At 37.0% G+C, this 115,343-nt stretch carries 104 protein-coding genes, 8 tRNA genes, 3 pseudogenes and 1 riboswitch (1 of these 116 running past the window's edge); of the genes and pseudogenes, 87 read left to right on the top strand and 28 right to left on the bottom strand.

What is annotated here, in order from left to right; all coding sequences use genetic code 11:
• From FHY45_RS00555 to FHY45_RS00545, 3 genes are all read right to left on the bottom strand, one after another.
• A protein-coding gene (locus tag FHY45_RS00555; protein WP_066099853.1) for a MerR family transcriptional regulator crosses the window boundary here: on the bottom strand, window positions 1-927 show its 5' portion. The gene continues 111 nt to the left of window position 1, outside the view; the window shows 927 of its 1,038 coding nt (coding positions 1-927); its start codon is at window positions 925-927; the stop codon falls past the left edge of the window.
• 360 nt (window positions 928-1,287) lie between these two features.
• Complete coding sequence (locus tag FHY45_RS00550; RefSeq protein ID WP_139891144.1) at window positions 1,288-1,512, bottom strand: hypothetical protein; 225 nt, start codon at window positions 1,510-1,512, stop codon at window positions 1,288-1,290.
• 431 nt (window positions 1,513-1,943) lie between these two features.
• Window positions 1,944-2,378: an LptM family lipoprotein gene (locus FHY45_RS00545; RefSeq protein WP_066099846.1), complete on the bottom strand. Its 435-nt coding sequence runs from the start codon at window positions 2,376-2,378 to the stop codon at window positions 1,944-1,946.
• Window positions 2,379-2,909: 531 nt separating this feature from the next.
• Here FHY45_RS00545 and FHY45_RS00540 point away from each other — a divergent pair.
• Both FHY45_RS00540 and FHY45_RS00535 read left to right on the top strand, forming a co-directional pair.
• Complete coding sequence (locus FHY45_RS00540) at window positions 2,910-3,659, top strand: aminoglycoside phosphotransferase family protein (RefSeq protein ID WP_139891143.1); 750 nt, start codon at window positions 2,910-2,912, stop codon at window positions 3,657-3,659.
• Window positions 3,660-3,803: 144 nt separating this feature from the next.
• Window positions 3,804-4,274, top strand: a complete 471-nt coding sequence (locus FHY45_RS00535) for a hypothetical protein (RefSeq protein WP_139891142.1) — start codon at window positions 3,804-3,806, stop codon at window positions 4,272-4,274.
• A 192-nt stretch (window positions 4,275-4,466) separates the two neighbouring features.
• Here FHY45_RS00535 and FHY45_RS20710 read toward each other — a convergent pair.
• Window positions 4,467-4,724: pseudogene (locus FHY45_RS20710) on the bottom strand (IS3 family transposase); the annotation flags it as partial.
• Window positions 4,725-4,953: 229 nt separating this feature from the next.
• Between FHY45_RS20710 and FHY45_RS00525 the strand changes: the two are divergent.
• The 3 genes from FHY45_RS00525 (at window position 4,954) to FHY45_RS00515 (ending at window position 7,776) form a co-directional block, all read left to right on the top strand.
• On the top strand, window positions 4,954-6,078 hold the full coding sequence (locus FHY45_RS00525) for an acyltransferase (protein ID WP_180349904.1): 1,125 nt from the start codon (window positions 4,954-4,956) through the stop codon (window positions 6,076-6,078).
• A 669-nt stretch (window positions 6,079-6,747) separates the two neighbouring features.
• On the top strand, window positions 6,748-7,467 hold the full coding sequence (locus FHY45_RS00520) for a YebC/PmpR family DNA-binding transcriptional regulator (RefSeq protein ID WP_066099835.1): 720 nt from the start codon (window positions 6,748-6,750) through the stop codon (window positions 7,465-7,467).
• Window positions 7,468-7,575: 108 nt separating this feature from the next.
• Window positions 7,576-7,776, top strand: coding sequence for a ChaB family protein (locus tag FHY45_RS00515; protein ID WP_066102205.1), 201 nt, complete (start codon window positions 7,576-7,578; stop codon window positions 7,774-7,776).
• Window positions 7,777-7,804: 28 nt separating this feature from the next.
• On the opposite strand, the gene FHY45_RS00510 is transcribed toward FHY45_RS00515, so the two are convergent.
• The 3 genes from FHY45_RS00510 to FHY45_RS00500 form a co-directional block, all read right to left on the bottom strand.
• The gene (locus tag FHY45_RS00510; protein ID WP_066099832.1) at window positions 7,805-8,113 is read right to left on the bottom strand and encodes a hypothetical protein; all 309 of its coding nucleotides are present in this window, start codon (window positions 8,111-8,113) and stop codon (window positions 7,805-7,807) included.
• A 182-nt stretch (window positions 8,114-8,295) separates the two neighbouring features.
• Window positions 8,296-9,072, bottom strand: a complete 777-nt coding sequence (locus tag FHY45_RS00505) for a C40 family peptidase (protein ID WP_066099829.1) — start codon at window positions 9,070-9,072, stop codon at window positions 8,296-8,298.
• Window positions 9,073-9,217: 145 nt separating this feature from the next.
• Window positions 9,218-9,484 (bottom strand): acylphosphatase, encoded by a 267-nt coding sequence (locus tag FHY45_RS00500; protein WP_066099827.1) that lies wholly within the window; start codon window positions 9,482-9,484, stop codon window positions 9,218-9,220.
• A gap of 261 nt (window positions 9,485-9,745) precedes the next feature.
• Here FHY45_RS00500 and FHY45_RS00495 point away from each other — a divergent pair, with 261 nt between their 5' ends.
• From FHY45_RS00495 to pulA, 15 genes are all read left to right on the top strand, one after another.
• Entirely contained in the window at window positions 9,746-10,288 is a 543-nt protein-coding gene (locus FHY45_RS00495) for a histidine phosphatase family protein (protein WP_254654674.1), read from the top strand.
• A 130-nt stretch (window positions 10,289-10,418) separates the two neighbouring features.
• Complete coding sequence (locus FHY45_RS00490; protein WP_066099816.1) at window positions 10,419-11,486, top strand: undecaprenyldiphospho-muramoylpentapeptide beta-N-acetylglucosaminyltransferase; 1,068 nt, start codon at window positions 10,419-10,421, stop codon at window positions 11,484-11,486.
• A gap of 94 nt (window positions 11,487-11,580) precedes the next feature.
• A complete protein-coding gene (locus tag FHY45_RS00485) occupies window positions 11,581-13,077 on the top strand; it encodes an amidase (protein ID WP_139891139.1) in 1,497 nt (498 codons plus the stop codon).
• A 144-nt stretch (window positions 13,078-13,221) separates the two neighbouring features.
• Window positions 13,222-13,401: riboswitch (cobalamin riboswitch) on the top strand.
• 191 nt (window positions 13,402-13,592) lie between these two features.
• Window positions 13,593-14,564 carry an ABC transporter substrate-binding protein gene (locus FHY45_RS00480; protein ID WP_139891138.1) on the top strand — a complete coding sequence of 324 codons (972 nt, stop codon included), beginning with the start codon at window positions 13,593-13,595 and terminating at the stop codon, window positions 14,562-14,564.
• Between the two features lies 1 nt (window position 14,565).
• Window positions 14,566-15,597 (top strand): FecCD family ABC transporter permease, encoded by a 1,032-nt coding sequence (locus FHY45_RS00475; protein ID WP_180349903.1) that lies wholly within the window; start codon window positions 14,566-14,568, stop codon window positions 15,595-15,597.
• A 1-nt stretch (window position 15,598) separates the two neighbouring features.
• Window positions 15,599-16,396 (top strand): ABC transporter ATP-binding protein, encoded by a 798-nt coding sequence (locus FHY45_RS00470; RefSeq protein WP_139891136.1) that lies wholly within the window; start codon window positions 15,599-15,601, stop codon window positions 16,394-16,396.
• 129 nt (window positions 16,397-16,525) lie between these two features.
• A complete protein-coding gene (locus FHY45_RS00465; RefSeq protein WP_139891135.1) occupies window positions 16,526-17,053 on the top strand; it encodes a hypothetical protein in 528 nt (175 codons plus the stop codon).
• A 157-nt stretch (window positions 17,054-17,210) separates the two neighbouring features.
• Entirely contained in the window at window positions 17,211-17,783 is a 573-nt protein-coding gene (locus FHY45_RS00460) for an MBL fold metallo-hydrolase (RefSeq protein WP_180349902.1), read from the top strand.
• Window positions 17,784-18,376: 593 nt separating this feature from the next.
• Window positions 18,377-19,060: a response regulator transcription factor gene (locus FHY45_RS00455; RefSeq protein ID WP_139891549.1), complete on the top strand. Its 684-nt coding sequence runs from the start codon at window positions 18,377-18,379 to the stop codon at window positions 19,058-19,060.
• 3 nt (window positions 19,061-19,063) lie between these two features.
• Entirely contained in the window at window positions 19,064-20,419 is a 1,356-nt protein-coding gene (locus FHY45_RS00450; protein ID WP_139891133.1) for a sensor histidine kinase, read from the top strand.
• Window positions 20,409-20,981 carry a PepSY domain-containing protein gene (locus FHY45_RS00445; protein WP_139891132.1) on the top strand — a complete coding sequence of 191 codons (573 nt, stop codon included), beginning with the start codon at window positions 20,409-20,411 and terminating at the stop codon, window positions 20,979-20,981. Before FHY45_RS00450 ends, FHY45_RS00445 begins: the two co-directional genes overlap by 11 nt.
• 121 nt (window positions 20,982-21,102) lie before the next feature.
• Entirely contained in the window at window positions 21,103-21,819 is a 717-nt protein-coding gene (locus FHY45_RS00440; protein ID WP_180349900.1) for a PepSY domain-containing protein, read from the top strand.
• 213 nt (window positions 21,820-22,032) lie between these two features.
• Window positions 22,033-22,458 (top strand): hypothetical protein, encoded by a 426-nt coding sequence (locus FHY45_RS00435; RefSeq protein WP_139891130.1) that lies wholly within the window; start codon window positions 22,033-22,035, stop codon window positions 22,456-22,458.
• Between the two features lie 520 nt (window positions 22,459-22,978).
• Window positions 22,979-24,007 carry a PTS sugar transporter subunit IIC gene (locus tag FHY45_RS00430; RefSeq protein WP_373925450.1) on the top strand — a complete coding sequence of 343 codons (1,029 nt, stop codon included), beginning with the start codon at window positions 22,979-22,981 and terminating at the stop codon, window positions 24,005-24,007.
• 789 nt (window positions 24,008-24,796) lie between these two features.
• Complete coding sequence (gene pulA, locus FHY45_RS00425) at window positions 24,797-27,298, top strand: type I pullulanase (protein WP_373925460.1); 2,502 nt, start codon at window positions 24,797-24,799, stop codon at window positions 27,296-27,298.
• Between the two features lie 539 nt (window positions 27,299-27,837).
• Here pulA and safA read toward each other — a convergent pair.
• On the bottom strand, window positions 27,838-28,440 hold the full coding sequence (gene safA / locus FHY45_RS00420) for a SafA/ExsA family spore coat assembly protein (protein ID WP_139891127.1): 603 nt from the start codon (window positions 28,438-28,440) through the stop codon (window positions 27,838-27,840).
• 374 nt (window positions 28,441-28,814) lie between these two features.
• Here safA and FHY45_RS00415 point away from each other — a divergent pair, with 374 nt between their 5' ends.
• The 3 genes from FHY45_RS00415 (at window position 28,815) to FHY45_RS00405 (ending at window position 32,103) form a co-directional block, all read left to right on the top strand.
• On the top strand, window positions 28,815-29,096 hold the full coding sequence (locus FHY45_RS00415) for a putative periplasmic lipoprotein (RefSeq protein WP_139891126.1): 282 nt from the start codon (window positions 28,815-28,817) through the stop codon (window positions 29,094-29,096).
• Window positions 29,097-29,223: 127 nt separating this feature from the next.
• Window positions 29,224-29,886: an HAD family hydrolase gene (locus FHY45_RS00410; RefSeq protein WP_139891125.1), complete on the top strand. Its 663-nt coding sequence runs from the start codon at window positions 29,224-29,226 to the stop codon at window positions 29,884-29,886.
• Window positions 29,887-30,078: 192 nt separating this feature from the next.
• Window positions 30,079-32,103 carry a penicillin-binding transpeptidase domain-containing protein gene (locus FHY45_RS00405; protein ID WP_257468930.1) on the top strand — a complete coding sequence of 675 codons (2,025 nt, stop codon included), beginning with the start codon at window positions 30,079-30,081 and terminating at the stop codon, window positions 32,101-32,103.
• A gap of 284 nt (window positions 32,104-32,387) precedes the next feature.
• Here the strand turns inward: FHY45_RS00405 and FHY45_RS00400 are convergent, their stop codons facing one another.
• Together FHY45_RS00400 and FHY45_RS00395 are read right to left on the bottom strand one after the other, a co-directional pair.
• Window positions 32,388-32,684: a hypothetical protein gene (locus tag FHY45_RS00400; protein ID WP_139891124.1), complete on the bottom strand. Its 297-nt coding sequence runs from the start codon at window positions 32,682-32,684 to the stop codon at window positions 32,388-32,390.
• Between the two features lie 209 nt (window positions 32,685-32,893).
• On the bottom strand, window positions 32,894-34,996 hold the full coding sequence (locus FHY45_RS00395) for a 5'-nucleotidase C-terminal domain-containing protein (RefSeq protein WP_257468929.1): 2,103 nt from the start codon (window positions 34,994-34,996) through the stop codon (window positions 32,894-32,896).
• 367 nt (window positions 34,997-35,363) lie between these two features.
• Between FHY45_RS00395 and FHY45_RS00390 the strand changes: the two genes are divergently transcribed.
• Window positions 35,364-35,645 (top strand): hypothetical protein, encoded by a 282-nt coding sequence (locus tag FHY45_RS00390; RefSeq protein ID WP_139891122.1) that lies wholly within the window; start codon window positions 35,364-35,366, stop codon window positions 35,643-35,645.
• Window positions 35,646-35,762: 117 nt separating this feature from the next.
• On the opposite strand, the gene katA is transcribed toward FHY45_RS00390, so the two are convergent.
• Window positions 35,763-37,214, bottom strand: coding sequence for a catalase KatA (gene katA / locus FHY45_RS00385; RefSeq protein ID WP_139891121.1), 1,452 nt, complete (start codon window positions 37,212-37,214; stop codon window positions 35,763-35,765).
• Window positions 37,215-37,717: 503 nt separating this feature from the next.
• Between katA and FHY45_RS00380 the strand changes: the two genes are divergently transcribed.
• Window positions 37,718-38,152: a DUF4395 domain-containing protein gene (locus FHY45_RS00380; RefSeq protein WP_139891120.1), complete on the top strand. Its 435-nt coding sequence runs from the start codon at window positions 37,718-37,720 to the stop codon at window positions 38,150-38,152.
• A gap of 121 nt (window positions 38,153-38,273) precedes the next feature.
• On the opposite strand, the gene FHY45_RS00375 is transcribed toward FHY45_RS00380, so the two are convergent.
• Both FHY45_RS00375 and FHY45_RS00370 read right to left on the bottom strand, forming a co-directional pair.
• A complete protein-coding gene (locus FHY45_RS00375; protein ID WP_139891119.1) occupies window positions 38,274-39,239 on the bottom strand; it encodes a bile acid:sodium symporter family protein in 966 nt (321 codons plus the stop codon).
• A 239-nt stretch (window positions 39,240-39,478) separates the two neighbouring features.
• Window positions 39,479-39,994, bottom strand: a complete 516-nt coding sequence (locus tag FHY45_RS00370; RefSeq protein ID WP_139891118.1) for a DUF6141 family protein — start codon at window positions 39,992-39,994, stop codon at window positions 39,479-39,481.
• Window positions 39,995-40,479: 485 nt separating this feature from the next.
• On the opposite strand from FHY45_RS00370, the gene cotE reads away from it, so the two are divergent.
• From cotE to mutL, 3 genes are all read left to right on the top strand, one after another.
• Entirely contained in the window at window positions 40,480-41,079 is a 600-nt protein-coding gene (gene cotE, locus FHY45_RS00365; protein WP_139891117.1) for an outer spore coat protein CotE, read from the top strand.
• Between the two features lie 106 nt (window positions 41,080-41,185).
• Window positions 41,186-43,798, top strand: coding sequence for a DNA mismatch repair protein MutS (gene mutS, locus FHY45_RS00360; protein WP_139891116.1), 2,613 nt, complete (start codon window positions 41,186-41,188; stop codon window positions 43,796-43,798).
• Window positions 43,799-43,813: 15 nt separating this feature from the next.
• Entirely contained in the window at window positions 43,814-45,745 is a 1,932-nt protein-coding gene (gene mutL / locus FHY45_RS00355; RefSeq protein ID WP_139891115.1) for a DNA mismatch repair endonuclease MutL, read from the top strand.
• Between the two features lie 700 nt (window positions 45,746-46,445).
• Here the strand turns inward: mutL and FHY45_RS00350 are convergent.
• On the bottom strand, window positions 46,446-46,859 hold the full coding sequence (locus FHY45_RS00350; protein ID WP_066104258.1) for a YkvA family protein: 414 nt from the start codon (window positions 46,857-46,859) through the stop codon (window positions 46,446-46,448).
• A gap of 183 nt (window positions 46,860-47,042) precedes the next feature.
• Between FHY45_RS00350 and FHY45_RS00345 the strand changes: the two genes are divergently transcribed.
• The gene (locus FHY45_RS00345; protein ID WP_139891114.1) at window positions 47,043-47,264 is read left to right on the top strand and encodes a hypothetical protein; all 222 of its coding nucleotides are present in this window, start codon (window positions 47,043-47,045) and stop codon (window positions 47,262-47,264) included.
• Window positions 47,265-47,309: 45 nt separating this feature from the next.
• On the opposite strand, the gene FHY45_RS00340 is transcribed toward FHY45_RS00345, so the two are convergent.
• Window positions 47,310-48,005 (bottom strand): YqjF family protein, encoded by a 696-nt coding sequence (locus FHY45_RS00340; protein WP_139891547.1) that lies wholly within the window; start codon window positions 48,003-48,005, stop codon window positions 47,310-47,312.
• A 998-nt stretch (window positions 48,006-49,003) separates the two neighbouring features.
• On the opposite strand from FHY45_RS00340, the gene miaA reads away from it, so the two are divergent.
• The 4 genes from miaA to FHY45_RS00320 all read left to right on the top strand — a co-directional run bounded on the left by miaA (window position 49,004) and on the right by FHY45_RS00320 (window position 52,486).
• On the top strand, window positions 49,004-49,954 hold the full coding sequence (miaA, locus tag FHY45_RS00335) for a tRNA (adenosine(37)-N6)-dimethylallyltransferase MiaA (protein WP_139891113.1): 951 nt from the start codon (window positions 49,004-49,006) through the stop codon (window positions 49,952-49,954).
• A 29-nt stretch (window positions 49,955-49,983) separates the two neighbouring features.
• Window positions 49,984-50,211 carry an RNA chaperone Hfq gene (hfq, locus tag FHY45_RS00330; RefSeq protein WP_066104248.1) on the top strand — a complete coding sequence of 76 codons (228 nt, stop codon included), beginning with the start codon at window positions 49,984-49,986 and terminating at the stop codon, window positions 50,209-50,211.
• 271 nt (window positions 50,212-50,482) lie between these two features.
• Window positions 50,483-51,436, top strand: a complete 954-nt coding sequence (gene spoVK / locus FHY45_RS00325; protein WP_066104245.1) for a stage V sporulation protein K — start codon at window positions 50,483-50,485, stop codon at window positions 51,434-51,436.
• A gap of 291 nt (window positions 51,437-51,727) precedes the next feature.
• Window positions 51,728-52,486, top strand: a complete 759-nt coding sequence (locus tag FHY45_RS00320) for a hypothetical protein (protein ID WP_139891112.1) — start codon at window positions 51,728-51,730, stop codon at window positions 52,484-52,486.
• Window positions 52,487-52,608: 122 nt separating this feature from the next.
• On the opposite strand, the gene FHY45_RS00315 is transcribed toward FHY45_RS00320, so the two are convergent.
• Window positions 52,609-53,211 (bottom strand): trimeric intracellular cation channel family protein, encoded by a 603-nt coding sequence (locus FHY45_RS00315; protein WP_139891111.1) that lies wholly within the window; start codon window positions 53,209-53,211, stop codon window positions 52,609-52,611.
• A 145-nt stretch (window positions 53,212-53,356) separates the two neighbouring features.
• Between FHY45_RS00315 and hflX the strand changes: the two genes are divergently transcribed.
• The 4 genes from hflX to glnA all read left to right on the top strand — a co-directional run bounded on the left by hflX (window position 53,357) and on the right by glnA (window position 58,366).
• A complete protein-coding gene (gene hflX, locus FHY45_RS00310) occupies window positions 53,357-54,607 on the top strand; it encodes a GTPase HflX (RefSeq protein ID WP_066104235.1) in 1,251 nt (416 codons plus the stop codon).
• Window positions 54,608-54,622: 15 nt separating this feature from the next.
• On the top strand, window positions 54,623-55,888 hold the full coding sequence (locus FHY45_RS00305) for a methionine gamma-lyase family protein (RefSeq protein ID WP_139891110.1): 1,266 nt from the start codon (window positions 54,623-54,625) through the stop codon (window positions 55,886-55,888).
• Between the two features lie 683 nt (window positions 55,889-56,571).
• A complete protein-coding gene (locus tag FHY45_RS00300; protein ID WP_066104229.1) occupies window positions 56,572-56,985 on the top strand; it encodes a MerR family transcriptional regulator in 414 nt (137 codons plus the stop codon).
• 46 nt (window positions 56,986-57,031) lie between these two features.
• Window positions 57,032-58,366, top strand: coding sequence for a type I glutamate--ammonia ligase (gene glnA, locus FHY45_RS00295; protein WP_066104225.1), 1,335 nt, complete (start codon window positions 57,032-57,034; stop codon window positions 58,364-58,366).
• Window positions 58,367-58,478: 112 nt separating this feature from the next.
• On the opposite strand, the pseudogene FHY45_RS21070 reads toward glnA, so the two are convergent.
• Window positions 58,479-58,709, bottom strand: a pseudogene (locus tag FHY45_RS21070) (tyrosine-type recombinase/integrase); the annotation flags it as partial.
• A gap of 211 nt (window positions 58,710-58,920) precedes the next feature.
• On the opposite strand from FHY45_RS21070, the gene FHY45_RS20380 reads away from it, so the two are divergent.
• The 6 genes from FHY45_RS20380 (at window position 58,921) to FHY45_RS21165 (ending at window position 61,354) form a co-directional block, all read left to right on the top strand.
• Complete coding sequence (locus FHY45_RS20380; RefSeq protein WP_180349899.1) at window positions 58,921-59,058, top strand: hypothetical protein; 138 nt, start codon at window positions 58,921-58,923, stop codon at window positions 59,056-59,058.
• Window positions 59,059-59,165: 107 nt separating this feature from the next.
• Window positions 59,166-59,288, top strand: coding sequence for a hypothetical protein (locus tag FHY45_RS20700; protein WP_257468928.1), 123 nt, complete (start codon window positions 59,166-59,168; stop codon window positions 59,286-59,288).
• A gap of 290 nt (window positions 59,289-59,578) precedes the next feature.
• Window positions 59,579-60,196: a glycoside hydrolase family 25 protein gene (locus FHY45_RS00285; RefSeq protein WP_139891109.1), complete on the top strand. Its 618-nt coding sequence runs from the start codon at window positions 59,579-59,581 to the stop codon at window positions 60,194-60,196.
• Window positions 60,197-60,359: 163 nt separating this feature from the next.
• Entirely contained in the window at window positions 60,360-60,674 is a 315-nt protein-coding gene (locus FHY45_RS00280) for a hemolysin XhlA family protein (RefSeq protein ID WP_066104219.1), read from the top strand.
• 12 nt (window positions 60,675-60,686) lie between these two features.
• Window positions 60,687-61,064 carry a hypothetical protein gene (locus FHY45_RS00275; RefSeq protein WP_066104215.1) on the top strand — a complete coding sequence of 126 codons (378 nt, stop codon included), beginning with the start codon at window positions 60,687-60,689 and terminating at the stop codon, window positions 61,062-61,064.
• 134 nt (window positions 61,065-61,198) lie between these two features.
• Window positions 61,199-61,354, top strand: a complete 156-nt coding sequence (locus FHY45_RS21165) for a phage holin (protein WP_077248048.1) — start codon at window positions 61,199-61,201, stop codon at window positions 61,352-61,354.
• 98 nt (window positions 61,355-61,452) lie between these two features.
• Here the strand turns inward: FHY45_RS21165 and FHY45_RS00265 are convergent, their stop codons facing one another.
• From FHY45_RS00265 to FHY45_RS00250, 5 genes are all read right to left on the bottom strand, one after another.
• The gene (locus FHY45_RS00265; protein ID WP_139891107.1) at window positions 61,453-63,834 is read right to left on the bottom strand and encodes a DUF6359 domain-containing protein; all 2,382 of its coding nucleotides are present in this window, start codon (window positions 63,832-63,834) and stop codon (window positions 61,453-61,455) included.
• Between the two features lie 428 nt (window positions 63,835-64,262).
• Window positions 64,263-64,421 carry a hypothetical protein gene (locus FHY45_RS20375; RefSeq protein WP_175354261.1) on the bottom strand — a complete coding sequence of 53 codons (159 nt, stop codon included), beginning with the start codon at window positions 64,419-64,421 and terminating at the stop codon, window positions 64,263-64,265.
• A 289-nt stretch (window positions 64,422-64,710) separates the two neighbouring features.
• Window positions 64,711-65,478, bottom strand: coding sequence for a YqjF family protein (locus tag FHY45_RS00260; protein WP_139891106.1), 768 nt, complete (start codon window positions 65,476-65,478; stop codon window positions 64,711-64,713).
• A gap of 268 nt (window positions 65,479-65,746) precedes the next feature.
• The gene (locus FHY45_RS00255; RefSeq protein WP_139891105.1) at window positions 65,747-66,019 is read right to left on the bottom strand and encodes a phospholipase A2 family protein; all 273 of its coding nucleotides are present in this window, start codon (window positions 66,017-66,019) and stop codon (window positions 65,747-65,749) included.
• A gap of 190 nt (window positions 66,020-66,209) precedes the next feature.
• Window positions 66,210-69,149 (bottom strand): SH3 domain-containing protein, encoded by a 2,940-nt coding sequence (locus tag FHY45_RS00250; RefSeq protein WP_139891104.1) that lies wholly within the window; start codon window positions 69,147-69,149, stop codon window positions 66,210-66,212.
• 283 nt (window positions 69,150-69,432) lie between these two features.
• Here FHY45_RS00250 and FHY45_RS00245 point away from each other — a divergent pair, with 283 nt between their 5' ends.
• Window positions 69,433-70,125, top strand: a complete 693-nt coding sequence (locus FHY45_RS00245) for a DUF1919 domain-containing protein (RefSeq protein ID WP_139891103.1) — start codon at window positions 69,433-69,435, stop codon at window positions 70,123-70,125.
• Between the two features lie 109 nt (window positions 70,126-70,234).
• On the opposite strand, the gene FHY45_RS00240 is transcribed toward FHY45_RS00245, so the two are convergent.
• Entirely contained in the window at window positions 70,235-70,696 is a 462-nt protein-coding gene (locus tag FHY45_RS00240) for a PH domain-containing protein (RefSeq protein WP_066104197.1), read from the bottom strand.
• A 379-nt stretch (window positions 70,697-71,075) separates the two neighbouring features.
• Between FHY45_RS00240 and FHY45_RS00235 the strand changes: the two genes are divergently transcribed.
• The 3 genes from FHY45_RS00235 to FHY45_RS00225 are packed head-to-tail and all read left to right on the top strand — an operon-like array spanning window position 71,076 to window position 73,362.
• Window positions 71,076-71,876 (top strand): hypothetical protein, encoded by an 801-nt coding sequence (locus FHY45_RS00235; RefSeq protein ID WP_066104194.1) that lies wholly within the window; start codon window positions 71,076-71,078, stop codon window positions 71,874-71,876.
• 24 nt (window positions 71,877-71,900) lie between these two features.
• Window positions 71,901-72,980 (top strand): toxic anion resistance protein, encoded by a 1,080-nt coding sequence (locus FHY45_RS00230; protein WP_066104191.1) that lies wholly within the window; start codon window positions 71,901-71,903, stop codon window positions 72,978-72,980.
• A gap of 13 nt (window positions 72,981-72,993) precedes the next feature.
• Window positions 72,994-73,362 carry a hypothetical protein gene (locus FHY45_RS00225; RefSeq protein ID WP_066104187.1) on the top strand — a complete coding sequence of 123 codons (369 nt, stop codon included), beginning with the start codon at window positions 72,994-72,996 and terminating at the stop codon, window positions 73,360-73,362.
• Window positions 73,363-73,609: 247 nt separating this feature from the next.
• Here the strand turns inward: FHY45_RS00225 and FHY45_RS00220 are convergent, their stop codons facing one another.
• Window positions 73,610-74,887, bottom strand: a complete 1,278-nt coding sequence (locus tag FHY45_RS00220; RefSeq protein ID WP_139891102.1) for a dicarboxylate/amino acid:cation symporter — start codon at window positions 74,885-74,887, stop codon at window positions 73,610-73,612.
• 213 nt (window positions 74,888-75,100) lie between these two features.
• Window positions 75,101-76,144, bottom strand: coding sequence for a DctP family TRAP transporter solute-binding subunit (locus FHY45_RS00215; protein WP_139891101.1), 1,044 nt, complete (start codon window positions 76,142-76,144; stop codon window positions 75,101-75,103).
• An 88-nt stretch (window positions 76,145-76,232) separates the two neighbouring features.
• On the opposite strand from FHY45_RS00215, the gene FHY45_RS00210 reads away from it, so the two are divergent.
• The 6 genes from FHY45_RS00210 to FHY45_RS00185 all read left to right on the top strand — a co-directional run bounded on the left by FHY45_RS00210 (window position 76,233) and on the right by FHY45_RS00185 (window position 82,356).
• Window positions 76,233-77,813 (top strand): ATP-binding protein, encoded by a 1,581-nt coding sequence (locus FHY45_RS00210; RefSeq protein WP_139891100.1) that lies wholly within the window; start codon window positions 76,233-76,235, stop codon window positions 77,811-77,813.
• A gap of 12 nt (window positions 77,814-77,825) precedes the next feature.
• Window positions 77,826-78,515, top strand: a complete 690-nt coding sequence (locus FHY45_RS00205) for a response regulator (protein WP_066104175.1) — start codon at window positions 77,826-77,828, stop codon at window positions 78,513-78,515.
• A gap of 179 nt (window positions 78,516-78,694) precedes the next feature.
• Window positions 78,695-79,756 carry an NAD(P)H-dependent flavin oxidoreductase gene (locus FHY45_RS00200; RefSeq protein ID WP_139891098.1) on the top strand — a complete coding sequence of 354 codons (1,062 nt, stop codon included), beginning with the start codon at window positions 78,695-78,697 and terminating at the stop codon, window positions 79,754-79,756.
• A 301-nt stretch (window positions 79,757-80,057) separates the two neighbouring features.
• Window positions 80,058-80,468, top strand: a complete 411-nt coding sequence (locus FHY45_RS00195) for a hypothetical protein (RefSeq protein ID WP_139891096.1) — start codon at window positions 80,058-80,060, stop codon at window positions 80,466-80,468.
• 133 nt (window positions 80,469-80,601) lie between these two features.
• Window positions 80,602-81,306: a Type 1 glutamine amidotransferase-like domain-containing protein gene (locus tag FHY45_RS00190; RefSeq protein WP_139891094.1), complete on the top strand. Its 705-nt coding sequence runs from the start codon at window positions 80,602-80,604 to the stop codon at window positions 81,304-81,306.
• Window positions 81,307-81,432: 126 nt separating this feature from the next.
• The gene (locus tag FHY45_RS00185) at window positions 81,433-82,356 is read left to right on the top strand and encodes a TIGR01777 family oxidoreductase (RefSeq protein WP_139891092.1); all 924 of its coding nucleotides are present in this window, start codon (window positions 81,433-81,435) and stop codon (window positions 82,354-82,356) included.
• 25 nt (window positions 82,357-82,381) lie between these two features.
• On the opposite strand, the gene FHY45_RS00180 is transcribed toward FHY45_RS00185, so the two are convergent.
• Window positions 82,382-82,750 (bottom strand): hypothetical protein, encoded by a 369-nt coding sequence (locus FHY45_RS00180; protein WP_139891090.1) that lies wholly within the window; start codon window positions 82,748-82,750, stop codon window positions 82,382-82,384.
• Window positions 82,751-82,937: 187 nt separating this feature from the next.
• Here FHY45_RS00180 and FHY45_RS00175 point away from each other — a divergent pair, with 187 nt between their 5' ends.
• The 8 genes from FHY45_RS00175 (at window position 82,938) to FHY45_RS00140 (ending at window position 92,267) form a co-directional block, all read left to right on the top strand.
• Complete coding sequence (locus tag FHY45_RS00175; RefSeq protein ID WP_139891088.1) at window positions 82,938-84,080, top strand: acyl-CoA dehydrogenase family protein; 1,143 nt, start codon at window positions 82,938-82,940, stop codon at window positions 84,078-84,080.
• A 415-nt stretch (window positions 84,081-84,495) separates the two neighbouring features.
• Complete coding sequence (locus FHY45_RS00170; RefSeq protein WP_306821530.1) at window positions 84,496-85,443, top strand: L-lactate dehydrogenase; 948 nt, start codon at window positions 84,496-84,498, stop codon at window positions 85,441-85,443.
• An 18-nt stretch (window positions 85,444-85,461) separates the two neighbouring features.
• Complete coding sequence (locus FHY45_RS00165) at window positions 85,462-86,478, top strand: PTS sugar transporter subunit IIC (protein ID WP_139891085.1); 1,017 nt, start codon at window positions 85,462-85,464, stop codon at window positions 86,476-86,478.
• A 369-nt stretch (window positions 86,479-86,847) separates the two neighbouring features.
• A complete protein-coding gene (locus FHY45_RS00160; protein WP_050614125.1) occupies window positions 86,848-87,048 on the top strand; it encodes a cold-shock protein in 201 nt (66 codons plus the stop codon).
• Between the two features lie 579 nt (window positions 87,049-87,627).
• Window positions 87,628-88,500, top strand: a complete 873-nt coding sequence (locus FHY45_RS00155; RefSeq protein ID WP_139891084.1) for a pirin family protein — start codon at window positions 87,628-87,630, stop codon at window positions 88,498-88,500.
• A gap of 469 nt (window positions 88,501-88,969) precedes the next feature.
• Window positions 88,970-90,568 (top strand): PTS transporter subunit EIIC, encoded by a 1,599-nt coding sequence (locus FHY45_RS00150; protein ID WP_139891082.1) that lies wholly within the window; start codon window positions 88,970-88,972, stop codon window positions 90,566-90,568.
• A gap of 178 nt (window positions 90,569-90,746) precedes the next feature.
• Complete coding sequence (locus FHY45_RS00145; protein ID WP_139891081.1) at window positions 90,747-91,433, top strand: N-acetylmannosamine-6-phosphate 2-epimerase; 687 nt, start codon at window positions 90,747-90,749, stop codon at window positions 91,431-91,433.
• Window positions 91,434-91,460: 27 nt separating this feature from the next.
• Complete coding sequence (locus FHY45_RS00140) at window positions 91,461-92,267, top strand: MurR/RpiR family transcriptional regulator (RefSeq protein ID WP_139891079.1); 807 nt, start codon at window positions 91,461-91,463, stop codon at window positions 92,265-92,267.
• Between the two features lie 440 nt (window positions 92,268-92,707).
• On the opposite strand, the gene FHY45_RS00135 is transcribed toward FHY45_RS00140, so the two are convergent.
• Window positions 92,708-93,388, bottom strand: coding sequence for an EcsC family protein (locus FHY45_RS00135; protein WP_225983687.1), 681 nt, complete (start codon window positions 93,386-93,388; stop codon window positions 92,708-92,710).
• Between the two features lie 627 nt (window positions 93,389-94,015).
• Between FHY45_RS00135 and FHY45_RS00130 the strand changes: the two genes are divergently transcribed.
• From FHY45_RS00130 to FHY45_RS00060, 16 genes and pseudogenes are all read left to right on the top strand, one after another.
• Complete coding sequence (locus FHY45_RS00130) at window positions 94,016-95,299, top strand: extracellular solute-binding protein (protein WP_139891077.1); 1,284 nt, start codon at window positions 94,016-94,018, stop codon at window positions 95,297-95,299.
• Window positions 95,300-95,365: 66 nt separating this feature from the next.
• A complete protein-coding gene (locus tag FHY45_RS00125; RefSeq protein WP_139891076.1) occupies window positions 95,366-96,241 on the top strand; it encodes a carbohydrate ABC transporter permease in 876 nt (291 codons plus the stop codon).
• A 13-nt stretch (window positions 96,242-96,254) separates the two neighbouring features.
• Window positions 96,255-97,103: a carbohydrate ABC transporter permease gene (locus FHY45_RS00120; protein WP_139891075.1), complete on the top strand. Its 849-nt coding sequence runs from the start codon at window positions 96,255-96,257 to the stop codon at window positions 97,101-97,103.
• A gap of 6 nt (window positions 97,104-97,109) precedes the next feature.
• Window positions 97,110-98,834: a cache domain-containing sensor histidine kinase gene (locus tag FHY45_RS00115; RefSeq protein WP_139891074.1), complete on the top strand. Its 1,725-nt coding sequence runs from the start codon at window positions 97,110-97,112 to the stop codon at window positions 98,832-98,834.
• Entirely contained in the window at window positions 98,831-100,402 is a 1,572-nt protein-coding gene (locus FHY45_RS00110) for a response regulator (protein ID WP_139891073.1), read from the top strand. The genes FHY45_RS00115 and FHY45_RS00110 overlap by 4 nt, the downstream gene beginning before the upstream one ends.
• A 6-nt stretch (window positions 100,403-100,408) precedes the next feature.
• Entirely contained in the window at window positions 100,409-101,848 is a 1,440-nt protein-coding gene (locus FHY45_RS00105; protein ID WP_139891072.1) for a glycoside hydrolase family 1 protein, read from the top strand.
• A 304-nt stretch (window positions 101,849-102,152) separates the two neighbouring features.
• The gene (locus tag FHY45_RS00100; protein ID WP_257468926.1) at window positions 102,153-103,247 is read left to right on the top strand and encodes a hemolysin family protein; all 1,095 of its coding nucleotides are present in this window, start codon (window positions 102,153-102,155) and stop codon (window positions 103,245-103,247) included.
• Complete coding sequence (locus FHY45_RS20695) at window positions 103,222-103,476, top strand: transporter associated domain-containing protein (RefSeq protein WP_257468925.1); 255 nt, start codon at window positions 103,222-103,224, stop codon at window positions 103,474-103,476. The genes FHY45_RS00100 and FHY45_RS20695 overlap by 26 nt, the downstream gene beginning before the upstream one ends.
• A 356-nt stretch (window positions 103,477-103,832) precedes the next feature.
• Complete coding sequence (locus tag FHY45_RS00095; protein WP_139891071.1) at window positions 103,833-104,141, top strand: HIRAN domain-containing protein; 309 nt, start codon at window positions 103,833-103,835, stop codon at window positions 104,139-104,141.
• A gap of 131 nt (window positions 104,142-104,272) precedes the next feature.
• Complete coding sequence (locus tag FHY45_RS00090) at window positions 104,273-105,019, top strand: hypothetical protein (RefSeq protein WP_139891070.1); 747 nt, start codon at window positions 104,273-104,275, stop codon at window positions 105,017-105,019.
• A gap of 479 nt (window positions 105,020-105,498) precedes the next feature.
• Window positions 105,499-105,996, top strand: coding sequence for a hypothetical protein (locus FHY45_RS00085; protein ID WP_139891069.1), 498 nt, complete (start codon window positions 105,499-105,501; stop codon window positions 105,994-105,996).
• Window positions 105,997-106,372: 376 nt separating this feature from the next.
• A pseudogene (locus FHY45_RS00080) lies at window positions 106,373-106,721 on the top strand (GyrI-like domain-containing protein); the annotation flags it as partial.
• 228 nt (window positions 106,722-106,949) lie between these two features.
• The gene (locus tag FHY45_RS00075) at window positions 106,950-107,624 is read left to right on the top strand and encodes a response regulator transcription factor (RefSeq protein ID WP_139891068.1); all 675 of its coding nucleotides are present in this window, start codon (window positions 106,950-106,952) and stop codon (window positions 107,622-107,624) included.
• Window positions 107,621-108,637, top strand: coding sequence for a sensor histidine kinase (locus FHY45_RS00070; protein ID WP_139891067.1), 1,017 nt, complete (start codon window positions 107,621-107,623; stop codon window positions 108,635-108,637). The genes FHY45_RS00075 and FHY45_RS00070 overlap by 4 nt, the downstream gene beginning before the upstream one ends.
• 297 nt (window positions 108,638-108,934) lie before the next feature.
• Window positions 108,935-109,702, top strand: coding sequence for an ABC transporter ATP-binding protein (locus FHY45_RS00065; RefSeq protein WP_139891066.1), 768 nt, complete (start codon window positions 108,935-108,937; stop codon window positions 109,700-109,702).
• Window positions 109,692-111,695 (top strand): ABC transporter permease, encoded by a 2,004-nt coding sequence (locus tag FHY45_RS00060; RefSeq protein WP_139891065.1) that lies wholly within the window; start codon window positions 109,692-109,694, stop codon window positions 111,693-111,695. The genes FHY45_RS00065 and FHY45_RS00060 overlap by 11 nt, the downstream gene beginning before the upstream one ends.
• A gap of 344 nt (window positions 111,696-112,039) precedes the next feature.
• On the opposite strand, the gene FHY45_RS00055 is transcribed toward FHY45_RS00060, so the two are convergent.
• On the bottom strand, window positions 112,040-112,774 hold the full coding sequence (locus FHY45_RS00055) for an alpha/beta fold hydrolase (protein ID WP_139891064.1): 735 nt from the start codon (window positions 112,772-112,774) through the stop codon (window positions 112,040-112,042).
• A gap of 430 nt (window positions 112,775-113,204) precedes the next feature.
• On the opposite strand from FHY45_RS00055, the gene FHY45_RS20690 reads away from it, so the two are divergent.
• The 10 genes from FHY45_RS20690 (at window position 113,205) to FHY45_RS00005 (ending at window position 115,301) form a co-directional block, all read left to right on the top strand.
• Entirely contained in the window at window positions 113,205-113,480 is a 276-nt protein-coding gene (locus FHY45_RS20690; protein ID WP_257468924.1) for a hypothetical protein, read from the top strand.
• 84 nt (window positions 113,481-113,564) lie between these two features.
• Window positions 113,565-113,690, top strand: a complete 126-nt coding sequence (locus FHY45_RS20685; RefSeq protein ID WP_257468923.1) for a hypothetical protein — start codon at window positions 113,565-113,567, stop codon at window positions 113,688-113,690.
• A gap of 684 nt (window positions 113,691-114,374) precedes the next feature.
• Window positions 114,375-114,456, top strand: a tRNA-Leu gene (locus FHY45_RS00045).
• 7 nt (window positions 114,457-114,463) lie between these two features.
• Window positions 114,464-114,538 (top strand) — tRNA-Gly (locus tag FHY45_RS00040).
• 14 nt (window positions 114,539-114,552) lie between these two features.
• Window positions 114,553-114,638 (top strand) — tRNA-Leu (locus FHY45_RS00035).
• 18 nt (window positions 114,639-114,656) lie between these two features.
• Window positions 114,657-114,733, top strand: a tRNA-Arg gene (locus FHY45_RS00030).
• An 8-nt stretch (window positions 114,734-114,741) separates the two neighbouring features.
• Window positions 114,742-114,818, top strand: a tRNA-Pro gene (locus FHY45_RS00025).
• A 12-nt stretch (window positions 114,819-114,830) separates the two neighbouring features.
• A tRNA-Ala gene (locus FHY45_RS00020) sits at window positions 114,831-114,906 on the top strand.
• A 117-nt stretch (window positions 114,907-115,023) separates the two neighbouring features.
• Window positions 115,024-115,116, top strand: a tRNA-Ser gene (locus FHY45_RS00015).
• A 108-nt stretch (window positions 115,117-115,224) separates the two neighbouring features.
• Window positions 115,225-115,301, top strand: a tRNA-Asp gene (locus tag FHY45_RS00005).
• The last annotated feature ends 42 nt before the right edge of the window (window positions 115,302-115,343 follow it).

The raw sequence follows: 115,343 nt of genomic DNA, 5'->3' as shown, positions 1-115,343 counted from the left end.
CTTTGTTTTATTCTTTTTAACGTCTTTAAATTTCACTGTTTTTGGTTTTTCTATTTCTTTTGTAGGTGCCGCATCTCGGAAGCTCATGACCATTTGTTTAAAAGCTTCCTCTCGTTGACGGATGTCATTTCGATACTGGTCTAATTCATTATTCATCGTTTCGAAATACTGCTCGCGATCCTGATACATGGCCTCTGTTACACTTTTAATTTCTTGTTGTGTTTCAGTTACGGACGCAGAGAGGTCTGCAAGTAAGTCACGATAACCATCTGCGGCCGCTTCGGATATCCGTTTGGAAAACGATTCAAAGGCTCCCTCTGAAGACCTCGCAATGGTGGTCGTTAGTGCTCCGAATGTTTCGGATGTACGCTCTGATGCTTTTGAAACATTTAGAGAAAGTTTTCGTAACTCTCCGTTTGTTTTTATATTGGATCGTTGAATCGTTTTCGATAGGCCTTTAATCGTATCAATTGAACCTTGTGAAATTTCTTTTTTTACCTCTTCAATCATAAGGTTCCGATTATTTCGTAACTCTGCTGACATTTCTTTCATTAAATTATTCTTATAATCATCCATGGCTACCAAGAAATCCTCCATCCTTGGTTCAGCCGGTTTTTCTACAACAGCCAAAGAGGTTCCGGAATCTTCAGAAGGGGGTTCTGAAACAGGCTGTTTTTCTTGAGTTAAATGTTTTTGTAGCATGTCCTTAATAATTTCCTTACTAAGATTTTTATCACGCATTTCCTTTATTCTTTTTAAAATTGAAATTTCAACTTCAGTATAAAAACGGGCTCCCTGTTTAGAACGCGGAATAATTAATACGCCATTTAAGTCCTTTTCCCATTGGCGGATTGTTCCTGCAGGTACATTTATTCTCCGTGAAACTTCTTTAATGGAATATGCTCGTAAGATTTGATTATCTTTCATAATTAACAATCCTTTCCCTTTGTCGTTTAGGTATATTTGTATCTTTCTAATACATGTATTCTTCACAGGCAATATACTTTTCCTGCTGCATGACAAAAGCTATCAAAACAAGTTGTATTTCTTCAGAGTCCTTGTTTTTATGTTCATTTCGGGAGGTTTACCTATCTAAAAACAGAGAATGCTGGGAAGGATTCATAATACGGACGAGGCATGGCAATTATATGCACGATAAAGGGGGAAACAGGATAGGTTGAAATATTTTGCGGTAGAAAAAAGTGAAGTTTGTAGCTTAACAGTAAAAAGGTGTAGGACAAAAAAAGCAAATAAAAAAACCCTCAGCAAGTACCTGAGGGCCAAACATTAAGAATGTTCTTTTACAAAGTTATAAACAGAATATCCTAGCATTGCCATTCCGATAAAGAAGACAAACCCGCCTAACAAAACTCCGTTGGAAATACTCTCAAGAACGGTTGTGTTGGAGTATACCTCAATACCATTTGGCTGTATGCTTCCGGAAACTTTAAAATGTCCTATAACAGCAAAAATAATGGAAAGTATAAATAACCCGTATGTTTTTAATTTCATTTGAACCCCACCCTTTGTAGGAATAGTAAAAAAATTTAAATTGTTACAATTATCGTAACAGATTGTGTATATTTTGTGAACAAATAATGCTTAATTATTTTTTTGTTAAGAGATCCTTAATTACGCAGGGCTGATTTCCAGGAATTAATTGTTTGTTGAGCATAAAATTTACGGAAGTAAAAAGGTGAAAAATGAATCATTTAGATTTTGTTATTAGCAATCGGTGCAGTGATGTATTTAGTTTGCGAAAGTAAAACCCAAAGGATCTTATATAGTAGCGAAAGTTGGCGTTGCTAATTTAGAGGGGATACTTCCTTTGAAAAGGTATCCAAATTAATGAAATCAAAAAAGATGTTCATGAGAAAAGGCCAGAGGGCATTTGGCCTCTGACCTGTTTTTTTTCATGGGCTTTCAATTTATGCTAAGATGATTTACTGTCTTTCCAATTTGATAGTAGTAGTTGTTCCCATAGCTGATGCTTCATAGGAAATCACACCATCTTTATAAGTGAAATCTTTAGTGTCAGCACCAGATGCTAACAAGGCACTGTCAGTTTTTTCTTTATCATTTTTAGATGTCCATTCATATTCATTAGTGGATTTAGTTGGCGCTTCATATGTGCCAGACCAGTACAATGATTTTGTTTCCCCTTTATCACTGATCCAGTTGATTTCAATTGTGCCATCTGCAATAGTGGCTTCCTGCCAAGCTTCATCAGAATTGCTATTAATTTGAACCCATGTACCTGAAAGATCTAGTGGTTTAGCAGGTGTATATCCCTCCTGTTTGCTACTAGATGAACCGCCACATGCAACTAACCCCGTGCACATTACAAGTGCAAGTATTATGAAAAAAAATTTCTTCATGTTTTTTTTCCTTTCTCACGTAAGATACCTATTTTTGTAATTACATTTTAATGAACATCAGGGAAGAAAGAAATAGTTTTATGCCTTTTGGTAATAAGTTACATTTTCTTGATGACTGTGTTAAGGCAAAGAGAATTCGAATACTTACGGATTAGGGCCAAAGTAACTTCCAATGTCCATATTGCAGAATGAATGGATGAATTAAACACGGGAAATTTTCAAATTAACTACTACAAGATCCTGCATTTTTTTATTATATGACTGGAGGGGAATAGCTCTATTTGATTGATGAACCTCAGGAAATATAGATAGGATGCAATTATAAGAAGTTAATTGCAATCTTTATTTTTGTATAAATTCATCCTTAAATGAGGCTCTTTTGTTGATAAGCGGCATTAAACGTACTATAGAAAGAGGAATTACACAATATTTGTTGAAATATAAAGAAGTAATCAGGCAATATATATATTATTTTTTAGAGTAATGTCTACAGTGGAAGCTACATGAGTATGAATCAAGGGGAGATATTCAATGGAATTAGCCGCTCCATTCGCGATGGGGAATACAGCAAATATATATCTTTGGGATAATAAGATTATCAAAGTATTTAAAGAGTATTTACCAGCGACGGAAGCAAGGTATGAAGCTAATAAGCAAAAGCTAGTTTTCTCTTTGGGACTTTCTGTTCCAGAAATAGTGGATGTGACAGTAATAGATGGAAAACAAGCAATCATAATGGAGTACATTAAGGGCAGAACATTTGGCAGTATCGTATCTGAAAACATGAGTAAAGCTGAATATTACATGAGTATGTCGATTGATATACAACAGGAAATACATTCGGTTATTGCTGATTCTCTTGAACTCATGACAGATAAATTAATACGCCAAATTGAACAGGCAGCAGTTTTAAAAAGAAAACATAAGGATATTTTGATACAAAAAATGAATGAAATGTCATATGATAAGCGACTTTGCCATGGTGATTTCCATTTATTTAATTTAATCGATTCAGACAATAAAGTAACGATTATTGATTGGGTAGATAGCAGCGTAGGAGATATTCGTGCTGATGTATGTCGGACGTATCTTTTGTATTCAGAAGTTTCAATGGAGTTGGCCGAAATGTATTTGCATCTGTATTGCGTGAGAAGCGGGTTATCAGAAAAGGAGGTTTTGCAGTGGATCCCAATTATTGCTGGAGCAAGATTAGCAGAGCATGTTTCCAAGGGAAAATCTAAACATCTACTGGAAATTGTTCATCAGCAATGTCCGCTATAGGAAGAGATTTATTAAGCTAACCATATGCGTTAGATGGATTTTAATTTACATAATATAATTATGGTTTTGTACTTATATAAAAGTAGACCGTTTAAAAATATAAAAAACTCATCTTAGAGGGTAAGAGAATGGAGGAACCAGTCGATGAGAAACTTTTTTATGGGGATGTTAATTTTCGTTTTACTTCTGATTACAGGTTGTTCAAATAATACAGGTAAAGAAAATGAAGCTAATGCTAATGAATTTCCTCCACATATGAAGGGAGAAGTAATAATTAATGGGATAGAGTATCAGCTGGAAAAAGGAAATTATAAATGGAAAAGGATTAACGGAGAAGAAGAAGAAATGGTGGAAACAGATCACGCCTCTCCTTATCGGATGGCGGACAGCATAGAATCAATTAAGGTTAAATCTAAACAAAAAGCCACTATCCAAATTGACGATAACCCAGATATTAAAATTTATTTATGGAATGAAAAGGGCAGAGGACAAGAAATCGAACATAAAAATAAACAGTTTTATATTCCTGCAAGTAAAGGCCGTTATATATATGAAGTATTAGCTGAATGGAATGATGGAACGATATCTTATACATTTGTGTTAGAAATTGACTAGCATTAAGGTGATCCCAAGAAGTTAGACATGGTTTTCATTAGGCAACTTGGGTAAAATGCGTTAGGTATTACACCGGATTTAATTTTAAATTCGCCTTCATTCGTTTCGTGTTGTAATAGGTTATGATTTTTCTAATTCGATTTTAAAATGCTCTACACATTCAAATTTCTTTCCAATAAAGTAATTCGAGCATTGAACCTTCTTATAATTCACTTTTTGCCCACGGTTCGCTAACTCATCCCGTATACGGCGGTAGCAATAACGTCCAAGCCCTTCATGTTCCTCATAAATCGCTTGAATTTCAGTCTTTAAATCGAAATCTGGGTATGGACGCTCCATCTTCCTTACTAAATTGTAATATGTACCACGTGGGGTGTGTGAAACTGCCACTAGTGCTTTTACCGGGTATTTATACCTTAATTCATAGATGACTTTTACTTTTGTTTGTCGAACTTAAGTGGTACTTTAACCTCATGTATATTTCCTAACATTTCTCTGGAGGATATAGGTACTTTAAACCACCCTCTATCGTTCTCTCTCTAAATTAAACAATATAAATTGATGTAATAATCCTAAAGCGCTTATTAATATATAGGAATATGCGCCTTTACAGGTGTTGATTCTTATACTAAAATATATATTATTTTAATATAGTTTAATACAGGAGATGTGGAAGTTTTTGATTAAATTAGATAATGAAAAGCAAAAATTATACAATAGAAATCTAAATGTTGACATTATTAGAACTATTGCTGTTTTTGCTGTACTCTCAGTTCATTTTTTCTTGAATAATGGTTTTTATTCAGAAAATATTCAGGGAAGAGATATGTTAATTGCTACAATAATGAGAAGCTCTTTTATGATATGTGTGCCATTATTTATAATTTTAACAGGCTATCTAATGTGTTATAAGAAATTATCTAAAAGTTATTATTTTGGTATTATAAAAACACTTTCTATTTATGTACTAGCTACAATATGTATATTAATATATCAAGGTATTTTTTTGAAAAGTGAAATTAGTATAAATCAAGGTATTTTTAACATTTTGTCTTTTAAGCAATATTCTTGGTATGTAGAAATGTATATAGGACTTTTTATGCTAATACCTTTCTTAAATTTGATATATAATAATCTTTCAGAAAAAAAACATAAATTATACTTAATTATTACATTATTGATATTGGTTACTATACCAACAATGACAAATATATATGATTTTTTTACAATGAATTGGATTGATAAGCCTAGTATTTCTAATGATTATCAAAAAATATTACCGTTTTGGTGGTCTGGCCTTTACCCATTAGTTTATTACTTTATTGGTGCTTATATTAGAGAATATAAAGACTCAATAAAGTTATCACTCAGAAAGAATTTCTTTGCAATAATTATTTGTATGATAGTATTTGGTCTGTTTTCATATTGGAGATCATATGATTCCAATTTTATATGGGGTATATGGAGTTCATGGGGAAGCGTAGGGAACGTTATTAACTCTGTTTTGGTGTTTATATTTTTTATCAGAATAAATACTAAATCAGTTAATTTAGTTGTAAGAAAAATTTTTAAAGTAATAGCTGATTTGTCTTTTGGAATTTATATAGTCTCATGGATTTTTGACAAACATTTTTATGCGATTCTTAATGCTAATATCGAAAATGTAGGTGACAAAACTCCATATTATTTCATTATAGTACCAGTTGTATTTTGTTGCTCTCTTATTTTATCTTATATTATTAATGTTATCTATAACGTTATTGCAAAAATTGGTAGTAAAATATCTGGAGTAATAAATTTTTGAGGAGCTTATTTAGCTCCTCTTATTTTTTGAATGCACCAGACTTTAATTCTTTAATATAACATGTATTTTAAACTTAAAAACAAGGATGTATAAAAAATGAAACAGTGAAACACTTGAATCTCTTGTAAATACTGAGTGTAACAGATGTAACGCTTATTTTATTATTAAGTAAGATGTTATTTAAAATATGGATACCTCAAATTATTGTATGGGGATTTAACTTGATATACAGCGGAGATGATAAGATTATTGCTGATTTTCTTGAGCCCATGTCAAAAAATCAGAATATTAAATTGAAATTACTGCTGAGTTAGATGAGCCATTGATTGGTTCGATAGCAGCTCAGTAATTGTCGTGGATGAAGTATTAGCTGAATGGAATGATGGAACGATATCTTATACCTTTGTGTTAGAAATTGAGTAGCATTAATAAGATTAATTAAAGGGTTTCTTTACTGAGTGAATCGCTCCCTGATATTAAATTTAAAATCTCTATTCCTTCATTATCTTAACCATTAAATGTATAATATATGAGGTATAATAGTAAAGTTGCTTCATTTATACATAGAATCTTGGAGAAACCAAGGGATTGTAACAAAAAGTATTGAAGTAAAAGCTTATTCGTATTACTATTTTTAAGTAGATATATAGTGGAAAGAGAGTGTTCATAATGGGACGTAAATGGAATAACATTAAAGAGAAAAAGGCTTCTAAGGATGCTAATACCAGTCGTATTTATGCCAAATTTGGACGTGAAATATACGTAGCTGCAAAACAGGGTGAACCAAGCCCCGAATCTAACCAAGCATTAAAAATGGTACTTGAACGTGCAAAAACATACAGTGTACCAAAAGCAATTATTGATCGTGCGATTGAGAAAGCTAAAGGCGGAGCAGAAGAAAACTATGATGAGCTTCGTTATGAAGGTTTTGGGCCAAATGGTTCCATGGTGATTGTGGATGCATTAACGAATAATGTTAATCGTACAGCTTCAGAAGTCCGTGCAGCGTTTGGTAAGAATGGCGGGAATATGGGTGTCAGCGGATCTGTTGCCTATATGTTTGATGCTACAGCAGTTTTTGGTATTGAAGGGAAAACATCTGATGAAGTGCTTGAATTGCTAATGGAAGCAGATATAGATGTTCGTGATATCCTGGAAGAAGATGAGGCGGTTATCATCTATGCAGAACCGCATCAATTCCATGCTGTTCAAGAAGCATTGAAAAATGTTGGAATTACAGAATTCACTGTGGCAGAGCTTACCATGCTTGCTCAAAATGATGTAACATTGGATCCAGATGCACAGGCGCAATTTGAAAAAATGATTGATGCAATTGAAGATTTAGAGGATGTTCAGCAAGTTTATCATAATGTTGATCTTGGTGAATAATTTTATTTAATGTCTCTCCGGGGTATTCCTTTGGAGAGACTTTTTGTTTAAAGAAGGGGGATACAAGGTAATAAAATGTTAAAACATTTATTACTGGAGGTTTATCATATGCCCTACAAATCTGTTAGTGAACTCCCAGATTCCGTAAAGGACTCGTTACCGCATCATGCTCAGGAAATATTTAAAGAAGCCTTTAATTCGGCAAGAGAAGAATATGATGAAGAAGAAACAGCTTTTAAAGTAGCCTGGAGTGCGGTGAAAAATAAATACAAGAAAAACGATGATGGCGAATGGGTAGAAAAAGAATAGGCTAATTTAAGAGGAATACTCCTTTCGATTATGGAGTATTCCTTGTTTTTTCATAAAGAATTTTTAAATCATAAAATTTAGGGTGATTTAATAAATGAAGATTATCTGATAAGAGAATTTCTTTTAGGGCATCTTCCTTTGAAATGGGGTAGCCAATGCTTTCTTGTTCAATCCATTGCCTTTGTTCAATAATCAGATAGCTGCCATCTTCCAAGCATGATATTCCTTTATGATAGGATAAGCCATCATTTAGTTGCTCCCAGTAATCTCGTTCAGTTTCTCCTTGAATGGATGCAAATAGTATATGTAATGGGTCATTTCCAAATACTTTAGCCATCTGACAATCTCCTTACATAACCGATTTAAGAATATGATGTCCGAATGATATTCAGCTATACGGCTAATTCCTAATTGTATAAATTTAGATAAATCCTCAAATAATGAAATCATAATTCAGAAGAAAAAATAAAAAATCGGCAAGCAATAGTAGCTTACCGATTTTGATTGATAAAGATATGCTTATAGGCTTCTTGCACCTAAGTATTTTGGTTTCCAATAGGATGATGTCATATCAGCCTGTACAACACCGCTGGAGCCAGCGTGGATGAATTTATTGTTTCCAACATAGATTCCCATATGAGAAGCACCGGAAGTATATGTTTCAAAGAATACAAAGTCACCTACAGAAGGTGTGTTTACTTTCTTCATAGTAGAGAAGTAAGTTGCTGTGTTAGTACGTGTAAAGCTTGGGCGTTCTTGTTTAACGATATAGTAAATGAACCCGCTGCAATCGAATCCTGATGGTGTTGTTCCACCCCATTTATAAGGAGTGCCAATTAAACTTTTTGCCGTAGCAACCATGCGCTCAGCTTCTGATTTTGTAACCGTACTGCCTGAAGTGGTACCAGTTGAAGTAGTTGATTTGCTTACAACCAATACTTGTCCAACATAAATGGTGTCGCTTTTTAAATTATTCCAAGATTTTAAGTTTGCAACAGTTGTATTATAGGTATTTGCAATTTTCCATAAAGAATCACCGGATTTTACTGTATATTTCTTTGTAGAAGTGCTTGCAGTCGTATTTTCACCAATATTAAGTGTTTGACCTATGTAAATAGTATCAGACGTTAGGTTGTTTTCCTTTTTGATTGCAGACACAGTAGTATTATATTTAACTGCTAATTTCCATAAAGAATCACCTTTAGAAACTGTGACGGTAGCAGCAGAAGCAGCACCAGCAAAAATAGAAGACGCCAGGACAGCGGTAGCAGTAATAGATAAAACTTTATTCTTCATGTTGACCCCCACTAAACTTAGTAAAATTTTAAAGTACTAGCCTAGTGTAGTAGATTCGACAAAAAATTACTAGGTATGTTTCCTAAATGTAACAAAACAGAAAGTTTATTGTAATAAAAGTGAGTTTTCTGTGTTTTGGATAAGTTTACTTAATTGTAAAATTTTTATATTCAGTAGCGACCTGAGTGTTAACCTCTACATGGTTTATTCGACTATATTTTGGGCCTATTCTAATTTTGCCAAGAAAATGATCCAATGCTTCTTCTGTTCCTTGTGCAACAATTTCTACATCACCATTTACTAAATTACGCACCCACCCATGTATATCATAATCTTTTGCTGTAAGCAGAGTAAAATAGCGAAATCCTACACCTTGAACAATCCCAGAGACAATTATGTGATATTGCTTCATTATTTATCCTCCTATTCTGATATATAGATAGAATCCCAATATCTTTAATCCCAAGCATCTCAAATATTTAGAATTTACATGAGTGTACAAGACTAGGTGCTTCAGCACTACTTGTTTTAAGAATTCATATTTCTATATTTTAATGGTACTTATTTTTTATTTAACTATCAACAATAGGATGACGTACTAACCAAAGCTCTAATGGAATTCCTTATATGGTAGAATATAGTAAATAAAATTTATAGGGAGTAGGAGAGTGTCGTGTTGAAATACATATATTTAGTTCGACATTGTGAGGCTACCGGACAGGGTTCTGAATGTGATTTAACAGAAAAAGGGAAAATACAGGCGAGGGAACTAGCTGATTTTTTTAACTCTATTTCAATAGAGCGTATAGTCTGCAGTCCATATAAAAGGGCAATTGAGTCTTCTGAAGCAATTGCTGAAGAAAAGAATATACAGCTCGAATATGATGATCGTTTAAAGGAACGGATCTTATCTGGACATGATTTACCTGATTGGAAAAATAGATTATACCAATCGTTTTTGGAACGTGATGTTAAATTAGCCGGAGGAGAATCCAGCAATGAGGCTGCTAAAAGAGGTTTTACTGTAATAAAGGAGGCATTGGATAGCGAGAATCTCAATATATTAATCGTAACACATGGTAACTTACTGACTTTAATCCTAAATCATCTGGATGAATCCTTTGGTTACGAAACTTGGTTGGGTCTGACTAATCCGGATGTGTATTGTTTAAAGATAGATGAGGATCAAAGCAATATCACAAGGGTGTGGAAGTAAGTCACTGATGACATCTCCGTTTTTGATTAGCAAGGTGAATAGGAGAGAATAAAATTTAGATTTCATGTCTTAGCATACATATTAATGGTTACTTTCCATGACTCGTTTAAATTTGTCGGAGGTTTATAAAATGAAAAAAAGAATCATTTTAACAGGTGGGGGATCAACTGGGCATGTTGCTGTCAATTTGGCGCTCATTCCCTATTTGATTGAAAGGGATTGGGAGATTTACTATATAGGATCTAAAGAGGGAATTGAAGTCTCTTTGATAAAGGAGTTTGATCGTGTCACTTATTTTCCAATATCCACAGGTAAACTTCGCAGATATATGGATATAAAAAATGTAAAAGACCCTTTTAATATTTTGAAAGGCTTTATGCAATCAAGAAAGATTATTAAGCGGTTACAGCCGTCCATAATCTTTTCAAAAGGTGGCTTTGTTTCCGTTCCTGTCATTCTTGCTGCGGCGAGTAGAAAAGTACCGATCATTTCGCATGAGTCAGACATTACACCAGGGTTGGCCAATAAGCTATCATTGCCTTTTGTTCAAAAAATTTGTTATACCTTTCCGGAGGCTAAAAATCATATTCCTGCAGAAAAGTCTTTTTTCTTAGGGCCCATCGTAAGAGATGAACTGCGTCAGGGTGACCCATCGATTGGAATGAAAATATGCCAATTTAATACAAGGAAACCTGGATTATTGATCATGGGAGGCAGTCAGGGTTCTGAAGCAGTGAATAAGGCTGTGCGTAAGGACTTGGATCGATTGCTCAAAACCTTTAATGTCATTCATTTATGCGGAAAAGGAAAGGTAGATTCCACCCTACATCGTGATGGATATGCTCAGTTTGAATATATTAACCAAGGCTTGGCAGATATATTGGCTATGACAGCTGTGGCTGTTTCAAGGGCCGGTTCAAATTCTATTTTTGAATTTTTAAGTTTAAAAATTCCAATGGTCTTAATCCCGTTATCAAGGAAAGCCAGCAGAGGCGATCAAATCATGAATGCTGAATCATTTAAAAAGCAGGGTTTTGCCTATGTTATTGAAGAGGATGAGCTTTCGTTAAACACGTTAGCTGATAAGGTAGAAACTATATTTAAAAACAAACAGATGATTATCGATAAAATGAACAATTTTGAGGAAGAAGATGGACTGGAACGCTTGTATGAATTGATTGATACCTATAAAATTTAATGTTGAAATGATAAGTATTATTCTATATACGAAAAAAGCATTAAAACAGAACACTAAACAGGATTTGTAGCCAAAAAGTAGGAGTGTCGGAGCAATGAATCTTAAATGTTATACCCAATATGATGGACTTGGGTTAGCGAAGCTTGTAAAGGAAAAACAAGTATCCGCAATAGAATTAATAGAGGACGCATTTGAACAAATAAATGAACTAAATCCTAAAACAAATGCAGTTGTTCGAACTAGATTCGAAAAGGCAATGATGGAAACTGGAAAGTTTGAATCTATATACGGACCTTTTGCAGGAGTACCTATCTTATTAAAAGACTTATCACAATCTATTAAAGGCGAACCGATTACAGCGGGTTCAAAATTACATGTAAATCGGATTGCTAAACGGGATTCTAATTTTGTGAAAAAAATTCGTGAGGCAGGATTTGTCATTATTGGACAGACGAGTTCTCCGGAGTTTGGTCTGAAAAATATTACTGAGCCAGCTGTATATGGAGCGACACGTAATCCATGGAACCTGCAGCATTCATCGGGTGGATCAAGCGGCGGAGCATCAGCCAGTATAACTTCAGGTATGGTCCCAATTAGCGGTGCCAGTGATGGCGGCGGCTCTATTCGTATACCGGCATCATTCACTGGATTAGTAGGCTTGAAGCCAACAAGGGGAAGGACACCCGTTGGTCCAGGTGTGGGCCGCCAATGGCATGGAGCTGCGGTAGATTTTGCCTTAACCAAAACGGTTCGTGATAGTGCAGCTATGCTGGATGCCTTGCAAATCATTCAGCCGGATACTGCCTTTCAGGTACCTTTATATAATGGGAGCTATTTGAAGGAGCTTTCGAATCCATTGAAAGAAAGGTTTAAAATTGCTTTTTCCACAAAGTCTCCGGTGGGAACACCCGTTAGTGAAGAAGCTGTAGAAGCGGTACATAAGACAGTCAAATGGCTGGAACAGGCAGGGTTCACCGTTGAAGAATGTGATAATGGGGTAGATGGAATCCGCCTTATGGAAAATTACTATATTATGAATAGCGGAGAAATGGCAGCAGATATACTGTCCATTGAGGAAGCCATTGGACGGCCGATTACCGTTAATGATATAGAGATAGTCACATGGGTACTCAGAACTGCCGGGCAGAATGTATCAGCTGTTCAATTTACACGCAGTTTAGCTGAATGGGATACGGCAGCTGCACAAATGGCCAGGTTCAATGAGGATTATGATTTGTATTTGACGCCGGCAACAGCTTTCTCAGCTCCAAAGGTGGGCGAATTGACGCATACGGATGAACAGAGCTTGCAGTTATTGAAAGTAAATGAACTAAAACCCTCTGATCAGTTAGCAATGGTCTATGAAATGTTTAAACCAAGTTTAACGTATACGCCTTTTACACAGTTGGCGAACATCATCGGACAGCCTGCGATTAGCTTGCCTGTTCATATGACAGATTCTGGCTTACCCCTTGGAGTGCAATTGATGGCTCCAAAGGGAAGGGAAGATTGGCTTCTTAAAATAGGAGCGTTGTTAGAGCAATCCGATATATGGGTTGGACAGAAAGGGAATCCATATATTGGATGGTGATAAAAGTGATAGATCGACTAGAAGATGCGTGTAATTCAGTTGGTCAATTAAAACAGTCATTTCACTTGTTTATATTTATGAGAATTCCTATATATCGAAAATATCTTCCGTTTACATTTTCAACATGATATATTAATAATACGAAAATTTAAAACAATCATAAGTGCTCACTATTGTGAGGTAAAAGGGAATCCAGTGTAAATCTGGAACAGCCCCCGCTACTGTAAGAGCTGATGAAATCACGTGACCACCTTTAAATGAGGGAAGGTGTGAGAGTAAAGTGAAGCTCAGAGTCAGGAAACCTGCTTATGAATGTGTATTGCTTACTTTTCGGTGGGAAAAGGGATGGCGAACGTAGAGATGATTGTGTCTTTGCGCTGATTTTGACAGCGTTTTTTTGTCTGTGCATGAATCAAGCCTGTTTTCCTTAACCGGGAAGACAGGCTTTTTTATGTTTAATATTTCAGCGTGAATTCGCTAAATATAATAAATTTTGGAAAAGGGAGAATAGTGAGATGAAAAAGATTGCAAGCTTATCACTTTTGGTGTTCTTATCCGTTTTTGCATTGTTTGCATGCGGAAATGATGAGACAGTAAACAACCAGAAAAATGAAACAAACCAGGAAACTAGCGAGTATCCGAAAACACTGACAGATGGTCGTGGAGAAAAGGTAACAATAAAAGAAAAACCTTCAAGGATTGTTTCAACAACGTTGGCCATTGATGAATATTTATTGCCATTGGCAGAAGAGGAACGGATTGCAGCGGTTACGAAAATGTCTACAGACTCAGGGATTTCGAATGTAGCAGATCTAACAGATGGAATTGATACAAAAATTGAATCAGTCACATCTGAATTGGTGCTGTCACTTCAGCCTGATTTAGTGCTGATTCCTTCCTATGTAGATCCTGAGGTTCTTAAACAAATTGATGCAGCAGACATCACCACCTACCAACTTAAAGATGATTCCTCTATATCAGGTGTATTGGATGGTCTAATGGAGGTTGGTACCATTGTTGGCGAGGAAGATAAAGCAGAAGAAATCATAGCTGATGTCAAAAAGAGGATGTCAGATTTACAAACGAAAGCAAAAGCACAAACAGATAAAAAACGAGTGGTTTACTGGACACAGCAAAATTCTTCAGTTACTGAGAATACTACAATAGGAGAAATCATCACCTTAGCAGGCGGGATAAATGCCATTACAGAAGCGGGCATTACCGGTGAAGAGTATCCTGATTATCCGAATCTTTCAAAGGAAAAATTAGTTGAGTTAAATCCAGATGTGATTATTACAAGTGATTGGCAGTATGATGGCTCAAAAGCAACATTCGTCGAGGAATGGAAAAAGGATCCGGCACTTAAAAATCTTAAAGCCTTTAAGAATAATGAAGTGCATGTGATAGATAGCGCAAATTTAACAACGGCTTCCCATTTTGTGATTGAGGGAGCAGAAGATATTTATCAAGTTTTATATGGAGAATAATATGGTTTGTAAACAGTCTAAACAGGTTCTTATTTTTGGAATCCTGATTTGTTCCTTGCTCGTATCGTTACTTTTAGCAACCATGTATGGCGGGGTCATCGTTCCATTTACGGAAACTGTGAAAGTATTACTCTCACTGCTTCCATTTATAGAGTTTGACTATAACCCAATGTATGAAACAATCCTTGTGCAGATTCGCCTGGGGCGGGTTGTTGTGGCTGGATTAGTCGGGGCAGCCTTGGCAATATCGGGAGTCGTGATGCAAAGTGTGTTTCGCAACCCGATGGCTGACCCCGGCATAATTGGTGTTTCATCAGGTGGAGCATTCGGAGGTGTACTGGCCATCTATTTTGGTTTGGCCGCGATCCATTCTCTTTTCGTCCCATTAATGGGCTTTATCCTGGCTGCATTGACTTTGTTTGCAATTTATATGATTGCGACCAATCAAGGAAGGACCTCAGTACTGACATTGCTGCTGACGGGTATTGCGATTAGTTCTTTTTTATCAGCCTGTACCTCTCTGCTAATCTCTTTTTCGAATGCAGGAGTGATGCAGCAGATTGTCCAATGGATGATGGGGAACTTAAACGGGCGTGATTGGAGTCATGTACAAATATTAACTGTTCCTGTTTTATTTTCGATTTGTGTCTTTTTGTACCATGCCAACGACTTAGATATCTTTCTGCTGGGTGAAGAGCAGGCCCAGAATATGGGGATTTCCGTTCAGCGCACCCGTAATCTATTGTTAATTACTGCTTCATTAGTAACTGGAATGAGTGTCTCATTAACGGGAGCCATCGGTTTTGTTGGTCTGATTGTCCCTCATATGATCCGTATGATCATTGGGCCCTCGCATCGAAATTTACTACTGGCTAGTGTCTTAGGGGGAGCGAGTTTCTTGATTCTTGCTGACTTAATATCCCGTTTGGCCATTAGGCCTGCTGAGATTCAAATCGGTATTATTACAGCTTTTTTTGGCGCTCCGTTTTTCCTTTATTTAATTTTAATAAATAAAAAGAAGGGGGAAATCTGAGATGACAGCTATTTTGAATGCGGAGAAACTCAGCTTTAGCCGTGGCAAACAGGTGATTTTAAAAGCAATGGATATCTCTTTGGAAACTAACCAATTTACCTGCTTGATTGGTCCGAACGGTACCGGAAAATCTACTTTACTGCGCTTAATGGCAGGATTGCTAAAGCCACCTGCAGGGTCAATAGCCTTTAAGAATCATGCTCTCTCTGAGATGACTACTCTTGAAGTGGCCAAAGCAATCACCTACATGCCACAAAGCACGGTCCTTGACTATGAATTTACAGTGAGTCAGGTAGTACTTATGGGAAGGCATCCGCATCGGAAGAAATGGCAATTCTCACAAAAAGATGATAATCAATTGGCAGAGAAAGCGATGAAACAAACAGGAATTTATCATTTAAGAGACCGTTATATCACATCCCTTTCAGGAGGAGAACGTCAGCTTGTTTTCTTAGCTAAAGCCATCACTCAGAATTCTGAGGTTATTTTGTTGGATGAGCCAACTTCAGATCTGGATATTTATCATCAGGTCCAAATTGCCGAGGTCATCCGGGAGCTTGTAAAAGAGGGAAAGGCTGTCTTCGCGGCAATCCATGATATTAATTTAGCCACTCGCTATTGTGATCGACTCATGCTTATGGGAAATGGAGAACTCATTGCAGCAGGGGAACCGGAACAAGTCATTACAGATCATAATTTAATGCGTGTTTTTCAAACCCACACGTATACCTATAATGATTCCTATTTTGGGAAAAGGCAGATGATTCCTTATGCCATAGATATAAAAGGGGAGGCATGAGGAGTAAGGATTTCGTTATATTTCTATACATACATGAGCGATGGCCTTCTATGTGAATAAAGTAAACGGCATCGCGGAGGGTCACCATTTCATACGAAATTCCATGTTTTAAATAAGGAGGAATGAACCTTGAAAAAAGACTGGCGCTACTCCAGTTATCCATTCATGAAAGAAAAAACTTGTTTAGTTGATTATGAAATTCGCACTGATAGTTTAACAACAAGGATTGGGGCTGTATTCCCATTATTGACTGAGAAGGAGCAAGCAGTCATTGATGACCTTCGTATGGTTCAAGCGCTATGCTATCATGTGAACGGTTCTGTGCGCGGAAAATTGGCGATAACTGAAGCAGATTTACAGTGGTTGAGTGATAGATATGATTTTTATGTTGAGAAAACAGGGGAAAATGTAAAACAATTCGTCTTACCGCAAGGAAGCAACGCCGCATGCGCACTTCATGTCGTACGCAATGAGGCCAAGAAATCCTATCGTGCCCTGCATAAAGTTAGTGAAGAGCGAGAAGTGCCAGACATCTTATTTGATTTCCTAGGATTGCTCGCTAATGTTTGTTTTGTAATGGCTGTTTACGTCAATCAGGTGAATGGGATACAGGAAATTCCTTTTGTCAGTAAATCATATGCCGTAAAAAAGAATTAAAAATGATCATCCTTCTTTTGTTATGGATAAAATGAAGCAACAGAGTTCATGATTAGTGGATGGGAAACAGGTATAGCCTAGAAAACAAAAACGGAGTGCAAAATGAACTGCTAGCCCGGTCCCGGCTTTATTCAAGGTGTATGGAGGACCCGAAATTGTGCAGGATGCAGGGTATTATTTATATGAAAAGTACCAATTCGAGCCAGACCGGATTTTTTCGGAAGACGACTATATAAATATAGGAGATGTGCCTTATAAGGCAATCTGGACACCTGGGCACTCTCCGGACCATTTTTGTTTTCTTGATGAGGATCAGGGTATTCTTTTTGTCGGGGACCACTTACTAAACGTCATCAATCCGATTGTTCTTATCCAGCAGGCAGGTGAAAATCCATTGAGGGATTATATGCAAGCCATCTGGAAAATTGAACAATGTTCAGTACGTTATATGCTGACCGGTCATAAGGAAATGATCGAAAATCCCTCAGGAAGAATCCGGGATTTAAAGAACCACTACCGGAAAAGATGGATGCAGATTTATGAAAAAGTTGATTATGAAGGGAAAAGCGCCTTCGATATATCCAAGCAAATATATGGACGGGATCCGAGTTGCGCACGTACTCTATCAGGATTTATGCAGACCATTACTAATTTGGAATACCTGCAATCAATTGGTTTTGTTCGAAAAGAAGATAGAGATGGCATGTTTTATTTTTATAAATCATGTTGATTTTCAACTCAAAACAAGGGAACTCTAGTGTTAAGGAGTTCCCTGTTAATTCAACTTTTATAAAATTATTTGAAAAGCAGTTACTTTACAATATAAGTTCATCTTATAAGTTCATCTTTCTCTATATCAAAAGTATTTTTATCAATTGAATAACATTTGACTTCTTTCTCTACAGCATTGTTCTTATTTTTGGAATTCAGATTCCCCATTACCAGCATATTGCTTTCAAATAACTCCTTCTTTTAAAAACAAATATACGCTATTCAAGTTAGCGTTGGATAAATTGATTTATTCTTCTTCGGCATTTTCAATTTCTTTTATATCATTAGTGGAAATAAATAAACTAAGCAGAGCCATCATTTTGAGGGAACTATTTTAACCATGGGGCCGTTGAATGACGGTCTTTTTAATGCTCTAAACGGATTGAACTTTAGCTCTTTGTGTACATCATTTTAATTTTCCTCCAACAATCACGAGAATGTATCTATAGGAGAGTAACTTTCAGGGATGAATTTTTTTCTAGTTGATGAGTACATATATCTGATAATACGATAGATTTAGCGAAATACTTAACTACAGGACGTGATTGAATGATGAAGCAACGAATCTTAATTATAGAAGATGAACCACAGCTGGCCAGACTTCTGCAACTAGAATTGCAGTTTGAAAAGTTCGAATCGGATATTGCCCATACCGGCCGGGAAGGATTGGATAAATTCAAGGAAGGGAGTTATGATCTTGTTTTGCTTGATCTTATGCTGCCAGAGCTAAACGGCATGGAAGTATTGCAACAGATAAGGAACTCAGGATCATGCACACCTATTATTTTATTAACAGCTAAAAATGAAGTGAAAGACAAGGTTGCTGGATTAAATTTGGGAGCCAATGATTATGTGACAAAACCATTTGAATTTGAGGAGCTGCTGGCCAGGATACGGGTGAATTTACGATTTAGTCCAGCTTCCCTTCCAACTGTTACCCCTCCATTAAATCAATTCAGTTTTGGCCCAATTCAAGTGAATTTAGATAGCCATGATGTGCTGAAAGATGGAAAGGTGATTGAACTGACCCCGCGTGAATTTGATTTACTTGTCCATTTTATTCGGAATGCACGCATTGTCCAAACGAGAGAGCAAATTTTAGATGCTGTATGGGGGTTTGATTATTATGGAGATACAAATGTCGTGGATGTCTATGTCCGCTACCTTCGTCAAAAGCTTGGGAATCAGGTGATTCAAACGGTACGGAGCGTTGGCTATGTTATGAAGGAGGAATAGGATGTGAAATTACAAACAAAGATTAATTTGTTATCAACTGTCCTTACTCTTTTCTTTTTTTGTCTGAGCTTTATCGGCATTTATTATTTCTATAAGTATTTAGCCTATGATACAGAGTACGAGCGGCTAAAAGGATATGGAGATGAAATGCTGGCTGCAATCAGTGAATTAGACAGTGCAGATAATATTGATACTTTATTACGTTCCTATATTCCGCAGAATGGGATGATCCATATAACCGATTCGAATGATCATGCCTTTTTACGCCTGCAGGCTACTTCTACAACAGATAAAATGAATTATGAGATAAATGAAAATGACAGATACACCATCTCTGAGTGGGAAGGTGTACTGATAATGGCCATCCGCTATCCGATGGTCTGGCCGGATTATTCACTTGTCAACGTGCATTTTGTCCAGCCTTTGGGTGAAGTGTCTGAAAATATGGCTATCTTAAAATGGATCTTGATCTTAATCACCTTGCTGGCGATCATCCCGATTCACTTAGCAAGCCAGCTGCTTGTTCGCTTGATTGCTATCCCAATTCAAAGGCTGACTAGCACGATGCGTCGAAACATTTCACAGTCGAGGTATGAGAAACTAGAAACACCCGCAAATAAAAAAGATGAAATTGCTGAGATGACTTATACGTATAATTCACTCATGGATAAGTTAGAGGACAGCTATGCAAAGCAGCAGCAATTTGTCGGAAATGCTTCACATGAACTGAAAACACCGCTCACGATAATTGAATCATATGCAAAGCTTCTCCAGAGAAGAGGTTTTGAAAATGAAGACATCAATCACGAGGCATTAGAGGCAATCACGAATCAAACAGCCCAAATGAAAGCGATGATGGAACAAATGCTTGAGCTGGCTAAAGCGAATGAAACATTACAGATCAAGTGGGAGACCATTTCGTCGAGGGAGCTTTTCTCAGATACCGTGATCAGCTTTCGACAAGCTTATAAAAGGGACATTAATCTACATGCAGAAGATTTTACGTTAGCGACGGATGTATCAAAGCTGAAACAGATTATCTTTATCTTACTTGATAATGCCCGCAAATATAGTGAGGACAAGATTGATGTATTCATAAAAAATGGCCAAAACGTGACCATTACAATCCAGGATTATGGCGTAGGGATCACTGAGGAAGATATCCCTCATCTCTTTGACCGTTTTTATCGAGTGGCAAAGGACCGTAATCGCCAAACAGGGGGAACAGGTCTTGGTCTTGCGATTGCAAAGGATCTTGTTGAATTACTTCAGGGAACGATTACCGTAACAAGTGAGGTTGGCATGGGAACAGCTTTTACCGTAACACTGCCTAAGGAGGAGCCCGCATATGAAAATTAACTGTACTTGGATATTGCCAGTTCTCCTTTTGATAGGGATCATTAGCTTATCGCTTTATGCCTATAACCAGATTTTGACGAAGACAATTTTTGGAGAAGCGGAGATAAAAAATCGGGTAGAGTCTCTATTTAACGGCCAAGTCCAGTCCGTTACGAAAATAAAAGATCAATATGAAGTAACTTTTTCAAAAAATGACTTCCTATATGAAGTGTCAGTTGATGAAACGGAAGGGACGTTCAGTAATATTTCGCTGATTAAAGAAGGTATGATAAAAGAAGAACCACCTAAGGAAGAAATTCCAGAGGAAGTGGCACCAGCAGAAGAGGAAAAGACAGAGGAAAAACCAACAATTGAAGAACCTGAAGCGGTAAAGCCGTTAACCGAACAACAGGTGATTGAAATTGCTCGTTCGAAATTTAATGGTGAAGTGGACGAGATTGAGTTTGTAGGTACGAATGAGGGTGGCTATTATAATGTGGACATTGAAACCGCTGAGGACGAGGCAACCCTTCAAATACATGCACTAACTGGTGAAATTTTAACAATCACGTATGATGATTAGTATTCTCATCATTTTCTAATGTTTTCATTTCTTTCTCATGAAACTCTAATTTTTCTCTAATTTACGTTTAATGTTGCCACTATACAATACAAGTAAGTTAAAGAATAAAGGAGAGTTCATCATGAAAAAATTAGGGATAATGTTAACAATTTCAGCAGCTGTAATAGGAGGATTTTTCATCGCACATTCTACGACAAACGGATCCGCTGCGACACAGACTACAGAAAGTACAAAACTAATCACAGAAAAAGAAGCTAAGGAAATTGCATTAAAAAAATTCAACGGAACGATTACGGAGGTTGATTTTGATCAAGATTATCAGCACCCGCATTACGAGTTTGAAATCCAAAGCAATAATAAAGAAGTAAATATTGATGTTGATGCAAAGACTGGTAAGGCAACCATTACGGAGAGCGAACTAGCTGAAAAAGAAAATTCAGCCAGCACGAAACCAGTACAAAACAATCAGTCAGTATCTAAAGAGCAAGACGACGATGATGATGTAAAGGCATTTTCATCTCAACCAGCTGCTGCAAAACCAAGCTCAACTAAGCAGAACGAAGCTGTAACATCAAACCAAACAAATGCAGCTAATACTCGAACAGCTAAACCGAATGCAGCTAAGACCCAAAAAGCAATCATCACAAAAGCAGAGGCCATTAAAATTGCTTCAACTGTCGCTAAAGGAACAGTAACAAAAGTTGAATTAGACAACGATAATGATGATCAAACTAAGACTTATGAACTGGAATTCAAAGACGGAAACGTAGAATATGATGTTGAAGTAGATGCATATACAGGAAAAATCATTGAAGTCAATCAAGATATGGAGGACTAATCAGGAAAAATCCTTTATGATTCGATAAAAAGAAAAGCACGATTCTTTCATAATTAAAGAAGGAATCGTGCTTTTTTATGAGTGGAAAGAGGACACATTAGTAGGGAATTTCATTCTACCCATGTTACGATCAAATTATATTTAAAGAAACAAGTAGAAGAAAAATTGGAGTTAATTAAACCGGTAACTAAATACAATAGGAGTGTTGCCACCGTGCTGGATAAATTTAAACAGAAATTTAACGAAATAAGTAAAAATGGAGTCACCGTCCCTATTAAGCCAGTAATGTTAGAACAGCTCATAAAAAGACAGTCTGGTCAAAAAGAAATAAAAGTAGAAATTACAACAGGCCACCTGAACATTCGCGGTACAACAGATAAAAATGTTTCATATATGATAAGTCTGAAACCTATTCATATGGAAAAAAGAATGATTATTTTTGAAATTGAGAGTTTGAAGCCTACTGATATGAATAAAGATGAAATTAAAATTTTTAACAGTCCGCCATTTTCAGATTCTACAAATCAGACGGTTAAAATGGATTTTAATTCCTGGGATATCGTCAAAAAGATACCTGTTGGAAAAATTAAATCGTATGAGATGAATGATGGGACAATCAAGTTAACATTATCATTATAAAGAAGAGCGAGGATTTCCGTAAAAGTGCGGAAATCCTTTTTTTGGACCAAAAAGATTATACGCAGCAGCTATTATAAACAGAGATACTCAAAATCATTCATATACTTCGCACTGGTTATGAGGTAGAACAAGTTTTGTGTATTTGCCCGTTTTTATGTTACTTTACGACTAAAATAATTAATAAGTATTCGTAAATCAAAATGTGTAATTAGATTATATTTAAAAATAGAATTATTGGCTGTGGAAAGTGGAGAGTGAAAAAAGGAAAATGCCAGAAACCAACTATTACTGTAAGTTAAAAATATAATATGAATATGGAAATTCAGTTGATAAAAACGTTATGGAATTATTTTGAAGTTCAAATTATTAATTTATATTAAATTTTCAAAATATTTTGCTATTTTTATTTTAGGTGTGTTAATATATCTAAATACTAATATCTCCAATAAAGGAAGGATGCATAGAAAAGAAAACATAATACCTTTATTTTTCAGAATATTTAATTAACTACTAAGGGGCGATGGGGATGAAGAGAAAAGAATATATAGTTAATCGAATGTATAAGGCGTCAACGGGAATCGCAAATGCCGTTTTAGTAACATTGGGAATCGGTCTATTATTTGAATCAATTGGGGGTTATTTTGATTGGCAAATGTTCCTTACTATTGGAGGAGCGGCAAAGGTTTTGCTCGCGCCTGCTCTTGGTGCAGGGATTGCCTATCAGCTTGGAGGTAACTCATTAGTACAATTTAGTGCAATGGCATGTGCGTCAGTTGGTGGAGCAGCTATTCAAAAAACAGCAGAAGGTGCTTTTACGATCGTTACTGGACAACCCATATCGGCTGTATTGGCTGCACTCATCGCTACATATATAGGCAAGAGGATGGTTGGTAAAACGAAATTGGACATTATGGCAATTCCAATTACAGCTATTTTTATTGGCGGGGTTTCAGGAGTTGGATTAGCGGCGGTGACAACACCTTTACTAACATGGATAAGTGCACAAATAACAGCCTCTGTAGAAGGCTCTCCTTTAATTGGATCGATTGTCCTATCCTTGGTATTTAGTCTTTTATTAATGACTCCAGCTTCATCAGCTGCGCTTGCGATTGCTCTGCAGTTGGATCCAGTATCAAGTGCAGCAGCTTTGATTGGCTGTACAGTACAATTTGTAGCCTTTACAGCAATGAGCTATAAAGATAATGATTTAGGTGGCTTCCTTGCCCAATCAATCGTGACACCAAAGGTACAGTTTCCTAATTTGATAAAAAACCCAATCTATATTATACCTGCGTTTACAGCTGCCGCAATTGCTGCGCCAATAGCTACGATGGTCTTTGATTTTAAAGTACCGTATGAATTAGGGGGTATGGGGCTAAGCTCGTTGATTGCACCGATAAACATCTTAGCTAATCAAGGGATAGGCATATTCCTCATTTATGTAGGAATAGGGATGGTGCTTCCTGTTATGATTGCTCTTTCGATTCACCGTCTTCTAAAAATGGCTGGAAAGGTTAAAGCAGGTGATCTTCATCTTGAAGTTCAATAGTTGTCTGCTTTGTCTCTTTTGAAATATTGACTCAGATAGGGTTTGTGTAAATCCAACGAAGAAGAGAATCTATTTTGAAAAATATGCTAAAAATGAACCTAAACAATCCATAGAGAAAGTTATTATATCTTCATTTGTAATGAACATATAAAAAATGCGAAGTGAGTAGATGATTTCTGTATGATGCAGGAATCATCTTTTTTCGTGTGCAGAATGACAGCTTAGTTGCTTGTTGATTTAAAATATAAAGTACTTCAGTTTACTTAAGTCCAAAGAATGTTTCAGGCGGGCCATGAGTTTAAGAATATGCCTACAATATATCGCGATTATTCTTTTGGGGGTATTATGACTTCGTAATCAATAATCAGATTATTGTTTGGATGGAAATCACCTCCATTGTGAAAGAGAATTCAGCAATATAGTAGCAGACACATATAGTTAATTATATTTGAATGTTTTTTCTACGAAAGGGGACGTATTCAAGAGTTGCTGGATTTGTTTGGTAAGGAAGAATGATTCAACTCTGATGATCCTCTTTCGTTTAATTTATATAAAGGTATAGGCATAAAGTCCATATTTCTTAATCATATTCTTCTAAAAATAGGAAAACGTAAACTGTTCTTCAGAAAGTTAGTTTACTAGAATGGAAGGGTGTAATTATGAAAACGATTACATATATGAATTTATGCAATCGTTTGCCTACTAAGAGAAGAATGAAGGAGGAGGAAGATGTCTGTGAGAAAGAATAGAATTATCGCGTTGCTAGGCACATTTTGCTTGTTATTGACAATGCTCCCTCAGCTAAGTGCAAAAGCAGAAGATGGAAAAACGGAGATTGTCATCCATTATCAGGGAAATGATGATGCAAAGGATTGGAATCTATGGGTATGGCCTGAAAATGGAGAAGGTCATGTCGAACAGTTTGAGGAAGAAGATGCATTTGGAAAGGTTGCGAGATTTACACTGGAGGGACTTCATGAGCGGGTTGGCTTTATTATTCGTACTGATTCATGGGAAAAAGATGGAGGCGACCGTTGGATTGAAGGAATAAAGGATGGAAAGGCGGAGGTGTGGATTATTTCAGGAGATGATGAAGTGTACTATTCAGAACCAAACAGTGAGCCGAGCATCAAAAAGGCAGCGATGGACAGCTTTACAGAAATCACTGTCACGACAAATAATCCACTTGATATAAACAGAACAGTGATTGAGCTTGAAAATGCACCCATTCAAGCAATTATCCCTGAGGAAGGGAATAGCTCAGTAACAAATAAGTTTACGATAAAAACAAACAAGAAGCTTGATGTGCGTGGAAGCTATGCCGTGAGAATTGAGGGCTATGGAGAGCGGGCTGTTGAGATAGGAGAAGTGGTGCGGACAGAGGAGTTTGATCGCCAGTATTATTATGGTGGCAATGATCTTGGGAACACCTACTCACGTTTTTCGACCAACTTCCGTTTGTGGGCTCCAACAGCTCAAGAGGCAAAGCTCGTTCTTTATGAAAATTGGAATGATCCTAAGGGCAAGGAAATTACGATGAAGTCGGATAAAAAGGGGACATGGACGGCTAAATTAAAAGGAAATCAGGATGGTCTCTTTTACACATATAAAGTGAATATAGGTGGGAAATGGACAGAGGCTGTTGATCCATATGTAAGGGCAGCGTCAGTCAATGGTCAAAAAGGAGCCGTGATAGATTTATCGAAAACAAATCCGAATGGCTGGAATAAACATAAGAAACCAAAGTTAGCGAATCCAGAGAGTTCAATTATTTATGAATTGCATGTACGCGACTTGTCCATCCAGTCAGAAAGCGGAATTAAGCAAAAGGGGAAATATTTAGGCGTTACGGAGAAAGGTACAAAGGGACCAAATGGGCTTCCAACCGGTCTTGATCATATACAATCATTGGGAGTAACTCATGTTCAATTTTTGCCAATCTATGATTATAAAACAGTAGATGAAACAAAGCTTGACGAGCCACAGTATAACTGGGGGTATGACCCACAAAACTACAATGTACCTGAAGGGTCATATTCTACCAATCCCTATGAACCTAAAGTGAGAATAAAAGAACTGAAGCAAATGATCCAAACGCTCCATAAGGAGGACCTACGTGTAGTAATGGATGTTGTCTACAACCATATGTATGATGCTGCAGAGTCAAACTTTCAAAAGTTGGTTCCTGGCTATTACTACCGCTACAATGAGGATGGTACATTGGCAAATGGTACCGGTGTCGGCAATGATACTGCCTCCGAGCGAAGAATGATGCGTAAATTCATCGTCGACTCCTCAAGCTATTGGGCGAAGGAATATAAACTGGACGGATTTCGATTTGATTTAATGGGAATCCATGATGTTGAGACAATGAATGATGTAAGGAAGGCTTTGAAGCGTATTGACCCATCATTTATTATCCATGGGGAAGGTTGGGATTTAAATACTCCGCTTGCGGCTGACATAAAGGCAAATCAGAAAAATGCTGAAAAAATGCCTGGCATTGCTCATTTCAATGATGACATTCGAGATGGACTGAAGGGCAGCGTATTTGAAGAGCAGGATAATGGATTCGTAAATGGAAAATTGAATATGGAAGATCGGATCAAAAAAGGCATTATGGCCGGTCTTGATTATGATAATAACCAGGCGACATACCGTGATCCGGAACAGGTCATCACTTATGTAGAAGCACATGATAATCACACCCTTTGGGACAAGTTGGAATTGACGAATCCAAATGCAAGTTATGAAGAGAAAAAACAAAGACATAAACTGGCCTCGTCTATCATTTTAACTTCACAGGGGATCCCATTTATTCACGCCGGACAGGAATTTATGCGAACTAAGTATGGAGATCATAATAGCTATAAATCCCCAGATGAAATTAATCAATTAGATTGGAAACGGAATGCAGAATTTGTGAATGAAGTGAAATATATGTCGGGTTTGATAGAACTTCGTAAAAACCATCCAGTATTCAGAATGACGGAGGCCAGCGCAATAAAGGATAGTATTCGCTTTTTAAATGCACCGGTAAATACGATTGCCTATACGATTACTGAACCATCAAGAGGAAAGCAAAATGGGAGCTATTTTGTAGCACATAATGCCAACACAAATGATGTTGAAGTTGTACTTCCACGAAACGCTGTATGGAATGTACTCGTAAATGCAAATGAGGCTTCCTCGAAACCCATATATAAACTGAAAGGGGAAAAGGTGACCATTCCTGCATTAAGTACTGTTGTGCTTCAAGAAAAGGGAAAAAAATATAAAAAGAAGCGCTGATGCATAGTTTATCCAAGGCCAAACAGCCCTGTCATCATAATGACAGGGCTGTTTGTTTTTTATAAAACGAATTAGCTAAGGCTTCAATAACCAACCTATGCCCCGGGTATCCCCGGTCAAAGGCGGAGCAAAGGTGTATCAAAGGTGAAGGAAAGCAGCTATCAAACACCTATACAGTACCTATGCCCCGGGTATCCACGGTCAAAGGCAGAGCAAAGGTGTGTCAAAGGTGAAGGAAAGCAGCTATCAAACACCTATACAGTACCTATGCCCCGGGTATCCACGGTCAAAGGCAGAGCAAAGGTGTGTCAAAGGTGAAGGAAAGCAGCTATCAAACACCTATACAGTACCTATGCCCCGGGTATCCCCGGTCAAAGGCGGAGCAAAGGTGTGTCAAAGGTGAAGGAAAGCAGCTATCGAACACCTATGCAACACCTATGCCCCGGGTATCAAACCCACCTCTCCCGCCAGTTTATCCCCTAAGACAAGTAAAGGAAGGTTTAGAAAACGAAAAAAGAAAGCCAAAATAGGCTTTCTTTTTACTTAGATATAAATTGCTGAGTCCAAATGTGACCAGATTTCGCATAACCTACACCAATATGAGTAAACTTCGAGCTTAAAATATTTGCTCTGTGGCCTGTGCTATTCATCCACGCCTTTACAACTTGTTCAGGTGTTGTTTGACCTTTTGCGATGTTTTCACCAGCAGATTTATAGCTGATACCAAAGTTTTTCATCATGTCGAATGGTGAACCATATACAGGACTAGTGTGACTAAAATAATTATTATCTCTCATATCTTCTGATTTGTATCTAGCTACTCTAGCAAGCTCCCAATCATATTTTAATTCCTGCAAACCTTGTTTTGCTCTTTCAACATTGACGAGTCTGATAACTTCTTGCTCATAGGATTTAACATCGTCTTGAGTAGGAATATTGATCTTTTGACCAGGATAAATCAAGTTTATATTTGAAATTTGAGAATTGGCTGCAATAATTTCGCTGATTCCTGTCTCTGTTTTAACAGCAATCTTCCATAAAGTATCACCGGAGACAACCGTATATTGATAGTCTGCAAAAGCGGTGGCTGTAGGTAGCAGTAAAGTGGTTGTGAGTATAACTGATGTGATTTTTTTCTTCATCTTTCCTCTCCTTAAAATTTTTTATTACGGGTTCGATTATATAAAAGAATGGAAGAGAATTGGTTGTCAATATCAGGAATCTACTAATATTGCCATTTGAACCCCTCTAGAAAGGGATTTATACAAATTTGGTAAATGATAGAATTGGCGATATAACTATTAGAGGGAGAGCTGATTTTTTAATAACCGATTATTAATGTTAAGAGTATAAACATCCAAGCTTGGGGCTTTTTTGCTGCGAAGATAGGGGTTAAGAGATGTGTTGAATATTGATTTAGAAAATAATGAAATATGACAAATTCAAAAACAGTATATACGTTCCTTCTATAAGTCTTTTATACTAGAAATAGGCAAATGGAAGGGGGGTCCATATAATGAAAAAGATGTTAATCACATTAGGTGTAACATTATTATTTACAGGGTGCAGTGCTAGCGAAAGTTCAATAAAGGTAAACGAAAAAGTGGAAATTGAGAGTTCTGTTGGACAAAAAGCCGTACATACATATATTAAGAAAGCAAAAGCTCATCTCAGTACAGCTCCTAATTATAATCCGGCAGTCTATGATGATCGGCTTATGAAAATGGCAAGTGATTCATTTCAGATATCTGTGGAAGAAGCAACTGAGATTTACAAAGCCTATGAATATGATAAATAATTTTTTTATTTAAATTTAAAGCGCTTTCATTCGGTGGGAGTAAAACTTTATTTTAGTTCTGTATTAACCTTCTTACAAAAAGGGTAATAAACTATTGATAGGGCTAATACAGAGAGGAAGTGGCACGGTGAGTCTCCAGACCGTTCTGTTTGATTTTGATGGAACTATTGCCGATACTTTACCTGTTAGTTTTGAAGCTTTTAGGTATGTGTTTAATAAATATGATCAAAGAAGTTTAACTGATGAAGAGATTATTCAATTATTTGGTCCCATTGAGGATGTTATTATAAGAAATCATTTACGTAATAAGGAAAAGGTGGAGCATGCCATAGAAGATTTTTATGATTTATATGAAAAAGGGCATAATCGTGAGTTTGAATACTTAACAGAAATTCAGGAAATGCTGGATGTTTTAAAGGACATGGATATAAATCTGGGAATTGTTACTGGAAAAAGCAGAAGATCATTAACACTCTCACTAGAGTTGTTGAATCTATACGACTATTTCGATGTGACCATTTCTGGCGATGAAGTTAAAGCACCTAAACCCGATCCTGAAGGGATACAGAAATCACTATTTTTACTCCATAATGATCCATCTGAGGTCATCGTTGTTGGAGATAGCCAGGCTGATATCGCTGCAGGAGCTTCAGCGCACGTAACGACCATCGCAGCTCAATGGTTTAGCACAGTTCAAACGAGCTTGTATGGAACAAAGCCTACTCATATTTGTAAGACTCTTCCTGATTTTATTAAATTGATAAAAAAATATAAGCATAACTTCAATTAAAATACACAAAAAATAAATAGTTTATTCTAATTAATTCCTTTTAAATTAACTCTTTGTAGTTAAACTTAAAAGGTTTTTTTGTCTATTCGCTTTAGTAAAATTGTTTATAAGCTTTATTTTGAAGATGAAACATTGTGAAAATCATTGATTAGTTTAGTATAATAGTCTTGTATGTGAAAGGGGGCTCTCACGTTGAAGGTTAAAAAAACCATATGGGGAAGTATAGGAATGTTATTAATGGTTCTTATCTTGGCTGGTTGTAATGAAACTGTCAGTCCAGAAGAGCGATTGAAGGAATACATAAACCTGTGGAACGATCAGAAATTTGATAAGATGTATTCGAACTATGTAGCAGACTCAGCCAAAGACAAGTTTAAAAAAGAACAATATGTCGATCGATATCAAAAGGTCTATAAGGACCTGGAGATTTCCGATTTATCAGTTAAAAGCGAATTCAAGGATGAGAAAGAGCTGAAGAGGGATCAAAAAAGTATAACACTTCCCATTCAAGTAAAAATGAATTCCCTTGCAGGACCGATTGAATTTGAAAAAGAAGTAACCATGAAGCTTGAAACGAAGGATAAGGAAGATAATTGGTATGTAGACTGGGATACAACTTATATTTTCCCTGAACTTCAGCCAGACGATAAGATTGGGATTAAAACGACAACTGGTAAAAGGGGCGAAATCCTTGATCGTAATGGAAATGGGCTTGCGATAAATGGAATTGCTCAAACTGTAGGTATAACACCAGAGAAGTTTGATGAATCCAAAAAAGCAGAGTTAACAAAATTATTGAATCTTAGCAATGACTATATTGATAAACAGCTTAATCAAAGCTGGGTTCAGCCAGGTTATTTTGTGCCAATTAAAACAATCCAAAATAACCAAACAGAGCTGATTGAAAAATTAAAAGTTATTAATGGTGTCAGTTTCCAAGAAAAAGAGATTCGGGAATATCCATATGGTGAAAGTGCAGCCCATTTGACAGGATATGTAGGTACTATTACTGCTGAAGAGCTAGAGAAAAATAAAGATAAGGGCTATTCAAATGACAGTATAATTGGCAAAAGAGGGCTTGAGCAATTATTAGAGGATAAACTGCGCCCGAAAGATGGCAATACGATTTATATTAACCGCGAAGATGACCCTATAGTCATTGCTGAAACAGAAGCAGAGGATGGGGAAAGCTTTAGGTTAGTATTGGATGGTGAATTACAAAAACAAGCATTTCAAAATATGAAGGGAGCTGCGGGGACATTTGCTGCGGTACATCCAAATACAGGAGATGTATTGGCGCTTGTAAGTTCTCCGTCGTTTAATCCAAACGACTTTGTACTGGGAATTAGCTCAGAGAAGTATAGTCAGCTGGAAAATGATAAAAAACTGCCATTATTAAATCGATTTGCGGCCGCTTATTCACCTGGTTCAACGATCAAGCCGATTATTGCAGCAATGGGTTTAAAAACGGGGAAGCTTGACCCAGAAAAACAGCTGAATATTAAAGGCTTAAAATGGTCTAAAGGGAAAGAATGGGGAAATGCCTCTATTACAAGAGTAAGCGATCCAGGAAAACCTGTTAATCTTCAAACTGCCTTACAAATCTCAGATAATATTTATTTCGCACAGACAGCTCTTTCGATTGGTGAGACTGATTTGATTACTGGATTTAAGGAATTAGGGATTGGCGAAGAAAAATTCCCGCTAGAATATCCAGTCCGCGCATCACAATATTCAAATAGCGGCAAATTGGAGAGCAGTAAATTATTAGCTGATACTGGCTATGGTCAAGGAGAAGTATTAATGAGTGCGGTTCATTTATCCAGTATTTACGGTACAATTGTCAATGATGGAAAATTGATGAAGCCTCGTCTTTACCTTGATACTGAAACTGCCGTTTGGCACGATTCTTTTATTACTGCTGAACAGGCTAAAACATTGAAAACTGACTTGAGGAAGGTTGTTACAAGCGGCACAGGAAAGGCTGCAAACACACCTAAACTGCAATTAGCAGGTAAGACAGGTACAGCTGAGCTGAAAAGCACACAAGGAGAAGAAGGTATTGAAAATGGGTTATTCGTAGCCTATGATCAAAAAAATCCGAAGGCTGTCATGGCACTGTTAATAGAAGATGTACAAAATAATGGCGGAGGTAAAAATGTTCAATCCATTGTTCAAAAGACATTCCTGGATTGGGATTCCTCTGAAATTGATTAATTAAAAAGGTAAACAAAAAATAGAAAAGAAGCTTCCATTCAGAACATGAACGATACTCTGGATAGCGGACACTGATAAAAAAGTGCCACTATCCGGGGGTATCTTTCAAGTAAGGGTGGGAGCTTCTTTTTTCAGGCTTCTTATACAGGTTTTATTTTTGCATGATCCAAGTTAATAGTTCTTTTTATTTTTTCATCAATACTTTTTAGTTATTTACTATCTTCTGCTGAGTGCACCTTAAATAGATAAACTAGTAATCTGAAAAAATAAGTGATGTAAATCGATTAACGGGATTTAATTCTCCTCACCAGGTAGATGATGCCTGCTAAGATGATGCCTGCGATGCTCACAAAACCCATTAGCAATATAGAAAAGCCTAATCCAATGTTCGCATCTTCAGAGGGGGTAATCATTTCAGCAATTATTAAGAACGTATAATAGCCAAAGGTAGCTAGGTAGATTAAGAAGGCTGCATAACGCTCGCTTTTACTTCCTTGCCTGGTTACTGCATAAACGCAAAAAAAGGAAACTGCCAGGAGAGCGTACCTCAAGATAATCTCAGTATAATTAATATAATCCATAATCACCGCACCCTATCTCTTGATAAATTTAATATATTGAACATCCTATCTCATTATAAAGTTAAAATGGCTATTTATGGAATGAGTAAAAAGGCATGTCCCTTCAGCAAACTTATTTCAGGTTAACAAAATTAATGTAAAATTCATTGAAAAAAGGCATAAGTCTTAAACTGATGCCTTTAATATTCTTTATCTCGAATAGCTTTATCTTAATTAGCTAAATCAATAATCCTGCCTTCAACATTAGGTGAAACAGTTTGTTCAGGGAAGGACTGGATGTAATCGGAGAAAATTTCCCAATCAACGAAGCCAGGTTCGCTTACGCGTCCATCTGCATAAATATCAGCAAAGACAGAATAGCCATCCCCGCCTTTGGCAGTGAAGATGTTCGTAGCAGCGAAGTAGTTCTGTGTATCCACGAGTGATGTATATTCGCCATTCTGGTTTATTTCGACTGATTGCACGCGTGTGCCAGCAGGTTTAGAGCTATCATAGATAAACCGCATGCCTGCGACCTGCAGGTATCCGCCGCTAGCGCTTGGAGCAGCACTAACGCTATGTTCAAGAGCTGTTTTCAATTCCGCTCCGCTTATTTCCATGATTGCGAGTGCATTGCTGAAGGGGAGGACTGTCATAACGTCAGCTAAAGTGATTGGTCCTGCCTTTAAGGTTGTCCGGACACCGCCGCCATTTTGTAGGGCGATGACAGTATTTGGGTTGATGGCTTTTGCCTTATCGAGCATTCCATCAGCAATCAAGTTGCCAAGATTTGTTTCGCCTGTCCTTGCAGCAGGATTGCCACCAATCAGATCGACAGCTGTTGTTCCGACAACTTGTTTTTTCTTTGCGTCAACAATAGGCTTATACTTCGCTAGGATTTGAGCTGCTGCCGGGTCTTCAGCAAAGATATAAGATCCTTCTGTGTTCTTAGCATCAATGCTAATCAGTTCGCCATCATAGGCAATAACTTTTCCTTTTTTATCAAAGCTCACATCAAGCTCACCAAGATATTTGGAATACTCGTTTGCTTGGACGATAACTGTCGGTTCTTTGTATTTATCTACAACGACTGGCTCATTCAGCTGTGAATGAGAGTGGCCGCCAACAATAATATCAATGCCTTCGACTTGATTAGCAAGCTCAAGGTCATTGTCACCGCCGCCGTCATTGTAGCCAATATGGGTAAGGGCGATGATTTTATCGACTCCTTGTTTCTTGAATGCTTTAACGGAGGCTTTGGCTGAATTGATATATTCTTCGAATTTAACATCACCAGGACTAGAGATACTGGTAGTCTCAGCGGTCGTTAAGCCGAAAATACCAACTTTCTCACCGTTTACATTTTTAATAATACCGTCGTATATTTTTCCATCATGTGGTTTAGCAGTATATGTGTTATTCTGAAGTCTTTTCATGAGGGCATCATCGCTGAAGTCAACATTTGCACTCACAAATGGGAACTCAGCGCTTTGAACGAATGGCAGCAAGGTCTCAGTGCCAAGATCAAATTCATGGTTACCAAAGGTAAAAGCATCGAATCCGGCAAGATTCATCAATTCAAGATCGGCTAGTCCCTTAAATTCATTAAAATAAAGGGTGCCAGAGAATACATCACCAGCATGGAGAAGAAGATTATTCGTATTTCCATTGCGATGTTCATTAATTGCGGTTATTTGTCTTGGTGTATTTTCAATATTAGCATGTGTATCGTTCACATGAAGAACACGCAACTGATAATCTGGGGCTTTTAGGGCTAGTTGCAGCATGGAAATAAGCTCGGATAAGCTAGCCTTTTGGTTATAACCAAATTCAGTATCGGAAATACCTTCAGCGATGTCGTATAGAAGGATAGAACCGATTCTTTCAGCGTGTTTAGCAGGTACATCAGAGAAGTTTGTTACTGTGCTTCCTTTCAAATCGAAAGCCTTCGCAATCCAAACAGCAAGCTCCCCACGAGTTAAGGGCTCATAGCTGCCAAATTTATTCTTGCTTTTCCCATCAAGAATACCGGCATAGACTAATGAGTTTACAGCTTTTTGGGACGATTTTGGCACATCCGTAAAGCTTGTCTTTGGAGCTTTTTGGCTATCGAGTTTTAATGCACGCGCCATCAGAGCAGCTGCATCAATTCTAGATATGGATTTCTGTTTCTTCATACTTTGGGACGAAACGCCCAGTTCCTGAATAAAACGTGCTTCATTCTGGCGATCAGATGTTTTTGCATCGACTGCCGGCGCAAGCAATGTTCCAGCAAGCGCAACAACCATTGTCATAATGGCCAACATACGAGAAAACTTCAATCGAAACTTCATATACCGCTCCCCTTTTGTTTGATATGGCCAAGATATAGGCCTCATATCTGATTATAAATTAGTTTTCGAGGCAATCGACATAATTTTCAAATAAATGGTAAATTTGAACTATATATTAATAATCAATTCTTTTAAGAGATATTTATTTAGTATCTGTAATGTTTTGTTTAATAATTAAGCCTTAGAAATCTGATTAACCTTATCATATAGTGTATGTGTTCAAGATGAAGGAGAAAGGTTATTAATTTTGATCTTAAATTTTACAGATCTTTATTTTCCGAGTTATTAAATTTAAATGAAATCTAAATGGAAAACGTTTTGTAATATTATTCCAAATGGTGATACTCTTATGAATGGAGGTGGAGTGTTGAGAAAATTCAGTTTATGGTCGATGGGAATGATGATAGCAGGGCTGATATTATTCGGTTTAACCGCAGGTATAGAAAAACATGTGGAACTTTTATTTCTTTTAGGAAGTCTTTCTTTTCTAGTTGGAATAGTCTTCAGTTTTGTGGCGATTGCAAAACAGGAAGAAGGTTGGTTAAAATTCATTTCACTCAGTTCTTTTTTTATTGTGTTCTTTGTGATTAGCTGGTTTGAGCCGTTTTATTTCATTCGAGTCCTTACTTGGTTGAAAAATATGGCTTAGAAATGAGAAGGGGAGATAGAGTTTTAGATAAAAAAGGTACTGCAAGTAGCAGCACCTTTTTTTAATTGAGAATATGAGAATATAATTGAAAATGTAAAATAGGATTAAATTATTCTATTAAACTTCTTCAGTTACTGTTAAACCAAGTCCTGCAGCTACAAGTGTTCCATATTCAGGATCAGCTTTGTAGAAATGCTGGATTTGACGTTCGATAATTTCAGGTACAGTTACACCTTGCATAGATCCAACGATGTTGTTAACCAGGTTAGCGCGTTCTTCACTGCTTAACAATCTGTAAAGATCACCAGCTTGAGTGTAGAAATCATCATTATCATAAGAAGTGCTTGCAGCATAGCCTTCCACTTCAAATGTTGCTTGTTGGTCTTCTGGAGATTCTTGTGGACCTCCGAAGCTGTTTGGCTCGTAGTAGACAGAAGAACCGCCATTTATACTTGGGTTCATTTGTCCGTCACGTTGATAGTTATTTACTTCAACTTTAGGACGGTTGACTGGTAAGTGATTATGGTTTGCTCCCACACGGTAACGGTGAGCATCTGCATAAGCGAATAAGCGACCTTGCAATAATTTATCCGGTGATACATCAATACCAGGAACGAAATTACCAGGAGAGAATGTAGCTTGTTCTACTTCTGCAAAATAGTTTTCTGGGTTTCTATCTAATACCATGCGGCCAACTTCGATTAAAGGATAGTCTTTTTGAGACCAAACTTTTGTTACATCGAATGGATCGAAACGATATGTGTTTGCATCTTCAAGTGGCATGATTTGTACGCATAATTTCCATGCAGGATAATCGCCAGCTTCAATTGCATTGTGTAAGTCTTCGATATGGTAGTCTGGATTTGTACCTGCAAGCTCAGCAGCCAAATCAGTAGATAGATTTTTTACCCCTTGTTCTGTTTTCCAGTGGTATTTAACCCATACGGATTTACCTTCCGCATTCGTCCATTTGAATGTGTGGCTACCAAATCCGTGCATATGACGCCAAGTAGCAGGAATACCACGGTCAGACATAAGTATTGTTATTTGATGTAAAGATTCTGGTGAAAGTGACCAGAAATCCCAAACAGCATTAGGGTTTTTCAAATGTGTTTTTGGATCTCTTTTTTGTGTATGTATGAAATCAGGGAATTTGATTGCATCACGGATAAAGAAGACAGGAGTATTGTTACCAACGATATCATAGTTACCTTCTTCAGTATAAAGTTTTACAGCAAATCCACGAGGATCACGCAATGTATCAGCAGAACCAAGTTCACCTGCAACTGTAGAGAAACGAATGAACAAAGGCGTTTTTTTGCCAACTTCAGATAGGAAAGCAGCTTTTGTATATTCAGTTAGATCCTTTGTAACTTCGAAATAACCATGTGCTCCGCCGCCTTTTGCATGCACAACACGCTCAGGTACACGTTCTCTGTTAAAGTGAGCTAATTTTTCTAATAAATGTACGTCTTGGATTAAAGTTGGTCCGCGTCTTCCAGCTGTGATGGAATTTTGGTTATCTCCTACAGGAGCTCCCCAACTAGTTGTTAATTTTTTGGACATTATTTATACCACCTTTTTCGTATGATAAACCTATTATATTTATTTTTTATCATATTATCAATTAAAAACAACTATTTATTTAAAATAATTATAAATAGAATGAAATTAAGCGAAAGGATGCTTTTTTAATTCATTATGAGAGAGCTCTTAATGGTAGGGATAATACCTAAAGCAAGCAGGAGAGGCAGCAAGGAGATTCTCAATTAAGAAGCAGGTATTCTTAATTATGTTCTTTTAATTAGAGTATGAAAATATCAACTTTATATAAATGTGGAAAGGGATTTTCTATCGAACCAGTTGATTTTCCAAATTGATTGGGAAAGTTATGTATCCTTTATCAGTTTCCTTGCTGTCAAATGGAATGGTTCATGAATCTTCCTTTAAATACAATCTAAAAGTATTTGATGAGAAATATAATTTAATTAAATTCTTTTACTTTCCCATTTATGGTTAAACAGAGTAAGATGAAAAATAACATATAAAACATATTGGAGAGGTGTGAAATAATGGGAGAAACGGTCCGCACAGTTCCGAGACCATTGGTACGTTTAAACCAATGGGTGATTTTTCTTAGCGTGGTCGCTACTTGGGTAACAGGTATAGAATGGATTTTAGCACTGCCTTTATTTGCAGGAATTATGGGTTTAGTCTTTGGATTCAATCCAATCATGCAAGGAGGTAAGTTATTTTTAAGAAAAAAACCTTCTGATTATATCCCGGAAGAGTGGGCTCAGCAACAATTTAATCAAGTGATCGCTGTTATTTGTCTTGCAGGCGGCCTGATCAGTTATCTACTTGATTGGGTGATTGCTGGATATGTATTTACGGCCATGGTTGCTATTGCTTCATTTGTAGCTATTCTTGGATTCTGTATTGGTTGTTTTATTCGTTTCCAGTGGCAGCAATATAGGTATAAGAAATCAGTAAATAAAACAGTTTAAAAGAAGGAAAAGGATCTTGCATGCTATCGCAGGATCCTTTTTTCTGGGCAGAATCGTAGAATTATTGCTAACGACTTAATTAAAAACCCCCGCAAGGCTATCGCTTTGCAGAGGCTCCAACTTAAATAGATTGCGATTCATCCAGATCAACAGGTTCATTTTTATCCCTCATTCTACTGAAGATCGTTGCTAAAATCGGTCCTGATATATTGTGCCATACACTAAAGATGGCACTTGGAACAGCTGCCAAAGGTGAGAAATGTGCTACCGCTAATGAAGCACCCAATCCTGAATTTTGCATACCGACTTCAATCGCGACTGCTTTCCTTTTCGCCAGATTCATGCCTAATAATTTACCGAATAAGTATCCGATTAAATAGCCTAAGCCATTATGTAAAATGACTACAGCGAAAATGAGCAATCCTGTTTCAGCAATTTTTTGCTGATTTGCCGCAACTACAGCTGCAACAATAGCAACTATGGCAATAACAGAAACAAGAGGCATTACTTTAACACTTGCTTTCGCCTGCTTATTAAACAATTTCTGAACAATAAAGCCAAGTGCGATTGGTATAACAATTACTTGCACAATCGAGATAAATAAGCTAGTAGGTGCAACATCGATGTATTCGCTTGCGAATAAGAAAATGAGTGCAGGTGTGACAACTGGAGCCAGCAATGTTGTGATGGAAGTAATGGTTACGGATAATGCAACATCTCCTTTTGAAAGAAAGGTCATGACATTAGAAGCCGTTCCTCCTGGGCAGCAGCCTACTAAAATGACGCCGACTGCAATTTCTGGTGGAAGATCGAATAGCTTGACCAATAAAAATGCCAATGTGGGCATAATCAAGAATTGACCGACTACACCGATGAGAACATCCTTCGGTCTTGTTAATACTTCTTTAAAATCAGCAGGTGAAATTGTTAATCCCATCCCAAACATGACAATCCCTAATAAAACGGTAATATAGGCTGCAATCCAAGAAAAACCATCTGGAATAAAGAAGGCAAGTGCTGCAAAAATAAGTACCCATACTGCAAAGGTGTTACTTACAAATTGACTGAAACGTTCTAAAGCTTTCATATTTCACCTCAGGGATAAATTTGTTTAATATGGGAAATTATATATTAATATCTGAATATAATCAATAGTCTGAAAACTCATTGTGAAGAGATGCATTCAAAAGAAACATTTTTTTGGCTGACTTCTTGTGTTCTCTCTATATATAGTATGGATAATTTCCGAATATCTCTGTGAAAAAGCAAAAAAATACACCATCAAACTCAAGAAACATACATAATATCGAGTAAGGTGGAAAATATTCACTTTGAATTTAATGCTTTTATTAATTCATCCGGATTTTGTGAACCCACTACCACTTTTCCATTTCCTTTTCCTCTTAATTGCAATTCTATTCCCTTGTTGCCGCCTATATTATATGCTGTATCCCCATTTAAATTAAATCTTATGCCCCAGCCTCCGAATTGTAGTAACGAATTGTAGGTAATACTAGAATATTGAACCATATCTTTAAATAAAAATGATTTATAATGGAGGTGAAACGGCATATAACGCACATACAATCCATCCTTACGCACCTCAGTTTCTAGCTTACAGAATCCCAGTAATAGTCCTAATGGGATTGCTATTCCAAAAACAAGCCAAAGAATTGTTAAAAACGGATTAGATGCAGGTTTATCACCGAATGGAATTCCGAAAATGACCTGTTGAATAAATGCATACCAAAATAATGTAGCGAGAGCTATAATAAAAATCCATAGCAAGGGTTGGCGAGGGTATTGAACTTCTCGAAAGATTACATCCTCCTGTTTTTTCATGATAATAATTTCCTCCTCTTTACATAATTAAGTACTAATGTTTGAGTACAGAACTTTTGTATTATTATAAATATGTGTTATTTATACTCCTTATTGTACTATTTAAGTGAAAAACTGTCATAATTCTACCTGTCCTTTAATTCCAGATAAAACTAAAACTCAAAAAGGCATGATCTCCGTAGATAAATGCCTCATTTCTTCTGTTAATTATATTTTCAGTAATAATGCTTGTTCATCTGTTGAGAGCTTTAAAGTCTATCCTCTATTTTTAATAGTAAAGGGAAATGAGTAGTAACACTTTATCATTCCTAGCTTTCTTATTTAAATTCTGTATAACTTGCTCCTATTTTTAAATCAAGGTCACCTTTCTTCAGCATGGGCATAAACTGTAGCATGCAATCCTTGTTGAACTGATAATTAATTTGCACGCTAGACATTTATCATGCATAGGATGAAATGAAAATGGTTGAGGAGGGTAACCTTGTATGTCGCAATATAGAGAAATTATCACGAAGGCAGTAGTAGCAAAGGGGCGTAAGTTTACCAAGGCAAATCATACGGTTTGTCCGGACAACGATCCTACCAGTATACTGGGCTGCTGGATTATTAATCATACGTACGAAGCTAAGAAACAGGGTAAAAAGGTAGAAATTGCAGGATATTATGATATCAATGTTTGGTATTCATATTGCAATAATACAAAGACAGAAGTAAGAACAGAAAAGGTTCCATATAAAGACACCATAAAATTAAAGTATCGGGACCAAACAGTTTATGATGATAATGAAGTCATAGCCAAAGTAATTCAGCAACCAAATTGTATTGAATGTCTCATCACTCCAGATGGCGAAAAGATCTCTGTTCATGTTGAACGTGAATTTTTAGTGGAGATTATTGGTGAAACAAAAGTAACTGTTTCAATCAGGGAAAATGCAAACACCGATGAGGAAAGCTGGGAGCTTGAGGTAGATGATGACGAACTGGAGGAAATTAATCCTGATTTCCTTGATCATAGTGAGTCATCCAGTGAAGAGTCCAGCTCCTATGAATCAGGCAGGAAAAAAAGCAAAAGCAAGCGGGATTAAGGAACTAGAGAGAAAAACTCTCTAGTTTTTTTGTTGTTAGATGAGCTTGGCTCCTATGATATAATACTTCTATTATATATTTGATTGAAAGAAAGGTTTTGGGAAAATGGCAGTAGCAACCTATACTCCTATGATTCAACAATACTTGAGTATAAAGGCAGATTATCAAGATGCATTCTTGTTTTTCCGTCTCGGTGATTTTTATGAAATGTTCTTTGAGGATGCCATTAAGGCATCAAAAGAATTGGAGATAACCTTAACAGCGAAGAATGGTGGAGGAGAACAAAAAATTCCAATGTGCGGGGTTCCTTATCATTCAGCGCAGTCTTATATTGAAACACTGGTAGATCGTGGTTTTAAAGTGGCCATCTGCGAACAAACAGAGGACCCAAAAGCGGCAAAAGGGGTCGTTAAACGTGAAGTTGTCCAATTAATTACTCCAGGTACAGTGATGGAAGGAAAGAGCCTCGCTGAAAAGGAGAATAATTATCTTGCAACTATTTCATCTATAGATGGATTGGGATTTGGAGTGGCTCATATTGATTTAACGACTGGCGAAAATCGAGTAACCCATTTTTCCAATTTTAAAGATGTGTTAAATGAAGTTTCGGTTATAGGATCTAAAGAAGTTGTAGTTCAGCCCGATATCGGCGATGAAAAAGAAATTTTATTAAAAGACAGAGGGATTGTCACGATTTCTTATGAAGCCGATTCGGAAACGAAAGACGAGTTTAACCATCTGGTAAATGAGCTTCCGAAAAAAGACCTAAAGCATACGGTAGCCCGTTTGCTCAATTATATACAGCGTACTCAAAAGAGGACGATTGAACATATTCAACCAGTTGAATTATATGAAACGGAACAATATTTAAAAATTGATTACTATTCAAAAAGAAATTTAGAGCTCACGGAAACTATTCGTTCAAAAGGTAAAAAAGGCTCTCTTTTATGGCTTCTTGATGAAACCAAGACGGCCATGGGCGGCAGAAGACTAAAGCAATGGATTGAACGCCCATTAGTCAGCGAATCTGAAATAGAAGCTCGGTTATCGATGGTTGAAACATTTATGAATCAATTTTTTGAACGGGAAGAGCTGCGTGAGCTATTACATGAAGTGTATGATTTGGAACGTTTAACAGGCCGTGTTTCCTATGGCAATGTAAATGCACGGGATTTATTGCAGCTGAAGCGTTCCCTGCAGCAAGTACCGGCTATTATTGATGTGATTGGAAGGCTGCCTATTGATACGGCTAAAGAAATCGCATCCCGGATGGATCCGTGTGAAGAAGTGACGGATTTACTCGAGCAGGCGCTGCATGAGAACCCGCCGATTTCCATCAAAGAGGGAGGCATTATTCGCGAAGGGTATAATGAAGATTTAGATCGTTATCGCGATGCTTCCAAGAACGGGAAAACCTGGATCGCTCAGTTGGAACAAAAGGAAAGAGAGAGAACGGGTATCCGTTCGCTAAAAATTGGTTATAATCGTGTATTTGGTTATTACTTGGAAATAACAAAGGCAAATCTCCACCTTCTGAATGATGATCGATATGATAGAAAACAAACTCTTGCAAATGCAGAACGTTATATCACTCCAGAATTAAAGGAAAAAGAAACAATCATCCTCGAAGCAGAGGAAAAAAGTACAGGTCTGGAATACGATTTGTTCTGTGAATTACGTGATCAAATTAAAGATTATATACCTCGTCTGCAAAAATTAGCGATGGAAATCAGTGAATTGGATGTTTTACAATGTTTCTCTACTATTAGTGAACGTTACCACTATGTAAAACCACAATTCTCTCATACACGCCAAATGAGTATAAGAAATGGCCGACATCCAGTTGTAGAAAAGGTTTTAAAAGCGCAGGAATATGTACCGAATGATTGTTTCTTGGATAAAAAGAAGGAAATCTTATTAATTACTGGACCAAATATGTCCGGTAAGAGTACGTATATGCGCCAGGTTGCTTTGACAGCAATTATGGCCCAAATCGGCTGCTTTGTACCTGCAGACGAAGCAACACTGCCGATCTTTGATCAGGTATTTACTCGAATTGGTGCTGCGGATGATTTGATATCAGGACAAAGTACATTTATGGTTGAAATGCTTGAAGCGAACCATGCGATTACGAATGCAACAGAAAACAGTTTGCTTCTATTCGATGAAATCGGAAGAGGAACGTCAACCTATGATGGAATGGCATTAGCCCAATCGATTATCGAATATATTCACCATCATATTGGCGCAGCTACCCTCTTTTCCACGCATTATCATGAGTTAACAGCTCTATCTGATCAACTCAGCAAGCTGAGTAACGTACATGTTCGTGCAATTGAGCAAAATGGCACAGTCATTTTCCTTCATAAAGTAGTCGATGGACCTGCTGATCGCAGTTATGGTATTCATGTTGCCAAGCTTGCGGAAATGCCGGAGACGGTGATTAAGCGAGCGCAAGAGATATTAAACGTCCTTGAACAAGGGGACAAGCAACCAAAACCTACGCCGCCTGTAAAAACTGAAACTGATGCTGAAATTGTCAGTGAACAGGCGCAATTATCCTTTTTCACAGAAGATAAAAAGGAAAAAACGACTTCATCATCCCGACACTCAAAAGAGTGGAAGGTAGCGGAAGAGCTTAAATCCTTATCTATATTAGAGATGAATCCTTTAGAAGCTTTAAACGCCTTATATGCATTACAGAAAAAATTAAAGTAGGAAGGAGAGAACGATATGGGGAAAATTGTACTGTTAGATGATCTATTATCCAATAAAATCGCTGCCGGAGAAGTAGTAGAGAGACCTGCATCTGTTGTAAAAGAGTTAGTGGAAAACTCAATAGATGCTAACAGTACGGTAATTGAGATTTATGCTACGGAAGCCGGTCTTGAATCCATTCGCATTATTGATAATGGGGAAGGGATGGAAGAGGACGATGCCCTCAATGCTTTTCACAGGCACGCGACCAGTAAAATAAAGGACGAAAACGATTTATTCAGAATTCGTACGCTAGGTTTCCGGGGTGAGGCATTGCCTTCAATCGCTTCTGTTTCCAAATTCGAATTAAAGACCTCAACAGGTGATGGACCTGGAACCCGTCTTTTACTCGAGGGCGGCAAGGTCCTTACTCATGAGTCCTATTCAAGCCGTAAAGGAACCGATATAACGGTGAGTGAACTGTTCTTTAATACACCGGCTCGTCTGAAATATGTTAAAAGCGTTCATACAGAGCTTGGGAATATAACCGATGTCGTAAATAGGCTGGCACTGTCGCATCCGGATGTATCGTTTAAGCTGGTTCACAACGACCGTACCTTATTACAAACATCAGGCAACGGCAATCCACTTCAGGTGCTTGCCGGGATATATGGGATACAAACTGCTCAAAAAATGCTGCCGTTTGAAGCATCAACACTTGATTTTTCAATAAAAGGCTATGCCGGACATCCGGAAATGACGAGGGCTTCGCGTAACTATATGACCATTTTGGTAAATGGAAGATTTATTAAGAATTATTTGATCGCCAAAGCAGTCATGGAAGGGTACCATACTTTATTGCCTATTGGACGTTATCCAATTGCGATGCTCAATATTGAAATGGATCCTTTATTGGTTGATGTGAATGTGCATCCTTCCAAAATGGAGGTTCGTTTCAGTAAAGAGCAAGAGCTGATGACATTAATTAGCGAGGCCATCCGGAATACGTTTAAAAAAGAGACATTAATTCCGACAGGCGCTCCTGTTAAACGTGAGGAAAAAGCAAAAACGGAACAAGCTCAATTTACGTTTACGGAGGAAAGAGCCAAGCGGCCTGAGGCGCCAAAGCAGACTCCTCCAATGGTAAAGGCAACTGAAGGATTTTCAGTGATTTATGATCCGCCTGAGATTGAACAGCCGAAGCGGGAATTCGAGGCTCCTAGTCCTATCGAGTTGAACGAGCCTGGAAGGGAATCAGTAGAAGAACAGGTAGAAACTGAACCGTTTATCAGTTCAGAAGCGGGTTCCGAACGTGTCGGAACGATCGTAGAGCAAAAAGAAGAGGAATTAGAGCCGATTCAAGACAATCAGGACATGCAAGAAAGCCGAATTCCGCCTTTATATCCGATTGGACAGCTGCATGGAACGTATATTTTGGCCCAAAATGAACAAGGGCTCTATATGATTGACCAGCATGCTGCCCAAGAGCGGATTAAGTATGAGTTCTTCAAGCATAAGGTGGGAGAGGTCAACAAAGAACTGCAAGAAATGTTGGTCCCGATGACACTGGAGTATTCAACAGATGAGTTTGTGAAGCTGGAAGAACATAAAGAAGAGTTGGAAGCGGTCGGAGTATTTTTAGAACCATTTGGATTAAATAGTTATATTGTCCGCGCCCATCCAACCTGGTTCCCAGCAGGCATGGAAGAAACGATCATCGATGAAATGGTCCACCAAGTATTAACGATGAAAAAGGTGGATATTAAGAAATTGCGTGAGGAAGCGGCAATCATGATGAGCTGTAAGGGGTCAATTAAAGCCAACCGGCATTTGCGTAATGATGAAATAAGTGCATTACTGGATGAATTGCGCCGTACAAATGATCCATTCACATGCCCGCATGGCCGTCCAATTATCGTTCATTATTCGATTTATGAGCTGGAGAAAATGTTTAAACGGGTTATGTAATGAAGTAGGTAAATAAAAGCCATTAAACTTTAATTAAGCGGAGGAAACGAGTCATTTTCCTCCGCTTTTTTTGTGTTTATAATATAAGTTTGGATACAAAAAAGCTCCTAAGCTGCGCTTTTTTGGGCCTATCCCCAGCTATGAGGCACCTATGACTGGCCTATACCGGGTAAAGGTGTCTGAAAGGTAGGTGAAGTATGGAGGAAAGGAGCTATCTCCCAGCTATGAGGCACCTATAACCGGCCTATACCGGGGGAAAGGTGTCTGAAAGGTAGGTGAAGTATGGAGGAAAGGAGCTATCTCCCAGCTATGAGGCACCTATAACCGGCCTATACCGGGGGAAAGGTGTCTGAAAGGTAGGTGAAGTATGAAGGAAAGCAGCTATCTCCCAGCTATGAGGCACCTATGATCGGCCTATACCGGGGGAAAGGTGTCTGAAAGGTGGGTGAAGTATGGAGGAAAGCAGCTATCCTCCACCTATGACCAGCCTATACTGGGGTAAAAGTGTCTGAAAGGTAGTCATCTTAGGGAATTTAATTTATGAGCAGGTACCATTACTTGCAGGGTTGATTCTCTCTAAGCAGCTGCTTATGTTTTTATGTAAATCGCATATATGTCTTAACCAGGACCCAAGAAATCAACCTTGAAAAGCAAAAAAGGTGTCAAATCAGCCTATCATACTGATCAGACACCTTTTTAATTACTCAATATCAATAGTTTGCTCTTGCTTCGCCTGCCATAGTTTGAATTTCTCGAGGTCTTCAGTTATTTGCTTAATGGTAAATCCGATGATGGCTGCATCATCAGCAAACCCAAGACCTACAATAAAATCTGGGATAAAATCAATAGGTGATACAAAATAGATAATGGCTGCGATTATAGAGATAATCGATTTTTTAGGAATCTCTTTATAATCACCCTTTACCCAGGAGCGAAACATAGTGATGAGTAATTGCAGATTGTCCCATACCTCTTCCAATGCATTTTTGTTTGTATTTGATTTTGTAGTTGCTTCATCTAATAGCTCATTTGATTTTTTTGTATTATTTAAATAGGTTTTGGCTGAATCGATGTATTTTTTATATTTATGTATTCCTTTGTTTTGTTCTTCCATTACTCATTCCTCCTAAACGACAACTTGTTTACATTTTAAGGTATATTGCTTCAACTAACAACATTTCAGTGATTGGCTTGAAATAAAATTAAATACCTCTCATTAGAAACGCTGCCTAATGTCTTTTTCCCTAAATTTGTGTATACTAATCCTATCCTGTGAAAAAATGAGGTGTATAGAGTTATGAGTAAAAGTCGGGCTAAAAAATATAGGTTGAAATTGGAGAGGGAAGGCAAGCGTAATCCTGAAACTCTACGTGGCGGCCTATATACAATTGATTTGAGTACAAAAATGACGAAAACAAAGAAGGATAAAATGGAACAGTTTAAACATAAAAAGAGATTTCAGCATCTAACAAAAGATGAGGGAATCTCTTTTTATTTAGCTCTAAGGAGATGTGTATAAAAGGAGTCAGTATTTTAGTCCATGGCACTGAGACCTTATGTTGTTCTATGTACTAAAACGATTAGTGAAATGGTGAACCAAAGGCCAAGCACGTACCTCAATCTTTTTTGCAAAATGAAAAATAGGCAATTCATCATTAATATCAATACCTTGCTTGGATAATACTGAATTCTTACTGAATTCTGCTACTGCCTCTTGTAAGATCCAAGGTTCATGTAAAATATCACAGCGAAGCGGTACTCCTGATAAATTTAAAGTATAAAAGCAGTAACGCTCGGCCATCCATTCCTCGAAGGACCCCTTAGCTGCCTGAAATGGTTCTGAAATTGGTCTATAGCTACAGGTTAACTCGATTTCATGGTCATGTAGTCTCTTACTTTTAAATTCAATGTTTGTATCATTAGTCTGGATTTCCATATCAGTGTACCAATACGGTAAGTGGTATAGTGTTCTAGCCCCTTTTACAGCAAGCCAATTGGAAGCATCCAAACTAAAAAAGTACACACCTGGCTTTCCGTCGAGAATGACATATGTACGAACATTTAGCTCAGGAAATTGATCTGTTCCTGGAATAGGGGGTAATCCCCGGAGTCTAATACCCGACATACGAAACGGTACAACCCCAATCCAGCACATGCCATTATATGAATCCAAAGGGAGCACTTCAGGGACTAACTTTCGTAACGCCTCATATTTAATTGGATAATGGGCAAATAAAAGATCGCTCCATGTCTGCTTCATTGTCCAAGGTAAATTCGGGAGAGCCCATGGACGATGACTGTCATCCCATTGGTTTTTATCGAGCTTTAGTTGTTCTCCCAAAGCTATCACTTCCTTAACAATTTTTTAATGTAATTTTTGGAATTGAACTCCTTTTAGAATAATCGTCACCACTTTGGTTAAGTAAAAATCAAAAGTAAAAAAATTCATGATAGCAATTTTACATGGAGATAAACATCCTAATTAATACCTATTATACCGTTAAATTGAAATGATTTTATATTATTAATCTATTTTAAAGTAACTATTGTAGATTTAAATTAAGAATCTTACAGATAAATGTAAGCCTTGTGGAAAGAACTTTCCAACATGAACAATTAAATGGGTTTGTAAGTTTCCTATGGAATCGGGATTCCAGTGATTATATTGGACTCGCTGTTTCATCTGTGGATAAAAAATAAGAAAAGGAGAAGCGAGACAAGAACATACATGGATCCAATAAAAGTCTTATAGTTATAAAGTTCTCTAATACCGGTTATTAAAAATAGGACGATTAAATAAACAAAAAGTAATTGCACCAAGGAGAAGACCCTATATGAAAAAATATAACCCAGTAAGAAAAATGTAAGTAAGCCGGTTAACGCCTGTATGAACCGGAGCATGAAAACAATCTCCTCATTTCTATATATGTAAGATACCTTTCTCCATCCTCAGCAATTTGCTTCGCGTAATATCGTTTACGCCTTCAAATGTATGAAACCTCTATAATAAATATTGATTAGGTAATTGTTATATGATTGATTACTGAAGCACCTTAATTATAGGGTTAGTATTAATAGAACTTATCTTAAGGTTAAAGTTCATCTAAAAATTATTTAAAAATAATAAAAGTGTGAAAAAAGAATTGAATAAAGACCATTTAAACTGACTATACTGGTTAGATGTTACTCGCTCATGTTCAGATTATAATGATTTATGTTAAGATAAGAAAAAAATGAATAGGGCAGTGTGAAGCATAAATGGAAAAACAGAAATTGGTCGTGATTATTGGACCAACGGCAGTGGGAAAAACCAAATTATCAATCAATTTGGCCAAGAAGTTCAATGGTGAAATTATAAGTGGCGATTCAGCACAGATTTTTAAGGGTATGGATATAGGAACTGCTAAAGTTACAAAGGACGAAATGGAAGGGATTCCTCATTATTTAATTGATTGCAGGGAACCATCTGAATCCTATAATGTTTATGATTTTAAGCAAGAAGTGCAGCAGAAGATTAATGATATAACGAATAGGGGAAAGCTTCCTATATTAGTGGGTGGTACCGGTTTGTATATTCAATCCGTCCTCTATGATTACCAGTTCCCTGAAACCACAGCAAATCCTAATATTCGAGAAGAGCTGGAAGAACGAATTGAACAAGAAGGGCCTGATGCTGTTTATCAAACACTTGTTGAGATTGATCCCGTTGCTGCAGAAAAAATACATCCTAATAACACAAAAAGAGTTATCCGTGCTTTAGAGGTATTTTATGATTCAGGAAAGCGTTTCAGTGAACAGGAACAATCCACAGAGAGAACATTATTATATGATGTGGCTTTGATTGGATTAACGATGGACCGCGATCTTTTATATAAAAGGATCAATGAACGAGTGGAAGCAATGATGCAGCAGGGTCTTGAAGAGGAAGTCAGAAAACTATATGCAAAAGGATTAAAAGATGCACAATCCATGCAAGCAATTGGATATAAGGAATTTGAGGGACTCTTTGAAGGAACTGAAACACGAGAAAATGTTATAGCTCAAATACAGCGGAATTCCCGTCGGTTTGCAAAAAGACAATTTACTTGGTTCCGAAATAAGATGGATGTTCACTGGTTTGATATGACCAATTTGGCTGATTTCGAAAAAATTTCTGAAGAAATATCGCTTGAAGTGGCAGGAATGCTCGCTTTAAAGGCGAATAGATAAACTATAGAGAGAAAAGAGGAGGCAAAAAAATGAAACAAGGAATCAATATTCAAGATCAAATTTTAAATCAATTGCGTAAGGAAAATGTATATGTAACAATCTTTTTACTTAATGGATTTCAGTTACGCGGACTGATAAAAGGGTTTGATAATTTTACAGTCTTAATTGAAACAGAGGGTAAACATCAACTGGTCTACAAACATGCGATTTCAACATTTGCTCCTCAAAAAAATGTACAAGTTGACCTTGAAGGTTAAGGATAAGTACGGCAGACTCCCTCTACGGTGAGTCTGTTTTTTATTTAACTGATTTTTTCATTCTGTATGGAGGGTGCCCGGAATATAAATAAGGAGAGGAAATATAATTATTTTCCGGGCAATCGCAGTATGTGACAATCAGGCACACCTTTATTGGTAAAAAATAAATTTATATTGTAGTTTCAGGGGTGCCCTTGTCTATTTTGCCTTCACTTTGTCGAATGTGTTAGGTAAAAAAGGGGGGACACGGCTTCATTAAAGAGGTGATCAAATGGAGCAACAGCCAATGCGAGTGAGAAATAATGGGCAAATTAATGTTGTATTGAAAAATGGTCAAGCAAAGGCTCAGGTTAAGCCGATTCTAAATGTTCCTCCATTACCAAAGGATATACCTTCTCATCATATAGCCCTAAAAGAAATTGAAGCTGAATTGAATAGTCTCGTAGGCATGGAGGAAATGAAAAAAGTTATAAAGGAAATTTATGCATGGATTTATGTGAATAAACAACGGGAAGTAGCTGGCCTTAAGGCTGAAAAACAGGCGCTTCATATGATGTTTAAAGGTAATCCCGGTACTGGAAAAACGACGGTCGCACGGCTTATAGGAGATTTATTTGTAAAGATGAATGTCTTGAGCAAAGGCCACTTAATCGAGGCTGAGCGGGCAGATCTTGTAGGAGAATATATAGGACACACAGCTCAAAAGACGAGAGATTTAATCAAAAAGGCAATTGGGGGTATTCTTTTCATTGATGAAGCCTATTCTTTGGGAAGGGGTGGTGAAAAGGATTTTGGTAAGGAAGCGATTGATACATTGGTAAAGCATATGGAGGATCGGCAGCATGAATTTATTCTTATTCTTGCCGGATATTCACGGGAAATGGAGTATTTTTTAACCTTGAATCCAGGCCTGCAATCCCGTTTTCCGATTGTCATTGATTTTCCGGATTACACGGTTGATCAATTAATGGATATAGGGAACCGAATGTTAAGTGCCAGGCAATACGTTTATAGTCTGGACGCGGAAAGAAAACTGCGCGATCATCTATATTATTTAACAAATGTTCTACATCTTAAATCCTTTTCCAATGGTAGATATGTAAGGAATGTAATAGAAAAATCAATCAGAACTCAGGCAATGCGTCTTTTGCTGTCGGATCAATATGAACGTCGGGAATTAATGACCATCCGAAGTGATGACCTAGTGTTCGATACGTTTGAGTAAGAGATACGAATAAATATGAGTGCCCCGTAAGCTGTCATAAAGCTTTTGGGGCATTTGTTTTTTTGAGAAATAGTCATAATGAAATATTTCTAAGATGGTGATTATTAGTAGGTTAGAATACTAAAATCAAACGCAGGGAATTAACGAACTACCACGTCTAAGTAATCTATTAATAATTTAGATTTTGTGGTAAATTTTAGTTAGTTGCATAGGTTGGAATGGTAGATTTTATATTAACAATCTCTTGCCATAAAGATCGAGAAGTGGAATGAGAGTAGAAGGTTAAACGAGATGAATTTGATAGAAGAAATTATATTTACAAGCAAACAGGTAATCATTGATGCAGATTGTAAAAAAGAAGATTTGATTGTTTTGTTAAAAAACACCGGTGAAAATACGGTTCAATTAAACGGAGAACTTATTTTAACTCTTCCCAAGGGTCACCATATTATTCGATTCACAAAAGACCATTTCTGTCTTTTATACAATACGACTCTATCTTTTTATTCATTAACGGGTAAATTTGTATCTGAATTTGAGGTTGGTTCACATATTCATGAGTTATTTCCTTACAAAGATGGCGTTCTATGTACATATGGAGATCAAGGTGTATACGGAAAGGGTGCTGGAGTAAATATATTGAACTGTGTATCTCCATTCAGTGGTTTAGAGTCTTTTTATAACAATGCTATCCAATATGATCTTCTCTATGACCCTCTGGTTACTCGTTATAAGCCCTATGCTTGTATCAACTCGGAGAGAAATGAGTTAGTAATACTAAACGAGCAGCTTGAAGAAGAAAAAACGATGAAAATTCCTTTTGATACAGGAAATTTAATTACCTTTGCACTTACCTACAAATACGGCTTATTTATAGAAGAAAATAAACTATGTGTATGGGAATTTGAAACAACAAAACGCATTCTTGAGTATAAGAGGGAGTTCTCTTCTAAAATCAGAGCTATTTTTCATCGTCATAATTTTTCATTTATAGAGATTTCTGATTATGAGGTAAAAGGATTCATGCCAGTTGTGGAGTATGGCACTTAAGATAATCATCAATACAGATTAAAGAGCCTTGCTAAGAAAACAGCAAGGCCCTTATCATTTATCCTATATAAATACGAATCTATGAAAGTGGATTAGTAGGATATTTATGTAGTAACTCTTAATCAGTAACTTCTTTTAACAACAGGTAAATGCCATTCGTATAGATAAGAAAGCATTCGTAAAAAGGTAATAATAATAAATAAAAGGTATAATTCAAGGTTGGATGTCATCGCTCCGAGGCCGATTAAGAGACCTGCAATACCTGCCCAAATTGCGTAAATCTCAGATCTTAACAGTATTGGCTTCCTGCCTGCGAGGACATCTCGTACGATACCGCCGCCACTTCCTGTCAGGATAGCAGCAAATACAACCGCAATAAGCGGTAAGTTCATTTCCGTTGCTAGTAAAGCGCCCTGTACAGCGAATGCGCTTAAACCGATAGCGTCAAAAAAATTCCCCCACCTGTTCCAATGCTTTAAAAGCGAATGCTGAAATAAACAAACAATAGTTATAGAAATGAATGCGATAAAAAATAATCCGTTTTGTTCCCAAATATGGATTATTGGGATCCCGAGCAGCAAATTGCGAATGGCACCTCCCCCAAAGGCTGTTACAAATCCGAGTAAATAAAGGCCAAATAAGTCATATTCCTCTTCTGTTGCCACTAAGGCTCCGCTAATCGCAAAAGCGATTGTTCCGATAATGCTTAATACATCCCATGTCATACTTTTTTCTTTTTCTCCTTAAATAAAATTCAAATAATCATTTAAAATCTGGCTAATTTATCATATCATTTGAATACAGTGTTTGGAACGGGTGATTTTTTTGGTATGATAAGAAGAATAGTGAACTATTGAGGGAAGTGACATAATGGAAGAAACATATGAAAAAGCTATACTAGTTGGTTGTCAGCGAGAAGATATTGATGACAGTCGATTTGAATCCTCTATGGAGGAACTTGAATCACTAACGGAAACTGCCGGAGGGCAGGCTCTTGTATTAGTGTCTCAAAAGAGAGTTAAGCCTCATCCTGCTACATATATCGGGAAAGGGAAAGTCGAGGAGCTTATTGCATTAGTTGAAGAGCTAGAACCGGATGTCGTAATCTTTAACGATGAATTGTCTCCCAGTCAAATACGAAATCTAGGTAAAGAGCTGGGAACTAGAATCGTTGACCGTACCCAGTTGATTTTAGATATTTTTGCTCAACGTGCGCGTTCTCGCGAAGGTCAAATGCAAGTAGAGTTAGCCCAATTGCAATATATGCTGCCAAGATTGGCGGGGCAAGGTACTGAATTATCAAGACTCGGCGGCGGTATTGGAACGAGGGGACCGGGGGAAACCAAACTGGAATCTGACAGACGCCACATTCGACGTCGCTTGGATGAGATCAAAAGGCAGTTGGATTCAGTTGTTAAGCATAGGGAACGTTACAGAGCGCGCAGAAAACGAAATAATCGTTTCCAAATTGCATTGGCTGGCTATACGAATGCCGGTAAATCAACCTTGTTTAACCGTCTGGCTGAAGCGGATTCTTATGAGGAAAATCAACTGTTCGCTACCCTTGATCCGATGACCAGGGAATGTCTTCTTCCATCTGGATACAAGGTCCTTATCAGTGACACTGTTGGATTTATTCAGGATTTACCTACCTCCCTTGTTGCGGCATTTAGATCCACGCTTGAAGAAGTGACAGAATCCGATGCCATTTTACATGTAGTGGATTCTTCTCATCCTGATGCTTATAATCATGAGAAGACCGTTCAAAAAATTATCGAGGATTTGGGTGCTGAGGATATTCCTCAATTGATTGTCTATAACAAAAAAGATGCCGCCCATTCTGAATTTGTACCGACATCCAAGGAAAAATCCATTCATATATCTGCTCGTCAGGATGAAGGGATTCAACAACTCCTTTTAGAAATGGAAAAATTGGTTGAAAGCTTTATGGAACCATATTCCGTAATGATTCCAGCTAATGAAGGGAAAATTATAGCCCGGTTAAAGGATGAGACAATCGTTAAATCAACCGAGTTTCATGAAAGCAATGAGACCTATCATCTAAAGGGACTTGCTTTAGCAGACCATGCAATCATGGGAATTATTAAAAATTATGAGTAGGAGTAGGAATGCAACATGTTTGAACAATTAAAGAACGGTGAGAGAATTAAAGAAACTGTTCAGGAAACTGAAAAAATGATTGCTGAAAGATTTTTAGAAATTGAAGAAAATGTAGACTTTAATACAGCGAAGGTATTGAAAGCCTTCCAGGAAAATCAGGTTAGTGATGCCCATTTTAATCCATCAACAGGTTATGGGTATGATGATATGGGAAGAGATACATTGGAAAAGGTGTTTGCTCATGTATTTGGAGCCGAAGCGGCACTTGTCCGCCCGCAAATCATATCTGGAACACATGCTATTTCAACTTCCTTATTCGGCGTGTTACGCCCTGGAGATGAGCTTTTATACATCACTGGAAAGCCATATGACACGCTTGAAGAGATTGTTGGCATACGCGGAAGTGGTATAGGATCCTTAAAGGAATATCAAATATCCTATCAATCTGTCGCTTTAAAGGAAGATGGGTATGTTGACTTTGATGCAGTAGCAAAAGCCATTAAACCAAATACGAAGGTAATTGGAATTCAACGCTCAAAAGGCTATGATAACCGCCCATCATTTAAAATTGCAGAAATCAAGGAAATGATTCAGTTTGTAAAAGCAATCAAACAGGATGTCGTTGTCTTTGTTGATAACTGCTATGGAGAGTTTGCTGAGAAAATGGAGCCTACTGAGGTTGGTGCGGACCTAATGGCTGGGTCCTTAATTAAAAATCCTGGCGGCGGTTTAGCGAAAACGGGTGGTTATATTGCCGGTAGAGCTGATTTGGTAGAACGATGCGCATATCGTTTAACAACACCGGGTATTGGTGCTGAAGCGGGTGCTTCCTTGTACAGTTTATTAGAAATGTACCAAGGATTCTTCTTGGCTCCGCATGTTGTTGGACAATCCTTAAAAGGAGCAATCTTTACAGCTGCCATGCTAGAAAAATGGGGATTTAACCCTTCACCTACATGGAACGAACCAAGAACAGATCTCATTCAATCAGTCCAATTTCATGACAGAGATAAGATGGTGCTGTTCTGTCAGCAGATTCAGTTTGCTTCACCAATTAACTCTCATGTAACACCATATCCTGCTTATATGCCAGGATATGAGGATGATGTAATCATGGCTGCCGGAACGTTTATTCAGGGAGCGAGTATCGAATTAACCGCTGACGGTCCGTTAAGACCGCCATATACCGCTTTTGTACAGGGCGGACTAACGTACTCCCATGTTAAAATAGCCATTTGCAAAGCAATTGATCAGATGATTGAAAAAGGATTAATAAAGTAACTAATAATAACTCCCTTATTTTTGGAATAGGGGAGTTTTTTATTAGTAAAAATGGTCAGTGTGAGTTACAAGTAACCGATTATTTGCAGAGTGGGATTCAAAGTGAACTCTGTTTATCTATATCATATTAGCTGTTTATTGAATGGCATCGCATAGCATAGGTGTCTGAAGGGTGGAGGATAGGTGTTATGCTGCACCCATGGCACACCTATGCCGCACCTATGCGGGGTCAAAGGTGTCTGGAAGGTGCTGAATAGATGCTATGCTACATCTTTGTTACACCTATTCCTAATTAAAGGTGTTTGATAGATGTAAGATAGGCGTAGGATACCGTGGCTTTCCTGCATCTTCTATACACCTCTAGTGTGTCTGTGCAATATCTTTTCTGTATCTTGGTCTATTTGCTCCATAGAGGTAGGTATACTTTTTTGTGGAAAAGAGTTGAATTAATGTGTAAATAGAAGTGCTTTTTTATGTGAAATTCAAAATAAGGACCAGCTTGTTGCTTTTATTTATAAATTAATAGGTTAATTGTCTGAGTTTGGGGTAAAAGAAGTAAAGCAGTTAAAATGATACATTACTCCAGAGATTCCATGTCAGAAAACCTTACATATGATTGACAAAGAAGTTTACATGGCATAAACTAACAATATCAAGAAGAGGTATTGAAGGAGGATGTAGTGGTGAGCGGTAACATCAGAAGAACCATGCCACTTTTTCCAATGAGTATTGTCATGCAGCTGACCGATTTAACTGCACGTCAAATCCGTTATTATGAAGAACACAAATTGGTTTATCCAGCCAGAACAGAGGGTAATCGAAGGATGTTTTCGTTAAACGATATTGATCGTCTTTTGGAAATTAAAGAATTGCTTGATCAAGGCATAAATATGGCTGGGATTAAAAAAATTCTTGAACCTTCTATTTATAATGAAACTGAAATAATTGCTAAAGATGAACATTCTAAAGAAGAAACAAAACCAGAATTGACCAATGCGCAATTAAGAAAATTATTGCGTGATGAAATTTTGAAGGCTGGCCGCTTTACAACGAGAGGCAGCAACCAATCTGGTGATATGCATCGGTTTTTTAATTAAAAATTAAAATATAAAAAGCTTTATTATTTAAGGAGGAAAAAGGAAGATGGGGAAATACACTGCGGATGATATTAGAAAGTTAGCTAAAGATGAAAATGTGAAATTTATTCGATTACAATTTACCGACATTCTGGGAACAATTAAAAACGTAGAAATTCCAGTAAGTCAGCTTGATAAAGCATTAGAAAATAAAATGATGTTTGATGGTTCATCCATTGAAGGGTTCGTTCGTATCGAAGAATCTGATATGCTTTTATATCCAGATCTTGATACATGGGTAATTTTTCCTTGGACTGCTGAAAAAGGAAAAGTGGCTCGTTTAATCTGCGATATTTACAATCCGGATGGCACACCTTTCTCAGGTGACCCACGTGCTAATTTAAAACGTGTGTTAGAGGAAATGAAAGAGCTAGGTTTCACAGATTTCAATCTTGGGCCTGAACCAGAATTCTTCTTATTCAAATTGGATCAAGCAGGGGAACCAACTTTGGAGTTAAATGATAAAGGCGGATACTTTGACCTTGCTCCTACAGATTTAGGTGAAAATTGCCGTCGCGATATCGTTCTTGAGCTAGAAGAGATGGGATTTGAAATTGAAGCTTCCCACCATGAGGTAGCTCCAGGACAACATGAGATTGATTTTAAATATGCTGATGCGATTACAGCATGTGACCAAATCCAAACGTTCAAATTGGTAGTAAAAACAATTGCTCGTAAACATGGCTTGCACGCAACTTTCATGGCAAAACCATTGTTCGGTGTGAATGGTTCCGGTATGCACATGAACTTATCTTTATTCTCTGATGGAAAGAATGCTTTCTACGATACAAAAGGAAATATCGAATTGAGCGAGACAGCTCATCAATTCATTGCTGGTATCATTGAGCATGCGCCTGCGTTCACGGCAGTAACAAATCCAACAGTTAACTCATACAAACGTCTAGTTCCTGGATACGAAGCACCTTGTTATGTTGCATGGTCTGCTCGTAACCGTAGCCCACTAATCCGTATTCCGGCTTCCCGTGGATTGAGCACACGTGTTGAGGTACGTTCTGTTGACCCAACTGCAAATCCATACCTAGCTATGGCGGTATTACTTAGCGCTGGTCTTGATGGCATTAGAAATCAGAAAAAAGCTCCGGCGCCAATTGACCGTAATATCTATGTAATGTCTGCACAAGAACGTGCTGAAGAAGGTATTAAAGATCTTCCGTCTACATTATATCAAGCGTTAGTAGAATTACAAAAAAACCCAGTCATCATGAATGGTCTAGGTGATCATATCCTGGAACACTTTGTAGAAGCAAAAGAGATTGAATGGGATATGTTTAGAACCCAAGTTCATCCATGGGAGAGAGAACAATATCTTCAAATGTATTAATAGCTGAAACCCTTGACACTGCTAGCGTCAAGGGTTTTTTATTTGGTGGGGCAATCACATGTTTTTAGCTTGTCCAAATTTTCACCCCGCTTTTGCCCCGCCTCTAAACATTTTAACTTTTTGTGAAATCTTCAAATTTCTCCATAGTATCTTTTTCGATTTTCTTAGAGACGCGAGTACACATCAGCGGTGATCTGAATGGATCCATGACCCAATCGTACTTGGATGTATTTCATCGAAGCTCCTGATTCTAGAAGTAGAACAGCATGAGTATGCCTTAAAGCGTGAATTGTATCTTTGGCAATCCGGCTCTTTTATGGATTCGTTCCATAGCATTAAATAGTTACAGGAAATGAATATCCTGTGCGAAAGGTTTCGTGGATTTAAAGTATAATTGGAACATACTATGCGGTAACATGAGAAGAATAAATAAGAGGGTTCCTAAGTGGGATTCCTCTTATTTGTATATGACAAATGAACCGCATCTTGAGCCTCTTGTTGAAGTTATATACCAACGCTATTATTAACGTAAGTCGGATAAAGGATGATTATATATGAAGAAACTTTTGTGTATTTTCCACACCATGCGGTTACGCTATTTGCTTCAACATGTGGAATCATCTAAGGAAGTGAATCAAAAAATTCTTCTTTTGCATTTAAAATTAAACGAATTAGAAAAGCTGAAAATTTAAAATTAAAGGGACTTTCCACTCTGGAAGTCCTCTTTTTTATAAAAACTTTTTACCTCTTATTAATAAATCGCCTCTGACTGATATTATAAAAGTAGGAGGCGATAAAAATGAGATACACATGGAAAACTGATGCTAGAATTCCATGGGAACCGGAAGCGGATGAATTTCTGGAGAAACAACTAAGAATACACTCTAAAGAGAAGTTTGCTGTTATAGCGAGAAAAAATTAGCCCATCCACTTTGTGAAGGACATAGCGAAAAGCCCTTTATAGATCGCCTTAGTTGGATAAAAAACGGCAAGCAGAATCCAGGTGTATGCTCGGCCAATATAGTGCACACAATCCCTTAAGGGAAGGGGAGAAGTCTTACCATTTAAGGATTTAATATAAAAAAGCGAGTCAGTTTTTATGCCCAGCAAAATTGCTCGCCTCTGTCAAAAACTATAGTTGCCGTTTAATTTATTTTAAGTGTCCTCCAGGGCTCTTTTTATATATTCTAATAAAAGGGGGTACTGATAAAAATGGGGAAAATTATAGATATTTCACATCACCAGCCACCATCATCTATAAATTATGACAAACTAGCCAAGGAAGTGGATTTAGTTATTGTTCGTACTCAGTATGGATCTTCTACAATCGACAGACATTATAAAACTCATCACAAGGAATTTAATAAGCGTGGTGTACCAACTAATGCCTATGCGTGGGTAAGAGGTATTTCGATCTCTGATATGGAGAAAGAGGCTACTGATTTTTATAACCGGACTAAAGAATTTAGCCCGCCTGTTTACTGGCTTGACGTTGAGGAGAAGAGCATGAAAGATATGAGAGCAGGGGTTAAGGTCTATGCAAAGAAATTGAGAGCTCTTGGGGTGAAGAAAGTAGGGATATATATTGCCAATCATCTTTATAAATCCTTTAATATCGATATAAGAGACTTTGATGCTGTTTGGATACCTTCTTATGGGCGTAACAATGGCATGCGAGCAAGTAGCAGGAAACCTGACTATGTTTGCGACTTATGGCAGTTTACAGACAAAGGAATAGTAGATGGATATGCTGGTAATGTAGACTTGAATGCAATTATAAGTAATAAACCATTGAGTTATTTCACGGGTAAGTATGATCAAATCACATAGTATGAGGGGACTTCTAGTTGGAGTCCTCTTTTTTTGCCTAAAGTGATGCTCGTGTAAAGTGAGCCATTCTCTTGGCCAACTATTCAGACATTAAATGATAGTTACAAAGTCTAATTATGGCACAAAAGAAAGATTCTTCGCATATGATGAGGGTGAAGGTTACATGTTAAAACAGTTGGTGATGAATATGTTAGAAGAGTTCAAAGAGTACAAGCGTCAGACGGAAGGGCAATTTGATAAACAGGACGTGCGTTTTGAAAAACATGAACTCCGGATGGACAAGCAGGAGGATCGGTTGGACCAAATGCGTAGTACACAAATTGTACACGATCAACAGATTGCTGGTATTTTAGAAACCCTAAAAGACATTAAAGGAGATACTGTATGGTTAAGAAGAACTGTGACCGCTGCCGTTATAGGTGGAACTATTCCAGCGGTTATCGGTTTTATTGTGTTTGCTATACAAAAACTGAACTAAGGAGGGTGGATGATGAAAAGGTCTATACCATATTTTGAGGCACTAGTTAGTATATTGAGCTATTACCTTGCTATGGTATGTATGTTCAACAATGATATGTTTCAGCAATTGCCAGAGTTATATGGAACTTTAAGTCAGTTGGGAAGCGAGACATTGTTTGCTCTCATTTTCTTTTCTGCAGCTACCATTAAGGTTATTGGGCTGGTTATTAATAGTTATGTAATGAGAAAGTTTGGGTTAGGGTTATCCGCCTTAATTTATTTAATCATTGCTGTTTCTTATGCCACGAGTGAAATGTCCTTAAATTGGGGGGCAGGGATTTTCTTTTTACTGTCAGCATTCAGCCTTTTAAATATATTTGAAGTTAGGCATACTAAGTTAATGGAGTGATAGAATGAATTGGAAAGTACGTTTTAAAAACCCAACCTTATTATTGCATTTGCTACTTTAGTCACCAGATTTATATATAAGTTGCTCGGTTTAATAGGAGTCATGCCGTCTGTCGCAGAAGATGATACACCACAATTAGTTTTGATTTTTGTGGTTATTTTAGCTGGATTGGTATTGTTCAGGATCCGACCATTAAAGGAATAGGAGACAGTAGACAAGCCTTGACTTATGAAGTGCCAAGAGATGACAAACCCGATGTATATGTACCATTGGGTTTCTTGTGTTCATAATATGCGTTACCTAAGACGTATCATCTCAAAACTCTGCCTTACATAAAAGAAGAGAAGGCAATCCTTTTAGGACCGCCTTCTCAAGAATTTATTGAGCATTATTTTAGCATGGTTTGGATTAATACAGGGTCATGATCACTTGCTCGTCCGTGTTCTTCCATGAAGGCAGCGTTGATGTGAACGATATCAACAGCTGTACGCAATGTTAGTGGTTTCGAAACAAGGATATGGTCTAGCACTTGTAAATTTCCTTGATAGGCATACGTATAGCGGTCAATTGAGGGAATCAAATCAATCATATTCGTCAGTTCCCTTCCCTTCAGTGTTTTGAGTGTATCTGTAAATTCAAAGTCATTTAAGTCTCCGAGAGCAATAATATTGGCATTCTTGTTCTTGGACTGGATTTCTTTTACAAATTGATTCACCACATTTGCCATGCTAATGCGCTGCTCCTCACTAGACAATATAGCCGGCTGGTTTTTTCCAAAGAGCGGCTGATCTCCGCCTTTTGAATTAAAATGGTTAGCGATGACGATAACATCCTTCCCATTAAAGGTGAATTGGGCAGCTAAAGGCTTACGACTACTATCGAAAGCAGGATTTTCAGGATCAATTCGTCCTGGATTAGCTGTCAGTTTGCCATCTTCATAGCTGACTGCTTCATTCGCACTGCCTTTTGGAGCAGGAGTGAGTGACACTCGCTCTGGGTTATATAAAAATCCAACGCGAATATTCGCTCCAGGAGCGCCTCCGTCTTGATTATTAACCGGCGCAATATCTGTGAATGAATAAGAAGGACCGCCCAACTCTTTGATTTTATCAATCAATGTTTGATAGCTTGCACTTGCATCTGTATTACCGCTATTTGTGGCACCATCATTATCCTGTATTTCAGTAAGTCCAATGATATCAGGCTGATTTAAATTGTCAGTAATGGCTTTTGCAAGTTTAGTAGTTTTCTCGTCGCTTTCCTTCGGGGAGAAATTTTCTACGTTATAGGAAGCGACTGTCAGTTTTTTGGCATGTTGCTTAAATTTCGTTACCTCTTGTTTCAGGCTACCGTTTTTAAGCTCTGGTAAATTTTCTTTATCAGATAAGATTCGGTAATTGCTGAAACCATAACTTACAACACCATGAATATCTCCAGTAAATGAATCGCCTGTCTTGGTAACAAAGCTTGAATCACCAGTATCAATGATGAGTCGCTCAGGGTTATAATCGTTTTCTGAAATCCTCAAGCCTTTTGCCAGGGTGTTGAGTAAAGTATATTTTGACACTACATATAGTTCGCCATAATCCTGCGGTGCAATAACCTTCGGCTGTTTAATGTTTACGAGCATTCCCTCTAGGCTCTCGTAATAATCAATCCCGTCCTGATATGGATCAAACTTGCTGAACTGGTCGTTATCGATGATTCGTGTTGGCTGTCCTTTAAGCGGGCTAATCTCAATCGGCTTAGGGAGCGGTTGTGAGTCATTTACAATCGTAATGTTAGTAGCATTGATTTCTGTAACCGGTAAATCCGTTGTTAATTTTTCTGCATAACCTTCAAGTACCCATTCTTTAACCTGACCGCTTGCTTTAATGGTATTACCAACTTGTGCAGCATGGTTCCTTTTATAGACAAGTATGCCTTCTGAGGTGGCAGGGTTTTTATCAGGCGTTAGAGATTGCATGTAAAAGTTGTTAGCATCGGCAATATAAGTTACGATGCCTTCAACATCTGCCACATATTGATCCTGATATGGAGAGTGGTGCTCGGCACCTTGAATGTCATGTATCTGTAAACCGCTAGTGGCAATGTAATAGGCTAGTGATACAATATCACTGTTTTTATAGCCGTCTGCTACGACGATTGCTTTAATTGTCGTGTTTTCTGCGATGATGATAGGGGTCGTGTACACTTCGCTGTCTATGGTAGGTTCCATCCCATTTGTTGTGTAGTAGATGGTTGCGTTTTCCGTCTCTGTAGTTAAGGAAATAGCTGTTCCAGCTGATACTGGTCCTGGAGAGACTGAGCTCGCAGCAGCGGCAGCTTTCGGAGTTGGATCATGTTCTTCTGCAAAAACAATGGAGGTAGGTGATTTTAATCCAGGCACTGTATAGTAAGCCTCAAGATTTCCAGTAACGTGAATTTTACTCCCGATGATGGATGGATTAGACTGCAGCCCAAATTCTGCTCGGAATTTAGCCGGGAGCTGGATAGGAAGCAGTTTTTCTTTATCCGTTTCATTGGGTGAATCAGCTAGCGCAATATTAAAATCACTGCTGAATGGTGCTTCAAAATTGTAGCTATTATTTCCTGTCGTATGGGCAACGATATAGCCTTCAACAGTAGCATTGCCTGTATTGTTTGCTATTGCCTCTGTTACAGTAATTGGTCCATCTGCCTTGGGTGTTACCGCAGGAATGAACGATAAGAGGAGCAGGAACACGAGAAAGGCTGGGACGAAGAAACGATTAATATTGGATTTTGACATTCGACACTCTCCTTTAAATTTCTATCATTTCTCCCATATACTACAAAAAAGAGGGCAATTAGTACAGGGTGGTTAGATTCATCTTTCAATTGAAAGTTATAGTCAATATAAGTAAAAAGTCATGATTCTATTGTTTTTTAGAAAGGTATTGACTCTGAATCCTCAATTTTTTGAAGTTAGAAATATCGTTTAGTAAAAAATATCGAGTTTCTTCTATTAAATATAGGGCTGAGAGAATACTATAGCCAGAATGAGCCTAGGAGAGAGCTTTTTATTTTCATTAGATTAACATCTTAATGAAGTTAAGGTGCAGATTTGATGAACTAGGATAGGAAAATACGGGGTAAGAATTATAGAAAAAATGAAGAGAAAACACTAAGTAGGAAAAGTATGAATAGAGGTTGAATGTAGGCAAATAAAAAACCCCGTTAATCGAGACGGGGTACTTTAAGTTCAGCATATCTTTTTGCAACCAAATGCTTCAGTTGCTCTAAATCTTCTAATGTAGTTTTATTTCCGATATAATCTTTAATCACCGGAGGTATGGTTATTGAATTCGTTTTTTTCGTTGGCTCTTTTATGTCCATTTTTAGCATCTATCCTTCTGGAAAACTGTTATAGTACCATTATATAGTTACAATGTTACGAATAGATTAATAGGAGTTTACATTTTAATATTATTAAGAAGTCAAAAGAAAGCCAATTTACCGAAAAGATAGGAGTAAGTTATGGTAGCAATCATTTACCCAACTGATGGGTATGATAAAAGGGAGAATGAATTAAGAAGAATTCAGTTAAATACTTTTATCTAACCAGACTAAAGAGAGTATATTTTCGTTTAACATAATATAGTCGAGATTACACCTATTGTATAGATTATTTGTCTGTGGAGTGTTTAATTTTGCCCACAATTTTTGGAGGGAAAAATAAAAATCGCTTTCTTCTCGAGTAATGCATATGCTGTGGTGCAGGATCGAGTGTTTCATCTCCTAAAAAGTCGAGCATAGTATTAGTTGAAATATGCGCATGAACCATACTTACTTTCCATTGATCGTGATGAATATCTCCGCGTATGATTAAATCGCCCCAAATACTATACATACTGTATCGTTCTAATAACCAAAAATCCAAAGAGTCCGGCAGGGGTTCGTATAAAATCTGTTTACGCTCATAATGAACATCGAGTTGATAGGTTTGTTTACTGCTTTCTCGTACACTTTGAAAATAAAATTGATCCCTATCTTGTTGAAAGTACATATGTGCTTTTTTATAAGGTAGGCCCAAGCCCACTTGTGCTCCCAAGACGGCTAATAGTTTATCAGCATCCAAACTAAAAAAATAAATACCAGGAACACCCTTGTATTTAACATATGTACGTACATTCAGCTCTAAATAAGTATGAAGATATGGAAAATGTGGAAGCCCTCTTGCTCTCATTTTAGTTATCTTAAAGGGAATAATCGAAATCCATGCTTTTCCTTCATATAAATCAATCTCCAATTCCTCCGGCACATATGGACGGAGAAGGGTGGGATCTATTTGATAATGTAAAAATAGCATATCATTCCATACCTGGGTCAGTACCCACGGTGATTTCGGTAAAGGGAAAGGGCGATGTTTCGTTTCTTTCAACTCAAAATACATAAATTCCGCCTCATTTCTCTAGGTATATTAAATGTTTTGCCCATATATATAGATATTAAACATTCCGATAAAGCAACACGGCATAATAAAAAGAATAGAACAAGAGGGAATGCAATTTACATAATATTTAAGAGTGATTATAGCTGAGGGAAATATGGAGTTAAATATAAAATTTCCAGATCTAATAGTACTGATGTAATGTATAGGTAAAAATAAAGACCTCTCTAATCAAAAAGATTTGAGAGGCTTTTTATAGTTTCTGATTAAATTATCGGAGATCATACCTAAGGCGCATGACATTGTAAAACAATCGAGCATCTCGTCCCATTTTTGTTCGAGGATTTATTTGTGATTGAAGGCAGTTTAACAGCATCTCGTCACACTGTTTGGTGGGTCCAAATCTCTTATAACAGTCATCATGTTTCTTGCAGCATGAGTCTACTTGATTAGTAGGTCCCCATGGACCGGAACAGCCAGGACCGCACCAATTATATCCTGGATAACATAGTCCTTTGCCTGCACGTCTTCTTCTTCTTTGCATACTTCCACCTCCATATAAATCTTTATAATTAATATATGAGGAGTCGGACAAAACGTAAGGGCGGATAAATAGTGAATGTTTCCTTTTGTTTTCTAATGGGCTGTTGTGACAAAACAAATATATCCTTATAGAAAAAAGCCCAGAGTGAATCTCTGGGCTAAAAACTAAGATATGACAATCTCACAATCTATTATTTATTCAATTCACGGATAATATGCATTCCGGAAACCCATCCTTGTGTACCATTTGAAAGTTTCACTTTATACCATCCATTGCTGGTTTCCGGATTGTTTTTTGAATCAACCGATAGCTCAATATATTGATAATTAGATAGGGTACCGACTATACTGCTGCCTGTATTCGCAGCAGAACGGACATTTAAGGATGTAGCATCCACACGCGCCAGATTTTTAACGGACATGTATTTATAATAACTGCTTAATCCAAAACTGGATGTATAATACATTTTCCCTTTGTATTTTACTTTTAAAGACTCATTGTTATGTTTTTCTAGTAAATTAAAGGTTTCTCCTGCTTGAATGCTGACAGAAGATCCTGAGTTTGTTTTTGTGACATATTCAGAACTGACCCAGCCGGTTTTTCCGTTATATTGAACCTTACACCAGCTACCACTTGCACTAAGATAGGTTATCGTTTTCCCATTAGGAATGGTGAGCAGAATAGAACCATCTGTTGAAGCACTTGATCGCAAATTTAGGTTTGAAGTTGTCTGATAAACGGTTGAACCTGTGTTATCTGCTGATGTCAGATTAATTGTTTTATGGGCTACAGCAAGAGTACCGGTAGGAAAGACATCTTTTGCATCAGGATAAGAGGGTCTGCTTGGCACCTTTTTATTCGGGGTGGCATTTTTTGCACCCTCGTTACTGTAATCAAGCATTGCCGACATATGTTTGGCAATCGCTTTTCCCCAATTTGAATCGGTCGCATAATAAAAATTCATCCCGCTGCTTAGGCTGTCGATTCTATTCCCATTACTATCTTTAACGGTAGAACCAAGATAAGCACCTTTATAGGACCAGTATCCTTCATTTAAATACGTTGCTTTCATCATTTGAGCAATAAATTCAATATTTGATTTGATTGTATTAAATTTGACAGCACCCACGAATGGAGCTGCATCGTAGGCTCCGTAACCAAACAGATTATTTTTTGCCAATGATATAGTCGATTTACCGAAATTGCTCTCATGAATGGCATGTGCTGCAAGATACAAAACGTTCACGCCATACTTGTTTGCTGCATCAATAAATATGCTTCCCCTGTTATATAGAACACTGTTGGAGGAGGTTGCATTTTTCGCAATATACGTATTAATCTGAGCAGCTGTTACGGATGATTTTGTCCTTAAATCCATCGTTACATAGGAATCTGAACTGATTGGATTAGAGGAATCGGAGGTAGATGCTCCTTTTACCAGGTAGGATGAGTTGACCCAGCCTGTAAGTGAGTTAAAGGAAACCTTATACCATGCCCCTTTTTTGGATAAATACGTAACCTGCTTTCCTTTAGGTATAGTAGTAATGACTGTTGCACTGGTAGAGCCTGAAATTCGAAACTTCAAATTAGCAGTTGTCGTATAAATCTCTTTATTCTTTACTTCCTCTTTTTTATCTTCAGTTGTTTCCTTTAGGAATTCAGAGCTGACCCAACCTGTTTTGTTTCCATACTTCACCTTAAACCAAAAACTGTTTTTTGATAGATAGGTAACTTTCTCTCCTTTTGGTATAAGCGTTAATACAGACCCCTGGGTAGAAGCCTCAGTTCTTAGATTCAGTTTAGCAGTAGTTTGATAAGTCAAATTCGCCTTTGGTTTTTCAACAGAAGGGGAGGGACTCTCATTTTTAACCGGTGTAACACCTTTTAAATAACTGGAGCTGACCCAACCAGTTTTACCGCTATATTTCACCTTGAACCAAGAACCACTCTTGGAAACATAAGTAACAGATTTCCCTTTAGGAATTGTCGTTAAAATGGATCCTTTCGTTGAAGCAGAAGAACGTAAATTTAAATTTGCTGTCGCTTGATACTTCACCTCTTGCTGTGGTTTTACCACGGTAGATGGTGTGCCTGTACCGTTTGTTGGTTTAGCAGCAGCTGAGTTAGCTTTTAAATAACTGGAGCTGACCCAACCGGTTTTACCGCTATATTTCACCTTGAACCATGAACCGCTCTTAGAAACATAAGTAACGGATTTCCCTTTAGGAATCGTCGTAAGAATAGATCCTTTTGTGGAAGAAGAGGATCGTAAATTTAAATTAGCTGTTGCTTGGTACGTAACCTCTTGCTGTGGTTTTGCCACAGCGGAAGGGGTGCTGCTCGTTGGTTTAGCAGCAGCTGAGTTAGCTTTTAAATAACTGGAGCTGACCCAACCGGTTTTACCGCCATATTTTACTTTGAACCATGAACCGCTTTTGGAAACATAAGTAACGGATTTCCCTTTAGGAATCGTCGTTAAAATAGCTCCTTTTGTTGAAGCGGATGATCGTAAATTAAGGTTAGCTTTCGTTGTGTAGACTGATGAACTGCTGGTAACAACAGCAGATTTCACCACAGCAGGTTCAACCTTAGCTTTCTCATTTATTTTTTTTACATAATCTGAACTAACCCAGCCCGTAGTAGTTTGATATTTTACTTTAATCCAAGAACCGCTAGTGGAAATATAGGTTAGGGTTTTCCCTTTAGGTATGGTTTTCAGGATTTTCCCATTGGTTGACGCTTTGGATCGTAAATTAAGATTAGCTGTAGTTTGATAGCCAGACACAATTGCTTTACTAGAAGTAATATTTTCAGCTTTCTTCACATACTTATTATTGACCCATCCTGTGCGATTGTTAAATTTCACTTTGAACCAAGAACCACTTTTTGCAAGGTAGCTAATCTTTTCCCCTTTAGGGATGGTTAAGAGTACAGTGCTTTTAGTAGAATTACTGACTCGTAAATTTAAATTAGAAGTGGTTTCGTAATACGTAACACTAGATGCTTCTGCCTTTTTGGTGTCCAATAATTTTAATGATGTATCCCCGCTATATAGGATAAATCCTGCAGATAATAAAAGTGTTGTACCCTTATAGACCAATGGCTTATGGCTTGCCTTTTGATTTTGCAAATGTACATCCTCCTTTATTCTCCCTCAGTTTTACAAGGCTGTATGGCATATATTTTTGTCAGACAACTGCAAAGACCAGTTAAATCAATCCCAAACAAATTTAAGGATAAAATGAGTAACTAAAAAATGTCTCCATCATAAAATGTCATAGAGGGTGCTATATCACATATCGGCATAATTTGGGAAATCTTTAGCGAGAAATGTAAGATTCCATAATTTAGATGTTATTTTTTCATTAAAAAAAGGAATAAAGGTAATAATAATGTAGAAAGGGGGAGATAAAATGGAAGGTTATCTACAAAAAATAACGAAAAAGATATCTAGTTATTGTTTTCATCTGGATATGAAAAAGAAAGTGAAAAACAGTCATTTCACGATTGTCTCAGACAATGATTGGGGCAAGAAAGTATACGATGATTTAGGTATGGAATACAACTCTCCATTTATTGGAATGTTCATATTTGCACCGGACTATATTGAGCTTTTATCTAACTTTGAGCATTATATGAAATCTCCCCTTAAATTTACACTCCATTCAAAATATGATGGAATAACGGATATCTATCCCATTGGGCTGTTGGACCAGAAAGTGGAGATCCATTTCTATTCCTATAAGTATAAACAGACAGCATTAAATGACTGGAATGAAAGAGTTAAACGCATAAATTGGGATCAGTTGTTTTTTAAATTCAGCGATCAGTATCAGTGCAGAAAAGAATGTATTGAAACGTTCAATCAGTTGCCTTTAAAAAACAAAGTCTGTTTTACGGCTAGGCCAATGGGACATTTAGACAATGTGATTTGTTTTTCAAATCAACACATAGAAACCAAATTACAAAATGAGCTAACGGATTATAAGAAATACTTTGATGTAGCATCTTGGCTGAATACAGGGGAAGTGATTAAGAAAGAGCCTGAAAAAAGAAAAGCCAATTTTGAACTGCATTTTCCTTTTAAGCTAATCGACAACAAATAGATAATTAATTAAAACACCGGTGTTTTCCGGTGTTTTTTATGTGCTCATGGTATTAGACCGACGCTGCAGGCAGATTGCACTTAAAAAGGCTAATCTATTAATTCTTATCCTAACTCTCCGTACGATTTTCAAAATGGTAATCCGTTTTTATATGTGGATTTTGCTTTAATAATTGACGAACAAATTCAGTTTGGTTTTTTGGTGAAATGGCAATCGTATTAAATCCTGTAAAATTAATTTCTATTTTATTCATAGATTGGGCAGGATCTGTAAAAGGATTTCTGGTTTTTCTTATACTACTAATCGTATCAATCTTAATTTCCTTCTTAAATGGACCGTAGTGTATGGTGAGGAGATTTTCCGCAATTGTATATCCCGTTTTAAGCCATATCCACATTAAACAAAAACCAACTGGTACTAAGAGTACGATTTTAATCCATTGCTTGTCTAAGAACTCAGGGGTCATCCAAACACCAAGGTCTGGAAAGAAAATGGGTGAAAGAATAAAAATAAATGCGAATAACCAAATGGTAGCGGTTATCCATAAGTCTCTTTTTGATGAAAAATACATGCTATCATCCTCTATTCGTTTGAATTTATACTTTCTTGGTGGTACGTATGTAGATGTAATTTACCCTTCAAATTAACAGGTGAATTAATGGAAATTCGCCGTCGATTGGCCGTTTTACGATTTGGGTCAGCTTTCAATTTGTATTTTACCAAAACAATCCATATTTTAGGTGTGTAAAATAGTTTCTATTCTGAAATTTTAAATTAAGATATTCGCTTAGGGAAAGAAATAATATATAAATATAGTTTTTCTTGAGATATCCATTATTTTTGATAAAAGTGCTACAGGAAATGAAAATTACCAATGTTTTTTGAAACTATCTGTCTGTTTGTTCGTATGTATAGTATGGTAAAATTGCCTTAGAAAGGGGTGACTGTTTATGTTCTATATGATCCTTCTTGGATTGGTAGGAGCTACAGCTGTAGTTTTTCTGCAGGACGCAAAACCAGCAGGACCAAAACAGGAACGTTTGGCAAATGTGATGAAGCGAATAGCAGGTAAAAATCAAAAAGACCAGTTTGTATGCACTCAATTGGATGATCGTTATGCCCATTATGTATATGAATTGGATTCAAATATACTATCTATCTTGGCTGGACCGGATTACATTACGATTAATGCGCAAAAAGCTAAAACCAAACAGCCTTTACTTGATGTTCGATACGATACAAGATCGAGAGTTTATACAGAAAAGAAAATCTCTGAACAGTTATTAAAGAAAGAAAGCGATCTAGAAAAGATTGACCTGTTTTTAAGATGGGCCATTATGAGTTTTCAGCCGGAAAAAATGAAAATGATATATCAAAATAACAATAACTTTACTGCTCTTATAAACGAGCTGGAAGATGCGAGAAAAAGAAACTATCTCTCATCACCGATTGATCATGCCTTTACTCAAATTATCCCAAGCCTGGGTTATTTACTGGAGCATGTGGATCTCATCTCTGATGTTGATTATGAGCATCAGGTTAAGGAGACAATAATTAAAGATTTACGAAAGCTGATAGCTGACTTTAGTCAATTGGAATCCAAACAACAAGAAAAGTATGAACATGATACATTAAATCGACTGATTATCATACAGGAGCGAATTACACAAATTCGCAGACATATTGACAATACAAGGGAATTTGACTTAAAGAAAACATTGACTACAATCGATCAAAGATACGAAAAATAATGTCGGACAAGAGGTGGAAAACCGATGAGTGAACAAAATAGGGAATTTGATGAAACAGCGATTCAATCATTCATAAATCCCGAAGATATGAAAAAATTAAATGATGAAGCAACTCAGGTCGTCAAAAAAATATCTGACACGGATGCACATAATATTGACTCCGTCCTAGAGCATTTAAGCAATTTCGGCGGCAATGAGCAACGTATGGCTGGGGAATCATTAAACAGTCTTCGCAGACCAGTCAAAGACATGATGGACAACAAGGACAATCACGATATACCAACTAATCTGCTCAAGCTTCGCGAGGCGGTTTCTGACCTAAATCCAAATGCCTATCAGACAAAAGGAATAGCAAAGATTGTTCCGAAGTTTTTGCGCAAGAGTTCAAATGAAAAGTTTATTGCAAAGTATCAAACAGTGGAAAAGAATATTGATGAAATCGTCCAGTCCTTACTTAGAGGAAGAGATATGCTTCAGGAGGATAATGCTGAGCTTGATGTCATCAAAAAAGATGTCCATGAAAAAATTTATCTCTTAGATAAACAAATCTATATGGGTCAGCATCTTTTCCAAATGATTGAGGATAAAAAGAACGATCCAGAATGGCAGAATAAGCAGCAGCTTGTCATGGAGGCACAGGAGAAAATTATTGTACGAACAAAGAATATGAGCTCTATGGTAAATGTGCTACAGCAATCCCTTGCTTCTGTTGATATTATCAAGAAAAATAATGATAAATTGAAAGAAGCCATTCGGAATGCAATTGATACGACTAAGAACTTAGCTCCCGTTACATCTGCTATTCATTTGGCACTGCAAAATCAGGAAAGAATCATTACAGCAATCAATGATGTGAATGAAGCTACAGAAAACATGATTTTGGCAAACGCGCAAATGTTAAAAGAAAACACAGAAAAAACAACGAAGCTCCTGGAGAATCCATCTATCTCGATTGAAAAGCTGCAAAAGGCTTACCAGGATATTTATTCTGCTATTGAGACCCAGGAAGCATCCAGCAGAAGGATTATCGCCAGCAGTAAAGAGTTTGTAACGAAGCTGGATGATATGAACAGAGAAATGAAAACGAAGTTATTAAATCAATAAGGGGGAAGAAACCATGCAATATGTTAGATATTCTCTCTTGCTACTAACCTGTTATTTGACCGTGATGTTCAGTGGATTGATACCAGTGGTATTCTTTGATTCATTCGGGATGTTCCTGGGTTCCTATATTTCCATGTCCATCGGGATTACAATTCTTTTATTTGGCTTATTCTTTATGAAAATGAAAGAAAACCATTCATTGAAAATGAGGTTGCTTGTCATTAATACGATTGGTTTCCTGCTATTCCATTTTAATTTTGCAGGATACACTTCATACAACTCCATGGTACTGTGTTATCCCATCCTAGCAGTCTTAACATTGGTTGCATACGACAAGTATTATAAAAAGCAGAAGGAAAAAGGAAATCGAATATACTACTGAAACGCCGATTGATTCGGCGTTTTTTTTATTTAACTGTTCTTCAGAGACGGGACGTCAGATAGGCAGTCTTTTCATTATGCAGCTATCTTCTCAGGTATGGATTAAGAGCAATAATTAAATTAACCTGAAAATGAAAAATAATAAGTATCACAGGTTGATCATCCGTATATGAATGGAAAATTAGAAAAAGTATTTAAAAAGAAAGACAAGCTGGCAGATGGAGGCACGGCTTGTCTTTCTCTTTGTTTTATAGATTGTCTGCAGGAGAAGTGGCATCATACCTCTTTGCTTGTTCATCAGGCACAAAATCCGCATTGAATTCTTTCTCTGATTTAGAAACAACAACAGTTGCCACACCGTTGCCAATTAGGTTCGTAATTGCACGTGCTTCAGACATGAAACGATCGACACCAATTAATAACGCCATTCCTTCTACCGGAATCATTGGGAAGGCAGCCAAAGTGGCGGCCAGTGTGATAAAGCCGGATCCTGTCACCCCTGCAGCGCCTTTTGAGGTTAGCATTAATATGCCAAGCAAGGTCAGTTCTTGCCAGATGGTCAAATCAATCCCATAGGCCTGGGCGATAAAGATGGCGGCCATTGATAGATATATAGATGTACCATCAAGGTTAAAGGAGTACCCTGTAGGGATGACCAAACCGACGACTTGCTTTGAACAGCCGTAGTTTTCTAGCTTTCGCATCATTCCCGGCAGGGCAGATTCGGAAGATGATGTACCAAGAACCAGCAGAATCTCTTCTTTAATATAGGCCATGAACTTAAAGATATTAAAACCGTAATATTTTGCAATTGAGCCGAGGACCAAGACGACGAATAAAAACATAGTGAGGTACACAGAGCCCATCAATTTTCCGAGTGAAACAAGCGATCCAAGACCGAAATTTCCGATTGTATAGGCCATTGCGGCAAACGCGGCGATAGGGGATATTTTCATAACCATATTGACAATCTTAAAGAATATATCAGCTATTATTTCAAAGAAGGTGATGACTGGTTTGGCTCTTTCGCCGACAGAAGCAGCAGCCAGTCCGAATAGAATTGCTGAGAACAAGACCGGAAGCAGTTCCCCTGAAGCAAGGGCGCCGACAACATTCTCAGGAATCAAGTTCAGAATGAATGCTCCGAAGCCCTGATCCGATTCAGCAGCCTGTGCCGTATATTGAGATACATCGCCAGTTTTTAAATTCTCTGTATTAAGCCCGCTTCCAGGCTGAACAAAGTTGACGACAAGAATACCGATTGCTAAAGCAAGAGTGGATACAATTTCGAAATACAATAAAGCCTTGCCGCCAATCTTCCCGATTTTCTTTAGGTTGCCCATGCTTCCAATCCCAATGATTACTGTCAAAAAGATAATTGGAGCAATCAACATTTTAATTAATTTTATGAATAAATCAGCAAGGATTTTTAAACTGGCACCGAACTCAGGGAAAATTGCCCCTACCATAATCCCTAAAATGATACCGGTGACAACTTGGACAGTTAGATTCTTAAAGATTTTCAAAGCCAACCCTTCTTTCTGTTTTATTGTTAGCGCTTACAATTTATTGTGTTTATCTTAAAGGATAAAGAAGGAATTGTGGGATTATGGTTTTAATGTTCTTTTTGGTCTTTTTGGTCACCAGGATAATTATCTTAATCGAAAGAATGAGCATATTTCTTTAATCAGCATCCAATCTATATGAAAAAGAAAGACCTTCCGTAGGGGAAGGCCTCATCAGTCAATCGACTCTTGAATCTTTTTTAATAGTTTTTCGTCGAATTGGGTCTTATAGTAATCATACAGTGGCAAGAAAGTTTGCTGCCATTGCCGTAATTCTTCGTCACTTAGATGATAGATTTCAAGCTCAGCGGAAGCTTCCAATTTCGCTAAGGATTCTCTGTTCATTTGCTCGGATTGCGTTAAGTTCCAAGCTGTCGCTTCGTCCATTGCTTCGATGACTGCCTGCTGTAAATTCTTTGGAAGACTGTTCCAAAACTCATTGTTAATCATGACTGCATATCCAAGAATACCATGGTTGGATAGTATCATATGATCTTGCACTTGATAGAAACCCTTAGAATCAATGTTAGAGATCGTATTTTCTTGGCCGTCAAGCTTCTCCCTTTCTAATAAACTATAAACTTGGTCAAAGGAAGCGCTTCGGTTCTCTGCACCAACAAGGTTCAGCTGCCTTTTGAGCATGTTACTTGGCATGGTACGCAGAGTAAGTCCCTCAAGATTATCTGGCAGTTTAACAGGAGAATGGGCCGTTGTAATTTGTTTAAATCCATTATTCCAAAAGGCCAAGCCCTTTACACCATACTCATCAAGCATCCCTAATAGCTCTCCCTTTATGGGACCTGTGAAAATCTCTTCTATATCTTTATAATTCTTCAATAAATACGGCAGATCGAGAACTTGCCATTCGGGAATCCAATCTGTCACTTTTGAGAAGGAGGGAGCAATCATCTCGATATCGCCATTTTGCAAAGCTTGCAGTTCCTCCCCATCTGAGTAGAGTGTGCTGTTTGGATATACCTCTACCTGGATAGCTCCGTTAGTCTTCTTCTCGACTAGCGTTGCAAATTTATCAGCGGTGAGCCCTTTTGGTGTATTTTCGGCAACAACATGACTAAAGTTGATGACAATTTGTTCGTTTAAGCCCTCTTGTTCAAAATCAGGCGGTAAGCTTGCTTTCTGCCCAAAATCATGCTGAACCCCCATGTATATCACCAATACGGCAATGATGGAAACAGCTGTTATTAAAAAACTTTTCATATCATATCCCCGCCATATTATTCTTTTCAATATTCTACCATGTTTTTTGGTGGTACAATGGAAAAAAGTTACTCGAGGAGTTTTGGGCATGAAGCAAATATCTATCCATTGGAAGATTATGACTATGACTTTCTTCATCATTATCTGTTCTTTTGCTGTTGCAGGTATCTTTGTGCTCGGAAGTTTCATGGAAAAGAAGGAGGCAGAAATCAGCGAACGGAGCCTGCTCCTCTCAAGAACGGTTGCTGAATTGCCTGAGGTGAGGAAGCTGCTTTCAGAAGGCGGTGACAAAAGCAGAGCGGAAGAAATAAACCCAGTTGTTGAGCGGATTAGGGTTATCAATAATGCTGATTATATTGTTGTGCTCAATAATAATCGTATCCGACTGTCCCATCCTGTCAAAAGGATGATAGGTACAGTGTCAAAAACGGCAGATGAGGATGCTGCGTTTACGGAACACAGCTATGTCTCTAAAGCGAATGGAGAAGCAGGCACAGTTATGCGCGGATTTGTTCCTATTATGGATGATGAACATAATCAGGTAGGGGTGGTTATCACAGGATATCTGACCCCAACTCTATGGGAAATTGTATGGGGGACAAGGATTGAAATCTTCTTGGCTATTGGTTTTTCGCTGCTACTTGGCGCATGGGGAGCATGGTCACTGGCACGGCATGTTAAAAACCAAATGTTTGGGCTTGAGCCACATGAAATAGCTCGTCTCTATGCCGAACGGAATGAAACCTTCAATGCCATGCATGAAGGAATTATCGCTATTGATAATGATATGACCATTACGGTTTTTAATGAAAAGGCCTATCGTATCCTTGGTGTAGATAAGCAAAATCTAATCGGCAAGAATATTTATGATGTTCTGCCTGATACAAGATTGCCAGAAATCATTGATTTTAATCACCCGGTCTATAATAAGGAGTTATTGGTCAACCAGCATTCCATTTTGAGTAATCGTATTCCTATTCAGGTAAGGGGCAAAACGATTGGAGCCGTCGCAGTCTTTCAGGACAGGACAGACGTGAAGAAGCTAGCCGAGGAGCTTACAGGCGTAAAGGCTTTTGTTCAGGCTCTCCGTGTTCAAAATCATGAACATAAAAATAAGATGCATACAATCGCAGGCTTGCTTCAGCTTGGTAAATATAAAAAAGCAACTGAATATATCTTCCAAGCTAAAGAAGAACAAGAAATGCTCACTGATTTCCTACATGAACGCATTAAAGATGACAATCTATCAGGTTTGCTTTTAAGTAAGGTTAGCCATGGGAAAGAACTAGGTATCGAAGTCGAAATAGATAAGAACAGCAATTGGACTCATTTTCCAAATGGGCTTGACCATCATGATTTTGTCGTCATTATCGGAAATCTTATTGAAAATGCATTCGAGGCTGTACAGAAATCTATCCAAAAAGAGCGTAAAGTGTCTATTAGCTTGGACCAAACGGATGAATCTACATCAATTTTGGTGGAGGATAATGGAATTGGGATGGATGAAGCCGTCATCAATAATCTATTCAAAAATGGATACACCACCAAACAAGAAGAAGGACATGGGATTGGCATGTACTTGATTCATGAAATTGTCGCCAAAGGCGGCGGCAATATTGAAGTGGATAGTTCTCCTGGTGAAGGGACCAGCATTGTCATTACTTTTTAAGGGGGAAATGAAATGGAAACAGTTACTGTATTACTAATTGAGGACGATCCAATGGTACGCGAGGTTAATCGTGGGTTTATTGAGAAAATAGAAGGCTTCCATGTCGTCGGTTTTGCCCCGAACGGTAAGGTGGGGCTTGAACAAATAGAAATCTTGAAGCCAGAACTTGTTTTAATGGATATATTCATGCCTGAACAGGATGGGCTTGCTACTATCCGCAAAATCAGGGAAAAGGCCATTTCGACAGAGGTCATCGTCGTTACGGCAGCTAATGACCAGCAGACAATTCGGGAAATTCTGCAGTTTGGAGCTTTTGACTATGTCATGAAGCCATTCACCTTTGAGCGAATGAAGCAAGCGCTCGAAAACTATAAGGCATACAGGGAGCAATTCAAACAGAAAGAGGAGTTGACTCAGGATGAATTGGACCGTCTCTTGCGCAGCCAACCTGAACAGGGGCATAAAATGAAGAAGGAAGTACTCCCTAAAGGACTTAACCCGGCAACAATGGAGAAAATACTTCTATTCATCGAAGAGAAAAAGAAACCAATCTCGGCAGAAGAAGTTGCCGAAGGGACTGGACTTGCAAGAGTCACAGCTCGTCGTTATCTGGAACATCTCGAAAAGCAAAACAAAGTAGAAATTGTATTACAGTATGGCGGGATAGGACGGCCTATCAACCGTTATCAAACGGTTAATTGATATTAGCATTAATCAGTTAAGAAGCTAAAGCTAAATATTTCTTGTTTTATCAGAGAATTATTGCAATATCCATTCAAGGTTATTCAACGTTTGGCAACCTAGCAATGAAAAGTAAAAAATACAATACATCCTGGGGAAAAACTTTATTATAAATTCAAAAAAATGAGGGGGAACTCGTTATGGAGAATAAATTGATTCAAGAGTTAGGGATTAAATATCCCATCTTACAAGCTCCTATGGCAGGCGTGACTACTCCGGAACTCGTTTCATCAGTTTCAAATAATAATTGTTTAGGTAGTATTGGAGCCGGTTATTTAACAGCAGATAAAACAAGAGAATTCATACATAATGTAAAAAAGTTAACTAAACATCCATTTGGTATAAATCTTTTTGTACCTGAAAATCATAAATTAATAGAAGATAAAATTTTAAAAACGAATAGTTTATTAGACCAATATCGAAAAGAACTTCAGATAGTAAAGGATGATTTGTCGATTTCTACTAAATCAGAATTCGAAGAACAAATTGAAATAGTATTAAAAGAAAAATTGAAGGTTTGCTCGTTCACATTTGGTATTCCAAGCAAAGAGATTGTGAAAGAATTAAAAAAGAAAGGAACAGTTGTTATAGGTACTGCAACAAATGTAAAAGAAGCCCAAATAGTTGAAAGTATAGGAATGGATGCAGTAGTTGTTCAAGGCAGCGAAGCAGGAGGACATAGAGGATCATTTATGAATCCAGATAGCTTAATAGGGTTAATGTCTTTAATTCCACAAGTTGTAGATAATGTTTCCATACCTGTTATTGCTGCAGGAGGGATTATGGATGGAAGAGGTGTCACAGCGGCTTTATGTCTTGGTGCAAAAGCAGTTCAATTAGGCACAGCTTTTTTAACTACAAAAGAGAGTGGAGCACATCCATTGCATAAGAAGGCTATTCTTAATGCATCAGAAGAAGATGTATTATTAACCAGGGTCTTTTCTGGTAAGACAGCCCGGGGTGTTAACAATAAATTCATGGAAAATATGAGAGAGTACGAAAATGAATTGCCGGCTTATCCTTATCAAAATACATTAACTAAAGAAATAAGAAGGGTAGCAAGTGAACAAAATAATAAGGAATATATGTCACTTTGGTCTGGGCAGAGCCCAAGATTAAGCAGGGAAGTATCGGTTAAAGAATTAATACAATCTCTTCAAGAAGAAACAAAAGGGATTCTGAACCAGTTTGTAAATTTATAATTTATCTTTTATTTTTATTTTTGAATAAGAACAAAAACCACCAAACTAATAAAAATAAATATCCTATGGTTGTAAAATATGGACCAGATCGCTCCATGTAATAGACTAATTAAATGTTCAAATTCGTTCATTTTTTCTGCTCTTCCAATACTGTTTATCAAACTGATTATTAGAGCCACTTATTAGTATTTTATTAACAAATTTTAAATACTGGAAGGGAATGATAGCTTAAGGATGGAAATATAATGGTAGAAGGCAGGCTCATGATTACTTTTTAAAGGGAATGAAGGGGCGATCAGATGTGAATATGATGGCGAAGGTTAAACTCATATTTTATGCAGTAATCGTATTTTCGATTTATCTGTATGCCATTTTCTATTCTTTTAGTGATCATGATGTGAATTTAAATCACACGTCTAGTAAACAAATCGCTGATTCCTCGGATGAGGATATCAGAAGAAATGTTCAAATAAAATTTATCCTTTTGAATTCATCCGGTCATGCACTTGGTGAGACTGATATTTTGATTAAGAAAAAATCTAAGAATCAAGACAAGAAACCCTTAAAGGTCCAAACTAATAGTAAAGGTGAATATGAGTTGACCATTGAACCTGGTACATATGATGTCTATTTAGAAAAAAATCGCTCTGTACAAAAACAAGTAACTATTCGTTCTAAGGATGATGGTAAATCGATAGAACTGAAGTTTTAAAGAAGCCTTGAGTAAGGCTTTTTTATGCATTTGTTCATTATAAACGCTGTTAACAAACATATATTAAACGTTATTTATAGACTAAGTTTTGCCTGAACGTTATTGGTCGTCAAAAGTAAGGGAGGATTGGGCTTTGCGACAGATTATTGCCTTAGGAGGCGGAGGTTTCTCAATGGAACCGGAGAACCCGTTATTGGATCAATATATTTTAAATCAGGCCACCGTAAAAAAGCCGAAAATATGCTTTGTACCAACTGCCAGCGGGGATGCGGACGGGTATATACAAAGGTTTTATACCTTTTTTAATGAGCAGGAGTGCGAACCAACGCACTTATCATTATTTAAGCCACCTACAAGAAATTTGCAAGATTACATACTCAAGCAGGATATTATCTATGTTGGGGGAGGTAATACAAAGAACTTATTAATTCTCTGGAAAGAGTGGGGATTGGATCGAATACTGAAAACTGCTTATGACCAAGGAATCCTATTGTGCGGTATAAGTGCAGGTGCGATTTGCTGGTATGAGGAAGGATTGACCGATTCATTTGGAGATACTCTTGAACCAATAAAGGCATTGGGGATATTAAAGGGGAGTCATTCCCCTCACTACGACGGTGAAATGAATAGAAGACCGGCCTATCTACAAATGATTAAAGATGGATTAATAAATCCAGGTATTGCTGCTGATGATGGGGTAGGGCTTCATTATGTAAATGGAGAGCTGGTAAAAGTAGTGAGCTCCAGACCGAACGCAGCAGCATATAGAGTTGAAATGTCTGAAGATGGCATTGAGGAAAAAATCCTACCCTATTATTTAGGAAAGGAAGACTTATAGAGAGAATACCACGTTGTAATTATTATGATGTTTACATCTTTTTCTTTTGAGGGAAGTAGAAAAGTAAGCAAAAATAGATTAAAAGTCTTTCTGAATTGATAGTCGCAAATGAATGGGGTGCGGAGGATGAAGATAGCGATTGCCGGCGGTAGCGGTTTTGTTGGGAAGGAACTTGCTGCATTATTAGTCAGGGAAGGTCACGAGGTTTATATTTTGACCCGTAATAAAAATAAGCTGACAATGTCAACTGTTAAACCAGTCGAATGGCTTAATGAATATAGTAAACCAGAAGAGGAATTGGAAGGGATTGAAGCTATTGTTAATTTAGCTGGGACATCCCTGAATTCTGGTCGTTGGACGGAGAAAAGAAAAAAGCAAATTTTAAAAAGCCGTATAAATGCAACAAATGAGATCTATAGGATAATAGCAAAGCTTGACCCTAAACCTCGAATTTTAATCAATGCAAGTGCTATTGGTTGTTATGAGCCATCTCTAGAACAAACCTATCATGAGGACTGGAAACAAGCAGGTGACAATTTTCTGGCGGAAACTGTTGTTCAGTGGGAGCAGGGAGCCCAAAAAGTAACAGATTTTGGAATGCGAGTCGTATTTGCCCGTTTTGGTCTAATTCTTGGTGCCAAAGAAGGGGCTTTTCCAAAATTGATTTTGCCCTATAAGCTATTTGTCGGAGGTAATTTAGGTTCAGGCCGACAATGGTATTCGTGGATTCATGTTGAGGATGTGGCAAATGCAATTTTATTTTGTATCCGAAATAACCAAATAAATGGCCCGGTGAATTTTACCGCTCCGCATCCAAAGAGAATGGAGGATTTCGGTAAAACTCTGGGTGAGGTACTTAATAAACCGCATTGGACAACCATTCCTTCTATTTTCATGAAGACAGCTCTTGGAGAAATGAGTACGTTAATACTGCAAGGGCAAAAGGTGATACCCAAAAAATTAATCGAAGCCGGATACTCATTTATCTATCCGGATTTAAGGTCTGCTCTAAGGCAATTAGTAAAACAAAGAAAGGACTCGCGGAGGTAAAAGCAGAGTCCTTACTTCTTTTGAATTATTTTTCGTCATGAAAATCATGATTTTCATGCTCACCATGATCATTGTCTGCTGAATGTTCATAATGATCCTCTACATGATCATCATATTGGTCGTCTGTATGATCCTGCTCTTGGTTCCATTGTTGACCGAAGAATAATGGACGTCTTCTTTCCTTGTATAGGTTTCTTGAAATGCCAATTATTTTCTTGAAGCGGATGGCTATTATGCTAGTTTGACCTCTATTTGTGGTAAGCAGCAACAAAAAGTCGCTCTTTAACGCCTTTAATTCCCCGTAATATGAACCTTCAACTGTAATAACCTGGACTTGTTCACTAATTAGATCAGAAGCATAATCAAAAAAATCTTTATCACTTTCATTACTCAAATGTAGTCTCCCCTTTCTTTATAATTAGTTAATGCACGTTATAGATCATTTGCATAGGCGTTTTGCTTAGGGAATAGGGGAATAATTATAGTTTGGTAATGGGTATAGAAACGGCAAAGTGATATGATAAACATATAAACCATACTATTCAACCCAGAATAGTTTTTTCGATAAGGGAGCTGGCAACATGGAGGAATATTTAACAAAGCAACAAGAAACTATTTTGCAGCAATTAAAAGACGTAGCAAAAGAGTTTTCTGTAAGTGCACAAAAATATGACGAGGAACGCTCATTTCCAGCCGAGAATATTACCGATTTGAAAAAAATGAAGTATACAACCTTAACCTTGCCACAGGAATTTGGAGGAGCAGGGGAAGGGTTAACGACTTTTTTGCTTGGCCAGGAGATCATCGCCCAGCATTGCGGTTCAACGTCACTAGCAATTGGGTGGCACAATATGGTGATCCTGGAGCTCTTAGAAAATAAAACATGGACAGAAGAAAATAAAAAGAAACTATTTAACGAAATCGCTGACGGAGCTTTGGTTAATCGTGCCGCATCTGAACCAGCGACAGGTAGCCCAACAAGGGGAGGTAGACCAGAGACGATCGCTCTTAGAAAAGGAGATAAATGGATTCTTAACGGAAGAAAAACGTACACCTCACTGGCTCCGGTTTTGGATATTTTTCTTGTAAGTGCATGGATTCCTGACGAGGAAACGATTGGTTGGTTTAAAGTATACAAAAACCAGAGCGGTGTGAGTATTGATGAAACATGGGATATGATCTCGATGCAGGGAACTGGCAGCCATGATTTACTTATGGAAAATGTAGTGCTTCGTGAAGAAGATTTTGTGGAAAGAGCTTCTGCTAGAAAAGCTTCAGGCTGGCTTTTACATATACCTGCCTGTTATATCGGCATTGCAATGGGAGCGCGTAACTATGCGATTCAATTTGCAAAAACGTATTCACCAAACAGTTTAAAGGGCACAATCTCTGAACTGCCGCATATTCAGGCAAAGATTGGTCAAATGGAGCTTGAGCTGATGCAGTCTAGGAGCTTTTTATATTCTATTGCTCAAAGATGGGAGCAGTATCCTGAGAAACGTGAACAAATGGGTCCTGAATTGGCAGCTGTTAAAACGGCTATAACCAATCAAGCAATCTCGATTGTCGATACAGCCATGCGAATAGTCGGCGCACAAAGCCTGCAACGGAAAAGTCCAATGCAAAGATATTATCGTGATGTTCGGGCAGGTCTGCATAATCCTCCTATGGATGATTCTACGCTGACCTTACTTGCTAAAAATGCGTTGGAGAAACAGGTGTAATAGAGAGAAAACAGTTGGGATGTAACATAGTTAAAGAAAATATTAAATGAACTTTTCATCGTTTCTTATATTCAGAAAGAATCCTCATTAAGATAATGAGGTTCTTTTTTTGTCTTTATTCCAAGTTGATTGGGGGTCACTTTTTCCAAGAATAATTTTTTGAAGAAGCAAATGAATACCGGTTTATATCCATTAAACTCATTAAAGGGATATACAAAAAAGCAAAAGTGCTATTCATAGCTTAATTTCCAGCTTGATTTTATTCAAAAAAAGTAAAGTTAACTTTTTAATATAATAAATGTATATTTAGTGAAAAATACCACATTTTTCTTGACCATGAAAAAATAAGAAGCTATATTGATAATGCGTTATGTGAAAAGATTCACATATTTAACATCTTAGAGGAGTGAGTAATTTGAGAAATCTAAAAAAAGTAGCAATGGTAGGAACTGGTTTGGTTGGATCAAGTGCAGCCTATAGCTTAATTAATCAAGGAATTTGCGATGAATTAATTATGATTGACATTAACCATGAAAGAGCAAAGGGTGAAGTTTGGGATTTATTACACTGCATCGACTTTTTGCCAAGCCGAACGAAAATTACTGCGGGTTCCTATTCTGATTGCGAAGATGCAGATATCGTTATCATAACTGCTGGTCCTCCTCCTAAAAAAGGTCAGACACGACTAGATACATTGGAAATTAGTGCAAGGATTATGAAGTCTATTGTTTCGGAAGTAATGGAAAGTGGGTTTGACGGTATCTTTTTGATAGCATCCAATCCAGTTGATATTATGACTTATATGGTATGGAAATTATCTGGCCTTCCGAGAAATAGAGTAATTGGTACTGGAACTTCATTAGACTCTTCAAGATTGAAAAATTATTTATCGGAAATTTTACATGTTGATCCAAGAAGTATTAATGGTTATACAATGGGTGAACATGGAGACTCTCAATTTGCCGCTTGGTCCCACATGACTGTTGGGGGAAAACCACTTCTACAAATTTTAGAAGAAGGAAAAGAAGAAATTGGGGAAATCGATTTAGATTTATTATTGCAAAAAGTGAAAAGAGTAGGGTTTGAGATACTAGAAAGAAAAGGAACCACCTACTACGGTATCGGATCAGCTCTGGCATCTATCACTAAAGAAATATTTAATGATTCTCATAAAATTGTCGCACTTTCTACTATTCTTGATGGCGAATATGGATATAAAGATATCTGTACTGGAGTGCCTTCTATCATTACAAGAGAAGGTATTAAAGAAGTAGTTGAGTTAAACCTAACTAGCACAGAAAAAGAAAAATTTGATCAATCGAATGAAATACTACGTGAATACATGAGAAGCATTGGCTTTTAACAACAGGAGGAATGACAGATGAAAAAAGAATATATAATGCCTAGAATATTTAATGCTTCAACTGGTATTGCACAAGGTATTTTCGTTACGCTGGGTATCGGACTATTAATAAAAAATATAGGTTCCATTTTGGATTTGGCATGGATGATTGAAATTGGCTCAATAGCTACAGGGTTAATGGCACCAGCAATCGGGGTAGGTATTGCAATTATGCTAGGAGCGAATGGGTTAGTGGTATTCTCTGCGGCCATAGCAGCAGCATTGGGAGCAGGCGCTATTAGTATTACCGAAGCGGGTATGTTGATTAAATCAGGAGAACCTATTGGTGCTTTAATAACTGCAACATTAGCAACCTTTATTGGAAAAAGATTGAGCGGCAAAACACCGCTTGATATGATGTTAGTTCCATTTGCAACCATATTAATCTCTGGATTTGTTGGAATACAGCTTTCAACAGTAATAGCACCTATTTTAACATCCGTTGGTGCGTTTATTAAAACATCAACAGCCGGAAGTCCTTTGATCGCTTCAATCGTTTTGGCAGTAGTTTGGGGATTATTCCTAGTATCTCCAGCATCCTCCGTCGCATTAGCTATAGCACTTGAACTGTCAGGTATCGCTGGTGGAGCTGCTCTAGCAGGTTGTGCTGCTCACTTTGTTGGTTTTTCTATTATCTCAGCAAAAGAAAATCAGTTAGGAGGTATACTAGCTCAAGGGATTTGTACGCCAAAAGTACAATTGCCCAATATAACAAAGAATCCATATATCCTGCTACCGACATTGTTAGCAAGTGCAGTGGCAGGTCCGGTGTCAGCTTTAGTATTTAGTATAGAAGCTCCTAAAGAAATTGCCGGTATGGGTTTAAGTTCACTTGTGGCTCCAATTCAACTATTAACTACAAATAATCTGGGTTATATCATTCCAGCGATGTTGATTACTTATATAATATTACCTGCAGGTATTGCATATGGCACTTATTATCTATTAAAGAAAAAAGGTAAGATTAAAGAAAATGATTTAAGCTTACCAGTATAACGAATAAAGAGAGCAGGGTAAATCTAATGATTTACCTTGTTTTACTTTTTAAAGGTTTTTTGACTGTAAAATAAATTAAATCCAAAGTGAAATGTTACATTCATTAAAAGAATATGTTTCAGAACACTAATGCAGTTTTTTTGATATGTTCAATTAAGTACAGTATTTTTTGAAGAAGATAAGTGACAATGTTCGTGGGTTAATGGAGGGTATAAGTCTAATAATTTGCTATTATAAGATATGTCTGTTATTCTAAAGAAGAATTATTTTTGTTCGTTTTCAGATTGAGAAGCGATTTTGATTTTCGTCTAAGGTTTTTGAGCAAGGATAGTAATACATTGTGTGGAAACACACTAGGAGGCAACAATTATGGAACAAGGTAAAGTGAAATGGTTTAATGCAGATAAAGGTTTTGGATTTATCGAACGTGAAGGCGGAGAAGACGTATTCGTACATTTCTCAGCAATCCAAAGCGAAGGCTTCAAATCTTTAGACGAAGGTCAAAGTGTAACTTTTGAAGTAGAACAAGGACAACGTGGCCCGCAAGCTACAAATGTTCAAAAAGCTTAATAACAGCTAATAGATAGACCCTACATTTGTAGGGTCTATTTTTATTTCATCATTGAAAAAAATAAAGCCCTATTCATGAAATCAATAGAGCCTCTGTAACAAACGTATGAAACTAGTATTATCAAATGGTGGGGTAAGTATAGCATAGTGGTTGAATAATCACTAATTTAAACAGGGATTATACTGTGATTTTTCAATGACGAATCGGAATATTATGGTAATATGTTAATGGTAAGATAGTGGGATATCAATAAGGGGAATAGTAATGGATTCTGAAATAAAAAAGAGTTTGCAGTAAAAGTATTTGGTGAAGAAACAATCACAGAATACAAGGGCTAGGGTTTTAAATCAAGAACTAAATGCCTTTCAAAAGAAACTGCCTTAGGGAATATTGAAATGATCGTTGATGACTTCTTTAAGGAATTTCAATTTATGCTATGGGGGAAACAGTCTGAACAATTAATTGGAAAGTTCCTAATAAGAGCTAAAAAGAAACCCAATTGAAATTAAGTAAAGTAGTTAAAGCTGTATGAAAATGAATTTATTCATATGTTTAAAAGTCCAAAAGGAGGTATTGAAATGTCTAATGAATCAACATTGCAGAGAGAAGTAAAAGATTTTTGGTATCCAGAATACAACAAAAATGGATACCCTCATGTTCAACAAGGAATGATTTTAAATCCTGAGAGGAATGAGGAATTTTCCCCGTTTATTCTAATGGCTGAAGACTGGTTTAAGCGTGGAACCTTCTCCGACCATCCCCACAGAGGGTTTCAAACTATAACTTATGTTATTGATGGAAGGCTTGAACATATAGATAATGCAGGAGGGTATAGCATTTTGGATGCTGGTGATGCCCAATACATGAATGCCGGTTGGGCAGCTAGGCATGCGGAAGAGGCTTTTGATGATGATCTTATTCATACCTTACAGTTATGGCTGAATCTGCCAAAAAGTCTAAAGCATACAGAAACAAGTTATCAAAACATCTATGTAGAAGATGCTCCTGTTGTGAACTTTGAAGGGGGTTACATTCGAGTTTACTCAGGTGATATTGCAGGGGTAACAGGACCTATGAATAGTTTGGTTCCTATTACGATGGCAGAAATTAGCCTCCGTGAAGGAACTGATTACACACATGTATTGCCTGAGAATCATAATGCATTCTTGTATATGTTGGCGGGGGAGATGGAGTTCGGAGAAAGTAAGACAAAGATAGCTAAAACAGGGGCGGCTACCCTATCCTTTAATGAAGAAGGCTCAGATTCTAACTCAAGTGGATTAAAAATAAAAGCATTATCTCGTTCCAAAGTATTGATTTATTCAGGCATCCCTATCCGCGAAGAAATAGCGTTTGGTGGACCATTTGTGATGAATACACAGGAAGAAATCAAGGAGGCGTTCCGCGATTTTCAGCACGGATTATTTGGACCACCTGCAGTAAAAAAATAAATCAAATTAGAGAAATAGAATATATTTTCAAACAAACACCAGATGGATAATAAACATCTGGTGTTTGTTTGTATAGTTTGAACGTATGTTCTTAAACTATCGAGTGTGTTGATCCAAGAAGTGTGTTACTGACAAAATTAATCAATGTTCTTTCCAAAAGAAAAAATAACCAATCATAAGATACATATATATTTTATTGAGCTCAGCTCCTTTCCTAATCCTACATCCCATATTTATTGCCCTACAAATAATCTACAAAAGGGATGGACAGTACACGTGGAACTTGCGAAAATCATAAATTTTATCAATATAGTAAAATTATTCTAAAAATTATTTGCATATTAATATGGTACTCTCATATAATAGAAGATAATAAATTACATAAAATATTATTTATGATAATTATTTTCAAAAGTAACAAATGATTGGGCAAAGGGTTCTATAATTGATTGAGAATGGAGGGATACGAATGTTTGAAAAACTACAACGTTTAGGAAAAGCCTTTATGATTCCTATTGCTGTTTTGCCAATAGCGGGGATTATGCTTGGTATTGGTGCAGCTTTTACCAACCCCCTTATGGTAGAAACCTATGGGTTGGAAGGAATACTCGGAGAAGGGACATTTTTGTTTTATATTTTAAGCACCATGTCTGCAATTGGTAATATTGTTTTTGCTAACTTGCCTTTGATATTTGCTGTCGGGATTGCTTCGGGGTTAGCATTACAGGAAAAAGGTGCAGCGGGTTTATCGGCAGCAATCGCTTTTCTTGTCATGCATGTTATCGTTGGTACCATTCTAGGTTTCCTGGGCCATACACCAGAGACGACAACTGTAGACTATTTCTTATCTCAGGGTCTAGATCCAGTTGAAGCAGCGAAGCAGGCAAACGTATATGGGTACGAGCTTGGTATTTTTACAGTTAGAATTGGCGTGCTTGGAGGAATTATTGTTGGTTTACTAGTAGCCTTTTTAGCTAATAGATATTACAACAAGCAGCTTCCAGAAGCACTTTCGTTTTTCTCTGGAGTAAGATTTATTCCGATTATTTCAGTATTTGCAATCAGTGTTGTAGGGGTGATTATTCCATTTGTTTGGCCATATGTTCACATTGGAATTTCAACCTTCTCAGAATTCTTTGGACGAACAGGACCAATCGGAATGTTCTTCTATGGATCGCTAATGAGACTTCTCAATATCTTTGGACTTCATCATGCTATTTATCCACTATTCTGGTACACCTCACTTGGTGGAGAATTAGAGGTTGCAGGGAAAATCGTACAAGGTGGACAAAGCATTTTCTTCGCCCAATTGGCTGATCCGACTGTTACCAAATTCTCAGCAGAAGCAACGAAGTATTTCACAGGTGGTTATTTACCAATGATGTTCGGTCTCCCAGCAGCTGCTCTTGCTATGTATCATACTGCTAACAGTAAAAACAAGAAAATTGTGGGCGGTATTCTATTTTCAGCTGCCTTAACATCCTTCTTAACAGGGATTACTGAACCAATCGAATTTACATTTCTATTTGTAGCGCCATTACTTTATGGTATTCATGCCATCCTAGAGGGAATTTCCTATGCTGCTTTATATGCTTTAGATGTTTCGGTAGGGGTTACTTTCTCAAGGGGTATCATTGACTTTACATTATTCGGTCTATTACAGGGTAATGATAAAACGAATTACATTTGGATTCTCATTCTCGGAATTCCAACAGCACTCATCTACTACTTTGTATTTAAAACACTTATTCTCAAATTGAATTTAAAAACTCCAGGTCGTGGGGAGGAATCTGAGAATAAGTTATATACGAAGAAAGATGCTTTGTTAAAAGATATTGATATAGAGGATGTAATCACAGCCTTAGGTGGAAGAGAAAACCTAGTGGACGTCGATGCATGTATAACTAGATTAAGAGTAACCGTTAAGGATATTGATAAGGTTGCAGAAGATTCGGTTTGGAAAGATGAACTGAAGGCAAAGGGACTCTTTAAGAAAGGCAAGGGTGTTCAAGTTGTTTATGGAGCCCTCGCAGAAATCTTAAAGAATGAGATAAACAACGTTAAATAATCCTAAAAGTTTAATAGGTGGAGCCGTAGTGGTATTATGTTTTATCCTTTCTTAATCTATATAATAATGCTAAGCTACCTCCACTATTTAAGTTTCGTTAATTGGATTTGCTGCTGGAGAATCGTGATCTAATTGTAATCATCAAGGTAGAAAAACAGAAATAGTAGGTGAATAAAAAATGTTAGAACAAATTAAAAAAGGTCTTGTTGTTTCATGTCAGGCTCAAGAGAGTGAGCCTCTTCATAGCTCATTTATCATGTCAAAGCTTGCTCTGGCTGCCAAGCAAGGCGGAGCGGCAGGTATTCGGGCAGAATCTAAACCAGATATTATTGCGATTAAAAAAGAAGTAGATTTACCTGTCGTAGGAATTGTGAAGCGAAATTATCCGAATAGTGAAGTCTTTATTACAGCAACAAAACAAGAAGTAGATGAACTAATTGAGACAGGCTGTGAAATGATTGCGATGGATGCAACACTAAGAGAACGTCCAAATGAAGAAACATTAGCTAATCTAGTTTCATATGTAAAAGAGCATTATCCACAGGTTCAGTTGATGGCAGATATCTCCACGTTGGAGGATGCAATGAATGCGGAACGATTGGGCTTTGATTGTATATCCACAACCCTTTATGGCTATACAAATGAGACAAAAGGATGTAAATTATATGAGAATGATTTTGAATTTATCAAAACAGTCTTAAAAAATGTCTCAATCCCTGTTATAGCTGAAGGAAATGTTATCACTCCTGAAATGGCGGGAAGGGTACTTGATATCGGAGCTTACTCCGTTGTAGTCGGGGGAGCAATCACTCGGCCGCAGCAAATAACAAGTCGCTTTGTTGAAGAAATAAAGAGGGGTTGCTGATCAAACTTAAGGCGGAAGGAGTCATCTATGGTTACGCTCTTGAAGGAAATTCAATCGAAATATTCTTCATTCTCCGATAAAGAAAAAGGCTTAGCTGATTATTTGCTTTCTTCGCCATCAGAAGCTTCCAAGTGCACGATCAAAGAAATAGCAGAAAAGACGAATGTATCCGTTGCAACGATTACACGTTTTTGTAGAAAAGTATCCTGTAAAAATTTCGTGGAATTAAAAATGAATCTAGCGAGAGAAACGCACCATGAAGAAGCGGAAGATATGGATTCCAAAATTAGAAGTCAGTATATGGATGTAATCCGCGATATACAAGGATTAAACAGTCGAAAATCGATAATGAAAGCACTCAAATTAGTTACAAATGCTAAGCGGATTTTTATCTATGGTTTAGGAAGCTCGGGACTTGCCGCACAGGAATTAAATTACCGATTAAGTAGGATGGGTTTTGCCAGTGAAGCTGTAACTGATCCACATTTAATGATTATTAGGAGTACCTTATTAAAAAAAGGGGATTTGCTATTAGCTATTTCACGTTCTGGACAAACCCGGGAGTTAATCTCATCAGTTAATGAAGCGAAGAAAAAAGATGTTAAATTAATCTCTCTAACGGCTTATGACCATACATATCTTACGCAATTATCGGATGAAGTGCTATGGACCGTTCATCCAGTTCGAAATGCATACTTGTCAACCGGTCTTGATTTAAGCGCGCTTTACCTCATTGATTTAATTAGTATGCATTTCCTAGAGGACCCAAATAGGAAAAAAATCTATCAAGAGACCATTTCCGCCGTATCGTCTCAAATCCATATTAATAGTTGAAAAAGAGAAGTTTAAAATACTCCGCCTGAGAGAGTTGATTTGTTTAAAATCTGCCTACCTTAGGAGGAGTATTTTTTTGTAAAAAGATATTCATATTATTGATCTGTCTTTTCAAAACGTTGAGTATGTACATATTTTAAGTACGGTCGTGATATCGAGATAATCTTTCATTTTCCTAAAAATATTGAAGATGCTAATTATAAATATTAGGATACTCGTGCTTAGGTTTATATTGGTGAGTTCATTCAACAAATTATAAATTAAGAATACCATTGAAAGGTAATAGGTCATTCATTGGCATTCTAGAGTGTAATAATTGAAGATAAAAAATACATATTATATTACCTCTGTATGATGAATATTAGAGAATGGTGGTAGAATACGTTACTTGGAAAACCGAGTATTTATCTAACATTAAAATGTACATTAAGGTAAGGTTATTACAACATATCAATAATATCAGGTTCGTCATCATTATATGATTTAGGCTCTTGAATAAACATCTTCTTGGCTAAGTTACCTATTGTATTGGTTGCAAAAGCATCTACAGTTCCTCCAATAATTCCACCTGCTACAGGAACCATTTTACTTAAATTAATGACTCCTTTTTCTCCAAACTTTGTTAGTAAACGAAATCCTACAGCATGATTAATTTTTTTAATAACCTCAAAAGGTATTTTTTTTATACCTGTTACTGCAAGCTTCCTACCAATTTGAATCCCTGTATTTTTAAGAATGTCTTTAGCTCCGTTTCCTGCTAAACATACATAAACAAAAGTTTTAACCTGATCATCTTTTAGATCATATCCCCCCATATGTGCAATAGCTGCTACCATTCTCATTTGTACGAATATAACACTAGTTATATTTGCAGGGACAGCAACTGGCAAAGTAATAAGTCCTCCTACTCCTGTTAAGAAGCCACTTGTGGCACTTTTAGTATTTTGCCAATTAATTAAACTTTGAACTTTTTGATCAAGTGTACCACTTTTTTGTAAATAACTTTCAGCTAACTCTATGGCTGTGTCCATTCCAGCTATTCCGCCATTAATTGCTTTATCATAAGACCAATCTAAGGCATTCATTATAGCATCGTGGGTTAATCTTTTTTTCTCGTCCACTATATATTCACCTTACCTCTCAGTATTATACTAATATTATAAGTTATTTATCTGACTGTGCTAATTGTTTAATTGATATTATTGTTATCAAAACTAGTTTTTTCAGCAATTGCGGATAACCGTCCATATTTCTAATAGAATCCTTTAATAATTCTGTGGCTCAATACAATTTTCTTTACTATTGGAAGCGAATCTAATCTGTCCAGCTTTCATATTCGGGAATTTTGTAAAACCTACTAATAATTTCTTCATTTAAATACCTCCGTTGATAAAAATAATTATATAAAAGTACGTCTCTATTTTTGTCTCTTCTTGTATGGAGTATATAAAGGTAAATTCGGTCGAGGATCTAGATAATCCATCTTTAACAACAGATTAGTACTGGAGATAATACAGCACTCAGAAAAACGCTTTTTAAGAGTATATAGACCCTCGGCTGCATAAGATGTACAAGCCCTCTTCTGGTTTAGACAGAGAAGACCCTCCTTGTACTTAACCACAGCATCCCAACCACCTTTCCCAAGAATTTTAGATATTTTTATAGGTTTGTAGGATATTTCAATCAATAGGTAAGCGTTATAATGAATTTTGTAAGCGCTTTAATTTACGATAAAGGGGGAAAAGACGATGAAGAAATTAGGTTTAGTCCTAATGGGGTTACTGACGGTGCTAGCTTTGGCTGCGTGTAGCGATGATGATGAAAAAGCAGGTCAATCCACGAAGGATGGGGCAATTGAGCTTACGCTTTGGACTGACTGGACCGAGGATCGGCCGGAAAATACTCTTTACAAAGACATTATTTCTAAATTCAATAAAGAACACGATGATATTCAGGTTAAGGTAGAGGCCATACCACATGACCAATATGAAACTAAATTAAGAACACAAGCTGCTGGTAACCAGTTACCTGACATGATGCGTGTATGGCCTGGGGCGAGAACAGAGCCTCTAGCTGAAGGTGGAGCCATCCTTCCATTGAACCCAATCATTGAGAACTGGGATGGAGTCATTCCTGATGCCATTCTACAAGACTATGCGTTAGATGATAATTATTACGCAATCCCTTCAAACATTAGTATTACAGGATTAATTTACTATCATAAGGACATTCTTCAAGATGTAGGGTTTGATGAGTTTCCAAAAACATATGCAGAATTTAAAAAACTTGTAAAAGCACTTAATGATAAAGGAACGACTCCAATTTCTTTAGGTAACAAAGCAATCTGGCCATTACAATCTGTTTACATCTCTACTATTGCTGATCGCTTTACTGGAAGTGATTTCTTAGAGAATACATTAAATGGAGATGGCAGCTTCGAAGATCCGCAATTTATCAATGCATTATCTGTGATCGACGAATTAACAAAATTAAAGGCATTTAATGAGGATATGAATACCCTTGATGAAGCTCAATCGCGAAATGAATTTATTAAAGGAACTGCAGCACTCCACTTTGCTGGTTCATGGGCACTTGGGCCAATTTTAGACAGTGTAGAAAATATTGATAACATTGGTGTAGCTCCATTTCCTACATTTGAAGGTGGTAAAGGGGATCCTGCCAAGATTGCTGGTGCTGCTGGCGGGGGGATTGCCGTTAACAGCAAGTTAAGTAAAGAAGAGCAAGAGGCTGCTTTCACATTCTTAAAATACTACTATGGTGATGAACTATACCAAGGCTTAATCAAAGCGAATATTATCGTTCCAGCTACTGTTGAAATGGATGACAGTATTCCACAAATATTCCAGGATGCTAATAGCTTTGCTCAAGGTGGATTAGTGCCTGTATATGATGCAACCTTAACTCCTGAACTTACTGATATTATTAACAATGGCTTGCAATCTATTACCTTAGGTGACAAAACACCTGAACAATTAGCGGAAGAGATGCAAAAAGAAAACAAAAGTAAATAATCTTCTATAAGTTCTTTCACAGGTTACTTCATGCAAGTAACCTGTGAATGTTTAGGGGGGAAGAAAATGAAGTTAACTAAGAAGACTAAGGGAGCGTTTATACTAGGTATACTGCCTGCTTTCTTACTATATATTGTTTTTGCCATTTATCCGATTCTCCAATCCTTCTATTATTCATTCATGGATTGGAACGGATTCAATGAAATGACATTCGTAGGGTTAGATAACTTTAAAAAGCTATTTGCGGATTCGCTATTTTGGAACTCTGTCAAAAATAATATATACGTAGTCTTAGTCTCAGTGCTGGGTCAAGTTCCACTTGCTTTATTTTTTGCCCTTTTATTGAACCGTAAAATGAAGGGCGCAAAATTATTTAGAACAATTGGGTTTCTGCCAGTTGTTTTATCAACCGTGGTAATCTCCTTAACTTGGAGTTTAATTTTCAATTCTCGTAATGGATTAATCAATGAATTTTTACGATCAATTGGGTTAGATTCATTCGCACAAAATTGGCTAGGAGATACAAAGTGGGCAATGGCATCTGTCTTAGTAGTTGTTGTTTGGCAATTTGTTGGTCTATACTTAATTATTTTTCTGGCCGCATTACAAAATATACCTACTGAAGTATTAGAAGCCGCTAAAATGGATGGTGCATCAGAATGGGCAACAACCTGGAAGATTACGATTCCAATGATTTGGGAGACCATTCTCGTTGCGATTACGCTTTGTATTGCAGGCAGTTTGAAAACATTTGATTTGATTTATGTCATGACACATGGTGGTCCGGCACATTCAACGGATGTTATGGCACTCTATATGTTTAATGAAACATTTTCAAAATTGCAGTATGGTTATGGTAGTGCAGTGTCCGTATTTATTTTCTTCTTTAGTCTGATCTTAATAGCAATTGTAAACAAAGTATTAGGAAAGAAAATGATTTAGGAGGTGGGTATAGATGGCGAAAACAAATGAAATACCTAAGAAAAGAAGCTTCAAAAAAGTAAGCATCTATATAGCATTAATTATATTTGCAATCATTAATGCGTATCCAATTATTTGGATGGCAATCAACTCCTTTAAATCCGAGAAGGAGTTTGCAACAAACCAATTTGGGTTTCCAAAGAAATTTATAATAGAAAACTATACTGCCGCTTGGGATATTGCTAACTTAGGTGTCCTGTTTAAGAATAGTATTTTTATTACTGTAACAGCGACTGTATTAACCGTTTTTATCGGGGCGTTAGCATCTTATTTCTTATCTCGATTTGATTTCAAGATGAGCAAGTGGTTATATGGATTTTTCATCTTTGGATTATTAATACCGATTCATGCCACATTAGTACCTATGTTTATTCTAATGAAAAATTTAGGACTATTGAATACACCCATCACCTTACTCTTTCCCTATATCGCTTTTCATTTACCCATTACGATCTTTATCCTCACCAGCTTTATGAAGGGCTTTCCTAAGGATATTGAAGAATCTGCAATCATGGACGGGTGCGGAGTTTTTAGAATATTTTGGTCCATCATCCTGCCCATGTCACGTCCGGCAATCGCTACAACTGTCATTCTTAATTTCATCTACAATTGGAATGAATTTTCATTTGCGCTAGTGTTAATTAATGACCCAGAGCTTCAAACATTGCCACTAGGTTTAGCAAACTTTGCAGGTCAATTTACAACCGACTATGGTGCCCAAATGGCTGGTTTAACGATGTCTTTAATTCCAATTGTCATTTTCTACATGATTTTTGAAAAGAATATTGTTAAAGGTATGACAGCTGGTGCGGTAAAAGGGTAAATGAATATGATTCGAAATTGGGGCCTAAAAAAGAAGTTTATGATTATATTCCTTGTATTCATCACACTACCAACAGTATGCTATGGAATTCTCATTTACTACCAAACAACGGAAGTACTTAAAAGACAGCTGGAAGAGGATATCCTTGAAATACTAGAAAAAGATGAACAGAGCCTTTTGTCCATCATACGAGATGTTGAAAGTATGTCCTCCTATATGATTTACAGCGAGGACTTTCGAACATTTTTTAAAACTACAGATGAAATCCCTATTGCGGATAAAAGTAGTATGGACGGGATAAAAGGCTATTTTACTTTTCAATTGATGTCAAATGAGTATATATCCTCCATCTTATTAAAAGGAGGCAATGGTGAGGAGCTGGCATTTGGTGAACCTGTTTTTGGAAACGAGGATAAGTTAGATCAGGCTGCCATAGACGGAAAAGGATCTCCAATTTGGAGTGATACCTATGGGGTTACAAGTGGGTGGGATGGGAAAAAATATGTTATTAGCCTCTCTAGAGTCATTAACGATTTAAATAAGATTAATCAACCAATTGGCATCGTAAGAATCCGTCTTGATCAGGAAAAAATTAAGAGAAATTTAGAAGTAAAACAAGGTAATTACCTGGTCATGTCAAAGTCCGGTGAAGTTATTCTTCATTCAAATCAAGAGCTAATAGGAAAAAAATACAATGATCCTGCCTTTATCGATTGGGTCAATCATAGTGAGAACCTAGCCTATGATTTTACAAAAAACAACCATAACTATAAAGCTGTTAAAAAAAAGCTGAGTGGGACAAATTGGACATCTATCGTGATTGTAAATGAGGAGCACTTGGTCAAGGAACTGTATACCGTTCGAAATTCGATTCGTAATATGATTTTTCTTCTTCTCATATGTGGAATTATCGCTTTTTATGGATTCTATCGCTCTAATATAAAAAGAGTAATTGAATTAACTGGCCAAACACACCAGCTTGAGAAAGGGGACTTCTCGGCGAATGTGGGCGTTTCAACAAATGATGAAATTGGTCAACTAGGGAAACAGTTTAATAAAATGGTCAAAACAATCCAAAGACATATTGATACAGAATACAAACTGACTATTAAACAAAAGGAATCTGAATTAAAGGCGCTTCAGAATCAAATTGATCCACATTTTCTTTACAATACATTAGACATGATTCGATGGACCGCACGCCTGGAAAATGCGATGGAAACAGGTCAACAAATTGAACAGCTTTCAAAAGTTTTCCGTATGAATTTAAACAATGGTAAAATGTGGGTTACAATAGAAGAGGAAATAGCCTATATTGAATCCTATTTAGAATTACAGAAAAGCCGCTTAGGAGAATGTTTATCTTTTTACATTTTTATTGATGATCAAATCAAACGTTCCTACATAATGAAACAATTAATGCAGCCATTAGTTGAAAATTGCATCCAGCACGGTTTTAAAGAATTACCCAGACAAGGAATCATATCCATTCACTGCTACCAAGCGGAAGATCAGTTATGGATCGATGTGATAGATAACGGTTGGGGTTTCGAAAAAGGTACGGAAGATACTGGTTATGCAATGAAAAACCTAAAAGAACGTTTAGAGATTGCGTTTGGAGAACCATATGGTTTGCTGGTGTTAGAAGCTGAATCCGGAGCATTGGTAAGACTAATCCTGCCACTACTTTGGCAGCCCATAAACATGGAGAAATCAGGTGAACACTCGTGACTTTTAAAATGTTAATAGTGGATGATGAACCTATTATTTCCCGTGGTCTGCGTTTAACAATTCCCTGGGAGACCATCGACGTCGAAGTCGTAGACACAGCACATGACGGAGAGGATGCCATCGAGAAGGTTATACAATATGGCGATATAGACATTGTTATTACAGATATAAGGATGCCAAAAATGGATGGACTGCAGCTGGCGCGTTTTCTGTATGCAAACTACCCTCAAATTCGGACGATTATTCTTAGTGGATTTGAAGAATTTGAATATGCCCAGCAAGCTATCAAATTGGGTGTAGATAATTATTTTCTTAAACCGGTTGATATTAATGAGCTCGTGGAAAATGTTAAAGAGATAACCAACGAAATGAAGCAAAAGCGGCAGCAAAAAAAAGAACGGGACAAAATAGGATTGAGAAATGCAATCCTCCAACAAGTAACAAATTTACAAAGGTCTTCACCTGCTAAATCAGACGACTACAACTGCTTCAGGATTTATCCATTTATTAGTATGCATCAAAATTATATTCGAAAAATAAATAGCTTGTCAGAAGAGGAATATGAAGAGTTTTTAAGTGGATGGGAGAAAAGCATTGAGAGGAAACTACAAAATTATGGACTTGCCTCTTATTCGTTCTTTACTGAAAAAAATATACTAGTTACCTGTGTTCATAGTGATGATGGTCGGAAAATGACATCGGATATCCTGCAAAATTTGATTCGAAATGATGGATTCAACCTTCAATTTGTTTGGAGTGACCAGTGGATTCCTGTTGAAAATCTTATGATCGTACTAACAGAACTATTAAATAAAGGAAGGTATTTAGCTTTCACTGAGTGTACTAGCCTGATAGTTTCAGATCAATTGAGGCGGGATCCCGTTCAATCGTACCCAACTAAACTTGAAGAGCAATTAATAGATGCTATTGTCCAGATGAAAGATTTGGACCTTCATACTTTTACTAATGAATTATTCGGATACTTTACAATACATGAATTTTTTCTGGATGAAGTTGTTCAGGTTTGCAGAGAGATACTTCATAAAATTTTGGATCACTATAAGTCTCTGAGTGGGAAAAAGGTAAGGAAATGGGATCTTTATTACAGTGAGAGTATAAATGTCCATGAATATAACTCATTCGAATTGTTGAGAGAACTTTTTTATCTGGACCTTTCCTCCATTCGTATATACCAATCTGAGCTGAAGAATTTTGACAAACAGGATTTGTTAATCAATCACGCGAAGGAATACATACATGAATACTACAGAACAAATATTAGAGTTCATGAAGTAGCGGAGGTCCTTAATATAACCCCAAATTACTTTAGCTCTCTATTCAAGCAGAAAACAAGTGTTAATTTCAATGAATACGTTAACCAATTAAGAGTGGATGAAGCAAAGATCTTACTTGCGGAGACTCCTTTTAAGGTAAACGAAATATCCGAACAAGTAGGATTCCATGAATATAAGTATTTCGTGGGAGTGTTTAAAAAACTGACAGGAATGACTGCGACGGACTATCGGAAATTTAGAAACCTGCAAGATAGAAAAACTGGGGAGAGATAATATTAGATGGAAAAAATAACATGGAAGCTACCAAAGGACTTTATTTTAGGAGCATCATCTTCTGCATGGCAAACTGAAGGCGGGACCGATAAAAAAGAGTTTCAAGATTCATACTTAGACCTCTGGTATAAAAAGAATAAGAATGTTTGGCATAACGGATATGGACCCGCTTATGCAACTGATTTTTACAATCGCTATAAAGAAGATATCAGTTATATGAAGGAAATTGGTCTTACCCATTTTAGAACATCGATCAATTGGTCTCGTTTTTTAGTGGACTATGAGAATGCTATTGTGGATGAAGAATACGCAAGCTTTGTCGGAAACGTTATTGATGAATTAATTAAAAATGGTGTAGAGCCAATGATCTGTCTGGAGCACTATGAATTGCCTGCTTATTTATTTAAAAAATACGGCGGTTGGGGCTCAAAGCATGTGGTTGAACTATTTGTAAAATATGCGGAAAAAGTATTTGAACGTTATGGAAATCGTGTGAAACACTGGTTCGTATTTAATGAGCCAGTTGTAGTTCAAACACGCATATACTTAGATGCGATTCGTTGGCCATATGAACAGAACACAAAAAAATGGATGCAGTGGAACTATAATAAAGGGCTTGCTACTGCTAAAGTGGTGAAGTTATTTAAGGAAATGAGATTAAAGGATCAGACAGGAGCCAAAATTGGGACCATCCTAAACCCAGAGGTTACATATGCTCGTTCTTCCTCTGAACACGACCAAAAAGCAGCTAGAATGTATGACCTATTCTTCAATCGTGTATTCTTAGATCCAGCCATTAAGGGTGAGTACCCGCAGGAATTATTTGAGTTGATGGAAAAACATGATATTACTTTTGAACATACAACCGAAGAGTTGCAGCTCATTAAGGAAAATACGATTGATTATGTAGGCATTAATCTATATTTCCCACACCGCGTCAAAGCACGTACAACTGCATGGAATGAAGAAACACCTTTCCACCCTGAGTACTATTATGAAAAACACGAGCTAGTAGGTAAGAAAATGAACCCATATCGTGGCTGGGAAATCTACCCGCAAATTATGTTTGATATGGCGGTCAGATTGAAAGAAGAGTACGGAAACATTGAATGGTTTATTGCTGAAAATGGAATGGGTGTAGAAAACGAAGGCAGATTTAAGAATGAAGAACAAATCATTCAGGATGATTACCGAATTGAGTTTATAAGCGAACATTTAAAATGGCTCTTAAAGGCAATCGAAGAAGGAGCCAACTGTAAAGGCTATATGCTATGGGCATTCACCGACAATGTATCACCCATGAACGCATTCAAAAACCGCTATGGTTTAGTTGAAATTAATTTAGACGATAACCGCAATCGAGCACTTAAGAAATCTGCTTACTGGTATAAACAAGTAATCGAAACAAAAGAATTTGAAGCAGAGAATGACGATTTTTATAGGTGAGTTGGGATGACCATTCCAGAATGTATCTAACCTCAAAGGCCATGAAATCAATTTGATTCGATAGGATTAATGGATAAAGGGAAGGATATTAGATGATAGCTAGCTATATGGACAGTCTTATTTTAAGCTGCTAAAAAGGCGATATTTTAAAAAAATATATAAAATAAGTCTGTGAAAGATTCATTTAGATGAAATATATATGGTAATGTATTATCTTGTTTTGAGCATAATAGGGAAATAGACTATGGTGTATAGTAACGTTATAATAATTGGAAAATTTAATTAAGGAACGGTGAAGATTTTTTTGGACAGCATTTGGACCTCAATTGTAATTTTGTTAATACTTATCGTGGCAAATGGTATATTTGCTATGACCGAAATTTCAATTGTTACATCTAAGAAGAATAGACTAGAAAAATTGCGAGATGAAGGAAATTCCAGTGCTAGTTATGCTTTGAAATTAGCGGATGACCCAAATCAATTATTGTCGACTATTCAAATCGGAATCACATTAATTGGGGTAATTACAGGTGCATTTGGCGGTGCAACCATTGCAAGCCAGCTAGCTGTTTATATTGAACAAATTAATGGTCTTGCTTCTTTCAGTAATGAGCTAAGTCTGATCGTGGTTGTAGGACTTTCAACTTACTTATCATTAATTATTGGTGAGTTAGTTCCAAAACGGATTGGTATGGGAAATCCAGAAAAAGTAGCATGTGCAGTAGCAAAACCAATGTATTATTTTTCAAAAGTTGGACGCCCAATTATTTGGTTTTTAAGTAAGTCTACTGATTTTGCATTAAAATTTTTAAGAATAAAACCCACAAGCCAACCGAATGTAACCGAAGAAGAAATAACCCAATTAATTGAACAAGGTGTTCATAGTGGGATTGTTGAAGAAATAGAACAGGATATGGTAGAACAAATTTTCTATTTAGGGGACAAACGTCTTAGTGATATTTTAACACCTCGTACGCAGCTTGTTTACATTGATTTAGAGGATTCGTTTGAAGAAAATATGAAAAAAATTAATGAAAGTTATTACTCCAAATTTCCTGTTGGGATTGGAAGTTTAGATGATTTTCAAGGAATCATTCATAAAAAAGATCTTTTATCAAGAATTGTGGCAGGAGAGAATTTTTCTTTAGCGGATTCCGTCAAAGATACACTTGTTCTGCCAGAACAAATGAAAGTATATCGGGCATTGGAAACATTGAAAAAATCCGGCCAGCATGAAGCCGTTATTATCGATGAATATGGAGGAATTGAGGGCTTTGTCACTCTTCATGATATTATGGAAAATATTATTGGAGAAATGCCTGAAAAGGATAATGAAGAAGAGCCGCAAATTATAGAGAGATGGAAACTCATGGTTGGCAGATGGTCTTGTTTCGATTGATACGTTTATTAGATATTTTGATTTGGAAGACTTTACGATTCTTAACCAAAGTAAAAACTTCCACACATTGGGTGGATTTATTATTAATAAAATTGGATATATACCAAAAATTAAAGACACCATTCAAGTAGATGACTTTCAACTTGAAGTAGTGGACATGGATCGTGCCCGAGTAGATAAAGTGTTAATCACAAGGCTAGAAAGAGACTCAACAGAAGAAATAATATAAGATGACCTAATGAATGGTCATCTTTTTTATGTGGAATATGTATTAATCAAACTCTCATAAATTGAAGGAGTTAAATCTAAAGAAACGTTAAAAGTCCTAGGAATCATTTTCGATTCTCTAAGGCTTTTTTAATTTTGTGTAATTTTATTGGCAATGAAACAAAGAAAAGGTGAAGGAGCTAAAAATGGTTCCTATTTAGATGATACACGATCCGATAAGAACCTGTGAGCTGCCTTATCTCTTTTATGTGACAATCTAAAAGGCTTTCTACAAGGGATCACTGAAACTTATTTTTGTGAAATTCGTAAATATATAGAGAGTAAAGTAATAAAAAGTGTCACATGGAGGGGATAGAAATGGCAGAGAAATATATATCAGTTGTAGGTGTTTGTCATTATTTTGGAGCGGATATTTTCAAGGTTGGTCAGAAGATAATCTTAAGAAAAGACTTGGATAATAAGCATGATGATGAAGCAATTCAAGCCGAGCTCGATACAATTGGTAAGGTTGGTTATGTGGCTAATAGTTATCAGACAGTTGCAAAAGGAACCCGCAGTGCCGGCAGGATCTATGATACATTCGAGTACGTATGCATGGGACAAGTGGCCTTCATTGTGAAGGATACAATCATCGTAAAATTATTGGGAAAGGATGAGAGTGCTTAATCAGATTCACCTATCTCTAATGAAAGAATGGCATTAGTTTTGAAGTGTTAAACGTAAGTGAAGTAGAGATACGTCGTCCTTAAAGTGAAAGTCTTATTTTAGTAGAGGCTGTGGGTGGCTCTCGCAAAATTTTGATTAAGCTGGAAGTAGAAACTAAAACTGAAAAGGCAGGATATTCATATGCAGTTGCTGACTTTATGCGAAATAATTGTTATAATTTAACAAAAACCTCCGTAGGCGGAGAAGAGCTATGGAGACTGGAGTCTATACTTGTGAAGAATTTTTTTCTATCCACTTCTTTACTTATGACGGTTGTTTTATTCTTGTTTCTACCTCTCATGGTTATTTATGCTTTGATTATTCATTTTACAGGCCAGTATTATGAGAATTTAATCTATTTAATTCTGTTTCTTTTTCTGTTGTGTCTTATAGATATGGGAGTGGGGACTATTATTGATAGCTTTCTTCATGCCGTAACGGACATTTATAAGGATATCTTTGTCAATAAGTTGATTGCGAGTATCTTAACTTTCGCTGGTAGTTATATAGTTATTAGCGCACTAGATTACTTTTTTACACTCATCGATCTTTCTACAACTGTGAAAATAATTATCATATCTATTCATCTTGTTGCTTCGCTGCTGTTTGATAAAATTGACCAAAGTGTGGATGGAAAGAATGAAACGGATGAAACCGATAGTGATATTTATCAAATAGATCCAATGATTAAAAACGAAATCGCATCTTTGTTAAAATCTGAAATCAATTGGGTTGAATGTGTCAAGATAATCAAGGACAAGCATCCGGATATTCCTAAAGAAAGAATTGTAGCTGTAACCCGAAAGTTACATATGGAGAATAAAAATCCTTCTTTTTAGAGGTAAATAAGTAGAAGAGCTGCCCTTAGTGGGCGGCTTTTTTAGTAGAGACACTTTTAACAATATTTTCAGTTTATCTGCTCTAGTATGCTATTAAATCACCTTTTAAAGTGGATTAGGAGGGTTTATCTTTAATAACATTTGTTCGTTACCAGTAATTTTTATTACACCAATCTCTTCTAATTGGATTAGATTAATGATTGCTATAGCTATTACTGGGGTTACGGTATTATGGTTATATTTAAAGAGTACTCTAGTGAATCTGCAAAAAGAGGTGTAGATAGAAAAATGTATTGTTTTAGGTGCCTATATGCAATATACTACCTTTGTGAATTAACATACAAATGAAAAAAACAATGCACATGATCATTAGCCAATCACAGGCTGATGATTGGCTAAGAGTTTGTAGAATAGGCATTGTTTAGCTTAAAGATTTGTCATTCATAAAAGTATAACGGTAAGTAAGATAGGTGACTATTATGAGCAGAAGTGTAAGACAATATATTGGAATTATTGCGGCTATTATCATTTACTATATCATCCATGAGGGGGCGCACCTCCTAGTAGCTTTTTATTACGGGGTTTTTAAGCAAATCAATTTCATGGGGCTCGGGGTTCAGGTGGATGTATATCATACCCTGATGACAGATATTCAGATGGGAATTTTCTGTCTGGCGGGTGCGATTGCAACTCTTGTTTTCAGTTGGCTTCTTATTATATTTTGTAAACCAATCTGTTCAGTAAAATCAAAGGTTTTCCGGACCATCGCATGGTATACCTCACTAGTCATGCTACTGCTTGATCCGCTATATTTGAGTGTACTTTGTGGATTTTTTGGTGGTGGCGATATGAATGGTATCTTACTGCTTTGGCAGGAATGGTTTGTGAGGGCTCTTTTTGCAGGAATTGGGATTGTCCATGCGTTGGTGATATTCCGGTACTTGCTACCTAAGTATACAAAGTCCTTTTCTGATTAAGATTATTAGCAATTGCATAAGAGCTAAACAAGATACAGGTAGAAAGCCTTGTGTATACCGTGAAAATGTTTTGATTAGCAAGAAATTTAATTAAATGATATGAACTTAACGACTTATTTGATGCTGAGCCGACGAATTTATGGGAAATTCACTCTTTCTCTTTATTCGGAAGTAGAAATGCAAGCAATGAAATGATAAAAAGGAGAATGGCAAAAGATGCTGTTTCTCCTTTTATTTTTGTAAATGAACAAATAGGTTGGGAAATGTTTGGAGCAACAAGAAATCCAGTTTTAAAATAAAATGTAGCAGAATTAAAAAGGCTTATCAACGGGCAGTTGACAAAGAAACTGATTAATTAAAGCATACTCTAATTATTAAAAAGTCGGCAAAATTGAATGGAGTATTTGATAATTCTACAATTTTAGGTATACCGTAAGATAACCCAGAGATTACTCCTAAAGAGGAATATTGTTATGAAGTTTGCGTTGTTAAAAATAAAGATTTTAATGTGGTAAAACCAGCTCATGTTGGTAAATTTCCTGGTGGGAAATATGCTGTTTTCTTGCTTGATCATACAAAAGAGGCAGTCAGTTAATTTTTGGGGCAATATTTTTTCGGAGATAGAAAGAAATAATCTATCCATTAGAGAACAACCAATTATAGAAAGATATACTTCACAAATGATTGATAATCATTTGTGTGAAATATTAGTTACTTTACAGTAACGGAGCAGGGACATTTCCTGAATTGCAGAATTCCAAACCTTATCTGATTTGTGATAAGATAAACATCATTTATTTGGGTTTTTCTACACGATAATCCAATATTCAAAGTAATATAATGAAAAATGAGCTATTGACTAAATATAAAATACAGCCTAGCTTCATTGTAGGGTGCAGGATTTTTGTTGCTCAAGAATGAACAATTGAAAAGCTCGTTAAGGGGTGATCACTATGCAAAACGCAAAAATATTAATCATTGAGGATGCAGAGACGCTTCGTAGAGAATTAACCGCATTTTTAAAAAATTATGGTTATGAAGTGGAAGCACCGGATGATTTTCAAAATGTCATGAACTATGCAAGTCAGGATGATGTTCATTTGATTTTATTGGATATTAATTTGCCTGTGTACGACGGTTATTATATTTGTCGCGAAATCCGCAAATACTCTCAGGTACCCATTATTATTGTGACAAGCAGAGACACGGAAGTGGACGAATTGATGAGCATGAATATAGGCGCAGATGATTTCATTACGAAGCCATATAACACGCAAATTTTGTTGGCACGCATTGAAAATATTTTAAGAAGGACATATGCAAAACAAGAAAGTGCTGTAATGACTTACAAGGATTTGAAGCTGCATTTGGCTAATGGGACAATTTCCTATCAAGGCAAGAAAGAGGAACTAACAAAAAATGAAATAAAAATCTTACATTGTTTAATGAAAAATAATGGAATTATTGTTTCTAGAGAACAGCTGATGGAGGATCTATGGTCATCTGATTTATTTGTGGATGACAATACGCTATCTGTTAACATTACTCGACTTCGTAAAAAGATAGAGGCAATCGGTATGGAAAACCCGATTGAAACGAGACGAGGATTGGGGTATATCATGTCATGACATTGTGGGCATTTTTAAAGGAAATAGTCGTTTTTATTACGGTTAATGTTTTTCTTTTTATGACGGTAGCATTATTTTTAGCTTTTATTTCTATACAAAAGGGTGTTATTGTTATAGTCGGGTTATGCTGGTTTGGTCCGCTGCTTACTTCTTATTTTCTTGAATTTATGAAGAAAAAACCTTTTTATGATGGGGTAATAGAAAATGTTGAAAATCTTGATCAAAAATATTTGCTATCTGAAATTATGGATGAGCCTGAATTTTTAGAAGGAAAGATTTTATATGACATTTTACGGACGAGTGACAAGCAGGTGCATGAGTATGTCAACCACTACAAGACTATGCAATCGGAATACCAAGAGTATGTTGAAGCGTGGGTCCATGAAATTAAGACACCGATTGCATCTAGTAAGCTAATAATTGAGAATTATCAAGGTGGTCCGATTGTTGGCTTAACTGAGGAATTAACGAAGATTGAGGATTATATTGAACAGGCCTTGTATTATGCGAGAAGCAGCAGTGCCAGCAAGGATTATATTGTGAAAGAATTTCGTTTAAAAGAATGTGTTTCCAAAGTAATTAAGCGAAATGCAAAAGCGTTTATTCATAAAAAGATTCAGCTTAAGTTATCAGAAATAGATGATGTCGTCTATAGTGACGAAAAGTGGGTTGAGTTCATAGTGAATCAAGTAATCATTAACAGTATTAATTATTGCTATAAAGAAAATAGTTTCATCTCTATTTATACGACTAATCATGAGCATAATCTTATACTTCATATTGTTGATAATGGCATTGGTATTGATGAAAAGGATGTCGGAAAAGTATTTGAAAAAGGATTTACAGGAGAAAATGGACGCATATACAGAAAGTCAACAGGCATCGGTCTATATCTTTGTAAAATGTTGGTAGATAAGCTGCATTTAGGGATTACGATCAAATCACAGAAGGATGTAGGAACCGAGGTAAATATCATTTTCCCGAAAAGTAAATTGGTTTTATTAGAGTCTTGAGAGAAAGGCTCTTTTTTATTACGAAAATAAGATTATTACTGATTTGTGGTATGAATTTGTATGGTGGTTTTAGCCATTAATCTCCAGTGCAAGTTGACATGTAATTCGCCACTCTCACCGGAAAGTTAAGATCAATTATCTCCATCAGTCGTTTTCCTTTCCATAGACGAAGGATTCAAATCTACACGGTACTAAACTGGAAGCTTTCAAAAATGTAAGGTTTATGCAATCAACTTCAATATTTGTATTGCTGTAGGGGGGATATACTAAAAGCATAAAAGAGAGGAGAAGGTTGTTATGAATACAGTTCTGGAAGTAAAAGATATAGAAAAATACTATGGTAATAAAGGAAATGTGTCAAAAGCCATTAATCATATAAGTTTTGATGTAAAAAAAGGGGAATTTGTTGGTATTATGGGTCCTTCAGGCAGCGGGAAAACGACACTGTTGAATTGCATTTCTACAATTGATCATGTAACAACGGGTCATATTCATATAAATGGTCAGGATATTACGACATTAAAGGCTGGAAAGCTTGAGAAGTTCCGCCGGGATGAGCTAGGATTTATCTTTCAGGATTTTAATTTGCTCGATACATTAACAGCGTTTGAAAATATCGCGATCGCTTTAACCATACAAGGTCGTAAGCCGGCTGATATTACAAAGCTAGTAAATGAAGTTGCCGATAAATTAGAGATTACGGCGGTATTAAAAAAGTTCCCATATCAACTGTCGGGTGGACAAAAACAACGTGTTGCTTCAGCCCGAGCAATTGTAACGAACCCGTCATTAATTCTGGCTGATGAGCCGACAGGAGCACTTGACTCAAAATCTGCCCGATTACTGCTAGATTTATTTGAGAAATTAAATAAGGAGTTGCAGGCTACAATTTTAATGGTCACACATGATGCGTTTACAGCAAGCTATGCACATCGGATCTTGTTTATTAAAGATGGGGAAATTTTTAATGAACTGGTGAGAGGTGATGATACGAGAAAAGAATTTTTCGGCCGTATCATTGAGGTGGTAACACTTCTCGGAGGTGACACGAATAATGTTATTTAAATTATCTGCTCGCAATGTGAAGAGAAGCTTCAAGGATTATGCAATTTATTTCTTAACATTAACATTTGCAGTCTGTATATTTTATAGCTTTAATTCGATTTCAGCTTCGGCAGCTATGTCTAGTTTAAGTGCCAGTCAGTCGGAAATGATTCAATCGATAACACAATTAATTTCAATAGTATCTGTTTTTGTTTCGATTGTGTTAGGGTTTCTGATTTTATTCGCAAACAATTTCTTAATCAGACGACGAAAAAAAGAGCTCGGAATTTATATGACGCTAGGTATGAGTAAATATAGTATATCGTTAATAGTTGTAATGGAAACACTTTTTATAGGTGTTTTATCGTTAATGGCCGGATTATTACTGGGAATATTTATATCTCAAGGATTGTCCGTTCTAGTGGTTTCGTTATTTAAGGCAGATATGACTAAGTTCGAAGTCGTCTTTTCCAGTGAAGCGATGTTCAAAACAATGAGCTATTTTGGGATTATCTTTCTGTTCGTTATGATCTTTAATAGTTTAGTGATTTCGAAGTATAAGCTCATCGACTTGCTAACAGCCGCTAGAAAAAATGAAAGCCTGAAGATCCGAAAAATATCAACATCAATCGCGTTCTTTGTTTTATCCTTCATTACTCTTGGGATCGCTTATACTGTTATTTTAAAGTATGGTTTAACAGAAAGTTTGACTGTCACGTGGACCTGCGTTGGACTGGGGTCACTTGGAACGTTTTTGTTTTTTATGTCTCTTTCTGGATTTGCTCTTAATATGCTGCAAAGAAATAATACTATATATTTTAAAGGCTTAAATATGTTTGTTCTACGCCAAATAAGCAGCAAGGTGAATACAACCTTTGTATCCATGACTATCATTTGCTTAATGCTCTTTTTCACAATTGGTGTTTTATCAACAGGATTTAGCATAAAGACGGCGGGAGAAAAACAGCTTGTAAATCAAGTGCCGTATGATGCAACATTCTACCTGTATGGAAAAGAAGATACGCAAATAAAGAATATAGATCAAGCGATTGAAATATTGGGTATGGACTTGGATGAGATGGGTGAAAATAGTTCCTTTGAATTATATGAAGCGGATTCTACGTATAACGAATTATTGCGTCCTTTTGCAAATGCAGAGTTAGAACAATACTTTGATATGGCAATCTCTCGTAAAAAAATCTTATTGATGAAAGAATCTGATTATGTAAAGCTTTTGCAAATGCAAGACATTGAACCGAAAAAGTTTAATAAAGGAGAAGTACTCCTCATATCAGATGATGAGACTTATTTTGATGCAGTGAATGCCTATATTAAAGAAAATCAGTCCATTCAATTGAACGCTATGGATTATACGATTGTTAATCGTCAAGTAGAGTACGTACAATATATAAATGATTATCCAGGAAGAGTTGCATTTACCGTGATTGTTCCAGATCAAGCTATTGAAGGTATGACACCTAATATGTCACTGTCTAATGTTAATTACAGTAGTAATAGTCAAGTAAATGAAGACGAGCTTTATCATTTAACTCAAAATGAAGAAGTTTATTCTAAATATGGTTTTTATGTCAACGTAATGACTAAGCAAATGTTGTATGACCAAAGTATTGGATCGTCTACAATGATTGTCTTTATTGGTATTTATCTTGGGATTGTGTTCCTCATTTCAAGTGCAGCTGTACTGGCGCTTCAGCAGTTATCTGAAGCGAGTGATAATATGGAGCGCTATAGCATGCTAAGAAAAATAGGTGTAACAAGTAAGGAAATTAACAAGGCGATATTCGGTCAGGTATTTATTTACTTCATGATGCCATTGTCTTTAGCAATCATCCATTCGATTTTTGGAATTAAAGTGGTCAATCAGGAACTTCTGATGATGGGTCAACCTTCCGTTTTCATACCGGCTTTGTTTACGGCGTTAATTATGATTATTGTATATGGCGGTTATTTCATAGCAACATATTCAGGGTACAAGCGCATTGTGAAAAATTAAAAGAGAAGCTGTGTCAAAAATGAGTTGTTTTGGCACAGCTTTTTTACTGTTTAAATTAGAGCTTGTAGGTGATTTTAAATTGCAAAATTTACTGTTTCAGAACGAATATCTGAATCTATGGGGAATCATACTAGTAAAAGGAATAATGGTTCGAGATTATTAGTAGTGTAATTGAATAATTGAAAAACATCTGTGAAGAGACTATGGGTTTTATTTAAAATAGTCAGAAATAATAGCGCTTGTGAGGCGCGGTTACCTCAAATGAAAGATAAAAGTTTAAAATAGCCCGCCCGTATAACGGGTGGGCTATTACAGTATCCGATATGTTGAAAGAAACCTCGGCATTATCTTTGATATTGAGTCAGCCATTTTAACGTTTCTTCTATTATTTTATCCTGCTGTTCTTTTGCCGAAATCGTGGATTTTCCGTCTCCATCTTGCGTTCCATACATTCCAAATTGGGCATGGTTTCCGCCTTTAACCTCATATAAAGTTACTTCAGACGAAAGCAAATGTTTTGTATCAGCTATTTTATCAGTTGTCGTTAACCCATCAAACTCGGCATACAGGGAGAGAATGGGGAGGTCAGTTTCTGAAAAATTACTGGAATCACTTGGATAGGAACCCAATAAGATTAAACCCTTTACATCTTCGAGATGATCGTATGCATATGATGCTGCGGCTACGCCGCCAAGTGAATGCCCGCCTATATACCAATTCGTTATATCGTTGAACTCATCTATAATTATATCCGCCTGATTAATATCGAGTAAGGCAAAGTTCAAGTTGACTTTCGGGACAATCACCAAATAACCTTTATCCGCTAAGCCTTGGGCATAGTAGCTGTATGCTTCAGGCTCTACTTTTGCTCCAGGATAAAGAATAATCCCGCTTTTTGGTTTTTCTATAGGTTCGAACACAAGCCAGTTTTCTTCCGTCTGAATGTCATCCAGATCTACGTAAGACGTAACTTCTTCTGATGCTTTGTACGTTTGTTGGGACCAAAAATAGAAGCCGGTAAGACCCAACACAAAAATAATCAATAGTATACCTAAGCTAATAGTAATAATCTTCTTCATAAAATGCCTTCTTCTCTTTCATAAATGATTTACAATTTCAATTTTAGCATAAAGAGCTTCCGTGCTATGTATAAATTCTTTCTAAAGCATAAAGCAGGTAATTCGGTTTCTTAATCAAGTAAGAATTGTAAGTCTACATCGTTCGCTGAATCGAAGCGCAAGGCAAACACCAGTTTTTTCACCAATTTTGAAGATGTGCCGGAGCAAGCAATCACTAAGGTGTTCAACACCATCATGGAAAGCAGGGTGATGCATCTGCTTGTTTTTGTACAAAAGAAGGCTACCACAGTAAAACAGCTATTTGAAGGCAAAATATCTGAGGCCTTCCCCGAGAAGCTACGCTTGGAGGAACTACCATGATTTAGTAGAATAAAAGAAAATAAGCCGGGTGGGGGAATATTCCCGAAGGTCTCTTTTGGAGGGGAATGACATGGTTGGCGTAAAAACGGTGAATCTTGACGGCGAAGAAATCCATATTTTTAATAGTGCGATATATATATTGGAAACTTCATCCGGTTTTTCGTTGGAGCTCGACATCATCGTGAGCGAGGTAGCCCTAAAGAAATATAGCAACCGTGAGAGCATCATTGCTGAAATTGAACTGACCGATAACCGAGTAATCAGCTCATTTATGTACATAAAATCAATTCCTGGCCGTCTACCGCAGTTGAACTTGAATTGCGTGATTGATGGTCCCTATGAGTAGGGCCTTGACCATATCAATGAGAACGAGACCAATTTTCCTGATATTGAGAAGGGAATTTCCCTTGCCGACATCAGGAAAGTTGAGATGCCTGATGAAAAGATCACCCTTAAGCTCACGCTGCCAATTGACCAGGTCGAATGGCTTCGCGGAAAAAAATTAAAAGAACTCAAACAGATATTCAAAGCAATTATCTATGACCAAATGAATTAATATACCGACATATTTTTAATAGAGGGAGACGGATGATAGAGCTGTTTATATATAAGGCAAATGGCTTGACTGGTGCAGACAAATCGAAGAGTTAGAATTATTGAAGAAACGGGCCGGCGGCCTGAAAACTGTATTAATAGTAATTACACGGCAACTTTTTGGTTTTTGATATCAGAATCATTAAAGGTATTGTTAAGTAGGTAAAAGTTAATTGGAAAAGCGAGTAAAAATCTCTAAAAGCTAAAATTCAATTTATGAGATCTTCAAAAGTTAAATGGAGAAGATAGGAGATTTTTTATACTAGAATTGGTATCTATATTTCTAATGGTGCTAGGAATATCACTCTTTCCGTTTCAAACAGTAAAATGATAGTTATGTTTTCTAAGATAATTTGAAAATAAAAGGGATATTAAGGATCTTGAGTTGTTTATATAGCTATAAGCAAGGGTTCTAACACCGTATAAAAGAACATGTATTCCTGTGTAGGATAAATGCATTCATAGAAGTTTAATCTTTTTGATAGAGGGAAGAAAAATAAATTAATATTTCCATATATTTCTTATTGAAATATAGATAAATACAGATTAAAATAATAAAGCAGTCAACGAGAGAGTTTGAAATTAATCAATTAGAACCTCGAGGATCGCAGGTTCGAGTCCTTAATGGTTCACCATCTTTAAACATGCGGGTGTGGCGGAATTGGCAGACGCACCAGACTTAGGATCTGGCGCCTTATGGCGTGGGGGTTCGACTCCCTTCACCCGCACTTATATGCGGAAGTAGTTCAGTGGTAGAACACCACCTTGCCAAGGTGGGGGTCGCGGGTTCGAATCCCGTCTTCCGCTCCAATGCCAAGTTATATGCCGGGGTGGCGGAATTGGCAGACGCACAGGACTTAAAATCCTGCGGTAGGTGACTACCGTGCCGGTTCGAGACCGGCCCTCGGCACTAGTTGTTTGCAAGAATGCGCCCGTAGCTCAATTGGATAGAGCGTTTGACTACGGATCAAAAGGTTAGGGGTTCGACTCCTCTCGGGCGCGCCAATTCCTTGCGGGAAGTAGCTCAGCTTGGTAGAGCACTTGGTTTGGGACCAAGGGGTCGCAGGTTCGAATCCTGTCTTCCCGACCATTCTAAAAATATGGGGCCTTAGCTCAGCTGGGAGAGCGCCTGCTTTGCACGCAGGAGGTCAGCGGTTCGATCCCGCTAGGCTCCACCATGACTAATTTAAACCCAATAGGATTTTGGTTTTGGCGGTGTATCTCAGTTGTTTAGAGCATACGGATTATAATCGTTCTGTCATAGATTCGAGTCCTACAAGGTTTATTATATATATGGAGGAATACCCAAGTCTGGCTGAAGGGACCGGTCTTGAAAACCGGGAGGCGGGTTAAACCGCGCGGGGGTTCGAATCCCTCTTCCTCCGCCATATATTATCTAAAGCAATAGTTATAGCGTTGCGGGATGGAGCAGTCTGGTAACTTGTAAGGTTCATAACCCGAAGGTCGCAGCTTCAAATACTATTCCCACAATAAATGGTCCGGTAGTTCAGTTGGTTAGAATGCCTGCCTGTCACGCAGGAGGTCGCGGGTTCGAGTCCCGTCCGGACCGCCATTTACATAATGAAGTTGGCTCAGTAGCTCAGTCGGTAGAGCA

It is taken from the genome of Bacillus sp. D386 (assembly GCF_006346415.1).
The sequence above is the reverse complement of the archived record's forward strand: the minus strand, read 5'-3'. Positions and strand labels throughout refer to the sequence as shown.

What these genes read in the sequence shown, in the direction of transcription:
- FHY45_RS00055 (WP_139891064.1), bottom strand. Translation starts at nt 112,774, where the DNA reads ATGAAGAAGATTATTACTATTAGCTTAGGTATACTATTGATTATTTTT.
- FHY45_RS00225 (WP_066104187.1), top strand. Translation starts at nt 72,994, where the DNA reads ATGCAATATGTTAGATATTCTCTCTTGCTACTAACCTGTTATTTGACC.
- FHY45_RS00145 (WP_139891081.1), top strand. Translation starts at nt 90,747, where the DNA reads ATGTTAGAACAAATTAAAAAAGGTCTTGTTGTTTCATGTCAGGCTCAA.
- FHY45_RS00240 (WP_066104197.1), bottom strand. Translation starts at nt 70,696, where the DNA reads ATGTATTTTTCATCAAAAAGAGACTTATGGATAACCGCTACCATTTGG.
- FHY45_RS20690 (WP_257468924.1), top strand. Translation starts at nt 113,205, where the DNA reads ATGGTTGGCGTAAAAACGGTGAATCTTGACGGCGAAGAAATCCATATT.
- FHY45_RS00140 (WP_139891079.1), top strand. Translation starts at nt 91,461, where the DNA reads ATGGTTACGCTCTTGAAGGAAATTCAATCGAAATATTCTTCATTCTCC.
- FHY45_RS00175 (WP_139891088.1), top strand. Translation starts at nt 82,938, where the DNA reads ATGGAGGAATATTTAACAAAGCAACAAGAAACTATTTTGCAGCAATTA.
- FHY45_RS00210 (WP_139891100.1), top strand. Translation starts at nt 76,233, where the DNA reads ATGAAGCAAATATCTATCCATTGGAAGATTATGACTATGACTTTCTTC.
- FHY45_RS00320 (WP_139891112.1), top strand. Translation starts at nt 51,728, where the DNA reads ATGAATTTGATAGAAGAAATTATATTTACAAGCAAACAGGTAATCATT.
- FHY45_RS20380 (WP_180349899.1), top strand. Translation starts at nt 58,921, where the DNA reads ATGAAGAAACTTTTGTGTATTTTCCACACCATGCGGTTACGCTATTTG.
- FHY45_RS00520 (WP_066099835.1), top strand. Translation starts at nt 6,748, where the DNA reads ATGGGACGTAAATGGAATAACATTAAAGAGAAAAAGGCTTCTAAGGAT.
- FHY45_RS00130 (WP_139891077.1), top strand. Translation starts at nt 94,016, where the DNA reads ATGAAGAAATTAGGTTTAGTCCTAATGGGGTTACTGACGGTGCTAGCT.
- spoVK (WP_066104245.1), top strand. Translation starts at nt 50,483, where the DNA reads ATGGAGCAACAGCCAATGCGAGTGAGAAATAATGGGCAAATTAATGTT.
- FHY45_RS00060 (WP_139891065.1), top strand. Translation starts at nt 109,692, where the DNA reads ATGTTATTTAAATTATCTGCTCGCAATGTGAAGAGAAGCTTCAAGGAT.
- FHY45_RS00070 (WP_139891067.1), top strand. Translation starts at nt 107,621, where the DNA reads ATGACATTGTGGGCATTTTTAAAGGAAATAGTCGTTTTTATTACGGTT.
- FHY45_RS00540 (WP_139891143.1), top strand. Translation starts at nt 2,910, where the DNA reads ATGGAATTAGCCGCTCCATTCGCGATGGGGAATACAGCAAATATATAT.
- FHY45_RS00280 (WP_066104219.1), top strand. Translation starts at nt 60,360, where the DNA reads ATGTTAAAACAGTTGGTGATGAATATGTTAGAAGAGTTCAAAGAGTAC.
- FHY45_RS00120 (WP_139891075.1), top strand. Translation starts at nt 96,255, where the DNA reads ATGGCGAAAACAAATGAAATACCTAAGAAAAGAAGCTTCAAAAAAGTA.
- FHY45_RS00440 (WP_180349900.1), top strand. Translation starts at nt 21,103, where the DNA reads ATGAAAAAATTAGGGATAATGTTAACAATTTCAGCAGCTGTAATAGGA.
- FHY45_RS00165 (WP_139891085.1), top strand. Translation starts at nt 85,462, where the DNA reads ATGAAAAAAGAATATATAATGCCTAGAATATTTAATGCTTCAACTGGT.
- FHY45_RS00445 (WP_139891132.1), top strand. Translation starts at nt 20,409, where the DNA reads ATGAAAATTAACTGTACTTGGATATTGCCAGTTCTCCTTTTGATAGGG.
- FHY45_RS00245 (WP_139891103.1), top strand. Translation starts at nt 69,433, where the DNA reads ATGGAAGGTTATCTACAAAAAATAACGAAAAAGATATCTAGTTATTGT.
- FHY45_RS00160 (WP_050614125.1), top strand. Translation starts at nt 86,848, where the DNA reads ATGGAACAAGGTAAAGTGAAATGGTTTAATGCAGATAAAGGTTTTGGA.
- FHY45_RS00150 (WP_139891082.1), top strand. Translation starts at nt 88,970, where the DNA reads ATGTTTGAAAAACTACAACGTTTAGGAAAAGCCTTTATGATTCCTATT.
- FHY45_RS00340 (WP_139891547.1), bottom strand. Translation starts at nt 48,005, where the DNA reads ATGAAGCAGACATGGAGCGATCTTTTATTTGCCCATTATCCAATTAAA.
- FHY45_RS00305 (WP_139891110.1), top strand. Translation starts at nt 54,623, where the DNA reads ATGTTTGAACAATTAAAGAACGGTGAGAGAATTAAAGAAACTGTTCAG.
- FHY45_RS00185 (WP_139891092.1), top strand. Translation starts at nt 81,433, where the DNA reads ATGAAGATAGCGATTGCCGGCGGTAGCGGTTTTGTTGGGAAGGAACTT.
- FHY45_RS00315 (WP_139891111.1), bottom strand. Translation starts at nt 53,211, where the DNA reads ATGACATGGGATGTATTAAGCATTATCGGAACAATCGCTTTTGCGATT.
- FHY45_RS00265 (WP_139891107.1), bottom strand. Translation starts at nt 63,834, where the DNA reads ATGTCAAAATCCAATATTAATCGTTTCTTCGTCCCAGCCTTTCTCGTG.
- FHY45_RS00230 (WP_066104191.1), top strand. Translation starts at nt 71,901, where the DNA reads ATGAGTGAACAAAATAGGGAATTTGATGAAACAGCGATTCAATCATTC.
- FHY45_RS00065 (WP_139891066.1), top strand. Translation starts at nt 108,935, where the DNA reads ATGAATACAGTTCTGGAAGTAAAAGATATAGAAAAATACTATGGTAAT.
- FHY45_RS00375 (WP_139891119.1), bottom strand. Translation starts at nt 39,239, where the DNA reads ATGAAAGCTTTAGAACGTTTCAGTCAATTTGTAAGTAACACCTTTGCA.
- safA (WP_139891127.1), bottom strand. Translation starts at nt 28,440, where the DNA reads ATGAAGAAAAAAATCACATCAGTTATACTCACAACCACTTTACTGCTA.
- FHY45_RS00545 (WP_066099846.1), bottom strand. Translation starts at nt 2,378, where the DNA reads ATGAAGAAATTTTTTTTCATAATACTTGCACTTGTAATGTGCACGGGG.
- cotE (WP_139891117.1), top strand. Translation starts at nt 40,480, where the DNA reads ATGTCGCAATATAGAGAAATTATCACGAAGGCAGTAGTAGCAAAGGGG.
- FHY45_RS00275 (WP_066104215.1), top strand. Translation starts at nt 60,687, where the DNA reads ATGAAAAGGTCTATACCATATTTTGAGGCACTAGTTAGTATATTGAGC.
- FHY45_RS00105 (WP_139891072.1), top strand. Translation starts at nt 100,409, where the DNA reads ATGGAAAAAATAACATGGAAGCTACCAAAGGACTTTATTTTAGGAGCA.
- FHY45_RS00510 (WP_066099832.1), bottom strand. Translation starts at nt 8,113, where the DNA reads ATGGCTAAAGTATTTGGAAATGACCCATTACATATACTATTTGCATCC.
- FHY45_RS00455 (WP_139891549.1), top strand. Translation starts at nt 18,377, where the DNA reads ATGAAGCAACGAATCTTAATTATAGAAGATGAACCACAGCTGGCCAGA.
- FHY45_RS00430 (WP_373925450.1), top strand. Translation starts at nt 22,979, where the DNA reads ATGGGGATGAAGAGAAAAGAATATATAGTTAATCGAATGTATAAGGCG.
- FHY45_RS00200 (WP_139891098.1), top strand. Translation starts at nt 78,695, where the DNA reads ATGGAGAATAAATTGATTCAAGAGTTAGGGATTAAATATCCCATCTTA.
- FHY45_RS00095 (WP_139891071.1), top strand. Translation starts at nt 103,833, where the DNA reads ATGGCAGAGAAATATATATCAGTTGTAGGTGTTTGTCATTATTTTGGA.
- FHY45_RS00115 (WP_139891074.1), top strand. Translation starts at nt 97,110, where the DNA reads ATGATTCGAAATTGGGGCCTAAAAAAGAAGTTTATGATTATATTCCTT.
- FHY45_RS20700 (WP_257468928.1), top strand. Translation starts at nt 59,166, where the DNA reads ATGAGATACACATGGAAAACTGATGCTAGAATTCCATGGGAACCGGAA.
- FHY45_RS00260 (WP_139891106.1), bottom strand. Translation starts at nt 65,478, where the DNA reads ATGTATTTTGAGTTGAAAGAAACGAAACATCGCCCTTTCCCTTTACCG.
- FHY45_RS00550 (WP_139891144.1), bottom strand. Translation starts at nt 1,512, where the DNA reads ATGAAATTAAAAACATACGGGTTATTTATACTTTCCATTATTTTTGCT.
- FHY45_RS00085 (WP_139891069.1), top strand. Translation starts at nt 105,499, where the DNA reads ATGAGCAGAAGTGTAAGACAATATATTGGAATTATTGCGGCTATTATC.
- FHY45_RS00205 (WP_066104175.1), top strand. Translation starts at nt 77,826, where the DNA reads ATGGAAACAGTTACTGTATTACTAATTGAGGACGATCCAATGGTACGC.
- FHY45_RS00475 (WP_180349903.1), top strand. Translation starts at nt 14,566, where the DNA reads ATGGTTTGTAAACAGTCTAAACAGGTTCTTATTTTTGGAATCCTGATT.
- FHY45_RS00075 (WP_139891068.1), top strand. Translation starts at nt 106,950, where the DNA reads ATGCAAAACGCAAAAATATTAATCATTGAGGATGCAGAGACGCTTCGT.
- FHY45_RS00345 (WP_139891114.1), top strand. Translation starts at nt 47,043, where the DNA reads ATGAGTAAAAGTCGGGCTAAAAAATATAGGTTGAAATTGGAGAGGGAA.
- FHY45_RS00470 (WP_139891136.1), top strand. Translation starts at nt 15,599, where the DNA reads ATGACAGCTATTTTGAATGCGGAGAAACTCAGCTTTAGCCGTGGCAAA.
- FHY45_RS00490 (WP_066099816.1), top strand. Translation starts at nt 10,419, where the DNA reads ATGAAAAAAAGAATCATTTTAACAGGTGGGGGATCAACTGGGCATGTT.
- pulA (WP_373925460.1), top strand. Translation starts at nt 24,797, where the DNA reads ATGCTCCCTCAGCTAAGTGCAAAAGCAGAAGATGGAAAAACGGAGATT.
- FHY45_RS20375 (WP_175354261.1), bottom strand. Translation starts at nt 64,421, where the DNA reads ATGGACATAAAAGAGCCAACGAAAAAAACGAATTCAATAACCATACCT.
- FHY45_RS00395 (WP_257468929.1), bottom strand. Translation starts at nt 34,996, where the DNA reads ATGAAGTTTCGATTGAAGTTTTCTCGTATGTTGGCCATTATGACAATG.
- FHY45_RS00415 (WP_139891126.1), top strand. Translation starts at nt 28,815, where the DNA reads ATGAAAAAGATGTTAATCACATTAGGTGTAACATTATTATTTACAGGG.
- FHY45_RS00285 (WP_139891109.1), top strand. Translation starts at nt 59,579, where the DNA reads ATGGGGAAAATTATAGATATTTCACATCACCAGCCACCATCATCTATA.
- FHY45_RS00485 (WP_139891139.1), top strand. Translation starts at nt 11,581, where the DNA reads ATGAATCTTAAATGTTATACCCAATATGATGGACTTGGGTTAGCGAAG.
- FHY45_RS00500 (WP_066099827.1), bottom strand. Translation starts at nt 9,484, where the DNA reads ATGAAGCAATATCACATAATTGTCTCTGGGATTGTTCAAGGTGTAGGA.
- FHY45_RS00370 (WP_139891118.1), bottom strand. Translation starts at nt 39,994, where the DNA reads ATGAAAAAACAGGAGGATGTAATCTTTCGAGAAGTTCAATACCCTCGC.
- mutS (WP_139891116.1), top strand. Translation starts at nt 41,186, where the DNA reads ATGGCAGTAGCAACCTATACTCCTATGATTCAACAATACTTGAGTATA.
- FHY45_RS00125 (WP_139891076.1), top strand. Translation starts at nt 95,366, where the DNA reads ATGAAGTTAACTAAGAAGACTAAGGGAGCGTTTATACTAGGTATACTG.
- FHY45_RS00255 (WP_139891105.1), bottom strand. Translation starts at nt 66,019, where the DNA reads ATGCAAAGAAGAAGAAGACGTGCAGGCAAAGGACTATGTTATCCAGGA.
- FHY45_RS00155 (WP_139891084.1), top strand. Translation starts at nt 87,628, where the DNA reads ATGTCTAATGAATCAACATTGCAGAGAGAAGTAAAAGATTTTTGGTAT.
- hflX (WP_066104235.1), top strand. Translation starts at nt 53,357, where the DNA reads ATGGAAGAAACATATGAAAAAGCTATACTAGTTGGTTGTCAGCGAGAA.
- glnA (WP_066104225.1), top strand. Translation starts at nt 57,032, where the DNA reads ATGGGGAAATACACTGCGGATGATATTAGAAAGTTAGCTAAAGATGAA.
- FHY45_RS00215 (WP_139891101.1), bottom strand. Translation starts at nt 76,144, where the DNA reads ATGAAAAGTTTTTTAATAACAGCTGTTTCCATCATTGCCGTATTGGTG.
- FHY45_RS00480 (WP_139891138.1), top strand. Translation starts at nt 13,593, where the DNA reads ATGAAAAAGATTGCAAGCTTATCACTTTTGGTGTTCTTATCCGTTTTT.
- FHY45_RS00400 (WP_139891124.1), bottom strand. Translation starts at nt 32,684, where the DNA reads ATGGATTATATTAATTATACTGAGATTATCTTGAGGTACGCTCTCCTG.
- FHY45_RS00235 (WP_066104194.1), top strand. Translation starts at nt 71,076, where the DNA reads ATGTTCTATATGATCCTTCTTGGATTGGTAGGAGCTACAGCTGTAGTT.
- FHY45_RS00380 (WP_139891120.1), top strand. Translation starts at nt 37,718, where the DNA reads ATGGGAGAAACGGTCCGCACAGTTCCGAGACCATTGGTACGTTTAAAC.
- FHY45_RS00505 (WP_066099829.1), bottom strand. Translation starts at nt 9,072, where the DNA reads ATGAAGAATAAAGTTTTATCTATTACTGCTACCGCTGTCCTGGCGTCT.
- FHY45_RS00515 (WP_066102205.1), top strand. Translation starts at nt 7,576, where the DNA reads ATGCCCTACAAATCTGTTAGTGAACTCCCAGATTCCGTAAAGGACTCG.
- FHY45_RS00350 (WP_066104258.1), bottom strand. Translation starts at nt 46,859, where the DNA reads ATGGAAGAACAAAACAAAGGAATACATAAATATAAAAAATACATCGAT.
- miaA (WP_139891113.1), top strand. Translation starts at nt 49,004, where the DNA reads ATGGAAAAACAGAAATTGGTCGTGATTATTGGACCAACGGCAGTGGGA.
- FHY45_RS00535 (WP_139891142.1), top strand. Translation starts at nt 3,804, where the DNA reads ATGAGAAACTTTTTTATGGGGATGTTAATTTTCGTTTTACTTCTGATT.
- mutL (WP_139891115.1), top strand. Translation starts at nt 43,814, where the DNA reads ATGGGGAAAATTGTACTGTTAGATGATCTATTATCCAATAAAATCGCT.
- FHY45_RS20685 (WP_257468923.1), top strand. Translation starts at nt 113,565, where the DNA reads ATGCCTGATGAAAAGATCACCCTTAAGCTCACGCTGCCAATTGACCAG.
- hfq (WP_066104248.1), top strand. Translation starts at nt 49,984, where the DNA reads ATGAAACAAGGAATCAATATTCAAGATCAAATTTTAAATCAATTGCGT.